Here is a 115,343-nt window from a genome sequence, read left to right as displayed (position 1 = left end):
TGAAGCCTTGATAACGAGACGAAGCTTGATTGCGGTGCAGTGGTCCTGTGATACAACCAATTTGAGAATGACCGTTATCAATCAGGTGCTTAGTTGCCATGTAGCCACCTTGGTGCGAGTTGTCTTGGATCTTATCGCTCGCAAACAACATAGGGCCCCAGTCCATTACCACAACAGGCAGTTCTGGGTAGCGCTCGAATACATCGATATGTTCGCCTTCAAGGGTTGAGCACATTAGCATCAGGCCATCGACACGCTTTTGCAGCAAGGTATCGATAGAGGATTTCATGCGTTCGCTATCGCCTTCGGTGTTACACAAGATAAGGTTGTAGCCTTTTTCGTAGCAACGACGTTCGACACCTTTCACCACTTCGCCAAAGAATGGGTTGGTGGATGTGGTCACTAGCATTCCCAAGGTTTTGGTTTGCTTCATTTTCAAGCTGCGAGCCAATGCAGAAGGCGCATAGTTAAGTTCTTTAGCCGCACTGTTAACACGCTCAGCAATCTCTTCACTGACAAAGCGTGATTTGTTGATCACGTGGCTCACGGTAGAAGTCGAAACCTTTGCGAGCCGTGCGATGTCTTTCATTGTTGCCATAAAAAATCCTTGTGGGAATAACCTTCCACGTTGGGCGATATTCTGCCTGAAAACAGGGGCTTATGCTTCTAATTTGTTGTTAACGAATCTTAAGGCTAACCGCAAAAATCAACTAAGCAGACAGTTGCTCTGCTAAAAACGCGTCTGTTTCAGCACGGCTTGGAATCGAGGTTTGAGCACCAAAGCGTGTCACAGAGATAGCAGCTGCAGCGTGGGCAAATTTAATCGCACGCTCTAGTGGCATATCTTCAAGCAAGCCTGTGACTAATGCGCCATTGAAAGTGTCACCAGCGGCAGTTGTGTCTGTTGCTTCAACACGGAAGCCTGCGACTAATTCACCTTCGCTAGCTTCATTGCCTTGACCGCGATGACTCACCCAAACGCCTTTCGCGCCTAGCGTGATCATTACTGTTTCGATGCCTTTAGCGTGCAGAGCCAACGCAGCTAGATGAGCAGACGCGTTGTCCGTCACGGTAATGCCGGTCAGCACTTCTGCTTCAGTTTCGTTCGGTGTAATCACGTCAACACAAGCAAGCAGTGAATCCGATAATGGACGAGCAGGAGCCGGGTTAAGAATCACTTGCGTGCCATTGTCTTTTGCTACTTTCGCAGCGTATTCAATGCCTTCAATTGGCGTTTCAAGCTGAGTCAGCAGGTATTTAGCGCCGCGAATCTTTTCTAGGTGCGGCTCGATTTGATCGCAAGTCAGCTTGTCGTTCGCTTCCGCAGAAAGACAAATGCTGTTTTCGCCGGTTGCTGATACTTGGATCATCGCGATACCAGTAGGCGTGTTGTCTGCAACGATCACGCCGTCGATGTTGATGCCGTCTTTAGCAAAATCTTGACGAATGTTGATGCCAAATGGGTCGTCACCAACACAGGCGATGAAGCCAATATCTGCGTTTAATCGCGCAGCAGCGACCGCTTGATTTGCGCCTTTACCGCCAGGGATGACCTGATAGTTACCGCCAATCAAGGTTTCACCCGGACGAGGGAACGAAGGAACTTGCAGTACGTGGTCAGCGTTAACGCTACCTAAAACAATCAGTTGAGTCATGATACGAGCCTTATGATATATCGTATTTGAAAATGCATGGGTCTTTCTCATTACGTTAATTCACATTACGTTGATTGCTCGCTTGTTAGCGGCGGAATGAGAAACAGCGATGCACTGTCGGGTTTATGCTTTTATGTTAAGTAAGTGAGCTAATGAGCTAATGAGCTAAGCAAAGCAGGGGATAGGGGACCCCTGCTTTATATCGCGTTACTTAGTAACGATTACTTAGCGATGATTTTTAGAGGTACTGGTACGTACTCGTCTACTGTTTCGCCTTTCAGTACTTTGTCTGCCATTTCGATACCTAGAGAACCGATTAGGTCAGGTTGTTGTGCAACTGTTGCGCCAAGTAGGCCGCGGTTAACTGCTGCGATGCCGTCTTCAGTGCCATCAAAGCCAACGATCATCACTTCTTTACCTGAAGCTTGAACTGCGCGAAGTGCGCCTAGTGCCATTTCATCGTTCTGAGCGAATACTGCTTGTACGTCTGGGTTAGCGGCAAGCAAGTTTTCCATTACGTTCAGACCTTTAGTACGGTCGAAATCAGCAGGTTGGCTTGCTAGAAGCTCAAGGTCGCTGCCGTTTACTGCGTTCATGAAGCCTTCACCACGTTCACGAGCAGCAGAAGTACCAGCGATACCTTCAAGTTGGATTACTTTCGCTTTCTCGCCTACTTTTTCCATGATGAAGTGACCTGCCATTTCACCACCGATTACGTTATCAGAAGCGATGTGGCTCACTACGTCACCACGGCTTGCACCACGGTCTAGCGTTAGTACAGGGATGTCTGAGCGGTTAGCAATGCGAATAGCGTTAGATACTGCATCTGAATCCGTTGGGTTAATCAGGATTGCTTTAACACCACGAATGGTTAGATCTTCAATGTTCGAAAGCTCTTTGCTTGGGTCGTTTTGAGAATCAAGAACGATAAGCTTGTAGCCTAGCTCTTCCGCTTTCGCTTCTGCGCCATCTTTCATGGTTACAAAGAATGGGTTGTTCAATGTAGACAGAACGATTGCCATTGTATCTTGCGCCTGTGCAGACACAGATACCGTTGTAGAAAGAAGAGCAGCAGAAATAAGAGTCGCTAATTTTTTCATGGTGTAAGTCCTTTGTGTAGGGTGAGCTAGGAGGTGAGTCCTAGCTCGTAGTTACATTATTTATAGATTCTAATATTTTAAGGTAAAACAGGGTGTTACTTGTATTAACCTAGGATGTGAATAGGTTTTATTTGTTTTTGTTGTCGACCAATACCGCCAGAAGAATAACCACTGCTTTTGCAATCATCTGGTAGTAAGAAGATACGTCTAATAGGTTTAGGGCGTTGTTTAGGAAGCCGATAATCAGAGCACCAATCAATGTGCCCATGATGCGACCACGACCGCCGGCTAAGCTTGTTCCGCCAAGAACTACGGCTGCGATAGCGTCTAGCTCATAACCCATACCTGCGGTTGGTTGAGCCGATGACAAACGAGATGCCACGATAATGCCTGCAACGGCTGCTAACAGACCACAGATTGCGTAAACGCCGATTTTTACTTTGTCTACGTCGATGCCTGATAGTCTAGTTGCTGATTCGTTGCCACCCAGAGCGTAAACGTAGCGACCAAAGCGAGTGTGGTTAAGTAGGTACCATACCGCTGCGAACACCACGACCATGATCCATACTGGAACTGGGATGCCCATTGCGTAGCCTGTACCGAACCAAGCGAATGCGTCTGCTGTGTCTGTAAAGCCAGTCGAGATAGGACGACCATCGGTGTAAACCATGGTCACGCCGCGCAATAGAGTCATGGTTACAAGCGTTGCGATGAAGGCTTGTACTTTACCCTTGGCGATAATCACACCACTGATAGCACCCAATGCTGCACCGGCTACAAGAGCGGTTGGCACTGCGATCATCACTGGGATTTCCATGCCAATCATGCTGGCGGCGAATGCACCACAAAGTGCCAGTACAGAGCCAACACTCAAGTCGATACCCGCGGTTAAGATAACCAGCGTCATACCTACAGCGATAATTGCGTTAACCGAGGTTTGGCGCAGAATGTTCAGGATGTTGTCGACAGTAAAGAAGTTCGGGTTTAAGAAAGAAACGACAACAATCAGGAAGATCAAAGCAATCAATGACTTTTGATCAATCAGCCATTCTTTGCTGATTAATGGATTTTTCTTTGGAGCTTCAGTTGTTTTGCTCATGGTTTTAGTACTCATGCTGCGTCCTCGTTGATCTTTTTACCGACCGCACACGCCAGTAATAATTCTTGGTTTGCTTCTTTAGCATCAAATTCACCGCTTACACGGCCTTCATGCATCACCATGATGCGGTCACTCATTCCTAATACTTCTGGCATTTCAGATGAGACTAAGATGATGCTCATGCCGTCGGCTTTAAATTTATTAATGAGTTGGTAAATCTCTTTTTTAGCACCGACATCGACACCACGCGTTGGCTCATCGAGAATCAGTACTTTTGGTTTGGTCATCAAGCCTTTAGCGATAGCCACTTTCTGTTGGTTACCACCAGAAAGGTTGCCAATAATCTGTTCGCGAGTCGGTGTTTTGATGTTGAATAGCTTGATGAAGTCATCAACTGCAATCACTTCGTCTTTATGTTGGATTTGACCGCTCTTTGTTAGTAGGTCAAGTGAACAAAGAGACATGTTCTCTTTAACAGAAAGCCCAAGCACCAAGCCATCGCCTTTACGGTCTTCAGAGATGTAAGCAATGCCATTGGCCAAGCCGTCTTTCGGGCTTACAGGGTTGATGGTTTTGTTTTCTAGGTTGATGACGCCGCGTTCACTTGGAAGGGCACCGTAAATCACTTTCATCAGCTCGGTACGACCTGCGCCCATTAGGCCAGATACACCCAGGATTTCACCGCGTTTTAGCGTAAAGCTCACGTCGTGAACACCAGAACCCGTCAGGCCAATCACTTCAAGACAAGTTTCACCGTGGCTCTGGCCGATACGTGGATATTGCTCGTCCAACTTACGGCCAACCATCATTTCGATTAGGCCATCTTCGTCGGTGTCTTTTACTTCACACTGACCAATGAACTTACCGTCACGAAGCACTGTGATGTCATCGCAAATCTCGAAGATCTCTTTCAAACGGTGAGAGATGTAAACAATGCCACAGCCTTCATCGCGCAGTTCGTTAATCACCTTAAACAGAGATTCAGTCTCGGTATCGGTTAGCGCATCGGTTGGCTCATCCATGATGATGACTTTAGATTCAAACGATAGGGCTTTCGCGATCTCTACCATTTGCTGCTCACCAAGACTCAACTGGCCTAAAGGTGTTTTCGAGCTGTGTTTCACGTTAAGGCGTTTAAGTAGCTTGTCTGCTTCTTGGTACATCTCGTTCCACAAGATACGACCCATGGTGCCTGTGATTTCACGACCTAAGAAGATGTTCTCGGCGATGGTCAATTCAGGGATTAGATTCAGTTCTTGGTGAATGATGCTAATGCCTGCTTGTTGAGAATCACGTGGCCCTTTAAATGCAGCAGGTTTTCCTTGGTAGGCGATAGTGCCGCCGTCCAAGTGGTAGATACCTGTAAGCACTTTCATAAGCGTTGATTTACCCGCACCGTTTTCACCCATTAACGCCATTACGCGTCCTGGGTAAACGTTGAGGCTTGCCTTATCCAGTGCTTTAACACCAGGGAAGGCTTTCTCAATTGAGCTAAGTTCTAAAATGGCTTGAGTCATGTCGGTTCCTTTACTCGGGGCCAGTTGTATTTGATTGTTCTGTCTATGCATTGTTTTGGTTCAGTGATAACACTGAGCTGTCGTTGCGTTTTGCTTGAGCTAAAAGGTTACGCCAGCTTGGAAAATAACATTCGCGTATGGTGTGCATTCACCTGTGCGAATCACTGCACGGCTTTCATGCGTTCGCTGCTTGAATTCTTCATGAGTGATGTAAGTAATAGAAAGCGATTTGCCACAACGTGCTTCTTCTGTCTTGATTAAATCAATCAGTGCTGCGTGGTGTTCTGGGCTTACTTTCGCAAACTCTTCTGCAATCACAACACCTTCGATTTGAGATTCATCCAGCATGGTTTTTACCGTTTGCTGAAAGCTTGGGACACCGTGAGTTAAAGCAAGATCAATACGAGTTACGTGGTCTGGAATTGGTAAGCCCGCGTCACAAATCGTGATTTCATCTGTGTGGCCAAGAGTCGCCACTAGGTAAGAGAGTTCAGAGTTTATTAGAGTACTTTTTTTCATATCACGACCTATCGAAAAATAACGCTTGATGGGTTGAGGACAACTCAAGAAAAGCCATCGAAACGTTTCGATAGTGATAATAGTGTCTGATTTATCATTTGCACGTTTGATTGTTTTAGAGTGTGATAATGATCATCGAAACGTTTCGATGGGGCGTTTTTTGGTGATCTTAGTCACCGCCATTGATTGCATAAATCCTTTATGTGGGTTCAATCGATAGCGCATATCCAAACTTACTGATGGTAATGATATGGACGTTTTGTGCTCTTAATCGCGCGAACACATTGCGCAGGTTATAGACGACGTTAGCAAGAACATGCGGTGACGAGAGTTGCCCGTCCCAACACACATCAACAATATGCTCTCTTGAAATCGGTCTTCCCACATTTTCCAATAATAAGCAGAGCACTGCTAATAGGTGAGGGCGCAAAGTGATTTTGTTTCCTTGCTGATTGGTAATCGTTCGAGCGTCGATATCAATGATTAAGCCGTTGAGGTCTATTGTGTGGTTCATCGTGTTTTCTGTTCGTCTTATTCTGAATTGTGGAGATTGAGCAAAACTGGTCTGCTGTTCGAGCGGGTAACTATTTAAGTGTGCTAATGGTCGAAGTGGGCGGATTATGCAAAATCACACCACGCTTGAAAGTAAGCCTGCGTAAGCTCATGAGAATAAAATCTAAAAATGGGATGGTTTGAAAAATAGAGGGAAGGTTATTCTGAATAAATGACAGGTTTTTATTTCTAGTTTATTCAGTGAGTTATTTGGTTTTTACTGGTTATGTTGGCTGAAGTTACAAAGTGATTATGTTTTTATTTATTTTTTTGTTTTCTGTGAGATTAACCTGCTTGCCAATTCGACGGGGTGTCGGATAACTCTAACAAGATTGTGCAGCACAGGAAGGCGTAACAATCTTGATTTGCACTAAGTAAGGTTAAGCAGTAATGAACAACAAATTTATTCTAAGCATCGCGATGATGTCAGCATTTGCAGCAAACAATGTAATGGCAGCAGACAGTGGTTTTTACCTAGGCGGTGCAATCGGTACATCTGGTATTGATGATGGCGGGCTTTATAAGGACTCTTTAATTCCAATTACTGTTGATGCAGAAGACGAGACATATAAGATAATTGCTGGATACCAATTTAATCGCATCGTCGCGCTAGAGGCTCAATATACGAATTATGGTGACGTTGTTGCAAAAAATGCATTAAACCGATCTACTTACACTTGGTCTCCAACTGCATTTTCGATCAGTGCTAATCTAGGTTACACGTTTGACAATGGAATTCGCCCTTTTGGCATCATTGGCTTGTCGACGATTGATTTAGACCAGTCGCTGCCAGTGCTTGATGACGATAGTGGTGAGGGTATTCGCTATGGTTTCGGAGTGGAGTACACACCGAAACAGGCTAGAAACGTTAGCTTTAGGTTAGGTTATGAAGCGGATGCATTTGTGATTGAGAGCGATTCAGCTTTTGAAAGTGATAAAGATCTCGTGATCGATTCGTTCTACCTTGGCGCAACATACAACTTTTAAGTTTCACACTTTGCTAAACGGTAAATCGGTTTCTAAATGGGGCGTCGGTTGGCTCAACCCGTTTAACTAAAGTGGAAGGCCGCAGTTTTTGACTGCGGCTTTTTTATGTATAACTCTAGGCTTCACGAATATGAGCGGTGACAGACACGATGGCATGGTCGGTACTGAATTGGTCATGCTCGAAGCTTGGATTGATGAGGTGATGGTCTAACACTGTGTAGCTAGAGATCTCCATTAAGCTTGAAGAGTTCTGACAATCAAACTCGTTCGACATCAAAATGTAGTCCAGTACAGACCCAGAAGCGCCGTAGTAATGGGTTGGCTTACGCTGTTCAAGCAAGTCTTCTTCATGTAGTTGATGATAAAGATCCCAGCTGTCTTTCAATCGAAAGTGGGATAGCCAATGCTTGCTGTTTTCGTCTCGGTTGATTGAGCAACTCAACAGCCCTTTAAACTCATCATTAAACAGAGGTTTATTAAAGTCACCCATCAACACAACAGGTTGCTCGGTTTGGTAGCGTTGGTTGGTGATGTATTGATGCAGCATCTGAGCTTCTAGACCGCGTTGGACACTGGATAGCCAAGAGCCAAGCTGTTCTTGGTGAAAACGAGTGAGCGTGTCACTTTGTGGTTTTGCACCTTGCTGAGTGTTGTCCGCATCGACAGATTCTGCTTTTGGTTCTGTCGGACGTTGTGATTTGAAGTGCACCACATAACAGTCGGTTGAACCTAAATGGGGTAATGTAATCGTCGCGTGAACAGGTGTTCTGTTGAATGAGAATTTGTCGTCAAGGTTGAACGCTGTCAGTAACGTCGAATCGGGTGTCACAGGCTGCACATTTTCAATTGGGTAGCGGGATGCGATACCAACGACAGGGGAGGTGTACAAGTAATCGTCTTCAACGTGCGCGTTATCGACGACTGCAAAGTATGGGTAGCCCAACTCTTTCATGAGTCGCTGCAAAGATTCAGGGCTAAATATCTCTTGAAAGCCAATCACATCACAATCTAATGAACTAATCGCTTCTTCCATCCAATGTTGCTTCTTCTGCCATTCTTCGAAGCTGTAGATGTTCTCAAAATCATAATAAGCATTCGGTGGCTCGAGATAGTTCAGAAGGTTGAACGTTGCGAATGTTATTTGGTTTGGTTTGTTCAAAGTGTCATTCCATTTAGACCTATGCAGCAAGGATACTCCAGTAAAAGTATAGTTTGTTGATTATTTAGAGCCTAAATTTCACTTTAGAAGCCAACCAAAGGAATCTAAGCCGTGGAGGCTTGTGCCATTCAGGCTAGAGCAATCAAAGCTCACTGCATCCAATAACTTCGAGCGGTGACGAGTTAATTGTAAATAAACCGTCAGAGATAGAGTGCTGATGGTTTTATTAGTTATTACATGATGTTAGATTTGAACCTATACTTGATTTAACGGCATGCATTCAAAGCCGATAAATCAACTTGAATATAGAATTCATGACATTTGAAGGGAGAGTCAAATGGGAACAGTTTTTCGACGCAAAGCCTCGCAACGCACTCAGTTTTTCAGGTTTAAATTGAAGTCATGTGCAATCATGTTGCCGCTTATTGCTTTACAACCCTCCGTTACTTACGCTTCTGATACCCAATCCACTCCTGCTGTCACCGTTATTGAAACCACACAACTGGTTGGTTTTGGTGAAGCAAAATATCCAGCCGATTTCACTCACTTCGATTACGTTAATCCTGATGCGCCAAAGCAGGGCAAAGTGACCTATGGCAGTATAGGTACGTACGATAGCTTTAATCGATTCGGTTCCCGCGGCGTTGCTGCAAGTTATACCGGAGAGATTTACGATACCTTGATGTTTTCTCCGAGTGACGAGATTGATGCGTACTATCCATTGATCGCTTCAAAGGTTCGCTACGCCAGTGATTTCACGTGGATGGAAATCGACATCAACCCAAATGCCAAATTCCAAGATGGCGAGCCAATCACCGCGCATGATGTTGCCTTCACTTTTGACAAGTTCTCAACCGAGGGCGTGCCTCAGTATCGTGTGTATTACAAAGAGATTAAGTCAGTAAAAGCGGTCTCTGATTTGGTTGTTCGTATTGAAATGAACAGTCCAAACCGCGAAAAACTGTTCAGCTTCGCGCAAAGCACTCGTGTATTGCCGAAACATTTCTGGAAAGACAGAAAACTGTCTGAGCCTCTAAGTGAGCCACCAGTCGGTAGTGGTCCTTATAAGATCATCAGCTACAAATCAGGCCAAAGTGTTACCTACGGCCTAGATGAAAACTATTGGGCAGCAGACTTACCAGTTAACGTTGGCCGTAATAACTTCAAGCAGGTGCAATACGATTACTACCGTGACGACACGGTAATGCTGGAAGCCTTCAAAGCAGGGGAGTTCGATCTTCGAACCGAGAACTCGGCTAAGTTCTGGGCCAACTCTTATACGGGCGCGAACTTCGATAAAGGCTACATCATTAAAGAAGAGATTAACCACGAGAAGCCTGAAACGACTCAAGGTTTCGTCTTCAACATTCAATCTCCTGTGTTCTCTGACCCTAAAGTGCGTGAAGCGTTAACCTACGCGATGGACTTTGAGTGGATGAACAAGAACATGTTCTATGGTCAGTACAAGCGTACTCGTAGCTACTTCCAAAACACCGACTATGAAGCGAAAGGCTTACCAAGCGAAGCGGAAGTCGAGTTGTTGTCTCAATACAAAGATCAAATTCCACCGCGAGTTTTTACTGAAGAATTCCAACCACCCGTCACCGATGGCAGCGGCCGTATTCGTAGCCAAATGCGCACGGCTTTCAAATTATTGAAAGAAGCGGGTTGGGTGCTGAAAGACAAAGTAATGACCAACAAAAAGACGGGCAAACCGATGTCATTTGAGTTGCTGATTTACAGCCCAACCACGGAACGTATCGCAACGCCGGTTCAAAAGAACCTTAAGCGTATGGGTATCGAGATGAAGATCCGTACCATCGATACGACTCAGTACATCAAGCGCTTACGTGATCGTGATTTCGACATGGTTTCGTCGTCATTTTCCGCAAACCCTTATCCTAGCCCGAACTTAATGATCGTTTGGAACTCTAACTACATTGATTCTACTTACAATACTGCAGGTGTTATCGATCCAGTGGTTGACGCGTTAACAGAAGAAATTGCGCGTAACCAACAGCATCCTGAAAAGCTTCTTACTCTAGGTCGTTCACTGGACCGAGTATTGCAGTGGAATTTCTACAACATCCCGCAATGGCACGTTGGTGAATATCGCGTAGCAATGTGGGACAAGTTTGAGCGTCCAGATGTATTGCCTAAATACGATTTAGGTATCGATACATGGTGGATTTCAGAAGAGAAGGCGGCATTGCTTCCTGAAAAACGTCGCTAGGAGTTAGTTAGCATGGCCGCGTATATATTTCGACGTTTATTGTTGGTGATCCCCACGCTGTGGGCGATCATCACCATCAACTTTTTCATCATCCAGATTGCGCCTGGAGGTCCGGTAGAGCAAGCCGTTGCTCAATTAGAAGGGCACAACTCTGGCATCATGGAGCGCTTTTCTGGTGGTGGGCAAGAAGTTGATTTAAGCGAAAGTGACCAAGCGTCTGCGAGTGGTTATAAAGGCTCTCGTGGGCTTGATCCTGAAGTGGTTGAAGAGATCAAAAAGCAGTTTGGTTTTGATAAGCCGATTCATGTTCGCTACTTCGACATGTTGAAAAATTACGCGACCTTTAACTTCGGTGAAAGCCTGTTTAAGGGCGGCAACGTTATTGATTTGATCATCGAGCGACTGCCTGTTTCCATCTCCTTGGGGTTGTGGAGCACCTTAATCATCTATGTGATCTCGATACCATTGGGCATCATGAAAGCGATACATCACGGCTCTCGCTTTGATATTTGGTCGAGTGCGGTGGTGATTGTCGGTTATGCGGTGCCGGGCTTCTTGTTTGCGATCATTCTGATTATTTTGTTCGCGAGTGGTAACTACTTCAGTTGGTTCCCATTGCGTGGTCTTGTGTCGAGTAATTTCGACCAGCTCAACTGGTATCAACAAATTGGCGACTACTTCTGGCACTTAGCTTTGCCTATTTTTGCGATGGTTATCGGTGGCTTTGCCACACTGAGCATGCTGACCAAAAACTCCTTCCTTGATGAAATCAATAAGCAATATGTGGTGACCGCGCGAGCGAAAGGTTTGGACGAGAGCAGCATTCTCTACAAGCACGTTTTCCGTAACGCGATGTTGATCATTATTGCGGGTTTCCCGAGTGCATTTATTAGTATTTTCTTCACGGGTTCTATGTTGATTGAAGTGATGTTTTCACTCGAAGGCATCGGTCTACTTGGTTTTGAGTCGACCATTCAGCGAGATTACCCAGTGGTGTTCAGCTCTCTCTATATCATGACCTTGCTTGGCTTGGTGCTGAGCATTATTTCCGACCTGACGTATACCTGGGTTGATCCTCGAATTGATTTTGAAGCGCGTTAATGGCGAATGAATAAAAAGGTATTGATAATAAATGTTTAACAACCCTTTAGCTGAAGCTCGTTGGTTACGTTTTAAAGCAAACAAGCGTGGTTTTATCTCCCTGTGGATATTTACCATTCTGTTTGGACTGAGCCTGTTCGCCGAGATCATCGCCAACGATAAGCCACTCTTGGTTTCTTATGATAATCAGTGGTTTGTACCTGTCATTAATGAGTATGCAGAGACCGAATTTGGCGGCGAGTTTGAAACCGAAGCGGATTACAAAGACCCGTATGTTATCGAACTCATTGAAGACAGCGGTTACATCGTGTGGCCAATCATTCCGTTTAGCTACGACACGATAAACTTTGATATTTCAGGCGCGGTGCCGTCGGAGCCTGATTCAGTGAACTGGCTAGGAACCGATGATAAAGGGCGAGATGTATTAGCTCGTATCATTTATGGGTTCCGTATTTCTGTCTTATTTGGCTTTATTCTGACGATTGTATCGAGCGTGATTGGTGTGGTTGTTGGGGCGACCCAAGGTTACTACGGTGGTTGGGTGGATCTGTTTGGTCAGCGCTTCATTGAAGTTTGGTCGGGCATGCCCACCCTGTTCTTGTTGATCATTCTATCGAGTTTTATCGAGCCGAACTTCTGGTGGCTGCTCGGAATTATGGTGCTATTCAGTTGGATGAGTTTAGTTGGGATTGTCCGAGCTGAATTCTTGCGCTGCCGAAATTTTGATTATGTAAGAGCCGCGCAAGCGATGGGTGTTGATGACAAACGTATTATGCTTCGTCACATGCTACCCAACGCGATGGTTGCATCGTTAACCATGATGCCGTTTATCCTTTCAGGCTCGGTCACCACATTAACGTCGTTAGATTTCTTAGGTTTTGGTCTTCCTGCGGGTTCACCTTCATTGGGCGAGCTATTGGCGCAAGGTAAGGCTAACTTACAAGCGCCTTGGCTTGGCATCTCTGCCTTCGTCGTGCTTTCTCTGATGCTGACGTTACTGGTCTTCGTGGGTGAAGCGGTACGTGATGCTTTCGACCCACATCAACAGAAGTAAGGATAGGTTATGACTTCAAATACAACGCCTGCTTCTCCAGTTTTGACCATCGACAAATTGTCGGTTGGTTTCGGGCGAAAAGATTCGATAGAACAAGTGACTCATGATGTCTCGTTGGAGATATACAAAGGTGAGACATTAGCGCTGGTGGGGGAGAGTGGCTCAGGCAAATCGGTTACCGCCAATTCAGTATTGAAATTGCTGCCTAAAGGCTCGTCGCATTACTTGAATGGTAAGATTAACTTCTCTGGCACCGACATTCTGGGTTGTTCTGAAAGACAACTGCGCGGGATTCGTGGTGGTCGCATCGGTATGATCTTCCAAGAACCCATGGTGTCGCTTAATCCGCTTCATCGAGTTGGGAAACAGCTTGTTGAAACCCTCGCGATTCACCGTGGTATGCGAACCAATAAAGCGCAAGCCTTGGCGATAGAGTGGCTATCCAAGGTGGGTATTCGCTACCCAGAGCAAAAGATTTCAGCCTATCCGCACGAGCTATCTGGTGGAGAACGTCAACGTGTGATGATTGCAATGGCACTCATCAATGAACCTGAGCTGCTTATCGCTGACGAGCCGACAACTGCATTGGATGTGTCGGTACAAGCGCAGATCCTCGATCTGTTAAAAGACCTGCAACAAGAACTCGGTATGGCGATGCTTTTTATCACTCATGACTTAAGTATCGTTCGTAAGATTGCCGACAGAGTAGCGGTAATGAAAGATGGTCGCTTGGTTGAAAGTAACGACTGTCATACCCTGTTTAATGCGCCTGCTCACCCTTATACGCAAAAGCTTATCAACTCTGACCCGAAAGGCTTGCCCGTTCCTGTGTCACCCGAAAGCAAACCGCTACTCGATGTAAATCAACTTCGTGTTTGGTTCCCGATCACGGGTGGTTTATTCAAGCGAACCATTTCTCATGTTAAAGCTGTGACCGACATGGAGTTCACTTTGAAGAAAGGGCACTCAATCGGTTTAGTTGGCGAAAGTGGTTCTGGTAAATCGACGACCGGTATGGCGATACTCAAGCTGGTGGATAGTGAAGGATCAATTACCTACTCGAGTGAACAGCTTCAAGGTTTAGATCGAAAACAGATGCTTCCGTTTAGAAGCCGTATGCAAGTGGTCTTTCAAGACCCGTTTTCTGCGCTAAACCCAAGAATGTCGGTCGCGCAAGTGATTGGTGAAGGCTTGTTAGTGCACCAACAATTGGATGAGCACGAACTCGACCAACGCATCTGTGACGTAATGAAAGAGGTAGACCTCGATCCTGAAACTCGTCACCGTTATCCAAATGAGTTTTCTGGCGGCCAAAGGCAGCGTATTGCGATTGCTCGTGCTTTGATTTTAAAGCCAGAGTTTATCTTGCTAGACGAACCAACATCTTCACTCGACAGAACCGTTCAAGCTCAAGTACTGGATTTACTGAAGTCACTTCAAGAAAAATATGGCCTGACCTATTTGTTTATCAGCCATGATTTGAATGTCGTGAAATCCCTATGTCATTACACCATTGTGATGAAAGCTGGCGAGGTAATAGAGAAGGGCAACACTGAGACTTTATTTGGTAATCCGCAGCATGAATACACCAAGCAGCTAGTTTCGCTATCAAATATAAGCTGATTTTATTCATACTTTACGGTGCTTAATAAAAAAGAACGATACTCAACATATCGTTCTTTTTTGTTTTAACTACTGGTGTAAGGCCGAGCATTAGTAGTTAAGATTTAATTTAACGCATCAGTACATTACGAGTGAATTGCTTCTTCAGGTAGGAACTGTACTCAGAGTTAAACGGTTCGGTTGAGTTGTTTCGCATATCTTGTGAGATCAGCGCGTTAGAAGAGTCTGCTTCAGGGTGCTGTGGCGCTGTACCAAACTCTGCGTTTAGTGCCGTTTGCGTTTTTGCTGATGTTAACCAGTTAATGAATACTAGAGATGCAGCTTGATGTTGACTGTTTTTAGCCACTGTTACGAAGTTACCACCGCCTGACATGCCAAATTCAGGGATGTAGAACTTGATGCGATCAGTAATCGCGCCACGCTTTTGTAGACCCGCTAGGTGGTCTTCCCATGCAGGTGCAAGTGTAATTTCACCATCGTTGATACGTGTAAGGCTGTCTGCGTTAGACGCTGTGATTAGCATATCTTCTTCGTTCGTTTGAAACCAATCCCAAGTTTGTGCCCACGATTTTACGACTTTCTTATCAAGCTTTTCTGTCATATCGAACTCGCCTGATAGGTGACGAATGCTTGACTCGATGAAGCGCTGACCAGCTCCTCCACCGTTTGGATCATTTACACCAAATGCCATTGGGTTGCTTTTGATGTAGCTCTCCATTTCTTCAAAGGTCTGTGGTAAATCAGACTCTTTGATACGGCTAGGATCGTAAGCAAGGCCAGTTTGGTTGCCCCAGAAGGTCACGCCATAACCTTTAGAGTTGATCCCTTCTGCTGTTTGATTCAGCTTTTGAATTTCTGGAAGCTTATTTAAATTTAGAAGAGTGTTTTCTAGTTTGAACGTATTCAATGCTGTTGGACCAAGAGCCACTACATCCATAGAACCTTCATCACGGCGGCTTTCAGCTTGAAGCTTGTTGCGGTTACCATCGTGAGTGCCTTCAGGGATACGAACTTTAATGCCCGTTTCTTCTTCAAAGCTTTTTACAAACTTACGGAAACCAGGTTGAAGATACCAAACTGAGAAAGTTACTGAGCCTTCTTCTTTCGCTTGAGTTTCAATTTCATCCCACGTCATTGTGTTTACATCGTATGCAAAGCTAGAAAATGCTGTGGCGCTAAGTAGTGCTGCTAGTAGAGTTTTTTTCATTGTATCCTCACGAAATTAAGCTTTACCTGTCGATTGAGACAAGTAGTTTCCTTTCAATAAACGTTCAATTAGTAACATCAGTAGTACATTTGGAATCACAAGGATCAGAGATACAACGGCAGCATCAGGTCTGATAAATGAATAACCCAAAAACGAATATAAGATGGTTGGAACAGTAATAAAATCTGGTGCACCAAGTACGTAGGACATATTGAATTCCTCAATACTGATCACCAAGCAGAAGATTGACGATGCAAGTAAGCTTGGTTTGAGCATAGGCAAGAATGCATGCTTAAAAGTTCCAATCTTACCCGCGCCCATATCTGAACATGCATCAATCAAATCTTGTGGAATGGCTTTAAAACCTGCCGACAAAATACGAATTGCGTAAGGCAGGGCCAATACTGTATGCGCAATAACAATGTTGACGTATGGATCAGTTAGACCTAGTTCAAGGAGCATGGCACTGAAAAAGACAGCCAAGATCATTGAAGGCATAACCATCGGCAGCAGTGACACCATTTCAGCAAGCTTTTTGCCACGAAACTCCATGCGACCAAAGGCATAGGCTGTCGGCATTGCTAAAGTGATGGTCAAAATAGCTACCGCTGGCGCAACCGAATAGCTGTTGCGTAGTGCTTCTGGTAGGGAAGTGTTTTCCCACACTTCAACCCAACGTCCAAAAGAGAGAACTTGTGGGAATAAGTCTGGGTAACTCCATGGGTGGTTTGGATCGACTAGGGACCAAATGATAGCCATAGCAAATGGCACACCCAGCCAAAGAAAATTCACTAGCACAAAGAAGCTAATTGAGATCAACATGACCCATTGGGTATTCGTTAAGTTGCGTAGGCGACTCATGATGCTTTCTCCATATCAACAACAACGCTTTTACGTGTAAGAAATGGTTGAGTTAGTAAAGTAAGAACGACAGCGGAGAAGCCTGCGAGAAGCATGATGACCATAGCGATCACTGCTGAGTTCTCCCATTCGTAATATTGGGTTGCGGTAATGTTCATTAACATAGCCAGTGAGTAGCTGCTGCGAGAACCTGCTACGGAAGCAAACGAGAAATCACCAAGTGCGCCAATGAAAATCAGAATAGATGCAGCCTGTAATGCTGGAATTGTTAACGGAAAAATCACCTGACAGAATCTTGCCCAGCGAGTCGCGCCGAGGTCTAGAGCAGCGTCCATTAGATCTCCACGAATGCTGGCAATTGAACCACTGATCAGGATTAGGGCAAACGGTAAGTTTTTCCAAACTTGCAGCACTACAATGCTCCAACCGAACTTATCGTTAGACATACGCATGGGCTTATCAATAATGCCTAATGCCAATAATGATTCGTTGAAAATACCGTGGTAAGCAATCACGTTCATTAATAAGAACGCAGCAACAAGCCCCGGGACAAACATAGGAGCACGGAGAACACCGATAATGGCAGGTTTACCCGGGATAGGTTTGTGTAACCAAAGTGCAATAGGGTAGGCCAGTATGACAGCGCCTAATGTACCGAGTACTGAAGTTCTTAGCGAGTAAGTTACTGAGCGCCATAAAATTGGGTCGCTTAGAGTCGCTTGCCAATATTCAAGAGTTGCATTGGTTTCGCCCATTACACTGAACATACCAAAGCTTTGCGCGACCACCACATAGAGCGCGCTTCCCATGAGTAAGGCAATGGTGCCAACTCCCGGAATCAGCAATAAGTAGGGTTTGAGATTCATGCGCTTACTCCCTCTAGGAAGCGAATTCCAAATTCAGGCAGTTTTACATGAATAGTTTCACCTTTTTGAGCAGAAACTCGACCATTCAGTTGTAAGCGAATTTTCTGAGGAATCTCGGTACCTACCCATCCAAACACATCTAGGTTATTACCTTGGAAAGCTGATGATTCGACTTTAACTTCAAAGCTATTGGCTTCATCCTTTTTACAAATTTCTGCATCTTCAGGACGCCAGCAAACAAAAACTTCACTAGCTTGTGGTGCTTCTGCTGATTCAACGACAAATTCAGCCATGTTACAACTCACTCGGTACTGGTTGTCTTCCGACGTTGATTCCACATACGCCTTGTGGATATTTGCAGCACCGATGAAGTCGGCAACAAAACGGTTAGCTGGACGATAGTAAATGTCTTCAGGTGTGCCAATCTGTTCTATGTTGCCGCCGTTAAGCACGACAATTCTGTCACTCATCGCTAGCGCTTCAGCTTGGTCATGTGTGACATAGATAGATGTTAGGTTGTGCTGGCGTTGCAGTTCTTTAATTTCGAAACGTACCCCCTCACGCATTTTTGCATCAAGGTTAGATAAAGGTTCATCAAATAGGATGATGTCAGGGCGAGTCACCATTGCACGAGCTAGAGCGACTCGCTGCTGTTGACCACCTGATAATTGTGCTGGCAATTTGTCTTTGTGTTCAATCAGACCAACCTGAGACAAAATCTCTGCTAAACGGCGTTTTTGTTCGTTCTTGTCGATCTTCTGCTGAACCATGCCGAAGCAGATATTGTGAGAAACACTTAAATGTGGAAACAACGCATAAGATTGAAAGCACATTGCTGTTTCACGTTTTTCTGGCGGGATCTGGTTCACAACACGGTCGTTCATCAGGATTTCTCCAGATGTAGGTGTTTGAAATCCGCCAATCATTTTCAGCAATGTTGTTTTACCGCAACCACTTGGTCCAAGTAGAGTGACAAACTCGCCTTGTTCTACAGAGAATGAGATCTCTTTTGATGCGTAAAAGTCACCATAAGTTTTCGTCACAGAACGAAGTTCCAAAATTGCCATGATTAACCTTTTTTTAAAAGTTTAAATTTCGAGTTAGATTATTTACAGTTTATTTCAGTTTTATTAACGATCGATATTTTTCGCACAGAAATCATTCTTCGATCACGGAAAGTTTAATAAACCATTGTTTTATAGCTGTTTTTATTTCTGGTTTTTGGTGTGTATTTCTAGGTTGACATAAAGCTGAATTGCTCTGTATTCTGTATTAAACTTTTTGGGGTAGTTTAATTGGTGGCGATTTATGTTTACTTTTGATGTGGCGAAAAAAGGGCAGATTCTTGTAAATAGTCACAGAGGTGACTGTATTCGCTGCCCAGAAAATACTATGCCTGCTTTTATAAGTGCTGTAGAGCGTAATACCAGCTGTATAGAAATTGATATTGCTATGACTGCGGATGAAGAGTTGGTCGTTATTCATGATCCAAGTGTCGACCGTACGTCTAATGGAAGTGGATATGTCGAGCAAATGACGTTATCTGAGCTAGAAGCGTTGGATTTCGGTAGCTGGTTTCACCCGTCATTTGAAAACACGTCAATCTCCACATTTAGTGAAGTGCTTGAATGGGCGGTTAAACATCAACTTGGGTTGATTGTTGAGGCAAAACAGAGGCGTAACCATTACCGATTTGCTGAGCAGTTTACTGCTTTGATAGAACAAACACCCAATGCTCTTGCGCATATCCAATTGCTAGGCTTTGACCATACCTTAGTTAACCTTGTGAAACAGCGTTTGCCAAATATTCAATTACAAGTTGTAACGCTTGCGCACTACCAAAAACAGTTAAATGCAGTGCTTGAATCGAATGCTTCTGCAGTTTGTGTTGAATACCCATATACGACTCAAGCGGTGTTGGAAGAGTACAAAAAATCGGGTTTGACCACGCGTTTGTATTTACCGAATAAAGATAAAAATATGAAACCGACACAATGGCTTAACCAATATTATGGCTACGATGCACATAGTGAAATTATTCAATGGTTGAGGTTTGGACTCGTTGATATGATTAGCCATGACGATATTGATATGTTGAAAGAGTTAGTACAAGAGTCCGGTATGGATGCGATTTAATCGCTTACATTTCCTAGAGTTAAAAAGTAAAACTAAAACCATTAGATAGAGAACCACCGAACATGTTGACGCCGATAAAACCATTACAACTAGAATTAACACCAGGGCAGAAAAAACTACTGGCGGTTTGTCGTGAACATCGCGCGGTTCCACGCGCTAAAATAGTAGAGCAAACGGGCTTACGCAGCGGTTCTGTTACCAGTATTTCGAAAGAACTGTTGGCTATGAATATGATTAAAGAAGGGCCTCGTGAAAAAGTTGGGCGAGGGCAACCGATCATTCCATTACAGCTTAATCCATATGCAGCATTTTCATTTGGTATTGCTTTTCATATTCATCGTATAGAAGTCGCATTAGCAAACTTTTGTGGGGAAGTGATCGATACTGAAATCATGGATTACGCAGAAGATTCGCCAATTTCAGAAGTGCTATCGAGCATCAAACAGAAAATAGACTCGCTGGTAGACAAACATAAAATTCAGAATGCGCGTATTTTAGGTATTGGTGTGTCAATGCCCGGGCCTTCTGAAGGTGACGGCAAGTCGATTCGCACTATCATTCAGATGGAACATTGGCGAGGTGTCGATTTAGCAAGCATCTTTGGAGATGTATTTGAATGGCCAGTCTGGATAGATAATGATTGTAATGTTGCCGTTGTTGGTGAGTTTTATTCTGGTAAGTGGATTGACGTCAAAAACATGGTTCTATTTGAGCTTGGTCATGGTGTTGGTGGCGGTGTGATCATCAATCGTAAACTTTACCGTGGAAGTCGGCATAATGCTGGCGAAATAGGAACATATTTCAACCTGCTTGGTGAAGAAAACAAGCCTACTATTCGTGGATTGTTGGATCAATTGATGGCATCAGGACTGGAAGTGGATGGTCCTGAAGATATTCCAGGATTAGATAACCTTGTAGTGTCAAAATGGGTGCGTTTTGCCGCTGCTCAGCTTAAGCCCATGCTAGTCGTCACTTTAGGATGGTTCGACCCAGATTGTATCGTTATTGGTGGTTCTTGCCCTCAACATATCAGCCAAGCAATTATTGATGAAATCGCATTAGACAAGGTTTGGGAAGAAGCTGAACGCTCGTATGCAATGGCTCAATTCTCTCCTTCAAAAATTGGATCGTCGCTAAATACCTATGGGGCATGCATGTTCCCAGTATTTCGCACGCTAGGTATTTAATAAAACATCGGATAATTGTTATGAAATATGCACCAAGTGTGGGTGTGAAGTTCCATGAAGATGGAAGCGTAAGAGCATTCCCTGGCAACACTTTTATTTGTCATTTAGATCAATCGCTCCCTTTGATTGGTGAATTACGTTGGGCGCAAGATCAGTTAAAAACAATGGACTGTGGCAGCAAGTTCTCATTCTTGCCTATTTCAAGTATGCACATGACGGTATTTGAAGGGGTTTGTGATCAAATTCGTGAAGCTCATAAATGGACGACGAAACTCAACCTAGACGCTGAACTATCGGCAACTACCGACTTGTTTGCGACAGAAGCAAGCCAGATAGGCGCTCAAGGTGGTTTTGAAATGATGTTCGACTACGTTTACAATTGCCCTATTGGCGGTACTGCTATTCGTATTAAACCAGCTAACGAGCAGTCTACTCAAGCACTTAAGCAGTGTCGTGAAGCGTTAAAAGCAGCCACAGGTATCAATATGCCTGACTTCGATGACTATCACTTTCATATTACGCTGAGCTATCGCGTTATTGAGTTGGAAGAGCAAGATAAAATTGAATTACAACAGACTGCGAAGCGCATTGGTGAGCGTATCGCTCAATCGTTTGGCTCTTTGATTCATGGTCCTGTAGAGTTTTGTACTTTCCAAGACATGTTCAAATTTACTCCTGTCATCAAACTATCGTAGTTTTAGGTATAAATAATCACTAAGATCTTTATCTGATTCGAGCTCATGCGTCGTTAATACTGCACATGAGCTTTTTTATTGAGTGCGTTAGGAAAAATAGCGGCTAGTGCGCGATCTCCTACATAGCTAGAAAACGATATTCGTTCTTAGGCCAAACAACGCGACTTTGCTTTGAGTGCTGACTGCAGGTGTGACGTATTGCGCATCCGCTGTAAAGGTTAACCATGGCGTCGCTTGGAACGCGTAGTAGATCTCAAAACCTTGCTCGTCTTTTAATTCAGCTCCTAGTGGCAAATCGCTAATGCTGTTTTGTAACGCATTAGACAAGTTGTAGTAATAGTAGCCCGCGCCCCATTGATCTTGAGGTCTGTCGAAGAAGAAAGCGTTGCCTCCAAGGCCGCCAACAAACGTTCCGTCTATGATATTTGGATTACCGTCTGCCGCTGCTGCTCTTAGATAGACGGCGATAGTATCGTCATTGTTCTCGTAGATATTGTGTGTTGCTTGAGCTCGAATGTTGTACTTATATTTTGCGGTCTCACCCAAAGAAGAGTAATCCACTCCTTCTTCAGTGCTATATGTACCAGACATACCAAACGTAGAACTTCTATCGAACAGTTTGAATGAGTGAGTTGCACCTAATGAGAAGTTCACGCCATCATCAAACCAATCATTGAATCCTAAGTTGTCAGCATATCGATCTCTTGGATCATAAATCATCGCCGTGATTCGTGTATCGCCGATGGTGTGGTTCAGGATGCCGCCAATAAATGATGGGGGAGTCACGCCACTTGGTGGAGCTGAGAAAGCAATGTTCATGAAGCCATGACGAGTTGCACCACCGTAGAATGGCGCATTTCGTAGTAGCTCAAACGCGTCGATCTTGCCAAAAAGTAGGTTGGTGTTGTCATCAAACTTGTGTGTGTAATACAAGGATGAGAAGAAAGGGCTACTGCTGTCTGCGTAATGGGCTGAATTCGGTACTGACAAACTGGAGAAGCCAAAGTCGTTCGCATCTCCGTTTAGATAGATCAACTGGGTGCGAAAGGTGCCGTTATTCCATAGGCCAGCATTTTCGGTATCAAGTGCTGCAAACAGGTCAAAACGGTGTGTGAACTCATTTGAATTTGATGGTGAGCCAGAAACCGCCGATTGGTAAACGTTGGTGTATTCAGCATCTAGCGAGAGTCCGTTGTCTTTAATGTGACTACGATCTCCTCCCCAATCACCGGTTAATGTATCAGAGTATGGTTGGCTTGCATTAGCTAAAGACGATAAAAAAAGTGGAGCTAAACAAAAGGGTAATGATAAAAATTTCATAATTAAATCTTATTGTTAGAACGTAATCTGGCTAAGCGCATTGAGATAGATAAGCAGGGCTGTTTAGCGTGCTAGCCAGTTGTGAATGGCGTTGATGTTTAAACAGTGCACTCAATGCATCAAACGCTTCTGAAATGGATAGGTAACCTTGCTGGTAAGCGAAAGACACCGAACTTGCTTTACCGTCGTTGAGGTCGTGTCTTGAGATCGCAATGCCATGGTTTTGCGCGAGTAAGAACAATGCATCAGCGTTAAGAGGCTGAGAGTCCGCGTTCTGCTGGTGACGCAACTTGTTGACGAGTGAGTGAATACGCTCGATACATTGGCTAAGTCGGTGATAGCGAGAGGTGTTGACCGTTGTCACAATATGTTGGCAAACCTTTACCAATGCCTCCATTTGATCTGTTTTCGCTGAAGACGAAACCATCTTTTCAATAACTGCATTTAGCTCGGCAAGATATTGCGTTCTAAGCTGGGGTAATACCGTCACTTCATCATCCTTAATGTATCCGCGTAGCTCCTTGCCAAGTGACTCTAGATAACCCATATCTAATTCCCAAATGGTAGACATAGTATTGACCTGAGTTGTAATTGACCGGGTCATGTTATCGATTTTGGTGATGATAAAACTAATTTTGAAGTTTTTATGTTTTTATTAAGCTATTGTATTTATTGATTTTTCATTGCATTTCATCTGCTTAATAGACGTTTCAATACCGGTGTCATCAAAGGAAAACAAAAGAGAAGATTGGCTGATGAAGAAGGGTACAGTTATGGTGGTAAACAGCGCAATTAAATCAGATTTATGTGGCTTTCATGAGGCGAGGTGAGATGCTACGAAAAGAGGTTAGCCAGTTAAAATGAGAAGGTGTGGGGCTTTTACCTTGCCAAGTGCCAAGTGCCAAGTGCCAAGTTTCAGGAACGACGAATACATCTGTTCACGGTATGGGCTCAATTCGCTAGAGCCAGTATTTAGAAAGCTGCACTTGTTGAGCTATGTTGTGGCTAATAGATTGCACCACCAAACAGCAAGCATTCTCGATGATCTGCTAAGTGTCGGCACATTTGGTCGTGTTGTGGAAAGCCGTGAGATAGGGGATTGAAGGTGTGAGAGCGTGTCGAATTGAGTTTGAGATCTTTGTATAGAGATATCTGAATATAGGGGTTTCTGTATCGCGGAATCGGTAAACATGTACCATAAAAAGAAAAAGTGATAGCGGACGCTGAGGTCACACTACCACTTTTTGATAACAATGAAGCTTAAGCTATTGAGATACTTTCGCTCAGCTTAGAGTAATGTTCATCGTTATTGTACCTACGTTATTTCTGTTGAATCGCCGTAAGAGCATGTTGGAAGTACAAGCTTGTCGCACACACATCGTGGTCATGATCATGATGGTGGTGATGACCGTGAGCGTTGTGGTATCTGTTGATTACATTCACAACTTTCATATTTTGCTCAGTCATGGCTAAACCAGAGTTACTGTTTTTTACAGGAGCAGGGATACCTTGGTAAATCGTTGCTTCAACTTTTATCTTGTTGATGTCTTCAGGTTTTACCGTGTATGGGTTGTCGTCGAGTACGGTAAAGTTGGCGGTTTTACCGATATCAATGGTACCAACTTCATTTTCTAGACGTGCTGTGTATGCTGCATCAATCGTGATTGCGCGCATTGCTTCATCAACCGTGATGCGCTCTTGAGGTCCCATTACCGTTTTGCCAGACAGACCGATTCTGTTTACAGCAGCCCAAACTAACCCTAGTGGTTGCGCTGGTGCCATTGGTGAATCTGAGTGCAATGATAAAATACCACCCGCATCGATGAATGAACGTCCACGCGCCATCACTTCCGCACGCTCTTGACCGATACCTTGTTCAGAGTAAAGCTCAGCCAGAATATGTGTGTAGTAAGGGTTTACACTAAAGTTTGCGCCAAGTTCAACGGCTTTAGGGATGTCGTCTTTATCGGTAATACCTAGGTGATGGAAGCTGGTTCTGTGATCGTCTCTGCTTTTTTCTTTGTTGAGCTTGTCGACAATGTTCAGTGCAGTCTCAAAGCCTAGATCACCATTGGCATGGATAACAATCGTGTAGTCGTCTTCCCAGTAAGGACGCATACTTGCTTCAAGATCTTTAGGCTCTTGCAACCATTCACCTGAGTGACCATCGGTGTAACCATCTTTAAGTTGCATTAACTGGCTGTACATTGCGCCGTCTGAGAACAACTTAACGAATTTAGGTAGCCATTTGATCTGTTCGCCTTGATAAGACGGGTGCTGAGTCAAACCTTCGGCAATCGCTTTACCTTTGGCAGGGTCGTTTTCTGCCATCATGTAGGTAAAGTTACCAGCTGGCATTAACCAGTAATCCATTGGGAAGTTACCGTCTTCAAGAATGTCGACTACTTGCTCGAACATCTCAGGTGTTGCAACAACACCAGGGTCAATCGCGGTAGTAATACCACCAGAGTGGATGTAATCTTTGGTTCGCTCCATCCCGGTTGCAAAAATGCCGCTATTTACCCAGAACCCCATTACATCATTGAGAAGGATTTTAGCTCCAGCTTCATAAGCATGGCCTCGTTCCCAGTCTAGCTGATCGTAGTTATAGCCTTCGCCAGTCCAATCTTCTTCAGACCAACCTAGCATTTCCATCGCTGCATCGTTGAAGAACAATTCGTGGAAGCTGCGATGCCAAATGATAATTGGTCGATCTTCAGAAATGTTATTCAGCAACTCGCGGCTCATTTCATTGCCGTGGAAATAGTGATGGTAGCCCCAGCTTACCAATGGTTCGCCTTCTGCCAGTTCACTTTCTAACTCAGTTAAACGGGCTAAGTAGTTATCATGGCCTATTACGCCTTCAACGTTGCCCCACGGTAAATCCCAATCAGCAGGAGTAATAAAGTCTGTACCGATCAATAACGCCATCAGCCAAAGGTGAACGTGAGGTTCAACGAAGCCCGGTGTAAGAACGCGATCTTCAAATGATTTATCAATCGTAAAACCATCTTTAGATTGGTACTTAGTGGTAAGTGTTTTTTGATCGCCAAGGTCGAGGATTTTACCGTCTTGGACTGCGATAGCGTCGACGTTGCTATGATCGTGATCTGAAAGAGTAATGATGTCGTTCGATACATAGAGCGTGATAGGGCTAGTAGAGGTTTCGGCGAAAGCTGGTGTGGCGACTAGGCCAGCAATAACCGTTGAGAGAAGTAGCTTTTTCATAATGGATCCTATTGCTCTCAACTAACGGCCTTGTTCTATGAGAGGATTCAGTCGACCATCGCGCTTTGGAAAATCAATCTTCCTGTGAGCGCTTAGAAAGTCAGTTCTTTGTATTCACGGATAAGTGACAAGAAAAGAGAGGCGGTAAACCCATAATTAGCAATGCGTAACTCTGTTCAAATAAGTGTGTATAGCTAACTTCTGGGCTTACTGCCAATACATAGAGAAGCGAATTTTATCGTTCAAATACAGAGTGAAAACTCTCTTCGCCTCACATTTGTGGCTAATTTAGCAGTGTTATTACGTTTCTAATAACGCATAATGATGGGTAAAACCAAACATTAATTATCTAAGGTGGTAGGGATGTTTTCTTATGAACACTTAAACTCATTCTGTGCGACGTATGACGAACAGAGCTATAGCAAGGCTGCGAGAGCGATTGGTAAAGATAGAACGACCATTCGAGAACAAGTGAAAGCGCTAGAAGACAGCTATCGAACCATTTTATTTACGATTGAAGGAAAAAAAGCAGTACCAACCAGCTTTGCACGTTCTATTTATAAGCAATCAAAATTACTGGTGCAAAACAGTGAGCGATTGCATCTAAGAATGATGAATGCTTATCAACAAGAGCTGACCCGTTTAGATTTTTATCACGATACTCTGATGCCCAATGATTTAGTGGTGGAGATAGAACAGCATGTTTTGAAGGCTCACCCTGACATGGTGCTCAATTGGCTGCATCGAAATCGAGATGAGATCTTGGTTGATGTGACACAAGCCCACAACAAAGTTGCGATCATGCAGCACCGAATGGAAAACATGTCGGAATACCCAATCAGCGCCATCAAACTTGGTGACGGTGATATTGCTGCCTACGCACGGATTGATAGTCCTTTGTTCAAAATCGGTGAGATTCGACTTGAAGATCTTCAATTAGAAACGCAATACATCAGTGAGAACCAAAGCAAAACCATGCCTGAGTGGTTGGGTATATCACCGTATTTTCGCACCGTTAGTAATAACGATATGTTATTGGAGTTAGTGAAAGTGAATGGCTGGGCGTTACTTCCAAAAAGCTTAGCGACCGAAGCGGTGAATACGAAGCAGCTACGCCGAATAGAGTTCAATGAGTTGCTTTCACACAGCGCGAAGTTCGGGCTCTCATTCTTCTATCCAACGAGTTTTGAAAATACCAATGTGTATAAAGGTTTGGTTGAAGTACTGAAGGGTTACGCAATCAAGAATCTATAGGCGAAAATTTAGATTTGGGCACATCAACGAAAAATAGAAATCGAAATAGAAACAAAAAGTGTCGTTTTGTCGTGATACCCCAGCCAAGGATAATCTCAGCTGGGGAGCTCAGTAGACTATTGGTTAACGTAAACCGTATTGCCGTCTTTGATGGTTTCTAAGATCTTGATGTCTTTGATATCCATAGGGTCAACGGTGAGTGGGTTCTCCGCTAAGATAACTAAGTCAGCACGCTTTCCAACTTCGATGCTTCCCTTAGAGTCTTCCTCAAAGTTCTGGTAAGCCGCATTGATGGTAATGGCTTCTAGTGCTTGGTATGGCTCAATTTTATGATGCTCACCTAGAGTCTCACCACTTCGTGTTACGCGATTCACATTGGTCCACATGTTCAACAGTTGATCAGGAAACAGCACAGGTGCATCCATGTGCGTTGTGAACATCAAATCATACTCATTTGCCCATCCCATTGGTGAGATGTTAGCGGCACGCCATGGGCCAAGCACAGAGCGTTTATGCCAATCTCCCCAGAAGAAGGTATGCGCGCCAAAGAAAGAAGGAATCACATCAAGTTTCGCCATTCTCTTTACTTGGTCTAATCGAATGGTTTGAGCGTGAATTGCGACTGGGCGACGATCGGCTTCACCATGCTTTTCGGCTGCGTGTTCAACCGCATTAATGAAAAGATCAGCGGCAGCGTCACCATTGGTATGCGCAATCACCTGTGCGTTATGGCTGTAAGCGAGATCGACCCATTGGTTGATTTCTTCCTGAGATAAGACTGGGTAGCCATGATAGTGGTAAGCATGGCTGTGTGGCGGCTCCCAGTACGGAGTCGACAAATACGCAGTTTTACCTTGAGGTGAACCATCGGTGGTAATTTTCATCCCGCCAACTTTCACGCCGTTGTGATACTCACCGATTGGCATGACTTCGATTGAACCTTCAAACTCGCTCCACATAGGGTAAGTAATGACGTCCATGTAGAAGGCGCCTTGGTCGGCAAGGGCTTTTAGAGTGTGAGTAAGTTGAGTGTTCGATTTGCCTTCTTGCGCTGTTGTGATGCCATAAGCAAGGAACATATCCTGAGCAAGTTTCACATTGGTTAGAGCTTCTTCCATATCAGCAACCGCAATGTGTTGGAACATTGGGTAGGTTGCTGACTCATCGAGTACACCGGTTAGTACGCCATTTTCATCACGTCGTAATACGCCTCCCGGTGGGTTTTCAGACTCTTGGTTGTAACCCATAGCCTCTAAACCTTTTGAATTACAGGTTAAGAAATGCCCTGAAATATGGAGTGCACACAACTTGTATTCGCCAGTCACTTCGTCCAGTTCCCATCTTGTTGGATGGCGATTTTCTTCAACGGCTGCGTCATCGTAACCAATCGCAAAGTGAAGTCTTTCTGGGTCGAGTTTAGGGTCTGACATGTGATCTTTAATGATACGCTGAATGTCAGAAATACTGTTACCTTCGCCGAGAGGTGAAGGGTAAACGTAAGGTGAATTAATGACCGGAATATACTGTGCAAAGTGGCCATGAGAATCGATAAAGCCAGGTGTCATGGTGTTGCCCGCGAGATCGCGTATTTCAGTATTGTCGCCCTTTGAGCTTAATAGCTGCTGGGTGTCACCGACCGCGACAATCTTGCCATCTTTAACGGCTACTGCTTGAGCGCGTTCAGCGCTGCCTGTCATGGTGACGATATCACCGTTAGTAAAAATAACATCAGGGGCGGCGACTGAGAACTGACTCACTAATGCAATGCTTAATGCACTTAATGTTAGCTTTTTCATAAACGTCTCTTTGTATCGGAACAAGGTATGGCTCATATAATTAACCAGTAAACTCGAACAACAAAGTCAGTTTTGTTAGGCTTTCCCTATCAAGTGAAAGGTTGAGATCATATGCATACATTAGAACAGTTGAGTGCTTTCATTGCGGTTTATGAGCAAGGCTCTTATAGCCAAGCAGCAAAAATACTAAATAAATCAAGGACAACGGTGCGTGAGCATGTGATGGCGTACGAAGATATGGTGGGCTATCCGTTGTTTGACATACAAGGAAGAAAGGCGGTTCCGAGCGACCAAGCCAAACAATTGTATCCGCGAGCTAAAACCGTTGAACGTCAAAACCGTGATCTGTATGTGCAAAGCCAAGGCTTATTTGAGAACGACGTGCACACCATAAACTTGGTTTACGATGTGATCACACCATTGGCCTTGCTGACGTCGATTGAATCAAAGGTGCAGCAAACACTCCCGGGAGTAGTCGTTAACTGGCAACATCGCACTCGTGAGCGTGCATTAAAAATGCTTGATAACGGCGAAGCGGATATCGCGATTATGCCGAACCGTTCATCGTTGTATCCAGAGCAGCCTATTGCTTGGAAATCGATTGGGGATGTGGAACTCGCGTGTTTTGCTAGAAGTGATTCCCCGTTGGTTAGAGAGCCAAATCTAACACTGAACCACCTGCGTTTAGAGACTCAGTACATCACCGAGAATATGCTTACTTTGGATATCGCCTCTGCAAGAATATCGCCAGTTTTACATACCGTTAGTAATAGTGATCTACTTTGTGAGTTGTTGAAGTTTGGCGGTTGGGCGGTGATGCCGAAGCACTATATGAGATCCCTAGTAGAGTCGGGTAAAGTCGTTGAGTTGAAGCTTGAGGAGTTAGGACGAGGAGGGATGCTTGGTCTAAATGTGTTCTTTCCTCATGGCAAAGACAATCATCCTATATTCCAACAAATCATACGTTGGTGTGTGGATTATGGGCGAGAGAACAACCATCTGTTTGAGTAAAGAGGCTAAATAAACTTAGCCTCTTTTCTAGTCGATTATTTTGCTGATTCGAGTATCGTCTCAGTCACATCTCCAATCAAACCTGGCTGGATTAACTGGAAGTTGATCGCTTTTCCAGATTCTTGGATATCTCGCATATTGTATTGAAGCTGAGTGAAGTCATCTCCCCACTGATAGCGAAGCAACGTTTCTCCTGTTTGTAGGTGATAGTTAACCGCGTATTCCGTCGCGTAGCCAGACATCACACCATCAATGGGTGCAATTGGCGCATCATGTGGGATCTTGTAAGTAAGCGAGTCCAGTTTGACCATACCGTTGATCACGCTGCTCGGCTCCGTAAGGTGTTCCATGTAGTAACTTGAATGTACAAACCTGTCTTCTGGGTTGGCATTACCGCCAGTCCCTAAGTTGGTTTGTGAGTATTGTGCTTCTTTTGGCCCCCAACCGCGTTTAGAGCGTTTTACATTGGCCAGATGTTGGTCGTAATCGGGTTGGTTGGTCATTACTGTGTATTCCGCGCCATGCCATACTCGAGGTCCTTCTGCTCTAAATTCTATAATTGCTGAGTCACCCGATGTGTCTTGAAGGCTAATGTGCAGAGCAATTCTAACGGGAATACCGGGTACGAATTCAATGGCAGGTTGCGATTTTTCAACGAATTTAACGGCCTCTTCAACAGTACTAAACTGCGATAAAACATGTTTAAGGTAGGTCAGCGTACCTAAGTCGTCAGCTTGCGTTGAGTCATCTGTATCCATGTTTCGGTCGTACAGCACATTACCACTAAGCCCTTCACTATTCATACCATCAGTAATTTGCCCATAAGTTGTTAATCCAGTGACATCATATTTAGAGGTTACTTGGTTAGAGTTATTTAAGTGGGTAAGGTAAGCGCTGTTTTTTGGAATGTTGACGAGGTGGACGTTGGTTGGTTCTGACCAGTCCACTGTACGTGAAACGAATGTGCCTTGATCTTGTGTATCCCAAAGCAAGCGGGTACATGCTTCGGCGGCAGTAACAACGCCCATAGAGAAGGTAGCAATAATAGCGGTAGATAAAATTTTCTTATTCATGATGAATGCCTTTGTAATTTGAGAACGCAATCATCATGACATTGAATCTAGAAACGAAAAATTCGCATATGCGGGTTAAAATCCATCAATATGGCTAGATAACACGTTAATATTGTTACCTAACCCATTAATATAACTATGGGGCGAAGTGTGCTTGAGTGATTTTCTTGATTGTAGGTAGTGGTTCTTTGTTACCCATTGATACTGGGTAATACAAGGTTAGTCCAAAATTAAAATGATTTGCGACCTGTTTTACTTGGAGAGCTACCAACTCGCCGCGCTGGACTAGGGGCTTTGCTAGATCGGTACTCATGATTGCCCAACCGTCATGTTTTACCAATTCTAATAAGAGGTCGTTATTGCTGACTAGGTGGTACTGTGGGGAAATAAAATAGAGCTCTGGTAGCGTGTTGAAATGGTTTTCGCTCACATATTGCTTGTCTAACTTTAAGTCTTCAATTGATAGCGCGTTGAGGTGAGGGAGTTTGCTTCTTTTTCCTGCATACATACCTAGCTTGCCATAGCCCAAAGAGAAGAACTCGATATTTTTACTAAAACGTTGGATGTTTTTATGCTCCATAAGCGCGATGCTGTTCGATTCAGATTCAATGTTATCAAACGCGTCCTCTCGATTACGATGCAGCCAATGCACACGCAGTTCTGGGCATTTTTCTTGTAAAGCGTGCTCAATTTTGACGGCCAAATTGAGTGGCAGGGAAATATCGTGATAGATATTGAGTGTCAGCATCTCGTCCATGTAAATGTTTTCTAATGAGGTACTGAGTTTCTCGGTGTTATTTAACACAACCTTGGATCGCTGATAGATATGATCGGCGGCTTGAGTCGGTGTTGCTTTCTTTCCTATGATTTCAAATAGCGTAACGCCATATAAGTCTTCGACGGCCTTTACTTGGTCTCGTATTGTGGTGCGGTCTTTGCCTAACTTTTTGGCAGCTGCGCTGTATGAAGATGCTTCGTACGTGGTGCAAAATGCCAATAGATGTTCATAAGAAAACATGTTCAAACCTCAATAGTAAGTAAACTTAGACTTTATGATGGAAATTATCCTGCATTAATGCTGAATTCGCTAAATTTTATCGTCGGTAATGAGATGAAAATGTGATCAATACTAGGTGTTTATTTTTCGAGTTCGATTAACGCGCTTCAAGCAAATGCGGTGTGTCTATTTTTATCTGCCTTACCAAACCTATATACGGCAATTCAGTGATGATTTCATGTGAAGATACAGAGATGATTTTTCTTGGCGTTGAGAACATACGGAGGATTATATCTCTTGAGAAAGCGTGGAATTTAACTTGATCAATTTTCCTTGATGCTTCTTCTAAACGAATTGAGTCTGCAATCACATCAAACTGGATATGGTTGTTTTCAAAGCGTTGCCACTCAGTGTCGAACTTCACCGTCACCTGAGCAACGGAACCTGATGGGGCGAAAAAATTGAAGTGCATGGCGTGATAAGACTTGTCCTTAGTCATGAGGACTTCAGACTCCGTCTCGACGACGCGTATATCCCATAACTGAGCCAAGTAACCAAATTGACCTGGGTATCTTCTGTGCTTATACGACCAATACTGATCGACAAACACCGATTCTGGGCTGTATTGAGAAATGTAGATGTCTTTGATGACGTAAGACATCAGCGCCACAATAATGAAACCGCTTGTGATTATTTTAGTGGTGATAGATGACATACAAGCACCTCCTTATTGTGATCTCGCCAATACAATCTCGGCAGTGACGGGGCAGAGCTTTCTCGATGAAAGGGTAAAGTATCGAAGAGTGCACTCTGTTGAGCTTCAATCAGTAGCGATTGGCAGATTTGAATGTCTTGATCACTTGGCGTCTCAGCGTTTTGATGGATTAACATCGGGATAGGTGGCGCGATGGTCGGCTCTGCGATTAGGCGACTGAATGCGCCATTGTGGTATAAGCCGACTAAGTTCCAGCCGATAAATAGAACGCAAACTGTCCGGATAAGATTATGAATAAAAAAGGTTTTGTTATGTTGAACCCAGTTTGCTGTTTTTGACCATAACGAAGCGTGGCGAGCAATCAATGATTGGTATTCTGTTTCAGTGAGCGCTTGAGTTTCTCCGATGTAGGCGTAGCCCTTCATCACTTGAGTTTGGATGAACTTTGGTTGTTCGCTCGAATCTCCCAGTTGGGCACGCAAGTTTTTTACCGCGGTGGCGACACTCGATTTTGCACGCGTACTTTCCCAAATGGCCTCAAGAATAAATGCTGATGTGAGGTCAGAACCTGAATGTTCAATGAAAAGTGACAGCAACTTCCACTCATTGGAACGCAGTTGCGTCTCTTGCAAAGACGTCAGGTTTAACAGCTTTCCGCTTTGACTGTTAAAAAGCAGATTTTGATTTAATAGGTAGAAACTCATCGTAGCTCACTCAAGGTTAAGTCTAAATCTTACTTAAGGTGGATCGTATCGTCAGTAACTTTTGAGCCCACTTGCGACGCCGAGCAAGCTCAAGTGGACTCTCTTGTTTCGCTAATATGCGATCAGCGTGCGCTATTTTATTGGTCAGCCAAAGGCTTTGATACTGCAAAATATTTCTCACTATCGTATCAGCGGTCGCTGAGTTAGTTTTTGATTTCAACTGTTCAATGGCTTGATTTATGTTGTCGAGTTTGGCTTTTAATCGAGCTATTTGGTCTTGAGGCGAGAGTGTGGGGCGTCCTCTCTTAACGGGTTTATCTATTGCCGAGCCACTTTCAACATCGCTACTTTGGTTAGATTTTAATTTTGAACAATCGATGGTGCGCTCATTAAGCTGATGTTCTTGGCACAGTATCTGATCTTCTAATACTAGGCTCTGATTGACGAGTTTTTGCAGTTCGCTCATCGGTTTTCTACCGGCTTTTGTTTGGGTTGTTGCTTTGCTGTTTTTTTCGAGCGCCTTGGCGGCCAGTGTTTCGATGCTTAATGCTGCTTGGTTGTGTGCATGACACACCTTTCTGTATTCGAGGTACGTATCTTGAAGCGCTTGCTCTTGTCGCATTAATTGCACAGGCAAGGGGAGTGCTGGTCTGCCCGCGCTGCTTTGTGCTTGCCTTGGCAGCAATGAATCTATTTTGTTGTCAATAATATGCAGCATCAGTAAGCGAATGATCTTTCGTTGATGCTTGATGCGCTCAAGCACAAACGAGGTGTCGTCACTCCAGAAATGATTGAGACTTTCTGAACCATTCAATAAAGCTCCGTTAAGCTCTCTGATGCTTGATTTGAAGCTTTCAGTGACGGTATAGAACCAATCATCTTGTTGAAAGCCAGTCGCCTTAACTAATGTACTTTCGAGCCAAGAGGTCACTGTTTGCGAAACTAACGTTTGCGAGATTACTGTTTGAGAGATTCGCTTTTGTGAGATTCCTTTTTGCGTGACAGCCTGCTCATGGAGCCAAAGCTGATCCGCGAAATCACACACAAGTATTGACCTTGGCTGCGCCGGAAGCGATCTAATCCGAAGCTGGTACAGGCCAATAAGTTGCTGCACATTACCTAATACCTTCTCTTGGATGCTTTGCCATTGCTTGATCGGATCAGAATGACGTTGCGCAGCCAGCATTAGGTTGTCAATACTGCTCCAAATCTTATATTCCTCGGAGGCGCTGATGATGTTGGCGTTAATGAGAGCCAACTGCTCTGCGTTGTGGTCTGGGTAGTGTTGACGAAACTGAGCTTGATAACGAAGGTTAAGGCTCACGTAATCTTGGTAGTCTTTTACAACGTGTTTAGCAAGCTTCACAACTGGCGACAGCGTAGGACGACCTCGTTGATGAGTATTCATCATACTGACTCTAATCCGGAGAATGGTTTTACCAGAGGTAGCACTTTGACGGCATTCCAGTGAGGCTTACCTTTTACTTCCTCAAGCTCCATATAAACTCGCTGACCTTCCTCTAAGTTAATTTCACCATCAAATTCAATGACACTGATGTGAATGAGTACATCAATATCACCGTGATCAGGTTTAGCAAAACCAAATCCGTTTTCTAGGTGAAACCAAGTGATGTAGCCACGAGTACAAATCCAATCGGACATTTACGAGATTAACTCAGTGAATAGGTAATGACGTGATTCTATCAGTGGGTGCTATGACTAATTTTGATTTAAATCTATTTAATAAGTAATTAATTAAATCCAAATTCTATGTGGAATCCGACACAAAACCCTCGGTTTTTGCCAGTAAATCATGACTTAGAACAAGTTTGATTCCGACGGCGCTACAGCTCAACTCCCTAAATCGCAAAACTTGACTCAAAAGGGCGCAAGTCCGTTCATCCATTTGATGTGTTGGTGGGTCATTCCATGAAAAAACAAACTTCAATGCTTCCAAGTTCGGTTGCCGTTAATCGCAGAACGCCGAGATTTTCTATGAAGATCTCGGCGTTAGCTGTGCTGGTGGCCGGAGCATTAACGAGCTACGGAGCATTGGCTGAAAGTGTCAGCTTAAGCGAGCTGTATCAGCAGTCTCTCGACAATAACCCTGCGTTAAAAAGTGCAGCACTAGCCATTGATAGTGCGACCTATGGTGCAGACAAAGTAGGTGCCGCGTATTTACCTCAGGTTGATGCAAACCTTGCGTATGGTGTGCTTCGAAACAGCTACACCACACTCAACGAGATAGACACCAACGCGGCACAGGCGTCTATTTCTGTTGGGCAAAATCTTTATAACGCGAAACTGAACGCGGCAAATGAGCTAAGTAATCAACAGGTTGAGCTCAGCCAAGTCTCACACCAAGTCGCGTTAGAGAGCCTCGCTTTACAAGTCGTGGTGGGTTATTTCAATGCCCTTAAAGCGCAAGAGTCCTTAAAGCAAACCAAAGCGACACAAGAAGCGATCGAAGAGCAACTTAAGCAAACCGAACGTCAATTTTCATTGGGGATGATTCCGGAAAATGACGTGATTGATACGCGCGCTCAGTTCGATTTGGTTTCTGCATCGGTGATTGTGGCTGAAAACGAAGTTGAGAAATCATTGGACGCGCTTTACGAGCTGTCTGGCAATGAGTTTACGTCGGTTTATCCACTGAATACTGACCGTTACGACGCCAATATTCCAACGCCAGAAAATGCGCTGACATGGCAGGAAAAAGCGCAACAATTTAACCCTGAGATGCAAATTCAGAAACAGCTGGTTGAGCTAAGCAAGCAGCAGATTGAATTAGCGCAAGCTGGGCATCAACCGTCGTTAGGCTTGGTTGCTGAGTACCGTTATACGTTTGCGAGCGAGATTCGTAGAACCGAGATGGGTCAGTCAAAGCAGCAGTTTAATAGCATTGATGATAACTCAACCGTGTTTGCAGGTGTAGCAATGACCTTGCCTGTCTACCGAGGCGGGGCAACCAGCAACGAAGTACAACAAGCCAAAGTTCAATACCAACAAGCCGTTCAGCTTCAAGAGCAATCTTGGAGAAGCGTGACGCGTCAAATCCGCGGTGCAGAAAAAGACCTCAATGCCCTTATTAGTGCTCAGCAAGCCTATGCCAACTCTGTTCATTCTGCTGAACGCTCACTTGTTGCGACTCAACAAGGTTTTGAAATTGGCAGCAGAACGATTGTCGATGTGCTGAACGGAACTCGTCAGCTTTATGCGGCGAAGCAAGACCTGACTGAAGCGCAAATTGATTTCATTTTGGTGTCACTGCAGCTCAAGTTCTTAGGTGGTGAGCTTTTACCTGAAGACATCAGTGCGATTAACGCTGGTTTGAAACGCTAGTCGAAAAGCGGGTTAAAGCGCTCGCTCGAAATCATGGCGTCAACGCCGAATAGAAAATAGATCAAATGTGATGGCACCTGAGATTAAACCTCAGATTGAATCAGGATGCGGTCACTCAATGTATCGACGTATTTGTAGAGAACACACGATGAAAAAAACAATAACGTTATTAACCGCAAGTATCTTACTTGCAGGCTGTGGTGGTAATTCACAACCTACGGAGCAAACAGCTGCTCCGGTACCAAGTACACCGGTAACGGTGGTGCTTGCCGAGGAAATGGCACATTCGCCAATCCAATACCATATAGGAAGAATGGAGGCGGTTGAGTCTGCTCAACTGACACCAAGAACCAGTGGTTTCTTGTTAAATAAACTCTTTGATGACGGTGCCTTTGTCGAAGCGGGCGCTGTGCTTTTTGAAATTGACCCAACGTCATACCAAGCGGCATTTGACGCGGCAAAAGCAACCTTATCTGAAGCGCAATCGGCACTGAGCTTGACTCAGCTAAACCATGAAAGAACCACTCAGATGTTGAAGTCGGGCGGTATTTCACAGTCGCAGCTTGATTTGAGTATTGCGGAGCTAGAGATGGCGAGATCTCGATTGGTATCTGCGCGAGCAAACGTAAGAGTTCAGCAAGACAACTTAGACCAAACCCAAGTTAAAGCACCGTATTCAGGTCAGTTAGGGAAAAGTAACTTCTCTATCGGTGACATGGTAGGACCTAACTTTGGCCCATTGATTGACCTGATCAAGATGGATCCGATCGATGCCACTTTCTCGATTAAAGAAAGCGAACTGAGTCAATATCAGCTTCAAGGTAAGCAAGCAACATCAGTATTACTTGAGCGTGATGGTCAATTGACGGACTACCAAGGCAACATCGCTTTTGTTGATAACAAAGTGAATGCAGCCAGCGGTACGGTGACGGTTTCTGCCTCTTTTGATAACAGCGAAGCGGGTCTGCTGCCAAATCAATTTGTTCGTGTTGGGCTGACGAGTGCAGAACCATTAAGCGGCGTGCAAATTCCTCATAAAGCGATCCATCAAGATCAGCTCGCTCAATATGTACTTACCATCGAAGAAGGCAACGCGGTACGTCGTGATGTCGTTGTAGGTGATCGAATTGGACAAGATGTTTTCGTCGCAAATGGCTTAGGCGCCGGTGAGCAAGTGATTGTTGGTGGACTGCAACGCATTCGCCCTGGTGCTCCTGTTTCAGTTGCGGAGTAACAGATTATGATCAGTAAATTTTTTATCGACCGACCGAAATTTGCGTTTGTTATCTCGATCTTCCTGACCTTGATTGGTTTGATCGCGATTAAAACCATGCCGATTTCAGAGTACCCAAGCGTGACGCCTCCACAAGTTCGTGTCGTCGCGTTCATGCCGGGCGCCAGTGCTGAGACCGTAAAAGAGGTGATTGGTAATCCAATCGAAGAGGAAGTGAACGGTGTAGATGGCATGGTTTACATGCAGTCGCGTTCAACCAACGATGGCCGTTACTTCTTAAACATTACCTTTGATAACAGTGTTGATGCCGATATGGCGATGGTTAACGTATCTAACCGCGTTGCTGTTGCTGAAAACATGCTGCCGTTTGAAGTTCGTGCTCGTGGTGTGCGAATTCGTAAAGCCGCGCCGGATGACTTGCTCGCGATTGCTTTCTACTCTGAAGATCAATCCATGTCAGAACTAGAGCTTAATAGCTGGGTTGAAGCAAACTTCATGGAGCGTATCGCTCGTATCTCTGGCTTGGCGAGCAGTGATTTGATTGGTGCGACCTATGGCATGCGAGTGTGGCTTGATATGGACCGCATGGCGTCATTAGGTGTGACAACGTTTGATGTGAAGAACGCGATTCGTGAACAAAATGCAGTAGTGCCTGCAGGGCGAATTGGGCAAGGTCCAAGTCGTGAAAATGCCGCATTGCAGTTTAACTTGATCACTCAAGGTCGACTGTCGAGTGCAGAAGAGTTTGAACAAATCATTGTAAAAACGTTAGCAGACGGCAATCAAATCTATCTGAAAGATGTATCTAACGTAGAGATTGGCAGCCAATTCTATGATGCCTACGCAACCTACAATGGCGGAGATGCTGCTCTAGTCGCAATGCAGGCTAACCCCGATGCCAATGCTTTGGAAACAGGCGCTGCGGTTAAATCGGTATTGAAAGACATCGAAAGCATCATGCCTGCCGGTATGACTTACGCGATCCCATACGACACCACATTATCGGTTGAAGCGTCTATTCGCAGTATCGTCGAAACCTTAATTGTTGCTGTCGGGCTTGTGATTGCGGTGACTTACCTGTTCTTAGGTAATGTCAGAACAACACTTGCACCTGTGATTGCGATTCCTGTGTCTTTGATTGGTACTTTTGCTTTCATGCAAATGGGTGGCTTTAGTATCAATACCGTTACCTTATTTGGCTTGATTCTGGCGATTGGTATCGTGGTGGACAATGCCATTTTGGTGGTTGAGAACGTAGAACGTATTCTCAATGAAAACCAAACCATTGATGCCAAAGAAGCCACCAATCGAGCGATGAAAGAAGTCACCGGCCCGATTGTCGCGTCAACATTGGTCATGCTTGCGGTGTTTATTCCTGTGGCATTGCTGCCAGGTATCACGGGGCTGATGTTTGCTCAGTTCTCTATCACCATCTGTATCGCTTTGGTGCTATCGGCTATCAATGCACTCACTTTGTCACCTGCACTATGTGCAATGGTTATGAAGCGCAACCCTAAACCTGCTAAGTGGTTTGTGGCATTCAATGCAATGTTCGACAAAGTAACAGACGCGTATGGCAAAGCAGTCTCTTTATTGGTGCGCAAATCAGCAGTGCTTTTAGTTTCGTTCGCAGTGGCTATTACTGCGATGGTGACTATGAATGACAAGCTACCGACGGCATTTGTTCCAGCTGAAGACAAAGGCGTGTTGGCGCTCGCGATGTTCTTGCCTGATAACGCATCGAAAGAGCGTACTCATGACTTGATTCGTCAAGCTGAAGCGGTATTAAACCAAGACCCAGCAATTGAAGACTTCGCAGGTGCGATTGGCTTCAATGCTCTGACCGGTGGTGTTGCCGCTAACTCAGCGACCATGTTTGTTAATTTGAAAGACTGGGATGAGCGTCTTGCAATGGATGGCGACCATACACAAGCTGCGGTTGCCCAGCGCATCAACATGCAATTGTATGGCATTGATAAGTCGATGAGCATCGCTATGGGTCTACCACCTATTCCAGGTATTGGTATCGGTGATGCACTTGAGTTCATGGTGCAAGACACGTCTGGACGCACTGCTCAAGAACTCGCGCAAGTGACTTACGCAATGATGGCAGCGGCCAATCAAGCGCCAGAAATCACCAATGCGATGACGACTTATCGTGCCAATGTTCCACATTACAACGTCGAAATTGATCGCGAGAAAGCGCGTCAGTTAGGCGTCCCACTCAGTGCAATTAACGATGCGATGGCGACACATCTGGCGTCTTCATACGTTAATGACTTTGCACTAAACGGAAGAAGCTACCGAGTTTTTGTTCAAGCTAAAGGGGAACAACGAAATGATCTATCTGATGTGCTACGCATACATGTCCCGTCGGCGCTTGGCGAGCAAGTTCCGCTGTCTGCTGTCGCAACGATCGAACCGACATTAGAACCTGACCTAGTTACAAGCTACAACATGTTACCTGCGGCACGTTTGCAGCTAAATCCAGCTCCAGGTTACTCATCTGGTGAGGCGATTGATGCAATGGAGCGTATCGCCGAGGAAGTTCTTACTCAGGGTTATACCTATGAGTGGACGAACATGGCTTATCAAGAGAAGTTGGCGGGGAACACGGCTCAAATCGCTCTGGTTTTAGCACTGGTATTCATCTACTTGTTCCTTGTTGCTCAGTACGAATCATGGGCTCTGCCTGCTGCGATCATAATTGTAGCTCCAACTGCGGCTGTGGGCACCTTCGCGGCGCTATTAGCGGGTGGGCAAGCCTTGTCTATCTACGGTCAAATTGGCTTGATTCTATTGATTTCCCTTGCAGCTAAGAACGCGATTCTGATGGTCGAGTTCTCAAAGCTGAAACGTGAAACTCAAGGTTTAAGCATCGAAGAGGCAGCAATCCAAGGCGGCAAGATGCGTTTTAGAGCCGTAAACATGACGTCATGGTCATTCATCCTTGGCATCTTGCCTTTGGTGTTTGCCAATGGTGCAGGGGCTATCTCTCAGAACACCACTGGATTGGCACTACTGGGTGGCATGTTGATGGTGCTGGTGGTCGGTTCGATGATGACTCCGGGCTTCTACGCCATTTTCCAAACACTCCGTGAAAAGCTGAAAACGAAACAACAGTAACCCATAGCCTCAATAAAGTGACGGCAAAGGTGTGTCGTTGCTTTATTGATGGTTTTTACCCCTCGTTATGAGTTTTAAAGATTGTTTTTACCGTCTGATAATTGAGGGAGGCAGGGAGTATTTCTCTGACCAAGTTATTAAACATGAGCCATGTGAGTACGGAAGCGGCTATGGCTCCAATGAGAATAAGGTTTACACATGAAAAAACTATTACTGACCGCTTCAATGTTAGCTGCAATGTCTGGTACTGCTTTGGCGAATGAAGAAGAAAGCCAAGTGATTGATCCATCAGATCTAACTCGTGTTTATACACAAGCTGCTTTTTTTGTTACTTCTGACGCTGATATCCGTTTGTCTTCAATGCTAACCGGATCATGGACTGAAACGACTCAGTTCGGTGGCTTTATCGAAGGTAACTTTGGCGACTCAGATGCTAAGCCAGGCAAAGATTCAATGGGCGTTGACTACCTTGGTAGCCGAGCTCAATATTTCCAAGTATCAGCAATTGATAGCTCATTGATGCCACGTGTTGGCTTCATGGCGGACTTCATCCACACTAAGAACTCGGCATTGGGTTTGGATGACAATACGTTGATGTCTGTCGGTGCAATTGGCTTGATCAACCCTGCTTATACTGGCGGTGCAATGCTGTTTCCAAACGTAAACTACACCATTGGTGAAGTGTTTGGTGAAACGGCAGACGGCTACATGCTAAACCTGTTTGCCACCATTCCAATGGGCGATTCTGGCGCGTTTGTTCAAGCATGGCCTGAATACATGAACGTTTCTGGCGATACAGTGGAACTTGAGTCGACGTCTTTCAACATCATGATGAACGCTCCTATTAAGGAAGACCGAACTCAGTGGCTAATGACGAAACTGCAATACGCATCTGCAGATGTCACTCTACCAACAGGCATTACACTAGAAGGTGACTACGAGCTAAAAGCAGAAGTCGGCGTGAAGTGGTTCTTTTAAAACACCTGAGTGAGCTAATTGTGGTTCAACTAGCCATGGTTTAACTATCTATGGTTTAGCGACCTAACAAGCGATAACTAAGCTATGGTTTAAATAAGAAGAGAGCTAATGATGTTAGTTCTCTTCTTTTGTTTTATGGCGTTAAAGATAGTTTTAATCCAGTGAACTCGATGCTTGAAGCGTAATTCAACATGGTCATTTCGTTGTTTTAAGATTACACTGCGCCCAATATTTCAGAAGTACATATTTAGGTAGAGGTCACCATGGACCAAGAACATTACGAAGATGCTGATTACGAAGGCCAAGAGCTGGGCGAAGAAGGCGAAGAGATTGAAATTGAAGCAATTGGTATTGATGTTTCATCACAGCCAATCGAGCTCTACAAAGTGTTTAAAATTGCTAACCTAGTGAGTGGTGGCGGTGAAGCTAAACACATCATCTCTGAAGGCTACGTAGCGGTAAATGGTGAGCTGGAAACGCGTAAGCGTCGTAAAATGTACGATGGTGACTTCTTTGAATTCAACCAAGAATACTATGTAGTGGTGTGTGATCAGCCAGTACAAGAAGAATTAGAAAAGCCGAAAAAGAAAGAAGCGCCTAAAAAAGAGAACAAGGCGAAGAAAGGTCAGTCTAAAAAGGATTCTAAGAAGAAAGAATCTAAGAAAAGCAAAGCAGAAATGCTAAGCGCAAAGGCTGAACCAAAGAAAGAGAAAAAAGAGAAGAAACCGAAGAAGAAAGCGGACACGCCAAAGCCAACACGTGATGACAAAAGCGGCCGTAATTCGATTGAATTCTTCTAAGTTATAGTTCTAAAGTACAGCTCTAAACTGCTGTTCTAAAGCTATTCTTTCAAAAGGCAAGCAAGGTTAGACCTAGCTTTACGTTAAGCAGATATCAAAAGGCTCACTATTTAGTGAGCCTTTTTTGAATGAGCTAGGTTGAATTTAAATAGAACCCTAACTGACTTGTTCTACTTTGTTTGATTGCTTAGAGCGCTTGAACGCGTAAATCATATAACCGATGACGCTTGTAGCAACAATAACAGAGCAGATTCGGATAAAGTTAATCAACATCGGTGCGTTCTCAATAAACTCGTTAATTCCCCAAAGTAAAACGAGAGAGAATACAAACATGATGAGTAGCCCCCAACAAGGTGCATCGACTTTACCCGGCACAACATACCAGCCATCTTCTTTGATCGGTTTGTGCAAACGAGCATATTCTGTTTGTTGACCTTTGACGGTGTAGAGGTGCATTTCTGTCTGTTTACCGGTTAGCAACAAGCTTGCAGCGTACGCGACAGTAGCATTGACTAACACACCGATTACACAGTACCAAGGCCAAGCGATATCAGTCGCAACAGCAACATACCAAATCGCCAAGAAGCTTGCAGCAACACCGATTAATAGTCCCTTCTCTGTAATATGTTTAGAATAAAAACCAAGCACGAACATACAGAAGTTTGCACCTACAAAATAGGAACCTGCTTTACTTAATATTTCTAAAACTGAGCCGGTGCTGGTTGCAAACATGAAGGCTGGAATGATGATACATAACGCCCACATAACCGTGAAGAAACGCGATACTTTGAGGTAATGTTCCTCTGACTCGTTTTTCTTGTAAAAGCGTTTGTAGAAGTCAGAAACAGAGACGGTAGCCATAGAGTTAAAAGCGGAATCTAGACTAGACATGCTTGCTGCAAGAATAGCTGCCGCGATGATTCCCATCAGGCCTGGCATACCATATTCGCTGGCATAGTGCAGGATAATGGTGTTGCCATTTTCGAACTCTTTACCATCGTAATAAGCGTTAAATAACACGCCTAACAGGATAAATACGAAGTAGATGAAGAAAGCAACGTAACCCATCATTAGCATCGCTTTTTTCGCATCACCCATGTTTTTAGCCGCCATACAGCGTTGAACCATCATTTGGTTACCGCCATAAACAGTGGTGTGAAACATTGTCATTGCGATAACGCCAGCCCATACGGTGGTAACTTGACTCAAATCTAAATTGGTTTGTAATGCATTCGTCATGCCTTGTGACTTGAGATCTTGCATCACTTCGGTCATGGGTTGTGGCATGCCATTCCAGACGGCTTCAATGATGATAAATGCGCCAAGAAACAGAATGACCGCTTGGATTACATCTGTCCAAATAACGGCGGCAATTCCCCCCATTACGGTATAAATCAGTGCGATAACAGTGACTATGACGATGCAGTAAGTAACATCGATACCAGTAATGAACTCGAGGATTAGTGAGGTTGCATACAAGACTGCAGCTGAACTTATTGCTTGTTTAATTAAGAAGATCAAAGACAGAGTGATACGTGAGGCTTTACCAAATCGTCGTTCTTGATACTCATAAATTGAGGTTAGACCGTTGTTGTAGAAAAACGGCATAAACACAGCAACGATAAAGAAAATCACTAGCGGGTAGTTTAAGTGGATAGCGATCACTGATAAGCCTTCTTTGTAAGACCAAGCTGGTCCACCTAAGAAAGACATAGCACTGACATAGGTACACACAACAGAAATACCGATCGCCCACCATGGAATATTTTTATCGCCTAATGCAAATTGGTTAGCGGAAGTGACACGTCTACCAACGAGTGCACCCATAACTAAAGTAAGGACGATATAAGTACCAAGAATTGTCCAGTTTAAAGCGCCAAACTCATACATGCTCACGTCCTTTTAATTGTTCATCCATTTGCTCAAACAGATCGTAACCAAGCTGTTTTAATATGTGTGCTATATCGATAGCGACCCAGTTTTCCTTGAGTAATTCTCCTTCGCGTCGCCAGATATCCATAACGCGAAGCTCGATGTGCTTGCCTGTAGGTGCTAAACCTAACCAGCCACTGCTACCAGTATGTGTACCGTGCATGTGTGGCCAACCACCTGTGGATACGTAGTCATTTTTGGACAAAATGTTGAGCTCTATATCGACACTTCGATCAGGGAAGGCAAATACAAATGGTCCTTGATGGTGGTCTCGGAAACCTTGGATTCCACGTGTCGTACCGATCCCAGCTGGTCCATACCACATAAAATCGTCATGCCAGTAGTTTTCTAGATCCATTGAATCAAGGCGCTTTCCGTCAAATCGACCCAAGCAAGCCAACATATCGAGCACTAACTTTTGGCTTTTCTCACTCTCTTCAGTGTCGACGCTACCTGTATGTATACCGTCTTGAGTCGCTGGGGCAGGGACTAATCCAGCATGACCTAGGCTTTTGCGTAACGGATTAACGCCAGCTTGGTTCATTGCATCAATAAAATCAGGTATGAGATAAGATTCAACAATTTGACCTTCTTGGATACAAACCATTTCGGTGTAGCGTAAGTAGAGTGTTTTTCCTGTTGCTGGAATACCAAATAACGGTTGTGTAAATGTGCCGACAAAATAACCCGTAGAGTTTACCCAAGTGCGGCCTTCGTATTCACCTTGCATAACGATTGAAGGGCGTCGTTCAACATCAGGTAGCGAGTTTATTAGCGGTAATAGAAACGCTTGCTCAGTCGCATCGACACCAGAGATGTCGTTAATCGGATGAGCGACACACCATTTAACGTCAGCATTTAGCATCTCTTGAGCTACTTGAGTCCGTTCGGATGAGTGAGCGTTAAAATAGGTTCTGTAGAAATTTTCTATCAAGCTGTTCAACATAATACTTCCTTATATAGTTAACCGATTTGGATGAGAATCTGTTTCCAGACAGCACTTTCATCAAGTAGCGTAAATTCTCTGCGTAGACCCCAAGGTCCAAACTCTGCATGGCTGATTCCCATGATGTGAACGTCTTTTCCTGTAGGCTTTCCAAACATGCCGTAGCCTTCATGCTTGCCTTGTAGCGACCAGCGAATAGCGGCACGTGGTGACATCATTTCGTCATTGCGACCAATACGGTGATGAATCTTGAACTCAGCGTTCGGAAAGGAAGAGCGCAGTGACATCCAAAATTGGTCGATTTCATTATGAGAAAGCGCAGTTTGTCCACCTGTGTATTCACTGATACAAGCTCGGTCGTATTCTTTTGGTATGACCGAGAACTCAGCGCTCATTACACGGCGCAGTATGTCTTCATAACGCTGGCCGTATTCATTGTCATTTCCTACACCAAGGTAAGGGCCTTGAATGTCGACTTGGGGAGTGAAAGGGAAGGGGCATTGCTCAACGCCACCCTCTATTTCGATTTGTTGACGAGCGTACTCTTCTGACGTCATACCCAGTTGGTTTGCAATCGCAGCGATGTCTCGGATCATCCACTCATCATTGATTTGGTTATTGATGGCATGGCAGTCAGCGATGATTCGAAACTTAAGTGTTTTGTTTGTGGCTTTGCCAAATACACCATCATTAGTATGAGTAGCTGTAGAAATGATTCGGTGTGATGAAAGCATGCCTTGCTCAGGAGTCCCTGACCAAATAACGTCTTCACCCAATAAGGTACGGTTCGGGAACTCGGCTAGTGTGCCCATGGTCGCGCTGATGACCTTTTCGTTTCCCTTCGTGATGGAGAGTGGTGTACGGACGATAATGTCAGGTGAGTAATAGTTATGTAGGGTACTCAGACCTCGATCTTCCCAGATTTCTTTAGTGATACCTAATATGTAATCCGGAAAATCTTGCCATTTAGAATCAAAGCCAACCATAGCCATTAATCACCTCCTGATGCGTCATAAAATTAGTTATTGGATTGTTTTTGGTTACGTATCCAATATTGCCTTTTGTTATCACTGTGTCAATGAGGTGTTTTGCATATGTTTCTTTATTGTGGGTTGGATCTGTTTTTTAACAACTCTAAAAATACGGTTCTCAGTAAGATAATTGAATAATGGTTCCATATTTATCGAGTGTATATGAACAAGATAATTAGGTTTAAATGTAGTGTGTATTTATCTAAGTCATTGTATTTGTTTGCATTGTATTGAATTTGGTGAGGTGGGTATTAAACCAGAGAATGCTCTGTGACGATTTGTTATATCGAAGTCATGACGAGAGAAAATTTAGAGTAATGATTCTTATGAGATGGATATTTACTTGAGTTGTTAATTTTTTGTTTGGATTTTTTTAATTAAAAATGAATTCGAATGCAACGATAAGTTTAGGAATGGTTGGATTGAAAAAGCCACTCAAAGATGAATATTGAGTGGCCTTGTTGATGGGTGCGCTTAAGGCAATAATTCTGGAAGGAACAGTGATATCGCTGGCACAAAGGTGATGATCATCAAAGCGACGAGCATGGCACCAATCCAGCCTAAAATCTCCCGAGACAAGGATTCAATCGGCACGTTACCTACTTGGCTAGCCATAAATAAGTTGGCGCCGAGTGGGGGAGTGACAAACCCGATGGCTAAGTTCACGATCATCACGATACCAAAGTGGATTGGATCCATGCCTAATGCGGTCACGATAGGCAGCAGGATTGGCGTTAAGATAACAATGGCCGCTAATGTCTCCATGAATGTACCGACGATCAGTAGCAGTGCGGTGATACATAGCAAGATGAGCAGCTTGTTTTCCGTGATAGAGAGAATGAACTGTGCGATTTCAGTTGGAAGACGCTCAAGCGTCAGGATTCGACCAAAGGTAACTGAAGCGCCTACAATCACAAGTACTGCACCTACCAATAACGAAGATTCTAAAATGATCTTCACGACCTTTTTGTAATCCAGTTCTTTGTAAACAAACATGCCGAAAAACAAGCCGTATAACACACCAATCGCGGCTGATTCAGTTGGCGTGAATATACCAGAGTAGATACCACCAAGAATGATTACGGGTAATAGCATTGCCCAAATTGCTTCTTTAAGTGCTACCAGTCGCTCAGGCCATGTTGCTTTCTTATCGTTACCTTTGTAGCCGCGAATTTTAGATACGATCAAGCAATAACCGATAAGTACCAAGCCAACTACTAGTCCAGGTACGATACCCGCCATGAACATTTTGGTTACGGAGACTTCTGCAGTAATGGCGTACACGATCATCACAACAGACGGTGGTATAATTACCCCGATACCGCCAGAAGACGCGATCAGTGCACCGGCAAAGCTTCGGTCGTAGCCTTTTTTAACCATAGATGGAATCATGGTTAAGCCAATAGCCGCAACGGTTGCTGAACCTGTACCAGAGATGGAGGCAAAGAACATACACGCAACGATCGCCACAATCCCTAAGCCACCAGTGAAGTGACCAAAGAAGACTTCAGCAACATGAAGAAGGCGTTTGGATATGCCGCCTTGGCTCATTAAGTTACCAGCAAGCGTGAATAACACGACAGCAAGAAGAGGGAATGAATCTAGCCCTGTGACTAACCCTTGAACTAAAAACTCAACGTTTAAGAAGGGGAGGCTCAATATAGCGAGCATGCTTGCGCCAGCGAGTGCTATACCAACGGGAACCCCAATAAGAAGCAGTAATCCGAAACTACCAAATAACAAAGCAGAGGTCATAAGCTTAACTCCAACAAACGATTAGAAGTGCGATGTTTTGCTTTCAAGTGACGGTAACGATGCTGAGTGAGTCGAACGGGTTTTGGCGAGTAAGCAATGATTGAAATACGCTTGTTGATACTGACCACTAAGCGAATGGAACTCAAGATGGCACACACAAGGACTGATGCGTATAAGCATGCGATTGGGATTTCCATTGCTGGCGCTATCTGGCCCAACTTTAAACTGCGACCAATAACTTTGAAACCAAACCACGCCACAGTACAACTGAAAGCTAGGTATATAAGGTCTGAAAGGATCAAGCTGTAGTGGGTTAAGTTCCCCGGTAGTTTGTCGATGAATAGACGAATACGAATATGTCGGTCATCGCGAATACAGTAGCTGATACTTAAGTACATTGCCCAAACGAAAAGATAGCGAGCGAGCTCTTCTGCCCATGCAATTGAGGCGTCGAATAGGCGCAATGTAATCTGTAAGCATAATAAAGCGGTCATTAACGAAATAGAGAACACAATAAGTGTTGGTTCGAAGTATCGGTCGAACAGGCGAAACCATTTCATACGTCACTCCTAGGAGATGTTGAAAAGGGCATTGAATGCCAGCGAATACACGACAAAATAGGCTTTAGGGCACTCGTTTATAGAATGCCCTTAAAGACCTGGGATAACGATGGTTAGATCGTTAAAGTTATTTGTCGGTGACAGTTAATCGATGAAACGAGGCGCTATTTACAGGTGCTCAATCTCAGTAATCACGCTGTCGAATAGCTCTTCACCAGTTTTACTACGCAGTTCTTGGTAAACGGCGGCATTCATTTTTTCTTTCATCTGAGCTCGAACGTCGGTTGGTACCACATTCACCGTCATGCCTTTGGCTTCTAGTTCTTTAATGACTTCTTGATTTTGCTGCGCGGCCAATTCACGTTGCTTAGCAATTGTTTCTTGGCTAACTTCGTTGATAAGAGTTTGTTGATCGCTCGGTAGAGAATCCCAGAACTCTTTATTCATGAACAACACGTAGTTGGTGTAGATGTGATTGGTGAGTGACAGGTACTCTTGAGCTTCGTAAAAACGCTCTGCATAGATGGAGTAAACTGCACTTTCTTGTGAATTGATTAAGCCTTGCTGTAGCGAAGTGAAGATCTCACCCCAAGAGAGTGGTGTAGGTGCTGTGCCCACTGATTTCCAAGCACTGATTTGTGTTGGGTTTGACGCTGAACGAATCTTTAAGCTGTTCAAGTCTTCAATGCTGTTAATCGGTTGCTTGTTATTGGTGATGCTGCGGAAGCCAACTTCCATGAAACCTAAGCCATGAAAGCCTTTTGATTCCATTGAATTAAGAAGTGGTTTGCCGATCTTGTCGCTGTCCAATGCTTTGTGTGCTTGCGCTTCGTCTTCAAACAGGTAGAAGACATCAAGTACGTTGAACTCAGGTACGTAAGGTGAAAGTAACACCGATGCGCCAAACGTCATCTGTAAGTTACCTTGCTGAACAAGCTCTGTGGTTTCTCTTACATCGCCCAGTTGACGGGCAGGGTAGATTTCCACTTCAAGCTCTCCGTTAGAGCGAGATTCCAACTCTTTTTCGAAGTGAAGCATTGCTTTATGGACGGGTGATGTTTCTTGGCTGTCGTGAGCAAGGCGGATCACATTGCTTGCAAAGGTATTCATGCTAGACAGCGTTAAGCCGAGGGCAGTAATCGAGGTAAAGATTGCGCGTTTCATCGTTCTTCCTTGTTCATCACATGGCTTTTATGTGCATTCATTTGAGCCATGTTGTTCAGTGGGTTATTTATCCGCACTTCATATCCTAATTTTTGCATACGAATCCAAAATATAAACACACAACTAACAAGTCAATAACAAATCCGTAAAAGTGATAAAGAAGTTAATTTGAATCGATGAAATTTTAGACAAGATCACAGAAAGAAGCCCTAACATGGTATTAGGGCTTCTACTCTAAACTGAATGGGTTTTATTGATGGGAAAATAGAGACTTTCGTAAGGCTGAGTGTAGGTTATGTCAGCCAACCCCTTTATTAACTTAATGATGTACTACCGCGTTCTATGATGGTGCCGGGTTCAAGTAGGTACTCGCCCTTCGCATCTTCATTATCGTTAATTCGTTGCATCAAGTCTTCGACGGCACTTTTCACGATTTTATCGATAGGCTGGGCAATGGAGGTGAGGTCGTAGCTCGGCCAAGCTGCCATAGGGATATCATCGACACCCATGATTGCGAAGTCTTGTGGGATGTTACACCCAAGCTTTCTTAAACCATCCATAACGCCCATTGCGAGAATATCATTGGCACAGAACACGGCGTCAGGTTTTGATGTGTGTTCCATCAGCTCTTTGGCTGCTTCTAATCCTGCTTCAAAACTGTATTTTGCGTTGATGAAAATAGGGGAGGCCGCTTCACGTGTTTTTGCGGTTTCAGAGAAGCCTAACCAACGTTTGTCACTGGTCATTGATCCTGCGTCACCACTTACGTATGCCAGCTGTTGGTAGCCTTTATCAAGTAAATAATCAGCCGCTTGTGTGCCAGCTTGCTGGTTGTCTAAACCAGCGCTGTTCGCATTAATGCTTTCTGTATAGCGGTTAATCAGGCTTAAGTGAACGCCAAACTTTTCACATTGTGCAAACGCTCGGGAGGTGAGACGGCTGGTGGCGATGATTAAACCATCAACTTGATATTCAATTGCACGTGAGATAGCCAGATCGAGGTCATCTTTGTCGATAGGGCAGAGTACAACTTGACCGCCACGCTTTTGAATTTCCATCGCGAGCGCACGAGATTGCAAGTCGTACATTGGGTTCGATTCACTATCGAGTGCGATAGCTACAAGTCCTGAGCGATTAGAAATCAAGCTACGAGCAATAGCGTTGGGTGTATAGCCAAGCTTGGTAGCGGCATCCATCACCATTTTTCGCTTCTTCTCACTGATACTTGCAGTCGGGCTAAATGCCCGAGAAACGGTAGATTGAGATACGCCAAGCATCTTGGCGACATCAATAGAAGTAACTTTCGCTTTTATGGTGAATCTCCTTATAACGCGATAAATCCAAGCGCAACGTCATAGTCAATGAGTCTGGTTTGATAATTACAATACGTGTAACCGTTGAAATCACAAAGAAAAATTATGATTTCATGACGGCTTGCTCATTTCGAAAGCCATCAATGATCATTTTGTGTTCAGAACCCACACAAAAGAAGGACACGCCAAGCTCTTTCCAGTCACGCGCAGCCTGAGCATTTGCGACGAACATACCTACAGGTTTGTTTGCTTTTTTAGCCGCCTCAATGATCTTGATGCTTGCTTCACGTACGCACTCTTCGTTAACGCTCGCTGATCCGTAAGATACGGCTAAATCAACTTGACCGATGAACAATGCATCAATGCCTTCAACTTTTGCTATAGATTCAGCATTTATCACCCCCTCCGGGTCTTCTATTTGTGCAATTACAACGGTGTTATTTTGGCTATCTTCTAAGTGTTTTGCCATCGGTTTGGTTGCGTACTTTGCTGCTCGGCTTGAACCGGCATAACCTCGGCCGCCTTCACCGTAATGAGACATTTTCACCAGTTTCTCTGCTTGTTCTGCACTGCATACGTGTGGGATCTGAATTCCAGTAGCACCGCAATCTAGCGCATTCAGTATGGTCGATGGCTGGCTATCTTGGACTCGAACAACGCAAGGCAGTTGGTTGGCACGAGCAGCAAGTAGACAAGCATCCAGTGTCGATCTATCAAAAGGGGCGTGTTCCGCATCTAGCACAATGAAAGGGAGTTCTGCTAGCGCAAGCACTTCAATGATGTGTGGGTGAGGCGTTTTGACAAATGTGCCGAGCAGTTCTGCGTGGTTTAGTGTGTTTTTAAAGTTATCCATTTCTTTTATCTCTCCATTGCAAAGGTATGCAAAACTTAACATGTGTTGTTGTAAAAAAAGAGTAAAAACTATGTGATCAATGCAACATTATATGATTGTTTTTTGCGGTTAATGAATGCCATGTTGATGGTATTTTTGGTTAAAATTATTATTTAACAGAGGTTTATGTGGTTTTTGTTTAATTTTCTCTTTGATTTGCCAAGTGTTAAAAAAATGTTTATGTTTATTTTGCATTCGTATCCAAAAGTATACAAAAACAAAGAATAAACTCTGTTAAAACCAATAATCAGCAAACACTAGGCATACGCCACAAGGAGAATTACGCATGGCTCGCATTCTAAAACACGGCATCACTGAAGAAGCATCAGCATCAAACAACGCGCAAGTGCGCCAAACGGTAGAGAACATTCTTTCTGACATAGAAAAGAAAGGTGACAGTGCAGTACGTGAGCTTTCAGAAAAATTTGATAACTGGTCTCCGGAGCAGTTTCGCTTAACAGATGACCAAATTCAGGCCTGTGTGGACGCATTGGACGAATCTACTAAGCACGACATTGAATTTGCACAAACACAAGTTCGCAACTTCGCTCAGATCCAACGTGACTCAATGCACGATGTTGAGGTTGAAACGATGCCAGGTGTCGTACTGGGCCACAAAAACGTACCAGTAAACAGTGTTGGTTGTTACATCCCTGGTGGTAAGTACCCATTGGTTGCCTCTGCGCACATGAGTGTACTTACTGCAAAAGTGGCTGGCGTGAAACGTGTTATAGCTTGTGCTCCTCCTTTTAACGGCCAACCAAATGTGGCGATTGTTGCTGCAATGGCGATGGCGGGTGCGGATGAGATTTACTGCTTTGGTGGTGTTCAAGCGGTGGGTGCGATGGCGCTTGGTACCGAGACGATTGCTCCAGTCGATATGATTGTTGGCCCAGGCAATGCGTTCGTAGCAGAAGCAAAGCGTCAATTGTTTGGTCGTGTTGGTATCGACTTGTTCGCTGGTCCAACAGAAACATTGGTTATTGCTGACGAAGAGGGCTGTGACCCAGAATTAGCGGCAGCGGACTTACTTGGTCAAGCTGAGCACGGTTACAACTCTCCAGCGGTACTGCTAACCAATAGCGAAACTTTTGCAGAAGAGACAGTAAAAGAGATTGAACGTCAGCTAACGATTCTTCCTACTGCTGAAGTGGCAGGTAAGGCTTGGGAAAACTACGGTCAGGTTATTGTATGTGATAGCTACGAAGAGATGGTTGAAGTGGCCGATGATATTGCTTCTGAACACGTACAAGTAATGACAAAAGATCCTAAGTACTTCCTAGATAACATGACCAACTACGGTGCGTTATTCTTAGGTCGTGAAACCAACGTTTCTTACGGTGATAAATGTATCGGTACTAACCACACATTGCCAACGAATAAAGCAGCACGTTACACGGGCGGTCTTTGGGTCGGTAAATTCATTAAAACATGTACTTACCAGCGCGTAACGGAATCAGCTTCGTTGAAAGTCGGTGAATACTGCTCTCGCTTATGTGCATTAGAAGGCTTCGCTGGCCATAAAGAGCAAGCTGATATCCGTGTTCGTCGTTACAAAGAAAAATTGGTAGAGGCATAACATGACAAAACTCGCCTTAGTTACAGGCGGCAGTGGCGGCATTGGTGCCGCCATATGTCACAAGCTCGCGCAATCTGGTTACCGCGTTGTGTTTACCTACAACAGTAATGAAAGCGCAGCTCAAACTATCTTAGATACTTTGCAAGGCTCAGGTCATGCCATGTATCAACTCAATGTTGAAGATAGCTCTGCGATTAGCGCATTAGCGGACCAAGTAAAAGAGTCGTCAGCTTCTTTAGACTTATTAGTTAACTGTGCAGGCATGACTAAGTTTGTCGCGCACAGTGACTTAGCATCCTTGAATGATGAGTTGATAGACAAAATCTTCCGCGTCAATGTTCGTGCGCCATTCGCCATGGTTCGTGCTTTTGAATCCTTACTTCGCAGTGCTAAAGGTTGCGTGGTTAACATCACTTCAATTGCGGCGCAAACCGCAATGGGCAGTAACGTGGCTTACTGTGCGAGTAAGTCTGCAGTCGAGAATATGACACGATCTTTAGGTCGAGCATTGTCTCCTGACATTCGAGTGCTCGCTGTCGCTCCAGGCTTAGTGGATACCGAATTTGTCAAAGGGCTAGATGATGAATGGCGTAATGCACAAGAGCAATCGACGCCACTTAAGCGATTAGCCAGTGATGAAGAGGTTGCCAACGCTGTTTATGCCGCTGCGGAACTACTGACATTTTCAACGGGTAATACCATCGCAGTGGATGGTGGCAGGCCGCTAGGTTAGGTAAGAAGGAATTTAGAATGACTCTACAAAATACAATAAATAATAATCTCGTTCGTTACATGGAGCTGATCCCAGGTACAAGTGCTTTCATTGATGCACGTACTCCAGGCAGCGATCTAAAAGATAACTTCTGCATCATTGGTGCTGGTGTGGCTGAAAGCAGCCGTCAGCACGTTCATATTCGTGAAACGGCTGGTTTTAACATAGGTGCTGCTGGTCAGCCTCCTGGCATTAAGAACTCGCTGCACTCTCATCACACTGCTGAACTGTTCGTGGTCTTCAAAGGTCAGTTTAGATTCTATTGGGGTAACGAAGGTGAACACGAAGCGGTGCTTTCACACGGTGATGTCATCTCTATTCCGACCAATCTTTTTAGAGGCTTTGAGGTAGTAGGGCGTGATTACGGCTTTATGTACTCTGTTTTAGGTGGCGATAACTCTGGTGGTGGTGTGGTTTGGCACCCAAGCGTAATTACGGATAGCCAAGGTTACGGCTTATACCTAAAAGCAGACGGTACATTGGTTGATACCATTGACGGCGATGCTATTCCAAATGAGTCTGAGCTGATGCCTCTGCTAACGAGCGAAGAGTTGAGCAAATTTGATACTTACATGGCTGAGCAGATGATGCCTTTTGTTGCGCTGAAAAAGGATTACCGAGAGGTTTCTGGTGATTTTGATAAGCCGGGCGTTAAACAGTTTGCGTTAACAGGGCACCCATCATCTGACTACGACTTCCAAGTTAAAAGCGTTGATGACGTCAGTATCATGGCTTATGAGTTGACTGAAGGTGCAAGCATCCCAGTACACAAACGTAGTGAGAAGCAGGTACTGATTAACTTTGAAGGTGATACATTGTTAAACATCGTTCAAGACGGTGAGCAGGCGCAAGTCGTGCTCACCACTGGTGATGTGTTCAGTGTTCCAGATGGCGCGTCATACAGCCTTGAAAACCTGAGAGGCACTAGCTTTACTTACGTTGTTCTTGGTTCTGACCAGCCACAAACTCTATAGGGTAACGAATGATGAAACCAGAAGTACCACTGTTATGGCTACCTGGTTTGTTGTGTGATGAAACGTTGTTCCAAGACGTCAATAAAGAGCTGCCCAATTGGGTGGCTCCTTTTACTTGTGATTTAGGAACGGAAACATCCATGCAAGCCTTGGCGAGTAAAGTGTTAGAGAACGCACCGGCAACTTTCGTGCTTGGAGGTTTGTCTATGGGGGGAATTCTAGCGTTTGAAGTGTTTAGACAGGCACCACAACGCGTGAAAGGTTTGATCTTAATGGACACCAATTCCGCAGATGAAAAGTCAGAGGTATCGGAGAAAAGAAACGCCTTGGTCGATAAAGCAAAAGCAGGGGAATTTGAGTCAATAACCCCTGACATCTTAATGCCAGTGCTCATTCATCCGAACCAGTTAGCGAGCCAAGAACTGACTCAAAGAATCACACAAATGGCGAATAATATTGGTGTTGAAAGGTTTGAGGCTCACGCTCAAGCACTAGCGACTCGCCCCGATGCTAGACCATTGCTGGCCGACATTCAGATTCCGACGTTGATCATCACAGGCAAAGACGACCTGTTATGTCCAATCGATAATCACCTGTTAATGTCAAAGCACATCAAACAGGTATCGCTTCACGTCATTCCTGATTGTGGCCATTTGTCGACAATGGAGCAGCCTAAGGTGGTCGCGAAATTCATCTCTGACTGGTTGAGTGCTAACGAGTTTCCTGTAAGGAAATTTGGATAGCTAATTATTATTCAGCATTGATTAGCTTCAATGAATGAACCTAATATTTTTACTCATGTTAGGTTCACCTTTTCTTTTTCTGAATAGATTTTATTGTTGAAAAACCCTCTTATTACAATTTAAACCCTTCCTCTTCAATTCAAAATAATTTCCTCTAGATAACAATGTTTAGCAGCCTAGATTAAATCTGATAAATAAATTTATCTTGTTTTTTTACATAACTCTAATCTGCAGTTTCTCATCGATATATTAAGCTATTTCAATGATTTGTTGGAGATTAACGTCTGTCCGGAAAGGAAATTGACCGTCATCAAAAGTCCTGAGTGTGAGTAGAAAATATAATATTAGTACTTTAGTGGTATTAGCTGCTGAAGATAATAAAAATCATATCAATAAAATTTTCTCTTTATTAACGATACACTTAGGAATTAATTATGAAGGTATTTGTCCCTACCGAGCATTTCAGTCCTGTCAGTAAGTTTATACACATCGTCTCCGCCGTTGCCTTTATCGGTGCGCTGTTGATCATGCTGCTTGCGCCAGACCCTGATTCATTTGCTTTTGGTGTTCACCAATCTTTGGGCATGTTGGTTATTGTGCTGTATTTGGCTCGTATTGTTTGGATGAACTGGGCGGGAAAGCCGAATGCGCTTGGTACTAAGTTCGAAAAATTTATGGCGCACATGGCTCACTTAGCCTTATATGGCATTTTGATTCTGATGCCGTTATCTGGCCTGCTTATCGCGATGGCAAAAGCCAAAGATACCGTTGTGTTCGGTTTATTCACCATTCCTGGACTTGCGGAGCGTAATTCAGGTTTGATCGATTTTGCTTCTGGTCTCCACTCTTTCTTAGAAATCATCTGTTACCTGCTGGTCGCTATGCACGTTGGTGCAGCGCTTTATCACCACTTTATCCTTAAAGATGAAACCCTTAGCCGAATGATGGGGAAGAAATAATATGACAAAGTTCTCTATAAGAAATAGCGTTTTACTTGCTGCGTTGAGTGGTCTGTCTTTGAGTGCCAATGCTTACAATATGAGTATCTATGACACGGAATTAGACGTCGATTGGAGCGACATTCCTGTGGTTGAGAAAACCATGTTTTTCCCGGGTAAAGTGACCTTCGATTGGATCAATTCACCAGCGCATAAAGGCACGCTCAAAAAAGGCTTTGAAACCAAAACCTGTTCGAGCTGCCACCAAGGGGAGGAAGAAGGCCTTGGTGAAATGTTGGTGCAAGATGACAGGCTAGGTAACTTCCCAGATAAGAAAGGCTCGATTCCTGCCGAGTTCCAGTTTGCACACGATGATGAACATCTTTATGTGAAAGGAACGTGGAAAACGGAATCGCCTTTCCCAGCACGCTTACATGACACGCTTCTTTTCCAAGAAGGCAAATGGACAATCATTGGCGGTGACCGAGGCAAAAACCCTTACACTCCCATCTATGAAGACCGCTTCTCGTTGATGATTGACGATGGCTCTGTATTGCAGTTCCGCGAACAAGGTTGTTGGATGTCTTGCCACCGTGGTGCGCGAGACATTGGCCAAGCAACAGCGAGAGATGTTCAAGCATTGGATGTGGTTGGCGCGTTTGGCTTAGATCAGAAAGACATTCGTAAGTACCTTCCTGAGTCTCGCACTGAGCGTTACGGTGTAAACTGGGATAAAGTAAAGCCACAAGAAGAAATCGATAAACTAAAAGCTGAAGGGCAGTTTGTTGATTTGATGCAATGGCGTTCGACGCGTTCTGCACCCACCAACAGTGCTGATGATGGTTATGTGTTTGAGTATCGTTTGAACGATAAAGGCACCACTGTATTTACTTGGAACTTCGATAGGAAAACAGGCCTGCCTAAGTACATGTACGATAAGTCGGTAACCGGTTTCTACGCGTTGAATAAAGAAGACTTCAACGACCTCAACAAGAAGATTGCAATGGTCGAAGGCGTTAACGTGATGCCTTACGACGCAAGTAAAATTGAAGAAGGCCAATATCTTCAAGGTCGATTAAACCGAGAGGGTGCTGGCTCTGCAGGTGATAACAACCAAGTATTCTCTTCATGGGAAGACGGTAAATACACGGTTATCTTCAAACGTAAGTTGAACACGGGCCACCCAGAAGATGACAAAATCATGGAAATTGGCGGCACTTATGACATGAACATCGCGATTCACGATGGCGAAACAACAACACGTTTCCACTATGTCGCATTCCCATTTACGGTTGGTATTGGGGAAGGTTCCGAGGGCAGTGTTATTGCGTTGCCGATTAAGTAACGAGTAACTTCACTTTATGTGAGAAGCGAGCTTAGGCTCTTGGTTGGTGTGCGATTCGCATAATCATCAAGAGCCTTATTTGTTCTAATTCAACTAACTGCTGTTTTAACTCAACCAACTGCTGCCCTAACTTTTGCTCTACTTGTCTCTTTGGCTTTATGTTTGCTTAGCTTGATCAGCCACAAACTCTACAAATCTATCCCGGAGTGGGTTTTCACTCTCTCCATTCCATATCAACCCGACAGGCCAAGTGGCGTGTTCGCCTTCTAACGCAATGAATTCCACATCGGTGTTACTAATGAACTGCGCACTGCTGGGTACGATGGTGAAACCGATATTGGCCGAAACCAAGGCAAGCAGGGTGAGGATATCATCGGCTTCTTGTGTCTTAGATAAGTCGATTTTATTGGCAAGGCAATATTGTTGGATCTGCTTGTCTAGTCCTGGGCCGCGATGTTGAGCGAGTTTTAGGTAAGGCCATTTCGATAACTCAGAGAGAACTTGAGCTTTGCTTGGCGCTTGTTTGAGAAGGTCTTTGTGTACCGTAATCACAAGCGAATCATTGAAAAGCGTTAGGCTTTTTAAATCCGTGGAGTCGGGTATCCGATTGAAGCTGATATCGAGATCATGGCTCAATAGCTCATCTGTCTGCTGCTTGGAGGGCGTGTCATTTAAGGTGATGTGAACCTCTGGGTATTGCTGTTTATAAGCCGCAATCAGCTTGGGCGCTTCATGATAAGTGGACACGCCAAAGCCTATGTTCAAATGCCCCTGAGTTCCTTTCACCACCGAGCCTGAAAGCTGCTCAAACGCCTGCATTGAATGAACTAAACGTTGTGCTTCTGCCAGTAACGTTTTGCCTGCGTGCGTCAGCTCTGCGCCATTCCTACCACGAGAAAACAGAGATGCTCCAATATTGGATTCAAGTCGTTGAATCTTTTTAGTGAGAGCTGACTGAGTGATGTATAGCTGTTCTGACGCCAAACGGTAATTGCCCGATTTAGCCAACTGACAAAATGCTTTCAGTAAATCAAATTCCATTCCAAATGCTCATTGAATTAAGAATATCTTTCATTATATGGAATTGAATCGATTTTTTATACTGAGCTCATACCAATTCGATAAAGAGAAATTTGAGGGCAAATAATGAAGAGAGACATCAAAGTAGCGTCGGTTCAATTCAACCACCATGCAGGTGATAAGGCGTATAACTTATCGGTTATAGAGCAATACGTTCAAAAGGCTGCGGATAGTGGTGTGGAGATCGTCAGCTTCCCGGAGATGTGCATCACTGGCTACTGGCATGTGTCTGCTTTGGCGCGAGATGAAATTGAAGCGCTAGCGGAACCTGTGCCGAACGGTGAATCCACTCAACAGCTGATTGCACTGGCAACACAGTTTGGAATGAGTGTTGGGGCTGGTTTGATAGAGCAGGGCATCGATGGTGAGCTATACAACACCTATGTATTCGTCATGCCTAATGGTGAGGTACAAAAGCACCGCAAACTGCACACCTTCGTTAGCCCATATATGAGCAGCGGCGACCAATACACGGTGTTCGATACGCCTCATGGTTGCAAAGTCGGTATCTTGATTTGTTGGGATAACAACTTGGTCGAGAACGTCCGAATCACTGGATTGAAAGGCGCCGATATTTTGATTGCGCCACACCAAACGGGCGGTTGTCAGTCACGTAGCCCCAATGCGATGAAGCGAATTGCCCCAGATTTATGGTTCAACCGAGATCAAAACCCAGAGGCGATTCGTGCTGAAATGCAGGGCAAGAATGGGCGCGAATGGCTGATGCGTTGGCTGCCTGCAAGAGCGCACGATAACGGTATGTTTGTGGTGTTCAGTAATGGTGTCGGTGTTGATATGGATGAAGTGAGAACAGGCAATGCGATGATCTTAAGCCCTTATGGTGAAATCATCACCGAGACGGACAGCGTTGATAACGATATGGTGATTGCAGAGCTAAGAGCCGAAGAGTTGGAGATGTGTACTGGCAGGCGCTGGATTCGTGGTCGTAAGCCTGAGCTTTATCATTCGCTGACACAGCCTCTTGGTCATGAACTTGACCCGCACCAAGCGCGTTTTGCAAAGAAGTAATGTTGTAAGTGCGGGTGAAAAAGGATGTATTAGTAGCGGTTAGAAGGGGGGGGAAGTTGAAAGAGAGGAGGAGGATTCCTGATGTAGTCTACCCACTTAAATCATGTTTAAGTGGGTAGACTATTTACACATTAAGCACTAAGCCATAAGCACTAAGCATCTAAGTTCTATTCTCAGTGTCTTGTGTGAGAAGAGGTTAGCTCTGATGCACGTAACTGAGCAACGGCTTTCGCTAATTCTAGCTGAGCTTGTGCAAAGTTAATGTCTATGTTGCCCTTGTTGATGTTCTCTAGAGCGGCATATTTCGCTTCTTCTGCGCGAGCGCGGTCAATGTCTTTACCATGCAAGGCCGTGTCGGCTAACAGCGTTACCACATCCGGCTGAACTTCCAGCATCCCACCAGAGACATACAGCACTTGGCCTTCTGATTTAGGGTCTGTAACAAACACGGTTACGCCCGGTTTGATCTTACTGAGAAGCGGAGAGTGACCGGGGCGAATCCCCAACTCACCGTCAGCGCCAGAAACGGCTAGGGCATACGCTGGACCTGAAAACAGCGTACCTTCCGCACTTACAATATTAAGTTGAAATGTATTATCTGTAATTCCGATAGCCATGGTGCACCTACCTCTTAGAGTGATTTTGCTTTGTTAAGCACTTCGTCGATAGAGCCACAGTACAAGAACGCTTGCTCTGGGATATCGTCATATTCACCGCTTAATAGACCTTTAAAGCCTCTTAGTGTTTCGCTTAGCGGTACAAAGACACCTTTCTGACCAGTAAACACTTCGGCTACGTGGTAAGGCTGCGTTAAGAAACGTTCAATCTTACGAGCGCGAGATACGGTCTGTTTGTCTTCAGTAGACAGCTCATCCATACCAAGAATCGCGATGATGTCTTTTAGCTCTTTGTAGCGTTGCAGCGTTGTTTGTACTTTTTGTGCAATGTCGTAGTGCTCTTGGCCAACCACAAGTGGGTCCAACTGGCGAGAGGTTGAATCCAATGGATCAATCGCAGGGTAGAGGCCCAATGCCGCGATATTACGAGACAGTACAACGGTTGCATCTAAGTGAGCAAAGGTTGTTGCTGGTGATGGATCGGTCAAGTCATCCGCAGGTACGTATACCGCTTGGATAGACGTGATAGAGCCTTGTCTAGTCGAAGTGATACGCTCTTGAAGCACACCCATCTCTTCAGCCAGTGTTGGTTGGTAACCTACTGCTGAAGGCATACGACCTAACAGAGCTGATACTTCAGTCCCGGCAAGCGTGTAGCGGTAAATGTTATCAATGAACAACAGTACGTCACGACCTTCATCACGGAAGCGCTCAGCCATAGTTAGGCCTGTAAGTGCTACACGTAGACGGTTTCCCGGTGGCTCGTTCATTTGGCCGTAAACCATGGCTACTTTGTCTAGTACACCCGCTTCTTTCATCTCGTAGTAGAAGTCGTTACCTTCACGAGTACGCTCACCTACACCGGTAAATACAGAAAGACCTGAGTGGGCTTTGGCGATGTTGTTGATAAGCTCCATCATGTTGACGGTTTTACCTACGCCAGCACCACCGAACAGACCAATTTTACCACCCTTAGCGAATGGGCAGATAAGGTCGATAACCTTAACGCCTGTTTCTAGAAGCTCAGTGCTGTTTGCTTGTTCTTCATAAGAAGGGGCTTCACGGTGAATCTCGTAGTTTTCTTTCTGACCGATTTCACCACACTCATCGATAGGCTGACCAAGCACGTTCATGATACGGCCTAGTGTTTCTTCACCCACAGGAACCGTGATTGGAGAGCCTGTGTTTTCAACCGTTAGGCCACGACGTAAGCCGTCTGACGTACCCATTGCAATACAACGAACGATATTGCTACCCAATTGTTGCTGTACTTCCAATACTAACGAGCTTGCTTCGTCGCTAGTCACTTTCAATGCATCATAAACGCGTGGGCTGTTGCCGCCGCTGAACTCGACGTCAACCACCGCGCCGATTACTTTAACTATTTTTCCAACACTCATTCTTAAATCCTCAAATTCTGTTCTTGACCCAGTCTTTTCTAGCCCTAGACAGCTTGGGCACCTGAGACTATTTCACTCAGCTCTTGGGTAATGGCAGCCTGACGCGCCTTGTTGTAAACCAACTGCAAGTCATCAATGAGTTGGCCTGCGTTATCAGTCGCCGCTTTCATAGCGACCATTCGGGCTGCTTGCTCACAGGCAATGCTCTCAACAATGCCTTGATACACTTGCGATTCGATGTATCGATGTAACAGTTCTGAGAGTATGTCTTTGGGTGCTTGCTCATAGATGTAGTCCCAACGACGCGCTTTCTTAGGCTCACTACCTTCCTCTGTGTCTGAAGGGTGGGGGAGCAACTGCAAGGTCGTTGGCGCTTGAACCATGGTGTTGACGAACTGGTTGTAAACGAGATACAAGCTATCAATTTTGCCTTCGTCGTAATGCCCCAGCATCGCGTTCACCGTACCTAAGATGTCTTCTAACTTAGGGGTATCGCCAAGACCTGACGTTTGTGCAATAACGTTGCCGCCGCGGTGGAAGAACGAGATAGCCTTAGATCCCACTAAGGTTGTTTCTACCTCGACTCCCTTGGTGCGCCATTGCTCCATTTCTTCTAACACTTTCTTGAACAAGTTTGAGTTCAAGCCACCACACAAGCCGCGATCGGACGAGATAATGATGTAAGCGACACGCTTAGGTTCACGCTGTTGCAGGTAAGGGTGCTGGTATTCCAGTGAACCCGATGCAACATGAGAGATAACTTTTCGCATGTTCTCGGCGTAGGGCCGAGTTAGCGTCATGTTGTCTTGAACCTTGCGCATCTTACTTGCTGCAACCATTTCCATTGCGCTAGTGATTTTCTGAGTGTTACTAACACTGGCTATCTTGGTGCGAATTTCTTTAGTACTTGCCATAACCTGCTCCTATTTGTTTTGATTTCCAGCTAACAAACCGGAGCACTTACCAAGCTTTCATCCCAACAAAACCTTCTAGGATCTCTTTAAGAGCGCCGTCGATTTCGTCGTTGTAATCGCCTGTTGCGTTGATTTTTTCGAACAACGCAGGGTTTTGACCTTTGGCGTAAGCAATCAGCGCTTCTTCAAAACGGGCAATGTTGCTTAGCTCAACACCGACCAAGTAGCCTTTCTCTGCCGCGTAGATAACCGTTGCTTGCTCAGCGACTGACATTGGAGAGTATTGTTTTTGCTTCATTAGTTCGGTAACACGCTCACCATGGTCTAGCTGTTTGCGCGTCATTTCATCTAAGTCAGAAGAGAATTGAGCAAAGGCCGCCAGCTCGCGATATTGAGCTAATGAAGTACGGATACCACCAGACAGTTTCTTGATGATCTTGCACTGCGCCGCACCACCCACACGAGATACCGAGATACCTGGGTCTACTGCAGGACGTAAGCCTGAGTTAAACAATTGGGTTTGAAGGAAAACCTGACCGTCGGTGATTGAGATTACGTTGGTTGGTACAAACGCTGATACGTCACCCGCTTGAGTTTCAATGATCGGAAGCGCCGTTAATGAGCCTGTTTGGCCTTTCACTTCACCGTTAGTGAACTTCTCTACATACTCTGCATTCACTCGTGCTGCACGTTCTAGAAGGCGTGAGTGAAGGTAGAATACGTCGCCAGGGAAGGCTTCACGACCCGGTGGGCGTTTCAGTAGTAACGAGATTTGACGGTAAGCGACGGCTTGTTTTGATAGGTCATCATAGATGATCAGTGCATCTTCACCGCGGTCACGGAAGTATTCACCCATGGTGCAACCCGCATAAGGTGCTAGGTATTGAAGCGCTGCAGACTCTGATGCTGATGCCACAACGACGATGGTGTTTTTTAGCGCATCGTGGTCTTCAAGTTTACGAACCACGTTAGCGATAGTGGAGGCTTTTTGGCCAATCGCCACATAAACACATTTGATGCCAGAATCTTTTTGATTGATTATCGCATCGATAGCTAACGCTGTTTTACCCGTCTGACGGTCACCGATGATAAGTTCACGTTGACCACGACCAATTGGCACCATGGTATCAACCGCTTTGTAGCCAGTTTGAATAGGTTGGTCAACAGACTTACGTTCGATTACACCGGGTGCAATCACTTCTACAGGGTCGAGTCGGTCACAACTCACTGGGCCTTTGCCATCGATTGGCTCGCCTAATGTGTTTACTACACGGCCAAGAAGTCCGTTACCTACAGGTACTTCTAAGATACGACCTGTACCTTTCACGTTCATACCTTCAGAGAGGTCAGTGTAGGGGCCCATAACCACCGCACCTACTGAATGGGTATCGAGGTTAAGTGCGAGTGCGTATTTGCCACCTGGTAGCTCAATCATCTCACCTTGCATAACATCAGCAAGGCCATTGATTGTGATGATGCCATCACGAACCGATACGATAGTGCCTTCGTTGCGAGCCTCGGTGCTCACATTAAATTTCGAGATGCGTTCTTTGATTAGATCGCTGATTTCATTTGAATTTAATTGCATAATTGTTACCTATCTCGCGTGAAGTTGATGAGCCAATCGGTCAATTGATGTGTTTAAAGAACCATCGATAACGGTTTCACCCGCTTTGATGACCATTCCACCCACTAACGTGTCATCAATAACCTGCTTCATTTCAACCTGACGCTCTAATTTCTTCTCAAGTGCAGCTGTTAGTGACGTAACTTGATCTTGTGTCAGCATTTCTGAACTGGTGACAGTGACAGGCACTACACGTTCATGTTCGTCCTTTAGCTCGCAGTACAATTCAAACAGGTCTCTTACAACAGAAAGGCGGCCGTTCTCGGCCAAGACTCGAATGAGATTAATGACGTGGTCATCAACGAGTCCTTGGCAAATATGAATGATGAGGTTTGCCAGCTCTTCTGTTTGGTGTGTAGAAGCACCTTCTGCTGAAGAAATCTGACTAGCGATCGTTTCTTCTTCCGCGACAGCCACAAGAATGGACAGCATTGAGTGCCACTCTTGTAACTGGTTTTCACCTAAAGCAAATTCAAACGATGCTTTGGCGTAGGGATGAGCAATATTGGTGTAATCTGACATATTGCCTCTCCTTAGAGTTCGCTAATCATTTGGTCAACTAGCGCTCGGTTCGTTGCGGAATCTAGGTTTTTGCTAATCAGTTTCTGTGCACTTTGAATTACTGCGTCTGCCATATCTGCCTGAAGTTCACGGCGTATCTTTTGGCGTTCGCCTTCTAGCTCAGCTCTACCTTGTTCTAAGATGCGTGCCTTTTCTTGCTCGGCTTCTTGTTGCGCTAAGCTGATGATTTCATTGCGGCGTTTTCGGCCTTGTTCAACCAGTTCAGTCACATCTTTTCTTGCATCTTCGATGAGTTGCGCGCCATTTGATTTTGCTAGTTCTAGCTCTTTCGCAGCGTTCTCTGAGTGGCGTAAACCATCAGCGATTTCTTTTTGGCGCTCGTCTAACATCGCGGTGAGAGGGGGCCATACATATTTCATGCAGAGCCAAACAAAAATCACGAATGAGATTGCTTGTCCAAACATGCTTGCATTTAAGTTCATACCTTCCTCACTAAATCTTGATTATGTATAAATCGATCTTTCAAAGCGGTTTGATTAAGCCACGGCGAAGATGATGTATAGACCGATACCAACACCGATCATCGGTACCGCATCCACAAGACCCATCATGATGAAGAATTGAGTACGAAGCATTGGAGTAAGGTCTGGTTGACGCGCAACACCTTCAAGGTATTTACCTGCTAAGTTACCAATACCAGATGCTGCACCTGCTGCACCTAAACCGATCAGTAATGCACCTGCTACATATAAAACTGCGCTTACGATATCCATTTGTATCTCCGAAAATAATTTGTTAGTTAATTTTTTAGTTATTAATTAGTGGTGTTCTTCTGTTGCCATTCCTAAATAAACAACGGTCAGTACCATAAATATAAATGCTTGTAAGAATACGATTAATATGTGGAATAAGGCCCAAGGTACACTCAGTGCCCACTGCATCCACCAAGGCATTAGTGCAATAAGGATGAATATCATCTCGCCTGCATACATATTTCCGAATAATCGTAAGCCTAGTGATATTGGCTTTGAAATTAATGTTATTAATTCAAGAACTAAGTTAACAGGATATAAAAGAGGGTTATCAAATGGCTGAGTAGTTAGCTCTTTGATAAAGCCTTTCAAACCTTTATTTTTAAATGTATAGGTTAACAGTAGAATAAACACGCCGAGTGCCATCGACATTGGTATATTTACGTCTGCTGTTGGTAGGTCTCTAAAGTGCTCTAGACCCACAGCTCGAGTTAACCCCGGGATTAAATCAATGGGTAGTAGGTCGACTGCATTCATTAACAACACCCAAACAAAAGTGGTTAATGCCAGTGGCCCTATTAATTTATCTTCCGCTTGAAAAATCTCTTTGACGAGATTATTAACAAAGTCAAAGACAAGCTCGATAAAACATTGAAAACGACCTGGAACGCCGCTAGTGCCACGAGTGGCAACATAGCGAAATGCACCGATGAAAAGTAAACCTGTAATCCAAGATACCAACATCGAGTCAATGTTAAACGCCCAGAAACCATCACCTGTAGTTAAGAAGGTTAAGTGATGCTCTATGTATTCGTGAGCGGTAGTTACTTGATCCATACTACGCGTACTCCGATCTATTAGAGGCGGTAATAAACGGTGTTAAGAAGTATCCAACCATAGTAAAGATGTACGCATATAATATTACTGGGTTATCCAATTTGAAGAATTGGAACGCCAAGATAAACATCAAAAACGTATATGTTATTTTTACGACACGACTCATTTGCATTAAGTCACGTAAACTATAATTAGGATTCTTACGCACCTTTAGGCTTGCATATATAAATCCAAACAGCGGTGGCAACATTGCAATTACGATGCCCAAAGCTGATGATTCCATATCTACTTTATTACCAAAAAACACTTCATATAAAACTACACCGATGGCTAATACTATTTGGCAGAGAACAACTCTTTTAGCGGCAACAAGGATGTCGCTACTAATCCCATTAAGCCTCATAATAAAACCTTATGCTAAACAGTGTAAGTTAATATAAAACACAGTTTAAATTTAACTTGTTATTACATTTCACTTGTTAATAACACTTGATTTGCTTTAAAGAAAAACCCTTTCTGGTTTTATATCTCCTGACGAAATGAAACGAAATAAGCTAATTCACTATCGTTTCGACAAAATATAAATTACGCCTAAAATTATGTGATCAAAACGACAAATATTGACATCAATAATTCCATTTTTGAAATGAGTGTTTTTCATTTATGAAAGTAATAGTTCTATCACTTTATTCATGAATATTTAAGATGCTTTATCCTTGTGAAAAGGAGGGTCTTTTTAGAAGGGAGTAGCGAGCTAAATTTTCAACTTATGATCTTATCAATTAAGACTATTCAAACACTTAGGTTCATTTACAAGCTGAGTTGTGAAGTGTGATTTTGGCACGGGTTAAGCTTGTTTGAGGCAATGATGGAAGCTCTCATTTTTCTGGTAAATTAAACGTACGTCGCTCCTTATCAATAAGCGAATATTTTTTATATTGTTGTCAGCTTGTCACTATTTGCGTGTGTGAGAGTGAAAATTCAGCGCCTAAATGTTGATGATATAGGAGTGAAATGGGGGACTGGGTGTGTGTGAAGCATGGTGCGGAGAAGAAACACCGAGTTTTGAGGAAGTAAATGGCAGCAAAACGCTGCCTAATTTACTTAATCTAGGCTCTCTTATGACTCTTCATAACTGAGGTATTGAATACATAAGTCATGGAAAGCCTGTGCTTGTGGCGAGATCGTACGATCAGACAGTCTAAAAATGCCGATTTGTCGTTGCAAGGGTGGGTCAATTAACGGAATCCACACCAAGCGGGTTTCATTGGTTGGGAAAGCCAGCTTAGGTAGCGTGGTCACGCCTATCCCGAGCTCTAACACCGAAAACAGCGAGGTGATGTTCTCGACTGAGTACAGGGCTTGTTCACTGAGCATTCGCGCAGGTGTTGGGTCCAGTAGGGTGCAAGTCCCGTTACGAATGAAGGGCTGCTTTAACAAAGTTTGCCATTCGATTCCTTCCCGTTGAGAGGCAATAGGGTTGTCTTTGAGGCACACCACACCGATAGGGTCAGAAAGTAAAGGCGTGAAGTCGATGCTCTCTTCTTCTAAATGGGAGCTATTGCCGAGGGCAACATCCACCTCGCCAGATAATAATCTTGCTTCTACACCTGCCGCATTATCATCAATCAAACTCACTTCTACATTCGGGTACTGCTCACAAAAAGCCCCTAAAACACTAGGGATTAGTTTTGCGGCCACCGAAGGCACGCTCGCTATTCGAACTCTTCCTTGTTGTCCTGCTGCCGCTGCGCGCAAATCATTGTCTAATGCTTTGTAAACATTCAGAAATTGAATGATCTTTGGCAAGCATATTTCGCCAAAAGGCGTCAGTGTCGATTTGTTGCCTGTTTCAAACAGTGGCTGGCCGAGTATTTTTTCCAACTCTTTTATCGAAGTTGAAAGTGCCGCTTGCGATCGATTTGCACGGTGAGATGCCGCTCGAAATCCACCTTCTTCGACCACCAAAACGAAATGTTTTAACTGTTGTAGCTTAATACTCATGGCGCGAATCCTTCTCTAGCCCTTGCTATACCTTACTTTTTGCAAGGTGATAGATTTTATTTATCAAATGCACAAAATTTACCGTTAGATTTATCAGTCGTCAAGGTGCAGTATTTAACCATCTTGAAACATAGTTGTTACAAAGTTGGATGGAATCGTGAACGCACAAACTAAAAAACACCCAGTAAAAACCGAGCTTTTCGCTTCAAAAGCACCCCTAGAGTGGGCAATCGTTAATAACGGCACTCTATACACCGCGCAGATTCCAATTGATGAAACTGGCGCAGTAGTAGAAGGCGGTATTGAAGCGCAAACGCGTCAGACTTTTAACAACCTTGTTCATACGTTGGAGTGTGCAGGCGAATCTATGGATTCAGTGGTGCAAGTTCTAATTTACGTGACAGACCGTGAATACCTAAAAACGGTAAACAGCGTATATGGAGAATACTTCAATGCACCTTATCCAAACCGTGCTGCGGTCGTCGTTGCAGGGTTAGCAAGAGAAGAGATGTTGGTTGAGTTCGTGGTTTACGCATCAGCCTCTCAACCTGAATAAAGATACTGTGAACTGAGGCAATTTGCGGATTAAAGCTGTTTTGAATTAAAGCGGTTTATTGATACAAGCGACTTGGTTCAGTTTTAGATACAAGATTTAAACGTAATTACTTATATAAATTAACGTTTTATTCATTAATCAGATGGTTGCCAGACTCAACCGCAACCTAACCGTTACAAGGACAGAATGATGACTCAATTACAGAATGTTCAAGCAGAAAACGCACTTTACATTGGCGGCGAATGGCAAGCGGGTGTAAGCACCGTAGCGAACATTAACCCATCAGATATTTCTGAAAACATCGGTAACTTTGCACAAGCAAGTGCTGAACAAGTTCAACAAGCGATTTCAGCGGCAAAGCACGCTCAACCAGAGTGGGAAAAAACGCCGATTGAACGCAAGCAAGCGGTCCTTCAAGCGATTGGTGATGAGCTGATTGCACGTTGTGATGAGTTGGGTACGTTGCTTTCTCGTGAAGAAGGTAAGCCTTTTGCTGAAGGTCGTGGCGAAATTTACCGTGCAGGTCAGTTTTTCCAATACTTCGCGGCTGAAGTGCTTCGTCAAATTGGCGACAACGCAGAATCAGTTCGCCCAGGCGTTTCTGTTGAAGTGACTCGTGAAGCCGTTGGTGTTATTGGCATCATCTCTCCTTGGAACTTCCCGACGGCAACAGCGGCTTGGAAAATCGCTCCAGCACTGGCTTTCGGTAACAGCGTTATTTGGAAACCAGCAAACCTAACACCAGCAAGTGCGGTTGCGCTTACTGAAATTATCCACCGTCAAGGTATCCCAGCAGGCACGTTCAACCTTGTTCTGGGTAGCGGTTCAACAGTCGGTGATGCACTGATCAACTCTAAAGAAGTGAATGGTGTGAGCTTTACTGGTTCCGTTGATACGGGTCGTAAGGTTGCCGCTGCTACAGCGCCAAACTTCGTTCGTTGCCAACTAGAGATGGGCAGCAAGAACGCACTTGTGGTTGCTGACGATGCTGATATCCAAACAGCCGTTGATGCAACGATTGCAGGTTCGTTCTCTGGCGCAGGCCAAAAATGTACAGCATCTTCTCGTCTAGTGGTTATGGATGGCATTCACGACCAATACGTTGAAGCACTAATCAAACGTATGAGCGAGCTGAAAGTGGGTCACGCACTAGAAGACGGCGTGTTCATGGGCCCTGTTGTTGACGGCAACCAACTTGAAGCGAACCTAGGTTGGGTTGAGAAAGCACGTCAAAGCGGCGGTGAGCTAGCATTTGGTGGCGAACGCCTAAGCATGAAACACGAAGGCTTCTACATGTCTCCAACGCTGTTCTTGAACACGAAGAACGATTGGGAAGTGAACCAAGAAGAAGTGTTTGCGCCAATGGCTAGCGTGATTCGAGTGGCTGACCTAGAAGAAGCGATTGCGACAACCAACGATACTCGCTTTGGTCTAACGGGTGGCATCATTACTCAAAGCCTACGTACGAGCGCAATGTTCAAGCAACAAGCGCAAACAGGTTGTGTGATGGTGAACCTACCAACAGCGGGCACCGATTACCACGTACCATTTGGCGGCCGCAAAGAGTCTAGCTTTGGTCCTCGTGAGCAAGGTCAATACGCGAAAGAGTTCTACACAGTAGTGAAGACGGCTTACCAGCGTCCTTACTAGTCAGCTCTCTATTGATAAGAATTGGCCTGATTCACAGAGTCAGGCCAACACCCAAACCAAAGCAGCAAACGAACTTAGACAAGTGATTTAACCCATTTTTGAAAACATGTTATTTGAGCGTGTTTTCAAAACCGAGCTAGAACACTGAGCTTTCAATAGGAGTGGTTATGTACCAGCAACGGATTGTTATAGATGGATTGCAATACTGCAATTGGAACAGAGAATATTTCCAAACACTAAAGGCGAGCGGCATTACAGCAGTTCACGCTACCGCGGTTTACCACGAGACAGCTCGTGAAACCTTATCTCGCTTTGCTGAGTGGAATTTAAGATTCGAGCAGAATGCAGACATTATCATGCCGATTCATTCAATGGCGGATGTTGAAACTGCAAAAGCGACCGGCAAAGTCGGCATTTTCCTTGGTGCTCAAAACTGTTCTCCAATCGATGATGAGATTGGTCTTATCGAAGTGATGCGCAAGCAAGGTCTTTTGATCATGCAGCTTACTTACAACAACCAGAGCTTATTGGCGACGGGTTGTTACGAGAAGAACGACACCGGTATCACACGTTTCGGTAAGCAAGCGATCGAAGAGATGAACCGAGTGGGGATGATCATCGATATGTCTCACAGTGCGGAGCGTTCAACGCTTGAAGCGATTGACCTGTCTTCTCGTCCTATTTGTATCAGCCATGCGAACCCAACGTTTGCTCATGATGCACTACGAAACAAGTCAAATGATGTGATTAAAGCTCTAACCGCACGCGGCGGCTTAATCGGATTCAGCTTATACCCATTTCACTTACCAAACGGCAGCCAATGTACGTTGGAAGACTTCTGCCAGATGGTTGCGACTACGGCTGACATGGTCGGCGTAGAGCACCTAGGAATTGGCAGTGACCTATGCTTAAACCAGCCTCAAGCGGTTCTAGAGTGGATGCGAAATGGTCGTTGGTCGAAGGCAATGGACTACGGCGAAGGTTCTGCAAACAACTCAGGTTGGCCAGATGCACTGCCTTGGTTCTGTGGTAGTTCGGGTATGGAAAATATTTATAACGGATTGATGCGTCATGGTTTCAGTGAGTCTGAAGCTGGGCAAGTCTTGGGAGAAAACTGGTTTAACTTCTTGAAAGATGGCCTAGAGCCGCAAAGCAAGGGTTAAGCGTTTCTCACTAGTCATCATCTAATAGGCAGCCTGTTAACAGACGTTCATTTAGTCAGTGCTGCTTTAATCAAATTCATTATTTAAAAGGAACAACGGTCTATTTCGCAACGCGGTAACCCAAACATGGATTAGCCTGCCCAACACAAAAATAATAGGGCGGGTGTTAAATACACCCTTGTAGTCATCATTCAAATGACAGCTGCAAAGAAACCTCTGGAGTCAGAGTATGTCTGATTTAACCAATAGCGTGAAATCTTCAAACGTAAATGCGGGTCAAGCACACACAACAAGTAATAAAACAAGTAACACAAACCAGTCTGAATCAACTTCAGACAAATTAGGACTTACCAACCCAGCACTATGGTACAGCGGCGGTTTTATCGCTCTGTTCGTAACGCTTGCTTTATTTGATGGCGAGCTGCTATCAAGCCTAGTAAACACAGGCTTTGCTTGGTCGGTAAAAGTATTCGGTCCTTATTGGCAAATGCTTCTTCTTCTGACTTTTCTTATTGGTCTTGGCCTGGCGGCAGGGCGAACAGGCAAGGTTATCCTAGGTGGTATTGCTAAACCTGAAATGGATGGCTTCCGTTGGATGGCTATCATCTTCTGTACGCTACTTGCGGGTGGCGGTGTATTTTGGGCGGCAGCAGAGCCTATCGCACACTACGTTAATCCACCACCGTTATATGGTGCTCAAGAGAACGCACAGCAAGGTGCAGTGAACGCGTTATCGCAGTCATTCATGCACTGGGGCTTCCTAGCGTGGGCAATTGTGGGCAGCTTAACGTCTATCGTAGTTATGCACCTTCACTATGACAAAGGCTTACCGCTTAAACCTCGTATTCTGCTTTACCCTGTATTAGGTGAAAGAGCACTGAAAGGCCATACAGGCGCACTGATTGATGCATGTTGTATTGTCGCTGTAGCGGCGGGCACCATCGGTCCTATCGGCTTCTTGGGCTTGCAAGTGAGCTACGCGCTGAACGAACTGTTTGGTATTCCAGATGGCTTCACAACACAGCTGATCATCATCTTGTTCGCTATCGTTCTTTACACACTGTCGGCATTAAGTGGTCTTAACCGCGGAATGCAAATGCTAAGCCGTTACAACGTAATTTTGGCGATGGCATTGATGGTTTACATCCTTATCTTTGGCCCAACGAACTTCATCTTCAATGGCTACATCCAAGGTGTAGGCAGCATGATTGATAACTTCATCCCGATGGCAACATACCGTGGTGACGAAGGTTGGTTGAGCTGGTGGACAGTATTCTTCTGGGGTTGGTTCTTAGGTTACGGCCCAATGATGGCAATCTTCATCGCACGTATTTCACGCGGTCGTAGTATTCGCCAATTGGTATCAACCATTAGCTTGATTGCACCGTTTGTTACTTGCTTCTGGTTCACGATTGTTGGCGGCTCTGGTCTTGCGTTCGAAATCGCAGATCCAGGCAGTGTAAGTAAAGCGTTTGAAGGTTTTAACTTACCAGGTGCGCTACTGGCGGTAACTCAGCAGCTACCAATGCCAATGCTTATCTCAATTCTGTTCTTGATCTTAACCACGATCTTCATCGTAACGACCGGTGACTCAATGACTTACACCATCAGTGTGGTGATCAGTGGTGAGACAGAGCCGAATGCAATTATTCGTACCTTCTGGGGTGTGATGATGGGGGTAACAGCGTTAATTCTGATTTCCCTAGGTTCTGGCGGTATTTCAGCGCTGCAATCCTTCATTGTTATTACCGCGGTACCGGTGTCCTTAATCTTGCTGCCATCACTTTGGAATGCGCCTCAAATCGCAATCAAGATGGCAAAAGATCAAGGTTTTTAGAGAGCAGGGTTTTTAAACAAAAGGGCTCTGTAAAACAAGAACGAATCAGCCTTTGAAAGAAGGCTGATGCAAGATTCCGAAAGGAACAGAAAAACCGTACTGGTGAAGATACATCGGGCGGCACGTATTTAGGTCAATCGATCTAGTCAGGACAAATAATAAGGGGTGAGATCGCTTGCCCCAAATAACGTGAAAGCTAACCAACACACTGTAACAACGAATGCTTCAAATGATGGCAACGATCGGTTCTGAATGGCTAGCAAAATCCTATAACTATAAGGTGGTGAGCAAATGGATGCACATCGTTCTACCTACACTGAATCAGCACTACGTGACGCGACTGTCGTCATGGCACCGGAAAGGCTAGGTGCAATGCACCAAACACGTATCAGCTTCGTTAGAACTCTGATTCGTAAAATGGCGCAGCAAGAATGGAAAGTGACGAAACATGAATGGCAATTAGACGCTCAAGGTTTTGGTCATGTTATCTATAAGCTTGCGACGCCAAACCATGTTTATCATTTGGTTGTTTTCTGCGATGAGATTGCAGATGACGAACGAAATGACCGTGTAATTGCTGAAAAGTGGGACGTAACGTTTGCGCTTGTTCTTGGTGATGTTGATGTCGCCCTACTTGAAAGACTTCGTGCGAATGTACCGCTTCAAGAAGCAGGCCGTAATCCAAATAACGTGCTTGTGTTGGCGCGTGCAAATAAAAGTGTACGTGTGTTTGAACATATCGTTAGTCACTTGGCTAAAGGTGTTCAACCAACGCCAAAAGAGCTGGCTGAAGTGGGTTACATCCTGCGAACGACAGCGGTATACGGTAATGGAAAATTTGGTATTGCTGACTTTAAAATCTTAGAGAAAAATGAAGATTTTAATCAGTCGTTTAGTGCGCAAATGTGTGCGGTTTATATGCTGCGTGAGTTCAGCCTAGATTGGGTTCATTACCTAGCCGAGCAACAGGGCGGTGAACAAGCAATCACTTTACACAGAGGATTACAGCGTTACCTTGGTGTTGGTAATGCGACTGGTTTAGGCATGGCGCCATACCTTATTAACCACCCAAGTATTGTTGATCAATGGATGACAACACGTGAGCATGCATTGGCGGACGTGTTGGCTAGTCAGACTGATGCGGCGTTGATCGAGCCACTACGTACATACGTTAAAAAAGCGATTTGTCATTTAGAACAAGTTGTTACCATCAATGAAAACCAACAAGAGCTGAACAAAGCCGCTGTTGATGAGTTGAAACACGCAGAACAGTCACTAGAAGCTTCTGTGAACCATTGCGAGACATGGGCGCAGTTAGTTGAACAATCTAAGCACATGAGTATGGAAGCCCAAGAAATTCTTATCTCATGCTTGATGGAATTGTACCCAGAATTAGTGGACGCCCATCAAGAGCAAATGAATTGTAGCGAAACACTGTCGCTTCCTAGTGGCAAAAAGATCCAAGACCTATTGGTTGTGTTAGAAGAAAAGTACCGTTGGGCGATCACGACTGACTTTACGAAAGCAGAAAACAACTACTGGTTCTGGTATCGCTCTCAGGACAAAGAAGAGCCAAGACTCGGTGTTCGAGGCGAGGAACTAGGCGAAGAGCGTGAACTGCCGTTAGATATCGGCCGTCAAGCTTACCGCTTGTACCATGCTTTATTGCAATTCGCGCCAGAGCTTTCATTGGCTGAATTCCTTGTTAAGCAGCCACAACACCGTGCAATTGCACGCCGTGTATGGACGTTAGGCAACAAAGCAATGGGCGACATTCAAATGAATGTGTTGCACCAAGATTCGCCACCAATGCACTTACTGCGTTGTAAGCTAGCAATGTTTGGTGCGACTAAGTTTGATCCTCGCTCAGACCGTTGGGTTCGAGTGACGTTTTTTCAAGGCGCACCGCTGCTTGATGAAATTCATCAGGACGAATGGGTGTTCCCAATCTTACCAAGTGAAGCGGAGATCGCTGACTCAAATAAAGTTCCTACACATATCAACGCTCAACATGGAGGTAAATCGTTATGATCGTTTCTCACAATGAACTGGTAGCGGCCGTTAATAAAGCCTTTTTGGGTATGCGTCGTACATGTGGTGAAGCCGATGTGATAGCGAACATGGTGGCAGATTTACAAATGGTTGGCTTGGATGGTGTTCGTCATTTTAACAACGCGAGCAACTTTATGGGGCTAGAAGACGATTGCCCTGTAGACATCCAAGTGACAAGCGACAACACAGTTGAAGTGGACCTGCATAAGGCGAGCTTAGCGTGTCATCTTCCTGTGGTGATGGATTATGCCATTGAAAAGATGGTCGGCAAAAAGACACTGAAAATCGAGCTAAATAACTGCCATAACCGCTGGTTAGCGTACAGTGAGCTTGTGAAACTCGCAGCGAAAGGCATCGCGTGTACCGCACGTTGGGATAACGGCTCAAATCCTAAGAGTACTTTGTATGTGCTTAACCGTGGTTGCGTTGCACCAGAACTGTTTTTATCAGATTCGCCACTGACATCGGACGAACATATCCACAATATGACCATCGAACTTTCCGTCCAGGATTTCGATATCGAACGTTTGTCAGATGGCTACCAAACACACATTGAGTCACAAGCGCTTTTTAAAACTCAAGAGAAAGCGTGGAACGATGGCATTGAAGTTGATGAGGCAGAGTGGGGCGCGTTGAAAGAAACCGCAACGGCCATTCTTGTCGAAAGCAGCCAGCGTTCGATTCAAGGTGCAGGGGAGCTAACGACTTCATAATTTAGTGCTTAGTGCATTGATAGCATTATTGATAACACACGCTACAACAGATAAAACCAAAGAGCTTAACGTATCCTCACCTCGTTAAGCTCTTTTTATTTGTGTTCTACTTTTGTTCTTCCTCTCAATAGATCACACCTAAACTCTCTGTTTTGACACAAGTTGTTACGCGTTGAAGGTAAATTAAGCAATTAGATGAAGCACCTTCACAATCATGTTAAACAAACGGTTTCATTTACAAGCTAGTATGCGTATCTTGCTAAGTCAGGTGCCAAAGGGCGCCATTTTTATTCGTACCGATGACTTTAGAATCAGATAAAAAAGGAATGAAGCGTGCAAGCTAACTTTATTGATGGAACCACCCTGTATCGTCAGCACTCTTTCGAGTTGCCACTTGATTATCAAGCCAAAGATGGACAACAGATCCAAGTCTTCGCACGTGAGCTGGTTGATCTCGCTAAAGATGATCAAGAGCTGCCGTGGTTGATCTACTTTCAGGGCGGCCCAGGTTTTCCTTCTCCACGCGTGAGTGGTCAATCGGGTTGGCTAAAGCGTGCATTACAAAACTACCGTGTTCTGCTTCTAGACCAACGTGGTACAGGCAACAGCACGGTTATCAGCCATGAAACCTTGGCGCATTTGTCTCCAGAACAACAAGTTGAGTACTTAACGCATTTCAGAGCGGACAACATCGTTCGTGATGCGGAAGCGATTCGTGAGCAGTTCGGTATTAAGCAATGGTCGACGATTGGTCAAAGCTTTGGTGGCTTCTGCACACTGAGCTATTTGTCACTGTTTCCACAGAGCTTGCAACGTTGCTACGTGACGGGCGGTATTCCGTCTATCGAGCGAGAAGCTGACGATGTTTATCGTGCGACATATAAGCGTGTGGAAGACAAAAACAGAGCCTTCTTTGCTCAGTTCCCACAAGCGCAAGCCACGTGCCGCGAGATCTCTGATTACCTGCTTAACAACGACGTAAGACTGCCAAACGGACAGGTGTTCACGGTTGAGCAATTTCAACTTATTGGCATTAACCTTGGTGGCGGTGAAGCGAACCTTCCTATGTACTTCACTCTGGAAAGTGCTTTTGTTGAAGTGAACGGCAACAGACAGCTGAGCTACAGCTTCCTAAACCAAATGCAGCAAGAGCAGGGTTACTTAACTAACCCAATTTACGCAATCTTGCATGAATCGATTTACTGTCAAGGTACAGCGTCTAACTGGTCTGCACATCGAGTTCGTGAGCAGTACCCACACTTCAACTACCAATCGGGCAGTGAGTTCTGGTTTACCGGAGAAATGGTCTACCCATGGATGTTCGATCAACTAGAAACGTTGAAGCCATTGCGTGAAGCAGCCAATCTATTAGCTGAAAAAGCCGATTGGGGTACTTTGTACAACGCTGAGCAGCTGAGCAAGAATACGGTTCCGATGGCGTGTGCGGTTTACGCAGATGACATGTACGTAGAGCTGGATTACAGCCGCGAAACACTGGCTAATATTCCAAACTCGAAAGCGTGGATTACCAACGAGTATGAGCACAATGGTTTGAGAGTGGATGGTGAACGAATCGTCGATAAGCTAATGGCGATGGTTGATGCATTAGAAAACTTGCCAAAATAATCAACTTCTCTGCGTAGGTTATCTAGGTTAGAAGCTATCTACGTTAGAAGCTCTTTACGTTAGAGACAAGGCACGCCAGAAACAAGAAAACGCTGCATCCGTGCAGCGTTTTTTTTATGCCATCGAACTATTCGATTTAAGGAACTAGGAGGGGTAGCCCTTGAAGCCATTAAGGTTGGATGACGATATCTTGATTTTCAGTGGTCGATAAGCTGGCGCGGTTCTGTTCGATAAGCTGAGCCGCATAAGAGGGAGTCACAGCTTGAATTTCGCCTTTTGAACGAATCGTTAATGCTTCCCACGCATGATCACGGTATTTGCCTGTCTGTGTATATTCAATAAGTACTCTCATGATTCTTCCATCCGATGTGTGGTTAACGTGCTACTAACATTAGCGCCATTATTGTGGTTACACACCTGTTAAAAATGGAACATAAGATTAACCAAATGAGAATGCGTGTAACTTGAAAAACAGACCTAATTGCACTTATCTTACTTAACCGTATTTGTCGCAATTAACAGCATTTATCGTAACCAACCTTACTTATCGTAAATAACGGCCATAAAAAAACGCTGCACGATGGCAGCGTTAAAGTTGAGATAGGTTGAAGATTGCTTAGCTGTTTTCTAAGCCAACAATCTTGCGTGCAGACATCACTGCACTATCCAAATCGGTCAATCTACCAGCACTTGCTGGACCAAGAACTGATGAATACAAAGCCAACTGCTTCTCAAATGATAAATCTAATTGGTTATATAGATTTTGGCGGATTTGAGCGTGTTGCTGTGGCTTTGCGCTCGATAGGCCTTCCAACGTATCGTAGATGAGTGTAGTTGTATCCATAACTGTCCTTAGTACATCTTTAGAAAATTTTGCATATTATGCACTTGGTGTCATCTTTGTTCTGCGAGATTGATCGCATTATGTGCAGCTCTGCTTAATTGTGTAATCAGTTAGTTACAATTGTGTTGTGCGGCAAAGTATCGAAAACTTGGGTTTGGGCAAAAGAAAAGGAGACACTGTGGTCTCCTTTTGGTTTGTTAGGCAAAGATAAAAGGTACGTGCTGTTCGCTGCGTATTGAGCCAATCGGCTACGCACAGCTACAGCGTCTATCGTATGTTAATGTTCTTATCTCGATTTTCGTACATTTCAGGCGTGGTGTGTAATCCGCCCGCATAACCTGCTGCTTCAAGTGTTTCTCGTACCTCTCTAACATGCTCAGCCGTGACCGGTTCATTTCGGTCGCCAAGGTTTAAACGCACAAACGTGATTAACTCAGCTAAGCGTTGATCCGACAATACATCTTCAAAACTTGCCATCGGCATGAAGTTTCGGTCTTTGTCGAGATAGGTGGGTTGCAAGCCACGTACGGTTACCGCAATGGTGTTGAATGGGTCGCTGTGCATGATAATACCGTTATTCAACAGAGTCGGCGCGATTGGGTCACGACCTTTACCATCGTCGCCATGACACGCCCCACAAGTTTGACGATACGTGGTGTAGATTTCACTGGCATACGCAGCTTCATCAAACCCTTTAGGCTGTAACTGAACGGCATCACTGGCAATGGTGTTGTTGGTATCCCCACTCAGTAGGTAATAGGACATCGACTCAATATCTTCACGTGTCATCAAACTTAGGCTGTTTTTCACTACATCAGCCATACCCGCAAAAGCGGTGCCTTTGTCTGAATGTCCGGTGTGTAAAAAGTCGGTAAGTGTTGCTTCATCCCAACCATCGACATAGAGCTCATTAGCTGTGATATCAGGCGCGTTCCAACCGTCAATCAAGTTACCTTGGAAAATACGTTCTGGTATCAGTGCTTGGGCAATGTTTCGTGGCGTATGGCACTCCGAACAGTGACCAAGTCCTGCGACCCAATATTTGCCTTGCTGCCACTTATCGACATTCTCAATTTCTCCTTTAAGCTCTTCTGGTACTTCGTAATCAATAGGGTCGGTATCCATGAATACGATGTTCCAGCCAAGCAAACCTAAGCGAATATTGGATGGAAACATCATGCTGTTGTCATCATTGCGTCGCGGCACGGCGGTGATTGACTGCATGTATTCCCATAAATCCACCATGTCTTGGTCGGTCAGGTATTGATAAGAGGTGTAAGGCATTGCAGGGTACAGGTAACCATTCTTGCCTTTACCTGCGACTAACGCCGCTCGGAAATCATCGAAGTCATAAGTCCCAATACCTTCGGTGGTGTGTGGCGTTATGTTGGTTGAATACACGGTGCCGAAGGGGGTAACAAAGGGCAGGCCGCCAGCAAAGGGTTCGCCACCTTCTGCACTATGACAAGCCACACAGTCACCAGCGTAAGCGAGATATTCTCCGCGCTCAAAAGATGATGCTTTCAAACTTGCGAGCCTTTGTTGCTCCACTTCACCAGCGTGTCGGATATAAGCCCCAAGCGCGAGTATCTCGTTCTCACTGAGCTGCACATCAAACGCAGGCATTAGGTTGTTCAAACCGTAATTGATGGTGTGCTGAATCTCTTCAATACTGCCGCCATGAAGCCAGATGTCGTCTGAGAGATCAGGTACGCCAATCGCTGGGTTCGCAACAGAACCATCAGCGTGACAAGACGAGCAGTATTTTACAAACAGCTCTTTGCCGACTTTAACTTTTACTTCTGGAACATCGGTATGGCGTTGGTTGAGAGACGCTAGGTAGTAAGAAACCTTAGCCACTTCGTCGGGGCGCATGATTTCGCTCCAACCTGGCATAGCACCGTTCCGACCTTTGGCGATCGAATGAATCACAGCTTCATCACTGCCCCCATAGAGCCACTCTTGGTCTATCAGGTTAGGAAAGTGCTTTTGTCCCTGAGCATTATCTCGGTGACAAGCGGCACAGTGAGTTTGGAACAGAATCTTACCGCTGTTCACGATCTCTGGGACGGCAGCTAATCCTTCTAACGTGGTTTCACTGGTTTGTGCAAATTGCTCATTGAGAGTGGTGGATGGTGAGCTGAGCTTATCGTCGCTTTGTTCCCAATCGACTAAGCCTTCCCATTCGCCAAGCCCAGGGTAGAGCACCAAATAGCCTGCAGATAAAAGAAATGCGACCGCATAGCTGACAAATAACAGCTTAGGTGGAGGCGCATCTTTCTCTTCAATCCCATCAAAGGTGCCAATGGTGTGGTCGTGATCGGCCTTATGATTGCTACGCCAATATTTAACGATAACCGATACCATCAGAACAAAGAATATTAAGGTTAAGAGTACCGCCCATAGATTCCAGAATGTGCTCATTTTGATACCTCCTGTGACGTATCTTTACCTAGGCTTTGTAAATAGCGAATCAGCGCTTCACCTTTGGTTTTGCCTCTTACTTGCAAACGGGCGTCACCAATTTCTTGATCGGTATAAGGCACTCCTAAGGTACGTAACACTTCCATTTTGGCGGTAATATCATCGCCAGTCAGAGTCTGCTCAAATAGCCACGGGTAAGAGGGCATGATCGAGGTCGGTACGACTTTTCGAGGATCAATCAAGTGAATAACATGCCACTGGTCAGAATACTTTCTACCTAAGTTAGTGAGGTCAGGGCCAGTACGTTTAGAGCCCCACAAATTAGGAAACTCATAGATATCGTCTGCTTCTTGGTTCGGGCGACCATTACGTTTCACCTCTGGCTCTAGAGGGCGAACCATTTGTGTATGGCACACATGACAGCCTTCACTGATGTAAATGTCTCGTCCTGCTAACTCAAGAGGTGTGAGTGGCATCGCTAAACTGCCTTTGGCAATGTCGTCTCCGCGGACAATACTGGGCACAACCCAAACCAACAGAGAGAAGGAAGCGACGACAACAGTGGTCAAAATTAAAATGACGATTGAATGTGTAAAGTCTTTACTCATCATTTAAGCCCCCTCATTAACGGCGTGTTTAGCGTTATGTACTACTGGCATACGAACGGTTTTAAATAAGTTAAATGCCATTAGGAATAAACCCAGAACAAACAGCGCACCACCAAAGAATCGTAAGAACAACCAAGGTGCTTTAAAGTCCATAGCCTCTACAAAGCTGTATATCAGTTCGCCATTTTCATTTTGGGCGAGCCACATATAACCTTCACCGATACCCGCGACCCAAAGCGCAATCGCATAAATGGCGACGCCGGCATGAGCAAGCCAGAAGTGCCACTTAATCAGTCGTCGTGACCAAAGATCGGTTTGGCCCCACAGGCGCGGAATGAAGTAGTAAAAAACAGCTATCCCTGACATTCCAACCCACCCGAGTGCTGCGGAATGTACGTGGCCGATGATCCATTCGGTGTTGTGTGCCACCATGTTGAACCAGCGAATAGCAAGTAGCGGGCCTTCGAATGTTGCCAAGCAGTAGTAAAGAATCGCTGAGAAAAAGAATAAAAGAATGTAGTCGGACTTCAGCTTTTCTTTGTTTTGAAGAAGGGTCATTGCGCTATTAAACGCACCCGCCCAAGAAGGGAGCCACAGGATCAATGACATCACGATGCCGATGTTCTGAATCCAGATAGGAACGGAAGAGTAAACCAAATGGTGCGTTCCGGCCCACGTGTAAAAACCGACCAAGCCCCAGAAATGGATCACAGACAAACGGTACGAGTAGATAGGTCGATCCGCCGCTTTAGGTATGAAATAGTAGTTCATACCAATCACACCAGCGGTCAGCAAGAAGCCGACAGCATTATGTCCCCACCACCATTGAACAATCGCATCTTGAGCGCCTGCAAACACAGAGTAAGACTTCATCGCCAACACAGGCATCGCAAGGTTGTTCACGATGAAAATCATTGCAACGACGATGATGAAAGCAGCAAAGAACCAATTAGCCACGAAGATATGGCTGACCTTACGCATTGCAAGGGTGCCAAAGAACAACACCGCATACAGCACCCAAACCAACACAATCATTAAGTCGATTGGCCATTCAAGCTCCGCATACTCTTTTGAGGTAGTGTGGCCTGCGGGTAAGGAAATGACCGCAAGTAACAGGATGAATTGCCAGCCCCAAAATACCATCCATGAAAGGCTTTTATTGAACAAGTCGCAATGGCCTGTTCGCTGGGCAATATACAAAGACGTCCCCATCAAGATATTCACGACGAAGCCGTAAATTACTCCAGAGGTATGTAGCGGGCGCAGTCGACCAAATTGGAAATATTGAGAATCAAAGTTTAAGACTGGCCAATATAATTGCGCGGCGAGAATCACGCCGATGATCATACCTACAATCGCCCACACTAAGGATGCGATGATGAAGTACTTCACGACCTTAATGCTGTATTGCGTTGTCACTTGTTCCATAACAAGGCTCCTTGCCTAGATATTTTGAATCGCTGACTTAATTTGAATCGCTGAGCGAGCTTGCTTCGTTGCCGAGCACTGAATAGAAATAGGAAATGTCACGAATGTCTTGGTCTGAGAGCGTGTCAGCTTGTTGTTGCATGAGAATCGCTAAGCCACTGGTTCTTTCTCGAGTCTGGTAATCTTTCAGTGAGGAGATGAGATTACCCACTTTTTGACCGCGAAGGTTCGGGTAGGGATCTTGCGTTGAGATGCCATCAGCGCCATGACAAGTCATGCACACTTTGGCTTTTTGTTTACCTAACTCGAATTGTTCTTGATTAACTTCAGCAGAAACAGGAAACATGACCAGCGTCATTACCAGGGTAGAAAGTGTCGCCATGGGGTTAAATTTTTTTATGTTCAAACTCATTCTCGATTCCCTTGATTATGAAATGAGTAAGCTTTTTAAGATCAACGCACGAGATCAACTGGTGAAGTAGAAACGACTGGAACTCGTTATTAGGTCTCTTAAAGCTGCTTACGTTCGATTAAAGGTTATGCATCAACCAGCATTCTCGCTACTTACTTACTCATATTTATTGTTAATTTTGTTGTTTGATACGTATTCATAGGGGTTATTGGATTACTTCTAACGTTCAAAATACGTGTTTTTATCGCTAGACGGTCGAGAGGTAATGTTCAGGCGGCAGCACTATTGAGCCATTGTGGAGGTCGAAGGACTAAAGGAAAGGGAGACAGAGAGCTTGATAACACTTGGTGGATGCTGGGGGCTTGGCACAAAGTGATACCGTTCAATCCGAGTGGCATCGATACAAGTTAAATGGTCATTTTAGGCTAGACTCAAATTAGTGACCTTTTTAAATGGAGTTTAGAATGAGAACTGTATTCCTGTTTGTGCTCTGGTTTTGCTCGTTTTCGATTTTTGCAGCCTCAGAGTTAACTGTGTTCGACCACTCCGGAAAAAAGCATGCATTAAGTAGAGAACAACTCCTAACACTTCCTCAGACAGAAATTACCACCATCTTGCCATGGGTTGAGGGTCTGACCGTTTATAGCGGTGTGACGTTGCAAACAGTGCTTGAAAATATTGATCTACCCATATCACCGCAAGTCACTTTCGTGGCATTGAATGACTACAAAATTGCCGTGCCCAAAGAAGATTTCGATACCTATGAACCCATCATTGCGATCAAAAAGAATGGTGAGTTTATGTCTGTGAGAGAGAAAGGCCCTTATTGGTTGATATATCCAATCTCTGCGAACCCTGAGACCAATACCCCTGATTTCCATGCCAAGATGATTTGGCAGATTCGTGATATTCACCTGTAGAGGCTAATTATGAAGAAGCTGTTGTCTATGGCCGCAATCAAAGTCGTTGTTTTGTCTTTGGCCGTGGTTGTTCTATCCGTCAATATCTACAGTGTTACTCGAATTAATGACATCAACAAGAGCTTTTCTAACCGCCAAAATGAGGCCACATGGTTTGTTTTTCAACTTGTTAAAGAGTATGCAAATTTCTTGATGGTTAGCCACGCAAAGACGATCGATTATGATGAATTGTGGTTGGCTTATGACATTACTTGGAGTCGCTTCGATATCCTGATCAACAGCACTGAATCGTCCAATTTTATTCGTTCAGCAAATTTTAAACCTTACTTTACCGCAGAGTTTGAAAAATTTAAGTCGCTAGAATCGTCAATCAAATTGGTCAGTACAGGGCAATTACCTAAAGAATCCCTACAGAAGAAAGTCGATATTTGCTACACCACCTTGGTCGAGTTCATTAACGAAAAATTTCGATTACAAAGCCCTGTTATTGAAGAAAATACGTCCATGGTAGGCAAATTTGTTGTTGTTCACCAAATCAGCAGTGCCTTCCTTGTCCTGGTTTTGCTGATGACAGGCATCATTTTCTATCTCGACTTTGCCATCAAACGAAAACTTCATTCTACCGACTTCATTACCGGCTTTCGTAATCGAGTCTCTTTAATGAAATTTGTTAAGAACAGTTATCCAACAAACAATAACTTTGATCTCTACTTTGTACGAATCAGAAACCTCAATGAGATTAACCAAAAGTACGGTCTGGAATATGGTGATCTGGTAGTGAGCTCCGCCGCTAAGTCCCTGACGGCAAAGGTTCCGGAAAGTACTATCTCGTTTCGTAGTAGTGGCAGCCAGTTTCTATTCTTCATTCCTGAGCACTTGTACACAAGTGATGAGATACAGGAAAAGTTCAATGACGTGCTTAAGGATTATATCTCTGCGGGCAATTTAGAATTGATGATTGACGCTGTAGTAAGGCATAAGAAGAATATCAGCTCTAAAGATATGATGGAGCTACTAACGACAATGCAGAGCTAATCCCCGCATTAGCCACAAATCAGAGCATTAGGTTTTACTTGCTTTCGGCTCGCCATTCTCCCGATTCATTAACATGGCTTTTTCCATCTTTTATTTGCTTCATCATTCAATGTGCAGCCAATAGAGAGCTCCTGCTCTGATGAAGATAGTTCTACTACTAGTTATAGCTATAGTGGCTTTCCGCGCTTGAATAGGAAGAGAGGCTTTGAGGTTTAGGTTTAGGTTTAGGTTTAAGGTTACTGCTTTTGAGTGAGTGCAACGATTCGCTCGTTAGATCTCGAACTGCTAACAGACTGCGGGTTTAAAATTGCTTGCGGGTTGTGGTTTCGAACAAAGTCGATGAATTCCAGATAAGTGAGTGGCTGACTGAAGAAGTAGCCTTGTATTAGGTCACAGTTGGCTTTTCTGAGGTAATGATACTGTTCTATCGACTCAACACCTTCTCCGACGACTAGCGTGTCACAAGAGTGGCCTAAGTTAACCATAGATTCGACCATCTTGCGGTCGGCCTTGTCGTCTACCATGTTATCGATGAAGCTCTTATCAATTTTGAGCTCATCCACAGGGTAGTGGAGAAGTTGGTTAAACGCTGTGTAGCCCGTACCAAAATCGTCTAGGGAGACCTTTAAACCTAAGCTTCTGAGGCTCTCGATAGTTTGCACCGTAAGCTTGGTACTTTTCACGTAACTGGTCTCGGTAATCTCTATAATAATATTGCCAGGTGGCACTTGATAACGTTCGAGTACTTTACGGATGTTGTCGGCAAAATTTCGGTTGTAGAGCTCCATCGCCGAGATATTAATCGACAGGGTGCCCTTGTATTGATGAAGTTCTGAAAGCTCTTTATAGCTTTTGATAGCGGTGCTAATGACCCACATGTCGAGCCTGGCAATAAGGTTACTCTTTTCAGCAACTGGGATAAATTCTTCTGGTCCCGCATCGATATCAAATAAGGCTGGGCAACGAATCAGGCACTCCGCGCCATCTATCTGAAGTGTCTTGGCGTTAAAAATAGGCATAAAGCGAAGTTCAAAGTTATCACTTTCGCAGCACTCTAAGAGTCTTTTCTCTACAACGTCATGACGTTCCAAGGTATGTAACAACTCTTCGCCATAAACAATACGACTTTCGCCATCACTATGAGACTTCGCATTAGCTAACATTTCATCGATGCATCGGTGCCAAATCTCATCGAATTTTGGCGTGTCGAGCGGTAAAACACCTGTTGCGAGTGATAATCGAAACCCATAGTAGTCAAGGAAGGTGGTGCCGGTCAGCGTATTGTTGATGTTCTCAATTTCTTCGTTTATCACTTGGTTCTTACCCATCTCCAAGATCGCGATAAACTGATTCCCTCCCAGTCTTGCCAAAGAATAATCACTGCAACTAAAGCCCAAAGATGCTTGTTGGTTTTGTAGTGTCTCTTTCAGTGCTTTAGCTAAGCTTATCAGTACATTATCACCAACTTTTGCACCATAGAGGTCGTTGATTTTACGAAAATCGATGATGTCCCAACAAACCACATAGCAGTGTGGGCTCATCGAGCTTTTTAGTCGTACATCAAGGTGTCTGATGAAAGAGCGTCGATTGGCTAGCTTGGTGAGTTGGTCGAATTCGGCTTCGAACTTCAATTCGGTTAGCGAGTCTATGTACGCGTTCTTTAAACCATCAATTTCACTTTGCCCTGATGAGCGTTTGAAGTATCTAAGCTTGAGCCCGCCGATCGATATCTCTTGCAGTAAGTCTTTAAGCGGACGCACGAGTTGGTAACGCACCACTAAATGCACGATCAACATGATCGTAAAGAGAGTACCAAAGCCACCTAACAAGGTTTGTTTAGCGATGATGGCTTTCTCATGGTCGAACTTTTGTTCTCGAATATTTACTTGCGCGATGAGATGTCGGCTGGTCATCTGCACATTGATATTATCTTGGGTTTGCTCAATTGATTTGATAACGAATTGGGTATTTTCAATGTTTGCAGCGTCTGAGGATGGCTCGATTAAGAACTGAATATTGTCATCGTCATTGTATTTGATTAGCAGGCTAGAGAGTTGCATCAGAGGCCCGTCAGCAATCAAGATGTAGCGATTTAAACTGTTACTTGCACGTTTGTCTTGAGGAAGGAGGTAAGGGTCAATTGCCGCGACATACGAGTATCTGAGCTCTCCACTGATCGAGATATAAGAGAAGCCTTCATAGGAGAGTTCATTTTTGCTGATTAACGAGGTGTATATATCGAAGACTCTTTCGTAAATCTTGTCAGGGATTTTTAGCCCTTCGAAAGGATCGGCTCGGAGAGTAGAAAGCGTTAATTTGAACTTAGGGTCCACGATATAGACATTGCGTTGCCCGAATTGATTGACGTGGTTCTGGCTTAATACACGAAGTACTCGTTTCTCCAATAGCGACAGAGTCGTGTAGTCGCCAGGGTTTTGAATGTAGCGGAGGAACTGCAACGAAGACCCAATATCTTTAACCAGTAAGGATAAGCCAAGTTGCTCGTACTCTGCAGCGACTAAAGCGGTGTTCACATCAGATTGCACCTTGTCTAGGTACATATGCTTAGCATGATTTGACGCGAAGTTGTATGACACGATTCCTGCGATCAGAAAGACCAACAGTAGCGTGGGTAAAAGTACGAAATAGAGCTTCTTCAAAACGGGCATGAGTTATCTCAAACTGTCGACAATACGATTGCGAATTTGAATGCTACCCGGTTCTAACGGCTGATAAAGGTAGCTGCGATCTAATACTGCTTTACTCGGGAAAAGTTCGGGATCGTTTTGATACTCCTGAGAAGTGAGTGCTTTTGCTTTTGAACTTGGTGTTGCAAACCATGAATCCATTGCGTTTTGAGCGGCTATTTCAGGTTGCGATAGGAAGGATAGGATCGTGGTTGCCTGTGGAGATAACTCTCCGTTGTTAATTGCAGCCATACACTCTAACCATAAGGTTGTTCCTTCTTGAGGCACTGTGTAGGCCCAAGACGCCTCAGGTTCGGCATCATTAAGCACATAGCTGTCACCTGAATATCCGTAGGCGAGGTCGATATTGGCTAAGCGCTCAAGCTGGTGGATGTGGTCGATGACATATTCATTGCTTTCAAGATGTGGTTTTTGCAGTTGTAGCGTTTTGTACGCAACACGAAGTTCTTGTTCATTATTAGTAAATGGGTCAAATCGATTGACCAATAACGCCGTGCTCACCAAGTCGGTGGGGTCGTAGTACATACTTATACGGCCACTGACTTTAGAGTCGGGTTCAAGAATCGCCATCCAAGATTCTGGGGCGGAGACTTTATCACTGCGATAAAGAATACCGGATGTTCCCCACGCGTAAGGAATACCATACTCACCACACCCATCCGCCCATCTGGGGTCAAAATTGCTTTCAATGGATTGTTGTAAGTCACTTAGGTTATGGAACAGGTTTTGTTTGGCTAATGCCTTAAGTTTTACGCTTTCGACGATGACCAGTTCAAAAGCGCCTCGACGCTCGCTTAATAAAACCTCATCCCTTATTGACTCATCAGAGAAGAATTGTTGCTTTAGTGAGATGCCGTAGGTATCACTTAACTGGGTAATGACGCTGTCAGATAAAAATTCATCCCAATTGTAGAGATAAATATCATGCTGCTGGCCAAATACAGGGCTAGCCAAAAAGGATGTTGACGCGAGAATTGATACACAAAACGCTTTCACTGACGGATTCCCTTTCGTACGTGATAACTAAATCGTAGCCCAAAATCTGCGACATGATTCAAATTTAGGCACTTAATGTAACTTCAACTTCATGCATTTCATGCAAATAGCAACTTGCTACTCCTAATTGAAACCGAACCTTTATCGTGTGAAGCAAGGATGATTCCGTCGTATCGTATTCAACACAAGTGCGTATCCCAGTTTATTGTCCGTGAATGGATTATTTAAATTAATATTCATCATAATATCCATTCTTACAAGTTATTATGCAAATATTAAGCATTAAATAATGATGTGGTGATTACCTTTTTCGGGTTTTCGCTCGCATTAATCGTCGTGATTCCTTTGTTTTGCCATTGCGATTTACTCTTATGCTCAATGTTCTTTTATCCCTAAAAACACTTCTATAACGTTTTGTTTATCATTTGTTTCGTTTCTCAATAAGTATCGATAAAGTTGTTGCTAAAGACTTGTAGCACAAGGTATTTGTGCTTATTGTGGTCAGCAGTATCTAGGTTATGTCCCAACGAGCCATGATTGCCGATTTGGGAAACGTTGTGCATTTTAGGAGCCATTGTGGATTTAGAGATATATCAAGTAGATTCGTTTACAACTCAAGCGTTTAAAGGGAACCCTGCCGGGGTCTGTATCTCCCAAGAGCCATTGGATGAGTCGTTAATGTTTTCAATCGCAGAAGAGATGGCGGTATCCGAAACGGCTTTTCTTGCGCTTAACACGATGACGCTTAAATGGTTCACTCCCGAAGTCGAAGTGAAGCTGTGTGGGCATGGCACACTGGCAACTGTTCATGTAATGAAAGAGCAAGGACTGCTCAATACAGGTGATAAGGTCGTGTTTAACACCTTATCCGGGGAGTTATCTGCCGCAGTTTGTGAATCGTCTATTGAGCTTGATTTTCCTAGTACACAGTTATCATTGTGTTCTGAACCCAACCTCACGCTGCTTGAACATTTAGGTTTAGAACCGCATCAAGTCGTATCATTCCAAGAATTTGACTCTAAGCAGTTAATCGAAGTTTCCAACGAACACGTGCTATTGGAGCTTTCACCAAACTTTGATGCGTTAAAAGGCAGTCAAGGGCGAGGTGTTGTGGTGACGGCACTTTCATCAAATTCTAAACTCGATTTTGTTTCTCGTTATTTTGCGCCATGGGTAGGGGTTAATGAAGATCCTGTGACTGGCTCGGCACATTGCGCATTGACGCAGTACTGGGCAGAAAAGCTCAACAAAAGCAGTTTCAGTGCTTATCAGGCGTCTCGTCGTGGTGGTTATATGTCGACAGAGCTCTTAGCCAATGGGCGAATAAAGTTAATCGGCTCTGCGACCACTGTGATTAGTGGCGTGTTGAAGCTTTAGGTCTCTATAGAAGCTTTAGAGCGCAGGTTCCCCCCTGTTTAGTTGGAACCGCCTAGTACGTTTTATTCGACTGTTGACAGTTAAAAGAGGCGGCTAGGGCGTAATGTATTATTGAAGGAATCACCGTGTCTGCCTTTTATCTTTCCCAAGTATTAGTCGCGATAGCCATTTGTTTTGATCTTCTGTCATTCCAATTCAAGGAAAGGAAGAAAATCGTCACTTGTCTGTTCTTTGCTGGCGTTCTTATTTCGAGCCACTTTATCCTTCTTGAACAATGGACAGCGGCGATCTTAATGACGATTGCCACGATTCGCTATTTGACGAGCGTATTTTCTGCCTCATCCAAATTCAAATATTTGTTCTGTTCGATGTCGGTGGTCGCAACCGCAGTGACTTACTCGGGGCTGACGAGCATATTGAGTTGCTTTGCCTCCGTATTTCAAACCTTTGCCGCCTTCAATAAAGATGACCGTCGATTAAGAGAATTGATGATCATCGGAACCAGTTTTTGGTTGGTTCACAATTACTTAGTTGGCTCGCCAACAGCGGTTGTTATGGAGGCGCTGTTTATCTGCAGTAACTTGGTGGGCTATTACCGTTTTTACTTCAGAAAGAGTGCCGCTGCTTAGGTTTACAACTGAAGCTAAGGCCCAAGTTGTTAATCAATACAATGATAGCTAGGAGAGCTTGATGCCAAATATTTACAATGATGTTCCTTCATCATTACCCAATGAGATATTCAATGACCTGATTGCCAACGACAGTGTTCGAATTGAAAGAATATTGTCGCATGGACACAGTTCACCAGAAGAGGGTTGGTATGATCAAGATGAGAATGAATGGGTAATGGTGATAGAAGGTCAAGGCGTCATCGAGTTTGAAGATGGACGCGTTGTTACCTTGTCTAAAGGGGATTACATCAACATTGCTGCGCGAGAAAAGCACAAGGTTATTGGTACGGATAAAGACATGGTGACGATCTGGTTGGCTGTGTTTTATCGTTGATATCTTGTTCTAAAGCTGAGGTTGTTGAGTGCAGGTTACAGAGCCTGTTGAGCTTGGACTTTTGAGCCTGCTGATTCAGCTGTCTATTTGCACCTCTGAAAGAACTTAAGGCAAAAAGGAGTATGTCGTGGTTAGAATTCGAAACTATCAAGCGAGTGATGATAAAGCACTGTGGGAGATCTTCTTTCATACCGTACGTAACGTGAATGTTCGAGATTATTCTCAACAGCAAGTCGAAGCTTGGGCACCCAGTAGCTTTGACTTTGCATTATGGAAAAAGCGTATGAATGGGTTACAACCCTTTGTAGCTGAGCTCGATGGCTGCGTTGTTGGCTATACTGACCTGCAACCGAACGGTTTGATTGATCACTTTTTCTGTCACCACGAATACCAAGGGAAGGGTGTAGGGAAAGCCTTGATGGAACATGTTTTCACTGTGGGGCGAGTTCGTGGCGTATCGAGATATTTCTCTGAGGTAAGTATTACCGCAAGGCCTTTTTATGAGCACCTTGGCTTTAAGGTAGTAAATGAACAGGAAGTCGAAATGCGGGGCGTAAAGCTGACCAATTACGTGATGGAAAAGATAGTTGAAGATGGACAAAGCAGTTGAATAGGTGGACTCGTGTTCTTAGGGATACAGACATCGAGTTTGAAATATTAATGAACCTTATTAAGGATAACTTTTCCTGATCTATTGATATTGTCGATGAGTTCAAATTGTGTGCAAGATAATTTGTCTAATCTAAACATTGAGTGAATACAAGGAGTGTTGTTCATGAGTCATGTGAGTAGATCTAAACTATATACATTAGTGTCGATGTTGTCCTTCGCTGTTGGCGTTCTTGCCTTAGATGCTGGGGTGTCGGGGCTATTTCCTCTCTTTGTTGTTGTCATTTCATTCTTTTCATTTGTCATCAACTCGTTTCTTTGTTTGTTCGGAGGTAAACGTGAAGATGGCTTTGATGCCTATCAAAAAGCAAATCAGACTCGTTCGGGAGCACTGGTCAAAGGCTTAGAAGACTCGAGCAAATAAACCTGTGCTTTCAGACGAACGGTAATCTCATTTTTGATACAGTTTTCACCTGCTTTTTGTTCTCTTATTCAAGAAAAATCATCACTTTAGAGATAATATTCACTTCGACTAATATCAGTGAAGGAAGAAAAGTGGGAATTGAAGCTTTAGCGTTTGTGATGGACGCACTAATCACCGCATGTTGCATGTACATCGCCTCTAAAATGTCTTTCGTGATCGCAGATTTTAAATCCCTTCTTACTATTGCTGTAATCGTTGCTTTGGTGTCATTGATTCCGACAGTGGGTTGGGTGTTAGGGTTGATTCTGTTTGTGTTCCTACTCGGGAAAGCAACGCACTCTAGTGTTGGTGATTGCATCTGGGTGGTGGTCTTCACGAAGGTGGTATCGATGGCGGCCTTTCTGATATTCGGACGCTTGTTTATGTAATGCGGGTTCTTGCTTATCTAAAGGCAGGCTCGGCTAGTTTGATACCTATCTTTACTTGGTATTTAAACATGAAAAGGGTGTGAACCTGTCACACCCTCTAGAAACCTTTGGACTGTGTTCGTCTTTGCTATTTAGGCAGTAACACACCATTGATCACATGGATGACACCATTGCTTGCTTCAACATCTGCCATCACGACCTCGGCTTTATTAATCATGACGCTGCCGTGATCCATCCCTACCATTACCGCTTCGCCTTGCACTGTTACAGCACTATCAAGTTTCATCACTTCAGACGCCATTATTTTTCCTGGTACCACATGATAGGTCAGTACTGCGATCAGCTTGTCTTTGTTTTCTGGCTTCAACAGCATATCAACCGTTCCTTCTGGTAGTGCAGCGAACGCTTCATCCGTTGGCGCAAAAACAGTGAAGGGGCCATCACCTTTCAATGTTTCAACTAAGCCTGCCGCTTTTACTGCCGCTACCAAGGTATTGAAAGAGCCGTTTTCAGCCGCTACGTCAACGATGTCTTTCTTCATTCCGTGGTGATCAGCGTGAGCAAAAGCCGTAAAAAGAAGCGTCGCAACTAGCACTGACATGGTTTTGATTACTTTATTAAACATATTGTCTTCCTTTGAGTTTTGTCCGTTATTTTCGAGAGGTATTACGAAAGCCCAATCGTGATAGATCAATTTGTTGTGTCTTTGAGTGAATGGTTAACGATATCGACTGCGGCAAGCGAATAAATTTATATTGTTAAATGCTTGTTATAATTCCATTTTGATGCTTATAGTTATTTGATGATTATTCAAATAATGGATGTGAATATGAGGTTTGTTTTACCAGTAGTCTTTTCTGCATTGGCTTCAATGCCTGCATACAGTGGCCTTGCTCCAAGTGAAGGCTTCAGCGGTAACTTCAGTGTATTAGCCGGTTTTTACTCTGACAGTAGTAATTTGAGTACTGAACAAGATTCTAATCAAGCCACCAACACCCAGGAAGGGGATAGTGAAAACCAAGGGCTACTCGGCTTTTTGGGTACTGTTCAATATACTTTTGGCGAATCGCTGACTCACCAAGTGTATGCGGGTACAACACGAGAGGATATTGCAACAGGTACCATTGCGTTTGAGATCGGTTATCGATATCAACTTTCTGGTGGCACCATATTGGATTTTTCTGTTCTTCCTACGCTTGTCTCGGGTAAGGCTTGGTCTGACCCTTACGCGGTTGGCGTTAATCGAAACGAAACCGATTTAAAAGGTAATGTTGGGCGATTGCAAATGACCAACATAGGCGGCACTGGCTTTCGAACGGATTTCGCGATTGGTGAGTCCGACGTTGATGATGAGCTGTCTGGGACTTCATTGGGGCTATCTGCTGAAGAGATAGCACTGCTTAATAGGGAACGAATCTATGTGTATGCCAAAGCAGGATACCCTTTCATCTTAGCTAACCAAGCGGGTGTGTTCGTTCCATCCATGGTGTATTTCCACTCTGATGCGGAAGGCGGAGCGTTTAGCTTTGATAGTTACGGTATTGAATTAAATTACGCCAAGAAAATGGGTCGTCACGGTTTTGTTGTCACGTTGGATGCACATGATCGCCAATACGATGAAGCCAATCCAATCTATGAAAAAGTACGTGATGAGAACGAGTATGGTGCCTTTTTAGCGTACGAGTTTGGTGGTTTGATGGGCTATAAAGACTGGTCGTTTATTTCTTTATTGGGTTTAAGAAGCATAGATTCCAATATCGATTTCTATAATTCAGAACAAGTATTAGCGAGTGTGGGTGTGGATTATAAATTCTGATATTCGCACTATGTTAAAAATACTCATCAAAGCAGAATTTTAAGTTCAGTATTTCTACTTATTTAATTATTTCGGGCACTTACAGCTTTAATGGTTGTAGGTGCCCGTTGCTATCCGTAATATGAAAATGAGCTTATGGATAGAAATAATAGGATAAGGAAGCGCTTTGGAAATACAAATTAGACATTTAGAAGCAACGGATAGCCAAGATATTTTCGATATTTATCGCCGCCCTTCAGTGTCAGAAAATACCTCACAAAAGCCTTATCTTAGTTCTGAACAAGTGGAGCGACTGTTTGGCCATTCAGACCATTTCACTTTGGTTGCGGAAGTATCCGGCAAAGTAGTGGGCCACATTACTTTATTCATGACCACCAAGGTAAGAGACAGGCATTGCGCTGGTCTTGGTATTGCGATTCACCCGGATATGCATGGTAAAGGGGTAGGTAAGACGTTAATGCAAGAAGCGATCAATCAGGCGGATAACTGGCTTAACCTCGTGCGTCTTGAGTTAGAGGTTCATGCCGATAACCACGCCGCTATTGCTTTGTACGAACGTGTAGGTTTTCAGTTAGAAGGCACAAAAAGGCTCAGTACGTTCAAAGGCGGTAAGTACATCGATATGTTACTAATGTCGAGAATACGACCAGATTGCCTTTGAAGGCGAAGTGACTCGATATAACTGAAACATTTGAAGTAAGATATTAATTAACCGGGTTATTTTAATAAAACCCTCAAACTTTATTTGCTTGAGGGTTTTGTGTTTATAAGCATTCGTCACTATCAGATCTTTTAATAAGATCGCTATGGATTATCGATGCCAAAGCCATTTCGCAGTGCAAACTGAATCAGTTCGGTATAGTTGTCGAGTTCCAAAATATCCAACATGCGGTATTTGTGTGACTCAATGGTTCTAGGGCTTAAAAAGAGGATCTCCGCACATTGCTTAGCAGTATACCCCTGTGCTAATTGAGTCAGAACCGTACATTGCTTTTTGGTCAGCAACAGTAGCTTTTCACTTTCGTTGATGTTGTCGGCTTCATCGCTGGTGACACTGCGCGTCATTTTAGAGTGCTGCCAAAAGCAGAGCCAAATGTCACTGAGCAGCTTGATTCGTGTCATGTCCGTCGTTTCAATCGGTGTGTCGTAACGGTTGAAGCGTGAGAAGCCGATAGCGCCCCATTGTTGTCCAAATAACGAAAGGCTCACAATCCCATGCCAATTTGCACCTTCTTCATAAAGTACACGTAATGGGTCGACCTTGTGGCTTTTGAGGGTTTCTTCAGGGAACAACTGCCAACACTTTTTTGAACGCAAAAGCTTAAGATAATCAAGATAATTACCTTTTAGAAAGCGTTCCATTTCAAGCGGTGGAGTATCTGTTTGGGATACGGAGATACTCTTGCCTGTGTCCAAAAGAATCATAGAGTTTGGAAAGAGGGTAAGCCTGTCGAGTTTAAACCAAGTTAACGCTTCTCTTGCCAGCAAGGCAAAAGTGCTATCGAAATCTTTGGGTTGGCATGCGGTCAAAGTGTTGGTTTGGTGAGAGAGGAGATCCTCAAAGCTCGCGAATTGGTTATCTTTCATATTGACCGTCTTTTGTGGTTTTAGACAAAATAGCGGCAATAACTAAAGTGTGTCAACCTAATTTTAGAATGGCGTTCTGAATAAAGTGTGGCGAGTATGCTTAAATGCTACTGATTAATTTATTAGTTTTATCGAGAAACGATTAGTGAAATTCACACTGAACTCTGTATAGTAGCAACCGTTTGCTTCGTATAACCCCAATGATATGGTTTGGGGGTCTCTACCAGCTCCCGCAAAGTGCTGATTACGAAGGGTTTAGATCACAATTGTGTTCTTACTCTTTGTAATGGCGTTCAAGAAAACCTCCTGTCTATTATTCAGAGTAAGTGCACACCTAAAATCCATAGTAGGTGAAATATGAACGCATTTATTCAAGGGCTTCCAAAAGTAGAGTTGCATTTGCACATTGAAGGCTCGCTTGAGCCTGAGTTACTTTTCCAGCTTGCTCAACGTAATGGCATTGATCTGCCTTATTCATCCCCAGAACAACTAAGACGCGCATACGAATTTGATGATTTGCAATCATTTTTGGATATCTATTATCAAGGTGCGGATGCATTGCGCACGGAACAAGATTTCTATGATTTAACTTGGGCGTATTTAGAGCGTTGTAAAGCCGACAATGTTATTCATACTGAGATTTTCTTTGATCCTCAAACACATACGGAGCGTGGTATTGCATTTGAAACTGTGATTAACGGGATTCATCGTGCGCTCGAAAGTGGTCAAAAACAGTTAGGTATCTCTTCTCAAATCATAGCTTGTTTCTTACGACATCTGCCTGAAGAGAGCGCAATCCAAACGTTCGCCGATGTGTTGAAGCATAAAGATAAGATCGTCGGGGTTGGGCTGGACTCTTCTGAATTAGGACACCCACCAGAGAAGTTCAAGCGTGTATTCCAACAAGCAAAACAAGCGGGCTTCTTAACGGTGGCGCATGCAGGGGAAGAGGGGCCTGCTCAAAACATTGTCGATGCGATTGAAATGCTCAGCGTGAGTCGAGTGGATCATGGCGTGCAGTGCATGACAGACGAAGCTTTAATCGAAGAACTGATTGTAACGAAAATGCCACTGACGGTGTGCCCACTATCGAATATTAAATTGCGCGTATTCGATGTGATGGAAGACCACAACATTGTCGAACTGTTGAGAAAGGGTGTGGCTGTAACGATCAATTCAGACGACCCTGCATACTTCGGTGGTTACATGTCGGATAACTTTAATGCGGTGAGCCAAGCTCATGAGATGACGCGCCAGGAGTTAGCGCAGTTTAGTTTGAATGCGATAGACGCGAGCTTTATTGAAGCGCCATTGAAGCAGCAATATCGAGAGCTTGTTCAAGGCTACCTTTCTAAAGCTGATTCTGAGTAGCCTGTCGTTTAGATTTCGACAGCTAAAACTCTTAAGCTTAGCGCCTTATAACGACCGACATATGTTGGTCGTTTTTATATTGGTTTTACGCAATTCTTAGGCTGAAAATAACCTAACTTACTAAGAGATATGATTTTATTTTGCGAAAAACATCTCGTCCTAGCGGTAATGAACTACCTTTAGAAGGAGTGTAAAATGCAGCACTAAGGCTGTATAACGAAAACATAGCGATTGTCGGAGGAGGAATACACCGTTGTTAGACCCAACAATCAGTGAACAAATAGAGTGGCCATGTGAATTGCCGCAAGGATTGATCGATAGCTTAATCGAGATTGCTGTTTTTAAAACGAGTGTTCATAGCCTCGAAATTACCCAGAAATTTCAAAACCTGCCTGGTGTTTTCTATATTCTTAGCGGCTCTGCGGGAATCTGCTTTTCTACCGAAAATATGAAAAGCATATCTGGAGGTGTGATTGGAAGGGGAGATTGGATAGGTGCTTTGTCTGTTCATGCTGACTACAACCTTTTTGCTGTAGCAGAGGAGGTCGAGCCTATCACTATGGTGCTTTTCCCCGCCGAGAAGGTGTTAGCGCTAGCAGAAGAGCAGTGCATGGTATTCAAATGGCTGCTGCATAGTGGGACCAGAGCACAATCTATTTGGATGCAGGCTTACTTATCCTCGATTCATGAAAAAGAGCAGAAAACCATTTACGTCTTGTTGGAGCTTGCGGCGCGCCAGAACAATATTGCAGGTGCGACCGTGAGTATTAATATCTCACAAACTCAATTGAGTACCATTACAGGGATCTCGAGACCCAGATTGAATGAGGTGCTCAAAGGTATAGAGCAACAAGGCTTAGTGAAGATTCAAAGAGGGAAGGTGTTTATCACCGATATTGAGGGTCTGTATGAGCGTATTTCACCAATGAATTTGATGATGCGTGATCCTGTCGCTGAGATTAAGGTGTGAACCTCTAACAGCAGAACTAACCTTTGGATGATTAAATTTTCAGTGATTAACAAACATTAAACGAAAAATTATGCACAGTGTTCTTTTAGGAACATACATCAAAAGAGAATACCTATAATGTTCACTCTAGATTTATAAATTGAATTAGAGCGAAATAGAATTGTTATGAAAATGGCTGTATTGGAATATAAAGTACTGGGACTTGGTGACTGGATTAAAACAAGAATTTCTAGCCGTTGTGCATACTTACTGGCTGAAGAATATAAAGCGTTGGGATGGCCAACCAGAGTAGATGGCAAAGTGGTATCGACTGAGTCTGCTTAGTCTATACGAGCCTAAATTACCTAGATGAAGACAAAAAAGAAGCTGGCAGTGTGCCAGCTTCTTTCATTTTAGATCAAGACAGGTGAGTTACTTGTTCACGTAGTCTTTGAATTTCTGCTTTGTTTCAGCATCTGCTTTTTCGTACCAGAAATACAACATCTCTTCAGCTGTATTTGCGGCATTTCCGTCAATCTTTGCAGGAAGCGTTACTGGCTGCGCGACAGCAGCCGCTGCGCCCGCGCTAGCACCTACTGTAAGTGCTGCGATGCCGCCTTTTTGGTTGTATTCCTTCGCTTCTTGCGGGTACTTACGACCAATCTGCATGCCATCTTTGATTAGCTTATCTTGCTTAACACTGATTGCATTTTGGTTTTCATCAACCAGTTTCCAATCTAAGTTTTGAAAGCCTTTTTTTGCTTCGTTGGTGTTGCGGAACTTAGGCATGTCGAACGTCAATGCGGTGTCTGTCGCGTCAAAAGTAGCAATAATGGTATCGCTATCGACAAACTCACGGTCGTTGCCTTGGCTGAAAGCAAGTTGATATTTGAAAACGATTTGGTTTACGCCATCTGGAACGGTGATCGTTTTGCTTGAAGAGAAGAAACCACCGTCAAGATCGGGTTTAGCCTCATTTACAGCTAAGACTTCGACTAAAGCATCTGCGCTAGAAGGAACTTCAATTGTTACGTCAGCTAACACTTGTGGTGCTGCGATAATTGTCGAAAGCAGCGCAATGGATTGTAATGTTTTCATAGTCATACAGTTATTTAGGTGAGTAGTTCTACACTCGCATGCATAAAGAAGTATTTCAAGTTGCCTTGTCTCGATTTGGTAAAATTCACCGAAACTTAACCTAAGCCTAGTTTTTGAACGTGTTTATTGTGTGGTTTCTAGTCAGGTGAGAGCGTGGACTTGGCTTATTTTCTGTTAAAGCATCTTCATCGACGTCGGTTGGCGCTTGAGGCGGTTTTAAAGAGACATAAATAGGAACGATTGCCGAAATCCAAATAGCATAGATGGTAATTACGCGATTGAAGGCGACGAACCAGGTTTCACTGCCCGTACTAGATGTGTAGTAGCCAATGAGCGTTAGCAAGGTGCAGGTGATAGCCCACATCACAGTGGAGGTTGGATCTTTCGTTGTTGCCGCAAGCAATACTATCGTAACGTAGGGAACGGCCATAGCAATGCCCAAAGGTACATGATAGTCGACTACAAAAATGATGGTTGCACCAAGAGCCAAGAACAAGTGTGGGCCGGTGCTAGGTAAGTTCAAATTCCATATCATGTGATACCTTCCTTTACCCCATTTTGCGTTGCTGGTGGAGTTTGTGTATCAATCGAGTGGCTTGATGACTATTGACCATCAATCGATTGATCAGTTGTTGAAGCAATTCTGCTTCGGGCATGATGTGCTGGTCGGCTATCTGTTCGGCTGAGCTCGCGAGTTCAAGCACTTCGTTCATTTCATATCTTGCTGCAATCTCTTTAACCGCCTTCAATGTTCTGGAGAGGTCATCCTGTTTGGCGTCCGAAAATAGCTCTATTAACTCATCGATTTCGTTTTCTAGCTCATCAACGAGAGAAGTTAAGCATTTGAGTTTCTCGTCTGTTTTAAGCTCATCGTTAGTTAAAAATTGGCTACGCGACAGTTCTTCCTCTGTGAGGGGCAATTTGTTCTTAGGGTGACGCGTTAACATCGTGATGTTACTTTTTTCCTTGTTTGGAAGATTGTGTGCGTTAACGGAGTGATGGCGGTTGACCTCAAACTGTTGGTGAAACTCGTTGATGGCGTTTTGTAAGCTGTTTTTCTGTAACGGTTTGGTGAGTACAAAGTCTGCGCCTGATTCGATGAATTCATCGTGGGCCTCTTTGAATACATCGGCGGTACATGCAAAAACAACCGTAGTCAGCTTGAGTTCGCCACGGATTTTTTGAATCGCTTCAATACCGCTCATGTTGGGCATATGGTTGTCCATTATGATCAGGTCATATTGGTTTGACGCCAACTTATCTAAGGCCTGTAAACCGTCGTAGGCATTCTCAACCGTTAAGTTTATCGACTCACAGAACTTCCTAATCACCATTGCGTTGATCTTGTTGTCTTCGACTAACAATACTGAGAAGTCATCGAGAGTCTCATTGGTTTTGGTTGGCGTTTGGTCGATGACTTGTTCTTCAAGCTCATGCATTTCCAACGGCAAAGAGATCTTAAATTGAGTGCCCAAACCAAGCTGGCTGGAAACCTTAATTGTTCCGCCCATCAGTTCGACTAACTGCTGAACAATGGAAAGCCCTAACCCTGTGCCACCAAACTTACGGGTTGTTGAGAGCTCGGCTTGTTCAAAGGCCGTAAATATATGGTCGATTTTGTCTTCTGCAATGCCAATACCGGTGTCAGTCACTAATATATTCACGCTTGGTGGGGTAGTCGGTGCAATCAAGAATTCCACTTCAACCTTTCCTGACTCAGTAAACTTGACTGCGTTGCCTGCTAAGTTAAATAAGATCTGACGGGTACGTGCAGAGTCACCAATCAACTGAATATTGGTAGGAATGTTATCTTTAATGATAAAAGCGAGGCCTTTGTCTTCTGCAAGAGGTGTCAATGTTTTATCAAGGTGTGTAACTACGTCGGTGACAGAGAACGGGCTGTATTCCAACTCCATCTTGCCTTGTTCCACCTTAGAAAAATCGAGAATGTCATTTAATATGGTGACGAGATGCTGACCAGAGTCGATGATGATTTGGACCTGTTTGCGAGTATCTAAACTTTGCGAGTCTTCCTTTATGATTTGAGCGATACCTAACACACCATTCATTGGGGTTCGTAACTCGTGGCTCATGGTCGCGAGAAAGAGAGATTTTGCTTCACTGGCTTTTTCTGCTCTGTCTGCGGCTTCTTGATAAGAGAGGTTGTTTCTCTTGAGTTCGAAGACTCGGAAGAAAAACATGGTGAATGAGAACGCTAAAGTTAGCAACGCCAAAACAATAATAAGCTTAACGATGATACTTTTAAGCTGGTCTTGCAGATCGGTAAACTCATGCTCAATATGTTCAATGTACTCCATGCTGTGTGCTGAAAGTACTTGAGATAGTAGCTGACTTTGTTGTTGGTTGAGTTCAGTAAACGTTTTATAAAGGTTCGCCAGCTCGGAGTTGACACCAGAATGGTTAATTTCGATTCCCCCAACCAACACACTCGCAAGAAGCGCGCTTTGAATGTCGATATTTGCATTGTTTATCTCAGCATCAGTTGAGCTGCTCTCTGTGAGTTGTAGAGTTAAAGATTGCAGAATAAACTGACGAGCCACACTAAGTCCTACTAGGTTGTCTAGCGTATCTAAGTTCGACATTGAAGCATCGTAAAAGCGCTCCAATAATTGCGCTGTTGGTAAGTGTTTAAAGAACGTAGAGTGGATATTCTCGCTTTGATAACTTTCTCTGAGCAGTTGTAACTCTCTTTCTAAAGCCACCAAATCTGCAGACATTTGATAAGGGTTGGAAATACCCGCAAGCGCTGCATTGGTGATGTGATCACGCATTTCTAATACTTCATGGCCTAACTCCCGAATAGGCACTCCATATTCGGTGACCTTTTCATGCTCGGAGTAGGTCAGCATAATAAAGCTAATTAAGCCGATGAAAAGCGATACAAACAGTAGAAATATGAGTCTGATCTTATTCATTTTCAAACTCCATTAACATTTGAGGGCGGTTACCGGTGAGGGATTCGAGGAAGACTTTAATATCGTTGATGGTCTGTTTTTCAAACGTTTTACCGAGTTGGCTTTCACCCATGATTTTGATCGCTTCTTCGAGTGTGGCTGTTTGCCCGTCATGAAAGTAGGGTGCAGTGATCGCCACGTTTCTTAAGCTAGCAACACGAAATAGGTGCTTGTCTTGTGGTTGAGCGGTAAACATAAAGCGACCTTGGTCTTCACTTCGCTCGGCTCCTGTTTTCGATAACCCAAAGTAACCAAATCGCATCACCATGCCTCCACCAATGTTGGTACCTTGGTGGCAACGAATACAGCCTTCTTCTTGAAAGGTTTCCCAACCTCGTTTGGCGGTTTCAGAAAGTGCTGTGTTGTCACCTTTTAAATACAGGTCGAAAGGGGCATTTGGTGTGGTCAAACCCTGCATAAATTCAATAAGAACAGCCTTAATTGAAGCTTCGTCAATGGGCGTTGATTGTTCTTGGAATAAGTCGATGTAAGTTTCCGATTGAGACACATAATCCGTAATATGTTGCCAGTTTGAATCCATTTCATCGACGTTGTGCACTGGGCCATCAATTTGATCGCCGAGATTATTCACTCGACCATCCCAGAAGAACCGATAGTTAAAGACTGCGTTAAAAACGGTGAGTGAATTTCTCATCCCTGCGCCGTTTACGCCAATCGAAACTGGAATTACCTCTGCGCCGTTAGTTTGTAGGCTATGACAACTTTCACAGCTCACACTGCGATTAGAAGAAAGGTTAGGGTCTTTAAATAGCACCCAACCAATTTTTGCCAGTTCATGATTTATCTCGGGAGAGTTTGGAATCGGAGATATGGGTTGGCTTGAAGCGACGGTTTTATGTGCGTGCTTTTCTTCTGAATGTGCGGAGTGCCCTGAAGAGTGAGAGTCATCATGATCGCTTTCATGGGCGTGATCTTCTTGGTGTTCGAACGAGGTGTGCATTTTTGAAGAGGCCGCGTCATAAACTAGCATAGCGACTGAAACGACAATGACAGTTATGCTTATTCCTGCTAAATATGGCGTTTTCATAGCATCAGTTCCATCTAGTTTAGGTTATTTGCCAGTCAGAGTCCGTCTGAGCTAGCACTTATTCACCTTATAAATGCTAGGTGTATGAATATAAACCTAGTTGCGCATGGTTAATGTTGCAAGATAAGTGGTAGGAAATTAAGTTGCGTAGGTGATTGTCTCGCGGGGATTGATCGGGAGATCTTAGTCAGAATTGAATGAAGTTCTTTCAATTCAATTTAAGCTGAATGGCGTTAAACGAAAAAAAGCCGTGGTAACTCAAGTGAGTTATCACGGCTTTCGTACTAGATTATGTATTTACTATAAATCTTAGTGCAATACACATCTATACAGTTTGCACAGTCTACACCGCCTATCTAAGCTTATTTGGCTTGCGCTGCTGCCGCCTCTAATTGCTTAAGTTTACCTTGAAGCATGTAAACGTTCTGGTTGAAGTTACCAGGGTTCAGCACTTGGCTTTGCTGCATTGGGTAGTCAGGTAGCGTGTTCATGAACTCTTGTACTTTGCCGCCTACTGGTACGAATAGCCACATGTTGTCTGCCATCCAACGTAGGTACATGCCAGATTCGTGTGGTGCTTTTTCGAATGGGTCAGCACGTAGGTGTACTACTTGAGGCCAGTTTGTTTGGAAGCGAACGGCATCTGTGATGTTACCGTCCATCACAGCGAATGAAATCTTGAAGTCATTCCAACGTACTGCGTTTAGCTCAGCGTTAGCAGAGAAGTAAAGCATGCTGTCACGAGGGCCTTTCTCTTCTTTACCTTCGAAGAAAGGTAGGAAGTTGTAACCATCTAGGTGTACACGCCAGTTTTTACCGTTGTAAGTTGCACCTTTGTCAGATGCTAGCTTCTCAACCACTTTATCATCACCAGCGGCTGCTAGTAGAGTAGGGATCCAGTCTTGGTGGCCCATGATGTCGTTGATCTTAGTTCCCGGTTTGATAGTACCAGGCCAGCGAACTAGCTGAGGAACACGCATACCGCCTTCGTAAGTTGTACCTTTCTCACCGTGGAAGTAAGTAGCACCACCATCAGGCCAAGATACGGTTTCTGCACCGTTATCGGTCGAGTAGATAACGATTGTGTTGTCTGCGATCTTAAGCTCATCAAGCTTGTCTAGAAGGATACCCACTTGGTCATCGTGCTCTAACATACCGTCAGCGTAGATGCTGATACCAGATGCGCCTTGGTATTTCTCTTGTAGACGAGTCCACACGTGCATACGAGTCGTGTTGTGCCAGATGAAGAATGGTTTGTCAGCTTTCACTGCTTTTTCCATGAACGCTAGAGATTCTTCTAGGAACTCTTCATCTGCGTGCTCCATACGCTTGCGCGTCATAGGACCGGTATCTTCAATCTTACCGTCAGAAGTCGACTTGATTACACCACGAGGGCCAAAGTTCTTACGGAACTCAGGATCTTTAGGGTAGTAGTATGTCTCTGGCTCTTCTTCCGCGTTCAGGTGGTAAAGGTTACCGAAGAACTGGTCAAAACCGTGGTTCGTTGGAAGGTGTTTATCTTGGTCACCCATGTGGTTCTTACCGAACTGAGCCGTCATGTAGCCTTGTTCTTTAAGAAGGTCAGCGATTGTTGGAGCCCAATCTGGGATACCGTGGTCAGAGCCCGGCATACCGATAGTCAGTAGACCTGTACGGAAAGGTTCTTGACCGGTTAGGAATGCAGCACGGCCAGCAGTACACGATTGTTGACCGTAGTGGTCAGTAAATAGTGCGCCTTCGTTAGCAATACGGTCGATGTTAGGTGTTTCGTAACCCATCATACCGTTGTTGTATGCACTGATGTTGAATACACCAATGTCATCACCCCAGATAGCAAGAATGTTTGGTTTTTCTGCTGCTGTTGCCGCTGAAGAAGCTGCTAATAAGCCAACACCTAATGCTAGTTTATTAATTTTAGTACCCATAAGGACTCCGATTCACTTTTAAGATTAATGCGTTAGAACAACACATCGATGAGCAAATGTTATTCCCAAAATTCCGTTCCGTCCTTTTATAGTGCTTATAACCAATCGTTATGATGCTTAGGTAACCTATTGATTAATATCAGCTCCATTAGGTGCCTAGAATAAAGCCTTAGTTTGTATGTGTGATCCTTATCATGTTTGTTGGCGTAAACCCTATCGATGATTTGTGTATCCGTATCTCAATAAAAATGACAAAAAGATTAATAGCTTAGGGAATCTCGCGCATGTGCAAAAAATGGACTATACGTTGTAGGGCAGGATGCAAATAACTTACGAAGAGGTTTCTATGACAGCGAAATATGGCGCTAAACGTCGATTAGCGATTTTGGGTACAGCAATGATGGCCGCGTCCAGCGCCACTTTTGCGGCAGAAAAGCCAAATATATTGGTCATTTGGGGGGACGATATTGGTCAATCCAATGTGAGTGCATACACCTTCGGTCTCATGGGTTACAAAACCCCGAATATTGATAGTATCGCCAAAGAAGGGATGATGTTTACGGACTACTACGCAGAGCAATCTTGTACTGCTGGTCGATCTACCTTTATTACGGGACAAAGTGTATTACGTACGGGTTTGAGTAAAGTAGGCTTGCCGGGCGCAGACATTGGCTTACAAGCGGAAGACGCTACAATCGCAGAAATGCTGAAACCCATGGGTTACATGACAGGTCAATTTGGTAAAAACCACCTTGGCGATAAAGATGAATTCCTTCCAACAGCACACGGGTTTGACGAATTTTTTGGCAACCTTTACCACCTAAATGCTGAAGAAGAACCAGAAAATGAAGATTATCCAACCGACCCAGAGTTTCGTAAGAAATTTGGCCCTCGTGGCGTTATCAAGTCATTTGCTGATGGCAAGATTGAAGATACTGGCCCACTAACGCGTAAGCGTATGGAAACGGTTGATGAAGAAACACTAGACGCGGCACTTGATTTCATGGATCGCGCAGTGAAAGCGGACAAACCATTCTTCGTTTGGTGGAACGCAACACGTATGCACTTTAGAACGCACGTGAAAGCTGATAGTAAAGGCGTAACCGGTGTTGGTAACTACGCTGATGGTATGGTTGAGCACGATCGACACGTTGGGCAACTATTGAAGCAAGTGGACGAGTTGGGAATCAAAGACAACACCATCGTTTTCTACTCAACGGATAACGGCCCTCACATGAACTCTTGGCCTGATGCGGGTACAACCCCGTTCCGTGGTGAGAAAAACACCAACTGGGAAGGCGCATACCGTGTACCAGCAATGGTTCGTTGGCCTGGTAAGATTGAACCAGGAACCGTATCCAACGAAATCATGCACCATATGGATTGGATGCCAACCTTCGTTGCCGCTGCTGGTGATGACCAAATCAAAGAGAAACTACTCAAAGGTCATACTGCCGGTGATAAAACATTTAAGGTTCACTTAGATGGTTATAACTTCCTTCCTTACTTAACCGGTGAAGAAGAGAAAGGCCGTCGTTCGGAGATCTTCTACTTTACCGATGATGGTGATTTAGCGGCGCTTCGTTACAACCAGTGGAAAGCGGTGTTCATGGAGCAGCGTGCAACGGGTACGATGCAAATCTGGGCTGAACCGTTCGTGACGTTACGTCTTCCTAAGCTGTTTAACCTGCGTATGGACCCATACGAAAACGCAGACATTACATCGAACACATACTACGACTGGTTGTTAGACCATGCTTATATGTTCGTTCCAGCACAAGCGTATGTAGGCAAGTTCCTAGAAACCTTTGCTGAATATCCGCCACGCCAAAAAGCCGCGAGCTTTAGCTTGGATCAGGTAATGGAAAAACTTCAGGAGTCTCATAACAAGTAAGTCATTGTTTGAGTCAAACTGAACAGATTGAAGAGCTCTTAGGAGCTCTTTTTTTATGCGCATATCGATGAGTAAATCCCGGTCGTGAATACGAGTCACAACTATGGAGCTCATTGCCACTAAATAATTGTAAATTCGTTGTTTTTACGTCTACCTTATTAAGCATAAGGATGTATAAAAACAAGGAATGTTATGTCTGCATGGTTGTGCTCACTGGTAAACGGATTGAAACACCAGCGAGTCGCAGTATTATCCGCAATCTTGTCTTCACTGATGTTGTCGCTGTTCAGTTTGAACGCTTATGCCAACGAGCAAGATCCTAATATCAACTCTGATATTTCAAAGACCAGTTCTGTAGCTTCACACGTTAGCTCTGACGCTTTACCTATCGGCTCTAAAGCCACGTATGTCGGTTCGGAAGCGTGTATTGATTGTCATAGTGAAGAAGTCGAAGCGTGGGAGGGCTCTCATCATGATATGGCGATGAAGCACGCTACAGACGAATCTGTATTAGGCGATTTCAACGATCAAACAGTCTCTCATGACGGTAAACCCAACCGATTTTTTCGCAAGGGCGAAGAGTTCTGGGTCAATATCGAAGGGCCAGACGGCCAGTTTAAAGATTACAAAATCAGCTATACCTTTGCCTTTGAACCACTACAACAATACATGGTTGAATTTGAAGATAGCCGTGTACAGTTGATTCCATTCGCTTGGGACTCTCGCACTGAAGGCGAAGGCGGTCAACGCTGGTTTCACCTCTATCCTGATACCACCAATACCGATGAATTCTACTGGACCAACAGCGGTCAAAACTGGAACTTCATGTGTGCTGATTGCCACTCTACGAATCTAGAGAAAAACTACGACAGCGCGAGTAATACCTACAACACTACTTGGTCTGAGATTAATGTCGGTTGTGAAGCGTGTCATGGCCCTGCGAGTGAGCACGTTGAACAGGCCCAGCTAGCAAAAGCTAACGGTGGAAAGGATGTTCAAGTTTCGGCGCATTATGGTTTTGATCGCGACTTGTCGAAGTCGGTGAAAGAGTGGATCTATCAAGAGGGTAATTCAACCCTGCAACCAAAAGACATCATCCATACCAATCAAGTTCAAACCTGTGCTCAATGCCACAGCCGACGTACTCAGTTGAATGAAACAGGCGACCACGTGAACGGGTCATTCTTTGATAAGTATCGCCTGAGCTTAATTACTCCTGAGCTTTACCACAACGATGGTCAAATCTACGATGAAGATTACGTTTACGGATCTTTCCTTCAATCCGTGATGGCTGAAAAAGGCGTCACATGTACTAACTGCCACGATCCCCACACTGCTGAACTAAAAATTGCGGAAGAAGCCGTGTGTAGCCAATGTCACATTGCATCGGAATACACGCCTGAAAAGCACACATTCCACGAAGCCAATACCGAAGCATCACAATGTACCACTTGTCACATGCCAGAGACGACTTACATGGAGGTGGATCCAAGGCGTGACCACAGTTGGCATATCCCACGTCCTGATATTAGCCAACACATTAAAACGCCGAATGTGTGCACTAGCTGTCATGAAGATCAAACCGACCAGTGGGCAGATAAGCAAATCGGTGAGTGGTTCCCTGATTCTAAGTATCGTAATCAGCAGCATTTTGCCGTGGCCTTTTATGCTGACTCAATAGGGCACCGAGGGGCAGAGGATGCGTTGGCGTATTCGGCTCAGGATTCCAGCTTAAGCAATATCATTCGAGCATCGAGCTTAGAACGTTTGGGCGGTAATACGGGTAAGAATACGCTTATCTCGCTGGCAAGAGCGGTGAAACATGATGACGAGATGATCCGTTTGGGTGTGGTGCAAGGCTCGTCTGGCTTCCCATTCACTGATCGATGGCAGATTTTAGAACCGCTACTGAAAGACCCTGTATTATCGATTCGTTCAGAAACCGCAGGCGCATTAGTGCGTTATTGGGGAGAAATGAATCCTCTGCAGAAAGACCAAATCAAGCCTGCATTGGAAGAGTACATTGAAATACAGCAATTTAATGCCGACAGAGGATTTGGGCGTACTAACCTAGGCAACGTTTACCGAGATTTAGGCCAGCACGATAAAGCGATTGAGTTCTATCAAGGTGCTATCGAGATTGAGCCTTACTTCGAAAACAGCTACGCCAACTTGGCGGATTTGTATCGAGCGCAAGGTAACGAAGCAAAAGCGTTGTCGACCTTGAAGCAAGGTATTGAAGCTCAGCCTAAATCGAGTGTTTTGCCATACAGCACAGGATTGTCTCTGCTTCGTGTGAAAGATTACGAACAAGCAACGGACTACCTTAAACAAGCCGCTGAAACTGCACAAACCGACCCTCAATATTGGTATGTGTACGGATTGGCTTTGGAGAAATCGGATGTGCTTGCGGCAAGTCAATCACTGCATAAGGCTTACCAATTTAGCCGCAACCCACAGCACCTGTATGCCCAGTGTGAAGTGTTGGCGCGAAACAGCCATATACCGGGCGTACCAAAGGCGTTTGAGCAATGTATTTCATCATTGAGCAAAGTGGCTCCGCCGGAAGCCATTAACCAATTGAAAGCTAGGTTTAAATAAAGCGATGAGGTGAGCTTGGCTATCGAGCTTATAACTAATAGTTATGGGGCTTGTGAGTAGGATGTACGCAGCCAGATTGAATTAAGGGAAGACCTATGAACCATGCGCAACAAGCAATAAACCAACTGATTGAACAAACAGAGAAAAGTGTTATCGGTCAGAGCCACGTCGTTCGGGCTCTGGTGATAGGGTTATTGACTAACGGCCATGTGCTTTTAGAGGGACTTCCCGGTACAGCGAAAACTCGCTCAGTAAAATCGCTGGCGAATCTACTGAACACCAGTTTTGGTCGAATTCAATTTACGCCAGACCTGCTGCCATCTGATGTGACGGGTACAGAAGTGTATCAAGAGCTTGATGGAAAGCCTCAACTGCATTTCCAACCGGGTCCTATTTTCAACAGCATTGTATTAGCCGATGAAGTCAACCGTGCGCCCGCAAAGGTACAAGCGGCTCTGCTTGAAGCGATGGCGGAAGGGACGATTACGGTGGGTGGTCAAACTCATATTCTGCCAGATCTGTTCATGGTGCTCGCTACGCAAAACCCAGTTGAGCAAGAAGGTACGTATCCACTGCCTGAAGCACAAATGGACCGTTTCATTATGAAAGTGACGGTCGACTATCCAGAAGATGAAGCGGAACGTGACATTATTCGACTAGTCCGCAGTGAAGAGTTGGGTAGCGAAACCAGTTCAGAATTAGTCACTCCGGAGCATATTGAACCTGAGTTGGTGCTTGAGGCTCGCCGCCAACTTCCAGACATTGCCGTTTCCGATTTAGTTGAGAACTACATTGTGGCCTTGGTGATGGCGACTCGTAAGCCAGAGCGTTACCCAGAATCAAACTTGTCTAAATGGATTGAGATTGGTTCAAGCCCGCGTGCTTCCATCGCGTTGGATAAATGTGCTCGCGCTTATGCATGGCTGCAAGGGCGTGACCACGTCACTTTAGACGATGTGCGTGCCATGTTACCAACCGTATTAGGTCACCGATTCTCGTTGTCTTATGATGCATTGGCTGATGGCGTTGATCATCAAAGAGTGGTTGAAGAACTGCTTGATAATGTTGAGATTGGATAACTAGGGGGCGTCATGGCGAAGCCAACACAAGCTCCCAGATCGCAAGGCCTTGATCCACGACTGTATTGTGATTACTCAAGGTTAGTGCGAATTCAGGCTCAAGCTGAGTCGTTTTCTTTACTGCCTCATCTAAAGGCGGGCAGTGTGCTGTCGGGCAGGCACAACTCATTGTTCCGTGGTCGAGGTTTGAATTTCGAGGAGTTACGTCACTACCAACTTGGTGATGACATTCGTAACCTCGATTGGAAAGTTACGATGCGAACAGGTAAACCTCATGTTCGTAGTTATACCGAAGAGAAAGACCGTAATGTGATGATCTGTGTTGATCAACGCAGCTCGATGTTCTTTGCATCTCAAAATACCATGAAATCCGTTGTGGCCGCTGAAGTCGCAGCATTGTGTGGATGGCGAGTGCTGAAAGATGGTGACCGAGTCGGCTTCGTTTTGGCTTCACACCAAAAGCTCTTTCATACCAAAGCACAGCGTTCTCAATCGGACTTATTGGCTCAGTTAAAACATCTGACCAAAGCCAATCAAAGCTTAGGCGTCAATGTAAGTGATGGCGATAATGTTGGTTTTAGCCAGTGGATTGAACTGATCAAGCGAATGAGATTGAAGCAGTCGACCTTAATCTTTATTAGTGATTGGCGAGATTGCCAAGAGCAACATCTTGACCGACTAAAACAACTGCAACAACACAACGACATCTTAGCCATTATGGTCACAGATCCATTAGAACAATCATTGCCTCAAGATCTGGCAAGCGCAAACTGGGTGGTGGGTGATGGTCGCTTTCAACTTAATCTGGATAGCCAATCTAAGGTTAACCTCGCAAGTGAAAGCCTTGCCCAAAAAGCGGCACTCCAGAAGCAGTCGCTTGCTAAATTGATGGCGATGAAAAACCTTCCTTATATCGAATTAGACACCTCGGGCAATCACATATCACAGCTGCAAAAGCTGGTGGGAGGGCGCTAGATGGCCGTTGAACATACGCCTCCAAGTACTTATATCCTTCGCGATCTGCACGATGTCGCCATTCCTGAGAGTGTGAGCTGGATGCCGCAAACCATTGGTTGGAAGATCCTCGGCGTTGCCTTGCTGTTGGTTGCCATCTACCTGGCTTATCGTTTGGCGCAGAGATGGTGGAATAACCGTTATCGTAAAGAAGCGCTTCAAGAGCTCATGGTATTGGATGCAAGAGACAAAAACTCAACCGAACGAACCTTTAAAGTCCTCAAAGTGGTGCTTCGTTATCTAGACAGCAGCAATGCTAAGTTGTTTGGGCAAGCTTATGTAAACCGTTTGAACGCTTATCTGCCCGTTAGCGCTAACACCAGTGAAAACAGCAATGCGTTCTTTGCCGATGAAGTTTCGGAATTATGGATGCAGAGCCTAATTGACCCTAATGTGCGTTTGAGCTTTGAACAGCGTTTAGAGGTGATTCAAACCGCGATGATGTGGCTAAAGCTTCATAAACCCGATGTACAAACAAAACCGAATGTACAGGTGATGGTTGAGGGGCAAGATAATGTTTGATGTTTTATCTGCCAGCTTTGAATTTGCGCACCCGCTATGGTTTATCGCGCTGCCTTTGCCGTTGTTGGTCTACTTTGCTGTGCCTGCTTATCGAACTAAGCAAATGGCGATTAAGGTCCCATTTTTCCGAGATCTGGTTGAAGCGATTGGGGAAGCTCCGTCAGAAGGTGCCAGCCAGTTAACGCCAAGCTGGTGGCAACGGACCACGCTCATTATTACTTGGGTATTGGTCGTGTGCGCGTTAGCGAAACCAACCATTCTTGGTGAGCCACAGGTTCGTGAACAATTGGGTCGTGATGTGATGGTGGTGGTCGATTTGTCTGGCTCAATGGCGGAGCAAGATTTTACCTCTAAACAAGGCGATAAAATCTCTCGTTTAGATGCGACCAAAGAGGTGTTAGCCGACTTTGCGAAAACCAGAAAAGGAGACCGACTCGGTTTGATCTTGTTTGGTGATGCAGCGTTTGTACAAACACCGTTTACCGCGGACCAAAATGTATGGCTTGAACTGCTTAATCAAACCGATGTCGCGATGGCAGGACAAAGTACGCACTTGGGCGATGCAATCGGCCTTGCGATTAAGGTGTTTGAGCAGAGTGAGAAGCAAAGTGCTGCCGTTCAAGATTCAAACGTCGACACCAACGAAAAAGAGAAAGTCGTGATCGTACTAACAGACGGTAATGATACAGGAAGTTTTGTTGAGCCTATTGATGCCGCGAAAGTCGCCAAGGCTAAAGGCGTTCGAATTCACGTTATTGCGATGGGTGATCCGCAAACTGTTGGAGAGGTTGCTC

General features: G+C 44.5%; 103 protein-coding genes, 1 pseudogene and 1 riboswitch (2 of these 105 running past the window's edge). Of the genes and pseudogenes, 48 read left to right on the top strand and 56 right to left on the bottom strand.

Going from position 1 to position 115,343, the window contains the following annotated elements; genetic code table 11:
* The 7 genes from HRQ85_RS07280 to HRQ85_RS07250 form a co-directional block, all read right to left on the bottom strand.
* Positions 1-598 carry the 5' portion of a substrate-binding domain-containing protein gene (locus HRQ85_RS07280; protein WP_048613455.1) on the bottom strand. The gene continues 404 nt to the left of window position 1, outside the view, so 598 of the gene's 1,002 nt are visible here — the first part of the coding sequence; the start codon lies at positions 596-598; the stop codon falls past the left edge of the window.
* 112 nt (positions 599-710) lie between these two features.
* The gene (rbsK, locus tag HRQ85_RS07275; protein WP_172379171.1) at positions 711-1,655 is read right to left on the bottom strand and encodes a ribokinase; all 945 of its coding nucleotides are present in this window, start codon (positions 1,653-1,655) and stop codon (positions 711-713) included.
* A 221-nt stretch (positions 1,656-1,876) separates the two neighbouring features.
* Complete coding sequence (gene rbsB / locus HRQ85_RS07270) at positions 1,877-2,755, bottom strand: ribose ABC transporter substrate-binding protein RbsB (protein WP_017058470.1); 879 nt, start codon at positions 2,753-2,755, stop codon at positions 1,877-1,879.
* A 127-nt stretch (positions 2,756-2,882) separates the two neighbouring features.
* Complete coding sequence (gene rbsC, locus HRQ85_RS07265) at positions 2,883-3,869, bottom strand: ribose ABC transporter permease (protein ID WP_172379170.1); 987 nt, start codon at positions 3,867-3,869, stop codon at positions 2,883-2,885.
* Positions 3,866-5,371, bottom strand: coding sequence for a ribose ABC transporter ATP-binding protein RbsA (gene rbsA / locus HRQ85_RS07260; protein WP_009844906.1), 1,506 nt, complete (start codon positions 5,369-5,371; stop codon positions 3,866-3,868). Before rbsA ends, rbsC begins: the two co-directional genes overlap by 4 nt.
* 99 nt (positions 5,372-5,470) lie before the next feature.
* Positions 5,471-5,890 (bottom strand): D-ribose pyranase, encoded by a 420-nt coding sequence (rbsD, locus tag HRQ85_RS07255; RefSeq protein WP_017060853.1) that lies wholly within the window; start codon positions 5,888-5,890, stop codon positions 5,471-5,473.
* A gap of 199 nt (positions 5,891-6,089) precedes the next feature.
* Positions 6,090-6,404: a winged helix-turn-helix domain-containing protein gene (locus HRQ85_RS07250; protein WP_172379169.1), complete on the bottom strand. Its 315-nt coding sequence runs from the start codon at positions 6,402-6,404 to the stop codon at positions 6,090-6,092.
* Between the two features lie 428 nt (positions 6,405-6,832).
* Between HRQ85_RS07250 and HRQ85_RS07245 the strand changes: the two genes are divergently transcribed.
* Positions 6,833-7,429, top strand: coding sequence for a porin family protein (locus tag HRQ85_RS07245; RefSeq protein ID WP_172379168.1), 597 nt, complete (start codon positions 6,833-6,835; stop codon positions 7,427-7,429).
* Between the two features lie 115 nt (positions 7,430-7,544).
* Here the strand turns inward: HRQ85_RS07245 and HRQ85_RS07240 are convergent, their stop codons facing one another.
* Entirely contained in the window at positions 7,545-8,588 is a 1,044-nt protein-coding gene (locus HRQ85_RS07240; RefSeq protein WP_172379167.1) for an endonuclease/exonuclease/phosphatase family protein, read from the bottom strand.
* A gap of 337 nt (positions 8,589-8,925) precedes the next feature.
* Between HRQ85_RS07240 and HRQ85_RS07235 the strand changes: the two genes are divergently transcribed.
* From HRQ85_RS07235 to yejF, 4 genes are read left to right on the top strand one after another with little or no spacing between them, the layout of a single operon-like run.
* A complete protein-coding gene (locus tag HRQ85_RS07235; protein WP_172379166.1) occupies positions 8,926-10,821 on the top strand; it encodes an extracellular solute-binding protein in 1,896 nt (631 codons plus the stop codon).
* A gap of 12 nt (positions 10,822-10,833) precedes the next feature.
* Positions 10,834-11,922 carry a microcin C ABC transporter permease YejB gene (locus HRQ85_RS07230; RefSeq protein ID WP_004730359.1) on the top strand — a complete coding sequence of 363 codons (1,089 nt, stop codon included), beginning with the start codon at positions 10,834-10,836 and terminating at the stop codon, positions 11,920-11,922.
* A gap of 31 nt (positions 11,923-11,953) precedes the next feature.
* Positions 11,954-12,976, top strand: a complete 1,023-nt coding sequence (locus tag HRQ85_RS07225) for an ABC transporter permease (RefSeq protein WP_048608646.1) — start codon at positions 11,954-11,956, stop codon at positions 12,974-12,976.
* Between the two features lie 9 nt (positions 12,977-12,985).
* Positions 12,986-14,599, top strand: a complete 1,614-nt coding sequence (gene yejF / locus HRQ85_RS07220; RefSeq protein WP_172379165.1) for a microcin C ABC transporter ATP-binding protein YejF — start codon at positions 12,986-12,988, stop codon at positions 14,597-14,599.
* Between the two features lie 109 nt (positions 14,600-14,708).
* On the opposite strand, the gene HRQ85_RS07215 is transcribed toward yejF, so the two are convergent.
* The 4 genes from HRQ85_RS07215 to HRQ85_RS07200 are packed head-to-tail and all read right to left on the bottom strand — an operon-like array spanning position 14,709 to position 18,600.
* Positions 14,709-15,806, bottom strand: a complete 1,098-nt coding sequence (locus HRQ85_RS07215) for an extracellular solute-binding protein (protein WP_172379164.1) — start codon at positions 15,804-15,806, stop codon at positions 14,709-14,711.
* 15 nt (positions 15,807-15,821) lie between these two features.
* On the bottom strand, positions 15,822-16,667 hold the full coding sequence (locus HRQ85_RS07210) for an ABC transporter permease (protein WP_172379163.1): 846 nt from the start codon (positions 16,665-16,667) through the stop codon (positions 15,822-15,824).
* Positions 16,664-17,533, bottom strand: a complete 870-nt coding sequence (locus tag HRQ85_RS07205) for an ABC transporter permease (protein ID WP_172379162.1) — start codon at positions 17,531-17,533, stop codon at positions 16,664-16,666. The genes HRQ85_RS07210 and HRQ85_RS07205 overlap by 4 nt, the downstream gene beginning before the upstream one ends.
* Entirely contained in the window at positions 17,530-18,600 is a 1,071-nt protein-coding gene (locus HRQ85_RS07200; protein WP_172379161.1) for an ABC transporter ATP-binding protein, read from the bottom strand. The genes HRQ85_RS07205 and HRQ85_RS07200 overlap by 4 nt, the downstream gene beginning before the upstream one ends.
* Before the next feature lie 241 nt (positions 18,601-18,841).
* Here HRQ85_RS07200 and HRQ85_RS07195 point away from each other — a divergent pair, with 241 nt between their 5' ends.
* The 3 genes from HRQ85_RS07195 (at position 18,842) to HRQ85_RS07185 (ending at position 21,551) form a co-directional block, all read left to right on the top strand.
* Positions 18,842-19,669 carry a glycerophosphodiester phosphodiesterase gene (locus tag HRQ85_RS07195; RefSeq protein ID WP_172379160.1) on the top strand — a complete coding sequence of 276 codons (828 nt, stop codon included), beginning with the start codon at positions 18,842-18,844 and terminating at the stop codon, positions 19,667-19,669.
* A 62-nt stretch (positions 19,670-19,731) separates the two neighbouring features.
* A complete protein-coding gene (locus tag HRQ85_RS07190; protein ID WP_172379159.1) occupies positions 19,732-20,856 on the top strand; it encodes an ROK family protein in 1,125 nt (374 codons plus the stop codon).
* Positions 20,857-20,876: 20 nt separating this feature from the next.
* Positions 20,877-21,551 carry a DUF1868 domain-containing protein gene (locus tag HRQ85_RS07185; RefSeq protein ID WP_172379158.1) on the top strand — a complete coding sequence of 225 codons (675 nt, stop codon included), beginning with the start codon at positions 20,877-20,879 and terminating at the stop codon, positions 21,549-21,551.
* A gap of 126 nt (positions 21,552-21,677) precedes the next feature.
* On the opposite strand, the gene HRQ85_RS07180 is transcribed toward HRQ85_RS07185, so the two are convergent.
* From HRQ85_RS07180 to HRQ85_RS07170, 3 genes are all read right to left on the bottom strand, one after another.
* On the bottom strand, positions 21,678-22,871 hold the full coding sequence (locus HRQ85_RS07180) for a carbohydrate porin (RefSeq protein WP_172379157.1): 1,194 nt from the start codon (positions 22,869-22,871) through the stop codon (positions 21,678-21,680).
* A 31-nt stretch (positions 22,872-22,902) separates the two neighbouring features.
* Positions 22,903-23,442: a hypothetical protein gene (locus HRQ85_RS07175; RefSeq protein ID WP_253918836.1), complete on the bottom strand. Its 540-nt coding sequence runs from the start codon at positions 23,440-23,442 to the stop codon at positions 22,903-22,905.
* 749 nt (positions 23,443-24,191) lie between these two features.
* A complete protein-coding gene (locus HRQ85_RS07170; protein ID WP_048611003.1) occupies positions 24,192-26,099 on the bottom strand; it encodes an amidohydrolase in 1,908 nt (635 codons plus the stop codon).
* A 363-nt stretch (positions 26,100-26,462) separates the two neighbouring features.
* Between HRQ85_RS07170 and HRQ85_RS07165 the strand changes: the two genes are divergently transcribed.
* Entirely contained in the window at positions 26,463-27,353 is an 891-nt protein-coding gene (locus HRQ85_RS07165; RefSeq protein WP_050650549.1) for a LysR family transcriptional regulator, read from the top strand.
* A 116-nt stretch (positions 27,354-27,469) separates the two neighbouring features.
* Here the strand turns inward: HRQ85_RS07165 and HRQ85_RS07160 are convergent, their stop codons facing one another.
* Positions 27,470-29,149, bottom strand: a complete 1,680-nt coding sequence (locus HRQ85_RS07160) for an amidohydrolase (RefSeq protein WP_050633534.1) — start codon at positions 29,147-29,149, stop codon at positions 27,470-27,472.
* A gap of 111 nt (positions 29,150-29,260) precedes the next feature.
* Between HRQ85_RS07160 and HRQ85_RS07155 the strand changes: the two genes are divergently transcribed.
* The gene (locus HRQ85_RS07155) at positions 29,261-30,160 is read left to right on the top strand and encodes a LysR family transcriptional regulator (protein WP_172379156.1); all 900 of its coding nucleotides are present in this window, start codon (positions 29,261-29,263) and stop codon (positions 30,158-30,160) included.
* Between the two features lie 35 nt (positions 30,161-30,195).
* On the opposite strand, the gene HRQ85_RS07150 is transcribed toward HRQ85_RS07155, so the two are convergent.
* The 6 genes from HRQ85_RS07150 to HRQ85_RS07125 all read right to left on the bottom strand — a co-directional run bounded on the left by HRQ85_RS07150 (position 30,196) and on the right by HRQ85_RS07125 (position 35,311).
* Complete coding sequence (locus HRQ85_RS07150; protein WP_172379155.1) at positions 30,196-31,233, bottom strand: linear amide C-N hydrolase; 1,038 nt, start codon at positions 31,231-31,233, stop codon at positions 30,196-30,198.
* A 136-nt stretch (positions 31,234-31,369) separates the two neighbouring features.
* A complete protein-coding gene (locus HRQ85_RS07145) occupies positions 31,370-32,251 on the bottom strand; it encodes a LysR family transcriptional regulator (protein ID WP_012600793.1) in 882 nt (293 codons plus the stop codon).
* 136 nt (positions 32,252-32,387) lie between these two features.
* Positions 32,388-32,945 carry a hypothetical protein gene (locus HRQ85_RS07140; protein ID WP_172379154.1) on the bottom strand — a complete coding sequence of 186 codons (558 nt, stop codon included), beginning with the start codon at positions 32,943-32,945 and terminating at the stop codon, positions 32,388-32,390.
* On the bottom strand, positions 32,921-33,649 hold the full coding sequence (locus HRQ85_RS07135; RefSeq protein ID WP_172379153.1) for a winged helix-turn-helix domain-containing protein: 729 nt from the start codon (positions 33,647-33,649) through the stop codon (positions 32,921-32,923). Before HRQ85_RS07135 ends, HRQ85_RS07140 begins: the two co-directional genes overlap by 25 nt.
* Before the next feature lie 22 nt (positions 33,650-33,671).
* Positions 33,672-35,060: a hypothetical protein gene (locus tag HRQ85_RS26210; RefSeq protein ID WP_253918835.1), complete on the bottom strand. Its 1,389-nt coding sequence runs from the start codon at positions 35,058-35,060 to the stop codon at positions 33,672-33,674.
* Positions 35,057-35,311 carry a cold shock domain-containing protein gene (locus HRQ85_RS07125; RefSeq protein ID WP_172379152.1) on the bottom strand — a complete coding sequence of 85 codons (255 nt, stop codon included), beginning with the start codon at positions 35,309-35,311 and terminating at the stop codon, positions 35,057-35,059. Before HRQ85_RS07125 ends, HRQ85_RS26210 begins: the two co-directional genes overlap by 4 nt.
* Before the next feature lie 267 nt (positions 35,312-35,578).
* Between HRQ85_RS07125 and HRQ85_RS07120 the strand changes: the two genes are divergently transcribed.
* The 5 genes from HRQ85_RS07120 to HRQ85_RS07100 all read left to right on the top strand — a co-directional run bounded on the left by HRQ85_RS07120 (position 35,579) and on the right by HRQ85_RS07100 (position 43,129).
* The gene (locus HRQ85_RS07120) at positions 35,579-36,991 is read left to right on the top strand and encodes a TolC family outer membrane protein (protein WP_253918834.1); all 1,413 of its coding nucleotides are present in this window, start codon (positions 35,579-35,581) and stop codon (positions 36,989-36,991) included.
* 148 nt (positions 36,992-37,139) lie between these two features.
* Positions 37,140-38,225 (top strand): efflux RND transporter periplasmic adaptor subunit, encoded by a 1,086-nt coding sequence (locus tag HRQ85_RS07115; protein WP_253918833.1) that lies wholly within the window; start codon positions 37,140-37,142, stop codon positions 38,223-38,225.
* Positions 38,226-38,231: 6 nt separating this feature from the next.
* A complete protein-coding gene (locus HRQ85_RS07110; protein ID WP_086967848.1) occupies positions 38,232-41,351 on the top strand; it encodes an efflux RND transporter permease subunit in 3,120 nt (1,039 codons plus the stop codon).
* A 198-nt stretch (positions 41,352-41,549) separates the two neighbouring features.
* Positions 41,550-42,329 carry a hypothetical protein gene (locus HRQ85_RS07105; RefSeq protein ID WP_172379150.1) on the top strand — a complete coding sequence of 260 codons (780 nt, stop codon included), beginning with the start codon at positions 41,550-41,552 and terminating at the stop codon, positions 42,327-42,329.
* 263 nt (positions 42,330-42,592) lie between these two features.
* A complete protein-coding gene (locus tag HRQ85_RS07100; protein ID WP_017099343.1) occupies positions 42,593-43,129 on the top strand; it encodes an RNA-binding S4 domain-containing protein in 537 nt (178 codons plus the stop codon).
* 156 nt (positions 43,130-43,285) lie between these two features.
* Here HRQ85_RS07100 and HRQ85_RS07095 read toward each other — a convergent pair whose 3' ends face one another.
* From HRQ85_RS07095 to HRQ85_RS07060, 8 genes are all read right to left on the bottom strand, one after another.
* Positions 43,286-45,019 (bottom strand): sodium:solute symporter family transporter, encoded by a 1,734-nt coding sequence (locus HRQ85_RS07095; RefSeq protein ID WP_172379149.1) that lies wholly within the window; start codon positions 45,017-45,019, stop codon positions 43,286-43,288.
* A complete protein-coding gene (locus HRQ85_RS07090) occupies positions 45,012-46,007 on the bottom strand; it encodes a nuclear transport factor 2 family protein (RefSeq protein WP_172379148.1) in 996 nt (331 codons plus the stop codon). The genes HRQ85_RS07095 and HRQ85_RS07090 overlap by 8 nt, the downstream gene beginning before the upstream one ends.
* Positions 46,008-46,024: 17 nt before the next feature.
* On the bottom strand, positions 46,025-46,999 hold the full coding sequence (locus HRQ85_RS07085; protein ID WP_172379147.1) for a nuclear transport factor 2 family protein: 975 nt from the start codon (positions 46,997-46,999) through the stop codon (positions 46,025-46,027).
* A 513-nt stretch (positions 47,000-47,512) separates the two neighbouring features.
* Positions 47,513-48,793 (bottom strand): TRAP transporter large permease, encoded by a 1,281-nt coding sequence (locus tag HRQ85_RS07080; protein ID WP_172379146.1) that lies wholly within the window; start codon positions 48,791-48,793, stop codon positions 47,513-47,515.
* The gene (locus tag HRQ85_RS07075; RefSeq protein WP_050649364.1) at positions 48,790-49,353 is read right to left on the bottom strand and encodes a TRAP transporter small permease; all 564 of its coding nucleotides are present in this window, start codon (positions 49,351-49,353) and stop codon (positions 48,790-48,792) included. Before HRQ85_RS07075 ends, HRQ85_RS07080 begins: the two co-directional genes overlap by 4 nt.
* Before the next feature lie 168 nt (positions 49,354-49,521).
* A complete protein-coding gene (locus HRQ85_RS07070) occupies positions 49,522-50,517 on the bottom strand; it encodes a TRAP transporter substrate-binding protein (protein WP_172379145.1) in 996 nt (331 codons plus the stop codon).
* A gap of 314 nt (positions 50,518-50,831) precedes the next feature.
* Entirely contained in the window at positions 50,832-51,794 is a 963-nt protein-coding gene (locus HRQ85_RS07065; protein WP_172379144.1) for a LacI family DNA-binding transcriptional regulator, read from the bottom strand.
* Between the two features lie 139 nt (positions 51,795-51,933).
* Positions 51,934-52,683 carry an HpcH/HpaI aldolase family protein gene (locus tag HRQ85_RS07060; protein WP_061017262.1) on the bottom strand — a complete coding sequence of 250 codons (750 nt, stop codon included), beginning with the start codon at positions 52,681-52,683 and terminating at the stop codon, positions 51,934-51,936.
* A 325-nt stretch (positions 52,684-53,008) separates the two neighbouring features.
* Here HRQ85_RS07060 and hisD point away from each other — a divergent pair, with 325 nt between their 5' ends.
* The 6 genes from hisD (at position 53,009) to HRQ85_RS07030 (ending at position 59,073) form a co-directional block, all read left to right on the top strand.
* On the top strand, positions 53,009-54,301 hold the full coding sequence (hisD, locus tag HRQ85_RS07055) for a histidinol dehydrogenase (RefSeq protein ID WP_172379143.1): 1,293 nt from the start codon (positions 53,009-53,011) through the stop codon (positions 54,299-54,301).
* A gap of 1 nt (position 54,302) precedes the next feature.
* Positions 54,303-55,034 carry an SDR family NAD(P)-dependent oxidoreductase gene (locus HRQ85_RS07050; protein WP_172379142.1) on the top strand — a complete coding sequence of 244 codons (732 nt, stop codon included), beginning with the start codon at positions 54,303-54,305 and terminating at the stop codon, positions 55,032-55,034.
* Positions 55,035-55,051: 17 nt separating this feature from the next.
* Positions 55,052-56,047 (top strand): cupin domain-containing protein, encoded by a 996-nt coding sequence (locus HRQ85_RS07045; protein ID WP_172379141.1) that lies wholly within the window; start codon positions 55,052-55,054, stop codon positions 56,045-56,047.
* An 11-nt stretch (positions 56,048-56,058) separates the two neighbouring features.
* Entirely contained in the window at positions 56,059-56,790 is a 732-nt protein-coding gene (locus HRQ85_RS07040; protein ID WP_444823268.1) for an alpha/beta fold hydrolase, read from the top strand.
* 434 nt (positions 56,791-57,224) lie between these two features.
* Complete coding sequence (locus tag HRQ85_RS07035; RefSeq protein ID WP_048608589.1) at positions 57,225-57,749, top strand: cytochrome b; 525 nt, start codon at positions 57,225-57,227, stop codon at positions 57,747-57,749.
* Position 57,750: 1 nt separating this feature from the next.
* Positions 57,751-59,073: an ethylbenzene dehydrogenase-related protein gene (locus HRQ85_RS07030; protein WP_172379139.1), complete on the top strand. Its 1,323-nt coding sequence runs from the start codon at positions 57,751-57,753 to the stop codon at positions 59,071-59,073.
* A 156-nt stretch (positions 59,074-59,229) separates the two neighbouring features.
* Here HRQ85_RS07030 and HRQ85_RS07025 read toward each other — a convergent pair whose 3' ends face one another.
* Positions 59,230-60,114, bottom strand: coding sequence for a LysR family transcriptional regulator (locus HRQ85_RS07025; RefSeq protein WP_172379138.1), 885 nt, complete (start codon positions 60,112-60,114; stop codon positions 59,230-59,232).
* Positions 60,115-60,219: 105 nt separating this feature from the next.
* Between HRQ85_RS07025 and HRQ85_RS07020 the strand changes: the two genes are divergently transcribed.
* A complete protein-coding gene (locus tag HRQ85_RS07020; protein WP_172379137.1) occupies positions 60,220-61,182 on the top strand; it encodes a nitrilase family protein in 963 nt (320 codons plus the stop codon).
* A 173-nt stretch (positions 61,183-61,355) separates the two neighbouring features.
* On the opposite strand, the gene HRQ85_RS07015 is transcribed toward HRQ85_RS07020, so the two are convergent.
* From HRQ85_RS07015 to HRQ85_RS06970, 10 genes are all read right to left on the bottom strand, one after another.
* A complete protein-coding gene (locus tag HRQ85_RS07015) occupies positions 61,356-61,799 on the bottom strand; it encodes a F0F1 ATP synthase subunit epsilon (RefSeq protein ID WP_017060844.1) in 444 nt (147 codons plus the stop codon).
* A 14-nt stretch (positions 61,800-61,813) separates the two neighbouring features.
* Entirely contained in the window at positions 61,814-63,199 is a 1,386-nt protein-coding gene (atpD, locus tag HRQ85_RS07010) for a F0F1 ATP synthase subunit beta (RefSeq protein WP_019820615.1), read from the bottom strand.
* Between the two features lie 44 nt (positions 63,200-63,243).
* Entirely contained in the window at positions 63,244-64,113 is an 870-nt protein-coding gene (gene atpG / locus HRQ85_RS07005) for a F0F1 ATP synthase subunit gamma (protein ID WP_172379136.1), read from the bottom strand.
* 46 nt (positions 64,114-64,159) lie between these two features.
* A complete protein-coding gene (gene atpA, locus HRQ85_RS07000) occupies positions 64,160-65,701 on the bottom strand; it encodes a F0F1 ATP synthase subunit alpha (RefSeq protein WP_172379135.1) in 1,542 nt (513 codons plus the stop codon).
* 9 nt (positions 65,702-65,710) lie between these two features.
* Entirely contained in the window at positions 65,711-66,262 is a 552-nt protein-coding gene (locus HRQ85_RS06995; RefSeq protein WP_017060840.1) for a F0F1 ATP synthase subunit delta, read from the bottom strand.
* Between the two features lie 11 nt (positions 66,263-66,273).
* Positions 66,274-66,744: a F0F1 ATP synthase subunit B gene (locus HRQ85_RS06990; RefSeq protein ID WP_017060839.1), complete on the bottom strand. Its 471-nt coding sequence runs from the start codon at positions 66,742-66,744 to the stop codon at positions 66,274-66,276.
* A 54-nt stretch (positions 66,745-66,798) separates the two neighbouring features.
* On the bottom strand, positions 66,799-67,035 hold the full coding sequence (gene atpE, locus HRQ85_RS06985) for a F0F1 ATP synthase subunit C (protein ID WP_004730405.1): 237 nt from the start codon (positions 67,033-67,035) through the stop codon (positions 66,799-66,801).
* A gap of 45 nt (positions 67,036-67,080) precedes the next feature.
* Positions 67,081-67,851, bottom strand: coding sequence for a F0F1 ATP synthase subunit A (gene atpB, locus HRQ85_RS06980; protein WP_048608583.1), 771 nt, complete (start codon positions 67,849-67,851; stop codon positions 67,081-67,083).
* A gap of 1 nt (position 67,852) precedes the next feature.
* Complete coding sequence (locus tag HRQ85_RS06975; RefSeq protein WP_048608582.1) at positions 67,853-68,254, bottom strand: ATP synthase subunit I; 402 nt, start codon at positions 68,252-68,254, stop codon at positions 67,853-67,855.
* A 716-nt stretch (positions 68,255-68,970) separates the two neighbouring features.
* The gene (locus HRQ85_RS06970; RefSeq protein ID WP_017060836.1) at positions 68,971-69,855 is read right to left on the bottom strand and encodes a LysR family transcriptional regulator; all 885 of its coding nucleotides are present in this window, start codon (positions 69,853-69,855) and stop codon (positions 68,971-68,973) included.
* Positions 69,856-70,012: 157 nt separating this feature from the next.
* Here HRQ85_RS06970 and HRQ85_RS06965 point away from each other — a divergent pair, with 157 nt between their 5' ends.
* From HRQ85_RS06965 to HRQ85_RS06935, 7 genes and pseudogenes are all read left to right on the top strand, one after another.
* Positions 70,013-70,411: a RidA family protein gene (locus tag HRQ85_RS06965; protein ID WP_172379134.1), complete on the top strand. Its 399-nt coding sequence runs from the start codon at positions 70,013-70,015 to the stop codon at positions 70,409-70,411.
* A 189-nt stretch (positions 70,412-70,600) separates the two neighbouring features.
* A complete protein-coding gene (locus HRQ85_RS06960) occupies positions 70,601-72,061 on the top strand; it encodes an aldehyde dehydrogenase family protein (RefSeq protein WP_050650528.1) in 1,461 nt (486 codons plus the stop codon).
* 167 nt (positions 72,062-72,228) lie between these two features.
* A complete protein-coding gene (locus tag HRQ85_RS06955; protein ID WP_048608578.1) occupies positions 72,229-73,224 on the top strand; it encodes a membrane dipeptidase in 996 nt (331 codons plus the stop codon).
* 229 nt (positions 73,225-73,453) lie between these two features.
* On the top strand, positions 73,454-75,061 hold the full coding sequence (locus HRQ85_RS06950) for a BCCT family transporter (protein WP_172379133.1): 1,608 nt from the start codon (positions 73,454-73,456) through the stop codon (positions 75,059-75,061).
* Positions 75,062-75,290: 229 nt separating this feature from the next.
* Positions 75,291-77,092 (top strand): annotated as a pseudogene (locus tag HRQ85_RS06945) (hypothetical protein).
* The gene (locus HRQ85_RS06940) at positions 77,089-77,826 is read left to right on the top strand and encodes a DUF3726 domain-containing protein (protein WP_172379131.1); all 738 of its coding nucleotides are present in this window, start codon (positions 77,089-77,091) and stop codon (positions 77,824-77,826) included. Before HRQ85_RS06945 ends, HRQ85_RS06940 begins: the two are co-directional and overlap by 4 nt.
* A 333-nt stretch (positions 77,827-78,159) precedes the next feature.
* On the top strand, positions 78,160-79,452 hold the full coding sequence (locus HRQ85_RS06935; protein WP_172379130.1) for an alpha/beta fold hydrolase: 1,293 nt from the start codon (positions 78,160-78,162) through the stop codon (positions 79,450-79,452).
* Between the two features lie 169 nt (positions 79,453-79,621).
* Here HRQ85_RS06935 and HRQ85_RS06930 read toward each other — a convergent pair whose 3' ends face one another.
* From HRQ85_RS06930 to HRQ85_RS06905, 6 genes are all read right to left on the bottom strand, one after another.
* Positions 79,622-79,804, bottom strand: coding sequence for a hypothetical protein (locus tag HRQ85_RS06930; protein ID WP_004730424.1), 183 nt, complete (start codon positions 79,802-79,804; stop codon positions 79,622-79,624).
* Positions 79,805-80,068: 264 nt separating this feature from the next.
* Positions 80,069-80,296 carry a PAS factor family protein gene (locus HRQ85_RS06925; RefSeq protein WP_004730426.1) on the bottom strand — a complete coding sequence of 76 codons (228 nt, stop codon included), beginning with the start codon at positions 80,294-80,296 and terminating at the stop codon, positions 80,069-80,071.
* A 267-nt stretch (positions 80,297-80,563) separates the two neighbouring features.
* On the bottom strand, positions 80,564-82,720 hold the full coding sequence (locus HRQ85_RS06920; RefSeq protein ID WP_172379129.1) for a cytochrome c: 2,157 nt from the start codon (positions 82,718-82,720) through the stop codon (positions 80,564-80,566).
* Complete coding sequence (locus HRQ85_RS06915) at positions 82,717-83,331, bottom strand: cbb3-type cytochrome c oxidase subunit II (protein ID WP_172379128.1); 615 nt, start codon at positions 83,329-83,331, stop codon at positions 82,717-82,719. The genes HRQ85_RS06920 and HRQ85_RS06915 overlap by 4 nt, the downstream gene beginning before the upstream one ends.
* Positions 83,332-84,756 (bottom strand): cytochrome-c oxidase, cbb3-type subunit I, encoded by a 1,425-nt coding sequence (gene ccoN / locus HRQ85_RS06910; protein ID WP_172379127.1) that lies wholly within the window; start codon positions 84,754-84,756, stop codon positions 83,332-83,334.
* Positions 84,757-84,793: 37 nt separating this feature from the next.
* Complete coding sequence (locus HRQ85_RS06905; protein WP_172379126.1) at positions 84,794-85,168, bottom strand: c-type cytochrome; 375 nt, start codon at positions 85,166-85,168, stop codon at positions 84,794-84,796.
* Positions 85,169-85,632: 464 nt separating this feature from the next.
* Between HRQ85_RS06905 and HRQ85_RS06900 the strand changes: the two genes are divergently transcribed.
* Positions 85,633-86,088, top strand: a complete 456-nt coding sequence (locus tag HRQ85_RS06900) for a hypothetical protein (RefSeq protein ID WP_172379125.1) — start codon at positions 85,633-85,635, stop codon at positions 86,086-86,088.
* 9 nt (positions 86,089-86,097) lie between these two features.
* Positions 86,098-87,123, top strand: a complete 1,026-nt coding sequence (locus HRQ85_RS06895; protein WP_172379124.1) for a diguanylate cyclase domain-containing protein — start codon at positions 86,098-86,100, stop codon at positions 87,121-87,123.
* Between the two features lie 236 nt (positions 87,124-87,359).
* On the opposite strand, the gene HRQ85_RS06890 is transcribed toward HRQ85_RS06895, so the two are convergent.
* Together HRQ85_RS06890 and HRQ85_RS06885 are read right to left on the bottom strand one after the other, a co-directional pair.
* Entirely contained in the window at positions 87,360-89,792 is a 2,433-nt protein-coding gene (locus HRQ85_RS06890; RefSeq protein WP_172379123.1) for a putative bifunctional diguanylate cyclase/phosphodiesterase, read from the bottom strand.
* A 3-nt stretch (positions 89,793-89,795) separates the two neighbouring features.
* Complete coding sequence (locus HRQ85_RS06885; RefSeq protein ID WP_172379122.1) at positions 89,796-90,827, bottom strand: polyamine ABC transporter substrate-binding protein; 1,032 nt, start codon at positions 90,825-90,827, stop codon at positions 89,796-89,798.
* 576 nt (positions 90,828-91,403) lie between these two features.
* Here HRQ85_RS06885 and HRQ85_RS06880 point away from each other — a divergent pair.
* The 6 genes from HRQ85_RS06880 (at position 91,404) to HRQ85_RS06855 (ending at position 94,670) form a co-directional block, all read left to right on the top strand.
* Positions 91,404-92,204 (top strand): PhzF family phenazine biosynthesis protein, encoded by an 801-nt coding sequence (locus tag HRQ85_RS06880; protein ID WP_172379121.1) that lies wholly within the window; start codon positions 91,404-91,406, stop codon positions 92,202-92,204.
* Positions 92,205-92,329: 125 nt separating this feature from the next.
* A complete protein-coding gene (locus HRQ85_RS06875; RefSeq protein WP_172379120.1) occupies positions 92,330-92,833 on the top strand; it encodes a YgjV family protein in 504 nt (167 codons plus the stop codon).
* 61 nt (positions 92,834-92,894) lie between these two features.
* Positions 92,895-93,209, top strand: coding sequence for a cupin domain-containing protein (locus tag HRQ85_RS06870; protein ID WP_172379119.1), 315 nt, complete (start codon positions 92,895-92,897; stop codon positions 93,207-93,209).
* Between the two features lie 127 nt (positions 93,210-93,336).
* A complete protein-coding gene (locus tag HRQ85_RS06865) occupies positions 93,337-93,819 on the top strand; it encodes a GNAT family N-acetyltransferase (RefSeq protein ID WP_172379118.1) in 483 nt (160 codons plus the stop codon).
* Between the two features lie 165 nt (positions 93,820-93,984).
* Positions 93,985-94,242, top strand: a complete 258-nt coding sequence (locus HRQ85_RS06860) for a hypothetical protein (protein ID WP_050633506.1) — start codon at positions 93,985-93,987, stop codon at positions 94,240-94,242.
* Positions 94,243-94,373: 131 nt separating this feature from the next.
* On the top strand, positions 94,374-94,670 hold the full coding sequence (locus HRQ85_RS06855) for a hypothetical protein (RefSeq protein WP_172379117.1): 297 nt from the start codon (positions 94,374-94,376) through the stop codon (positions 94,668-94,670).
* Between the two features lie 127 nt (positions 94,671-94,797).
* On the opposite strand, the gene HRQ85_RS06850 is transcribed toward HRQ85_RS06855, so the two are convergent.
* A complete protein-coding gene (locus HRQ85_RS06850) occupies positions 94,798-95,295 on the bottom strand; it encodes a fasciclin domain-containing protein (protein WP_048611089.1) in 498 nt (165 codons plus the stop codon).
* A gap of 204 nt (positions 95,296-95,499) precedes the next feature.
* Between HRQ85_RS06850 and HRQ85_RS06845 the strand changes: the two genes are divergently transcribed.
* On the top strand, positions 95,500-96,486 hold the full coding sequence (locus HRQ85_RS06845) for a DUF2860 family protein (protein ID WP_172379116.1): 987 nt from the start codon (positions 95,500-95,502) through the stop codon (positions 96,484-96,486).
* 166 nt (positions 96,487-96,652) lie between these two features.
* On the top strand, positions 96,653-97,147 hold the full coding sequence (locus HRQ85_RS06840; RefSeq protein WP_172379115.1) for a GNAT family N-acetyltransferase: 495 nt from the start codon (positions 96,653-96,655) through the stop codon (positions 97,145-97,147).
* A 143-nt stretch (positions 97,148-97,290) separates the two neighbouring features.
* Here the strand turns inward: HRQ85_RS06840 and HRQ85_RS06835 are convergent, their stop codons facing one another.
* Entirely contained in the window at positions 97,291-98,073 is a 783-nt protein-coding gene (locus tag HRQ85_RS06835; RefSeq protein ID WP_172379114.1) for a response regulator transcription factor, read from the bottom strand.
* A gap of 167 nt (positions 98,074-98,240) precedes the next feature.
* Positions 98,241-98,340, top strand: a riboswitch (purine riboswitch).
* 90 nt (positions 98,341-98,430) lie between these two features.
* Between HRQ85_RS06835 and HRQ85_RS06830 the strand changes: the two genes are divergently transcribed.
* From HRQ85_RS06830 to HRQ85_RS06820, 3 genes are all read left to right on the top strand, one after another.
* Positions 98,431-99,444, top strand: coding sequence for an adenosine deaminase (locus HRQ85_RS06830; RefSeq protein ID WP_172379113.1), 1,014 nt, complete (start codon positions 98,431-98,433; stop codon positions 99,442-99,444).
* 253 nt (positions 99,445-99,697) lie between these two features.
* On the top strand, positions 99,698-100,414 hold the full coding sequence (locus HRQ85_RS06825) for a Crp/Fnr family transcriptional regulator (RefSeq protein WP_172379112.1): 717 nt from the start codon (positions 99,698-99,700) through the stop codon (positions 100,412-100,414).
* Between the two features lie 165 nt (positions 100,415-100,579).
* On the top strand, positions 100,580-100,738 hold the full coding sequence (locus tag HRQ85_RS06820; protein WP_165901729.1) for a hypothetical protein: 159 nt from the start codon (positions 100,580-100,582) through the stop codon (positions 100,736-100,738).
* An 87-nt stretch (positions 100,739-100,825) separates the two neighbouring features.
* Here the strand turns inward: HRQ85_RS06820 and HRQ85_RS06815 are convergent, their stop codons facing one another.
* The 5 genes from HRQ85_RS06815 to HRQ85_RS06795 all read right to left on the bottom strand — a co-directional run bounded on the left by HRQ85_RS06815 (position 100,826) and on the right by HRQ85_RS06795 (position 107,439).
* Positions 100,826-101,491 (bottom strand): DUF2057 family protein, encoded by a 666-nt coding sequence (locus tag HRQ85_RS06815; protein ID WP_048608543.1) that lies wholly within the window; start codon positions 101,489-101,491, stop codon positions 100,826-100,828.
* A gap of 106 nt (positions 101,492-101,597) precedes the next feature.
* The gene (locus HRQ85_RS06810; protein WP_172379111.1) at positions 101,598-102,026 is read right to left on the bottom strand and encodes a hypothetical protein; all 429 of its coding nucleotides are present in this window, start codon (positions 102,024-102,026) and stop codon (positions 101,598-101,600) included.
* 13 nt (positions 102,027-102,039) lie between these two features.
* Positions 102,040-104,427, bottom strand: coding sequence for an ATP-binding protein (locus tag HRQ85_RS06805; RefSeq protein ID WP_172379110.1), 2,388 nt, complete (start codon positions 104,425-104,427; stop codon positions 102,040-102,042).
* Positions 104,420-105,514, bottom strand: coding sequence for a cytochrome-c peroxidase (locus HRQ85_RS06800; protein WP_172379109.1), 1,095 nt, complete (start codon positions 105,512-105,514; stop codon positions 104,420-104,422). The genes HRQ85_RS06805 and HRQ85_RS06800 overlap by 8 nt, the downstream gene beginning before the upstream one ends.
* A gap of 362 nt (positions 105,515-105,876) precedes the next feature.
* Positions 105,877-107,439, bottom strand: a complete 1,563-nt coding sequence (locus tag HRQ85_RS06795) for an arylsulfatase (protein WP_172379108.1) — start codon at positions 107,437-107,439, stop codon at positions 105,877-105,879.
* 346 nt (positions 107,440-107,785) lie between these two features.
* Between HRQ85_RS06795 and HRQ85_RS06790 the strand changes: the two genes are divergently transcribed.
* From HRQ85_RS06790 to HRQ85_RS06765, 6 genes are all read left to right on the top strand, one after another.
* Positions 107,786-109,333 carry an arylsulfatase gene (locus HRQ85_RS06790; RefSeq protein ID WP_017060009.1) on the top strand — a complete coding sequence of 516 codons (1,548 nt, stop codon included), beginning with the start codon at positions 107,786-107,788 and terminating at the stop codon, positions 109,331-109,333.
* Positions 109,334-109,525: 192 nt separating this feature from the next.
* A complete protein-coding gene (locus HRQ85_RS06785) occupies positions 109,526-111,934 on the top strand; it encodes a tetratricopeptide repeat protein (protein WP_172379107.1) in 2,409 nt (802 codons plus the stop codon).
* A 95-nt stretch (positions 111,935-112,029) separates the two neighbouring features.
* Positions 112,030-113,013, top strand: coding sequence for an AAA family ATPase (locus HRQ85_RS06780; RefSeq protein WP_050643891.1), 984 nt, complete (start codon positions 112,030-112,032; stop codon positions 113,011-113,013).
* A 12-nt stretch (positions 113,014-113,025) separates the two neighbouring features.
* Complete coding sequence (locus tag HRQ85_RS06775) at positions 113,026-113,988, top strand: DUF58 domain-containing protein (RefSeq protein WP_172379106.1); 963 nt, start codon at positions 113,026-113,028, stop codon at positions 113,986-113,988.
* Positions 113,989-114,549 carry a DUF4381 domain-containing protein gene (locus tag HRQ85_RS06770; RefSeq protein WP_172379105.1) on the top strand — a complete coding sequence of 187 codons (561 nt, stop codon included), beginning with the start codon at positions 113,989-113,991 and terminating at the stop codon, positions 114,547-114,549.
* On the top strand, positions 114,542-115,343 hold the 5' portion of the coding sequence (locus HRQ85_RS06765; RefSeq protein ID WP_172379104.1) for a vWA domain-containing protein. It continues 278 nt past the right edge of the window; 802 of the gene's 1,080 nt are visible here — the first part of the coding sequence; the start codon lies at positions 114,542-114,544; its stop codon lies off the right edge, out of view. The genes HRQ85_RS06770 and HRQ85_RS06765 overlap by 8 nt, the downstream gene beginning before the upstream one ends.

Origin of the sequence: Vibrio sp. Vb339 (genome assembly GCF_902751245.1) — a bacterium.
In the GTDB taxonomy this organism is placed as follows: Bacteria; Pseudomonadota; Gammaproteobacteria; order Enterobacterales; family Vibrionaceae; genus Vibrio; species Vibrio coralliirubri.
This window is presented reverse-complemented; position numbering and strand designations above follow the sequence as displayed.

Excerpts from the sequence above, each read along its gene's own strand:
- HRQ85_RS06990 (WP_017060839.1), bottom strand. The coding sequence starts at position 66,744 with ATGAACTTAAATGCAAGCATGTTTGGACAAGCAATCTCATTCGTGATT.
- HRQ85_RS06870 (WP_172379119.1), top strand. The coding sequence starts at position 92,895 with ATGCCAAATATTTACAATGATGTTCCTTCATCATTACCCAATGAGATA.
- HRQ85_RS07045 (WP_172379141.1), top strand. The coding sequence starts at position 55,052 with ATGACTCTACAAAATACAATAAATAATAATCTCGTTCGTTACATGGAG.
- HRQ85_RS06940 (WP_172379131.1), top strand. The coding sequence starts at position 77,089 with ATGATCGTTTCTCACAATGAACTGGTAGCGGCCGTTAATAAAGCCTTT.
- HRQ85_RS06780 (WP_050643891.1), top strand. The coding sequence starts at position 112,030 with ATGAACCATGCGCAACAAGCAATAAACCAACTGATTGAACAAACAGAG.
- HRQ85_RS07250 (WP_172379169.1), bottom strand. The coding sequence starts at position 6,404 with ATGAACCACACAATAGACCTCAACGGCTTAATCATTGATATCGACGCT.
- HRQ85_RS07070 (WP_172379145.1), bottom strand. The coding sequence starts at position 50,517 with ATGAAACGCGCAATCTTTACCTCGATTACTGCCCTCGGCTTAACGCTG.
- HRQ85_RS07190 (WP_172379159.1), top strand. The coding sequence starts at position 19,732 with ATGTTGACGCCGATAAAACCATTACAACTAGAATTAACACCAGGGCAG.
- HRQ85_RS07200 (WP_172379161.1), bottom strand. The coding sequence starts at position 18,600 with ATGGCAATTTTGGAACTTCGTTCTGTGACGAAAACTTATGGTGACTTT.
- HRQ85_RS07210 (WP_172379163.1), bottom strand. The coding sequence starts at position 16,667 with ATGAGTCGCCTACGCAACTTAACGAATACCCAATGGGTCATGTTGATC.
- HRQ85_RS07115 (WP_253918833.1), top strand. The coding sequence starts at position 37,140 with ATGAAAAAAACAATAACGTTATTAACCGCAAGTATCTTACTTGCAGGC.
- HRQ85_RS06835 (WP_172379114.1), bottom strand. The coding sequence starts at position 98,073 with ATGAAAGATAACCAATTCGCGAGCTTTGAGGATCTCCTCTCTCACCAA.
- HRQ85_RS07235 (WP_172379166.1), top strand. The coding sequence starts at position 8,926 with ATGGGAACAGTTTTTCGACGCAAAGCCTCGCAACGCACTCAGTTTTTC.
- HRQ85_RS07035 (WP_048608589.1), top strand. The coding sequence starts at position 57,225 with ATGAAGGTATTTGTCCCTACCGAGCATTTCAGTCCTGTCAGTAAGTTT.
- HRQ85_RS06830 (WP_172379113.1), top strand. The coding sequence starts at position 98,431 with ATGAACGCATTTATTCAAGGGCTTCCAAAAGTAGAGTTGCATTTGCAC.
- HRQ85_RS07135 (WP_172379153.1), bottom strand. The coding sequence starts at position 33,649 with ATGAGTTTCTACCTATTAAATCAAAATCTGCTTTTTAACAGTCAAAGC.
- HRQ85_RS07050 (WP_172379142.1), top strand. The coding sequence starts at position 54,303 with ATGACAAAACTCGCCTTAGTTACAGGCGGCAGTGGCGGCATTGGTGCC.
- atpE (WP_004730405.1), bottom strand. The coding sequence starts at position 67,035 with ATGGATATCGTAAGCGCAGTTTTATATGTAGCAGGTGCATTACTGATC.
- rbsB (WP_017058470.1), bottom strand. The coding sequence starts at position 2,755 with ATGAAAAAATTAGCGACTCTTATTTCTGCTGCTCTTCTTTCTACAACG.
- HRQ85_RS06770 (WP_172379105.1), top strand. The coding sequence starts at position 113,989 with ATGGCCGTTGAACATACGCCTCCAAGTACTTATATCCTTCGCGATCTG.
- HRQ85_RS07195 (WP_172379160.1), top strand. The coding sequence starts at position 18,842 with ATGTTTACTTTTGATGTGGCGAAAAAAGGGCAGATTCTTGTAAATAGT.
- HRQ85_RS06785 (WP_172379107.1), top strand. The coding sequence starts at position 109,526 with ATGTCTGCATGGTTGTGCTCACTGGTAAACGGATTGAAACACCAGCGA.
- HRQ85_RS07145 (WP_012600793.1), bottom strand. The coding sequence starts at position 32,251 with ATGTTTTCTTATGAACATCTATTGGCATTTTGCACCACGTACGAAGCA.
- rbsK (WP_172379171.1), bottom strand. The coding sequence starts at position 1,655 with ATGACTCAACTGATTGTTTTAGGTAGCGTTAACGCTGACCACGTACTG.
- rbsC (WP_172379170.1), bottom strand. The coding sequence starts at position 3,869 with ATGAGTACTAAAACCATGAGCAAAACAACTGAAGCTCCAAAGAAAAAT.
- HRQ85_RS06810 (WP_172379111.1), bottom strand. The coding sequence starts at position 102,026 with ATGATATGGAATTTGAACTTACCTAGCACCGGCCCACACTTGTTCTTG.
- rbsD (WP_017060853.1), bottom strand. The coding sequence starts at position 5,890 with ATGAAAAAAAGTACTCTAATAAACTCTGAACTCTCTTACCTAGTGGCG.
- HRQ85_RS06860 (WP_050633506.1), top strand. The coding sequence starts at position 93,985 with ATGAGTCATGTGAGTAGATCTAAACTATATACATTAGTGTCGATGTTG.
- HRQ85_RS06925 (WP_004730426.1), bottom strand. The coding sequence starts at position 80,296 with ATGGATACAACTACACTCATCTACGATACGTTGGAAGGCCTATCGAGC.
- HRQ85_RS06975 (WP_048608582.1), bottom strand. The coding sequence starts at position 68,254 with ATGAGGCTTAATGGGATTAGTAGCGACATCCTTGTTGCCGCTAAAAGA.
- HRQ85_RS07180 (WP_172379157.1), bottom strand. The coding sequence starts at position 22,871 with ATGAAATTTTTATCATTACCCTTTTGTTTAGCTCCACTTTTTTTATCG.
- HRQ85_RS06800 (WP_172379109.1), bottom strand. The coding sequence starts at position 105,514 with ATGAAAACGCCATATTTAGCAGGAATAAGCATAACTGTCATTGTCGTT.
- HRQ85_RS06820 (WP_165901729.1), top strand. The coding sequence starts at position 100,580 with ATGAAAATGGCTGTATTGGAATATAAAGTACTGGGACTTGGTGACTGG.
- HRQ85_RS06895 (WP_172379124.1), top strand. The coding sequence starts at position 86,098 with ATGAAGAAGCTGTTGTCTATGGCCGCAATCAAAGTCGTTGTTTTGTCT.
- HRQ85_RS06815 (WP_048608543.1), bottom strand. The coding sequence starts at position 101,491 with ATGAAAACATTACAATCCATTGCGCTGCTTTCGACAATTATCGCAGCA.
- HRQ85_RS06960 (WP_050650528.1), top strand. The coding sequence starts at position 70,601 with ATGACTCAATTACAGAATGTTCAAGCAGAAAACGCACTTTACATTGGC.
- HRQ85_RS07170 (WP_048611003.1), bottom strand. The coding sequence starts at position 26,099 with ATGAAAAAGCTACTTCTCTCAACGGTTATTGCTGGCCTAGTCGCCACA.
- HRQ85_RS07160 (WP_050633534.1), bottom strand. The coding sequence starts at position 29,149 with ATGAAAAAGCTAACATTAAGTGCATTAAGCATTGCATTAGTGAGTCAG.
- HRQ85_RS07040 (WP_444823268.1), top strand. The coding sequence starts at position 56,059 with ATGAAACCAGAAGTACCACTGTTATGGCTACCTGGTTTGTTGTGTGAT.
- HRQ85_RS06805 (WP_172379110.1), bottom strand. The coding sequence starts at position 104,427 with ATGAATAAGATCAGACTCATATTTCTACTGTTTGTATCGCTTTTCATC.
- HRQ85_RS07065 (WP_172379144.1), bottom strand. The coding sequence starts at position 51,794 with ATGCTTGGCGTATCTCAATCTACCGTTTCTCGGGCATTTAGCCCGACT.
- HRQ85_RS07025 (WP_172379138.1), bottom strand. The coding sequence starts at position 60,114 with ATGGAATTTGATTTACTGAAAGCATTTTGTCAGTTGGCTAAATCGGGC.
- HRQ85_RS07150 (WP_172379155.1), bottom strand. The coding sequence starts at position 31,233 with ATGAATAAGAAAATTTTATCTACCGCTATTATTGCTACCTTCTCTATG.
- HRQ85_RS07030 (WP_172379139.1), top strand. The coding sequence starts at position 57,751 with ATGACAAAGTTCTCTATAAGAAATAGCGTTTTACTTGCTGCGTTGAGT.
- HRQ85_RS07140 (WP_172379154.1), bottom strand. The coding sequence starts at position 32,945 with ATGTCATCTATCACCACTAAAATAATCACAAGCGGTTTCATTATTGTG.
- HRQ85_RS07090 (WP_172379148.1), bottom strand. The coding sequence starts at position 46,007 with ATGTTGAACAGCTTGATAGAAAATTTCTACAGAACCTATTTTAACGCT.
- HRQ85_RS07120 (WP_253918834.1), top strand. The coding sequence starts at position 35,579 with ATGAAAAAACAAACTTCAATGCTTCCAAGTTCGGTTGCCGTTAATCGC.
- ccoN (WP_172379127.1), bottom strand. The coding sequence starts at position 84,756 with ATGGAACAAGTGACAACGCAATACAGCATTAAGGTCGTGAAGTACTTC.
- HRQ85_RS06900 (WP_172379125.1), top strand. The coding sequence starts at position 85,633 with ATGAGAACTGTATTCCTGTTTGTGCTCTGGTTTTGCTCGTTTTCGATT.
- HRQ85_RS07230 (WP_004730359.1), top strand. The coding sequence starts at position 10,834 with ATGGCCGCGTATATATTTCGACGTTTATTGTTGGTGATCCCCACGCTG.
- atpD (WP_019820615.1), bottom strand. The coding sequence starts at position 63,199 with ATGAGTGTTGGAAAAATAGTTAAAGTAATCGGCGCGGTGGTTGACGTC.
- HRQ85_RS06915 (WP_172379128.1), bottom strand. The coding sequence starts at position 83,331 with ATGATGAGTAAAGACTTTACACATTCAATCGTCATTTTAATTTTGACC.
- HRQ85_RS06905 (WP_172379126.1), bottom strand. The coding sequence starts at position 85,168 with ATGAGTTTGAACATAAAAAAATTTAACCCCATGGCGACACTTTCTACC.
- HRQ85_RS07245 (WP_172379168.1), top strand. The coding sequence starts at position 6,833 with ATGAACAACAAATTTATTCTAAGCATCGCGATGATGTCAGCATTTGCA.
- HRQ85_RS07165 (WP_050650549.1), top strand. The coding sequence starts at position 26,463 with ATGTTTTCTTATGAACACTTAAACTCATTCTGTGCGACGTATGACGAA.
- HRQ85_RS07205 (WP_172379162.1), bottom strand. The coding sequence starts at position 17,533 with ATGAATCTCAAACCCTACTTATTGCTGATTCCGGGAGTTGGCACCATT.
- HRQ85_RS07060 (WP_061017262.1), bottom strand. The coding sequence starts at position 52,683 with ATGGATAACTTTAAAAACACACTAAACCACGCAGAACTGCTCGGCACA.
- HRQ85_RS07185 (WP_172379158.1), top strand. The coding sequence starts at position 20,877 with ATGAAATATGCACCAAGTGTGGGTGTGAAGTTCCATGAAGATGGAAGC.
- HRQ85_RS06955 (WP_048608578.1), top strand. The coding sequence starts at position 72,229 with ATGTACCAGCAACGGATTGTTATAGATGGATTGCAATACTGCAATTGG.
- HRQ85_RS06890 (WP_172379123.1), bottom strand. The coding sequence starts at position 89,792 with ATGCCCGTTTTGAAGAAGCTCTATTTCGTACTTTTACCCACGCTACTG.
- HRQ85_RS07105 (WP_172379150.1), top strand. The coding sequence starts at position 41,550 with ATGAAAAAACTATTACTGACCGCTTCAATGTTAGCTGCAATGTCTGGT.
- HRQ85_RS07225 (WP_048608646.1), top strand. The coding sequence starts at position 11,954 with ATGTTTAACAACCCTTTAGCTGAAGCTCGTTGGTTACGTTTTAAAGCA.
- yejF (WP_172379165.1), top strand. The coding sequence starts at position 12,986 with ATGACTTCAAATACAACGCCTGCTTCTCCAGTTTTGACCATCGACAAA.
- HRQ85_RS07075 (WP_050649364.1), bottom strand. The coding sequence starts at position 49,353 with ATGAAATGGTTTCGCCTGTTCGACCGATACTTCGAACCAACACTTATT.
- HRQ85_RS06995 (WP_017060840.1), bottom strand. The coding sequence starts at position 66,262 with ATGTCAGATTACACCAATATTGCTCATCCCTACGCCAAAGCATCGTTT.
- HRQ85_RS06845 (WP_172379116.1), top strand. The coding sequence starts at position 95,500 with ATGAGGTTTGTTTTACCAGTAGTCTTTTCTGCATTGGCTTCAATGCCT.
- HRQ85_RS26210 (WP_253918835.1), bottom strand. The coding sequence starts at position 35,060 with ATGATGAATACTCATCAACGAGGTCGTCCTACGCTGTCGCCAGTTGTG.
- HRQ85_RS06790 (WP_017060009.1), top strand. The coding sequence starts at position 107,786 with ATGACAGCGAAATATGGCGCTAAACGTCGATTAGCGATTTTGGGTACA.
- HRQ85_RS07085 (WP_172379147.1), bottom strand. The coding sequence starts at position 46,999 with ATGGCTATGGTTGGCTTTGATTCTAAATGGCAAGATTTTCCGGATTAC.
- HRQ85_RS07100 (WP_017099343.1), top strand. The coding sequence starts at position 42,593 with ATGGACCAAGAACATTACGAAGATGCTGATTACGAAGGCCAAGAGCTG.
- HRQ85_RS07095 (WP_172379149.1), bottom strand. The coding sequence starts at position 45,019 with ATGTATGAGTTTGGCGCTTTAAACTGGACAATTCTTGGTACTTATATC.
- HRQ85_RS07155 (WP_172379156.1), top strand. The coding sequence starts at position 29,261 with ATGCATACATTAGAACAGTTGAGTGCTTTCATTGCGGTTTATGAGCAA.
- hisD (WP_172379143.1), top strand. The coding sequence starts at position 53,009 with ATGGCTCGCATTCTAAAACACGGCATCACTGAAGAAGCATCAGCATCA.
- atpG (WP_172379136.1), bottom strand. The coding sequence starts at position 64,113 with ATGGCAAGTACTAAAGAAATTCGCACCAAGATAGCCAGTGTTAGTAAC.
- HRQ85_RS07020 (WP_172379137.1), top strand. The coding sequence starts at position 60,220 with ATGAAGAGAGACATCAAAGTAGCGTCGGTTCAATTCAACCACCATGCA.
- HRQ85_RS07125 (WP_172379152.1), bottom strand. The coding sequence starts at position 35,311 with ATGTCCGATTGGATTTGTACTCGTGGCTACATCACTTGGTTTCACCTA.
- HRQ85_RS06930 (WP_004730424.1), bottom strand. The coding sequence starts at position 79,804 with ATGAGAGTACTTATTGAATATACACAGACAGGCAAATACCGTGATCAT.
- HRQ85_RS07175 (WP_253918836.1), bottom strand. The coding sequence starts at position 23,442 with ATGTCTACCATTTGGGAATTAGATATGGGTTATCTAGAGTCACTTGGC.
- atpB (WP_048608583.1), bottom strand. The coding sequence starts at position 67,851 with ATGGATCAAGTAACTACCGCTCACGAATACATAGAGCATCACTTAACC.
- HRQ85_RS06775 (WP_172379106.1), top strand. The coding sequence starts at position 113,026 with ATGGCGAAGCCAACACAAGCTCCCAGATCGCAAGGCCTTGATCCACGA.
- HRQ85_RS06970 (WP_017060836.1), bottom strand. The coding sequence starts at position 69,855 with ATGAGTATTAAGCTACAACAGTTAAAACATTTCGTTTTGGTGGTCGAA.
- rbsA (WP_009844906.1), bottom strand. The coding sequence starts at position 5,371 with ATGACTCAAGCCATTTTAGAACTTAGCTCAATTGAGAAAGCCTTCCCT.
- HRQ85_RS07080 (WP_172379146.1), bottom strand. The coding sequence starts at position 48,793 with ATGACCTCTGCTTTGTTATTTGGTAGTTTCGGATTACTGCTTCTTATT.
- HRQ85_RS06950 (WP_172379133.1), top strand. The coding sequence starts at position 73,454 with ATGTCTGATTTAACCAATAGCGTGAAATCTTCAAACGTAAATGCGGGT.
- HRQ85_RS07015 (WP_017060844.1), bottom strand. The coding sequence starts at position 61,799 with ATGGCTATCGGAATTACAGATAATACATTTCAACTTAATATTGTAAGT.
- HRQ85_RS06920 (WP_172379129.1), bottom strand. The coding sequence starts at position 82,720 with ATGAGCACATTCTGGAATCTATGGGCGGTACTCTTAACCTTAATATTC.
- HRQ85_RS06850 (WP_048611089.1), bottom strand. The coding sequence starts at position 95,295 with ATGTTTAATAAAGTAATCAAAACCATGTCAGTGCTAGTTGCGACGCTT.
- atpA (WP_172379135.1), bottom strand. The coding sequence starts at position 65,701 with ATGCAATTAAATTCAAATGAAATCAGCGATCTAATCAAAGAACGCATC.
- HRQ85_RS07215 (WP_172379164.1), bottom strand. The coding sequence starts at position 15,806 with ATGAAAAAAACTCTACTAGCAGCACTACTTAGCGCCACAGCATTTTCT.
- HRQ85_RS07110 (WP_086967848.1), top strand. The coding sequence starts at position 38,232 with ATGATCAGTAAATTTTTTATCGACCGACCGAAATTTGCGTTTGTTATC.
- HRQ85_RS06795 (WP_172379108.1), bottom strand. The coding sequence starts at position 107,439 with ATGGGTACTAAAATTAATAAACTAGCATTAGGTGTTGGCTTATTAGCA.